General features: G+C 69.1%; 98 protein-coding genes and 1 pseudogene (1 of these 99 cut by a window edge). 43 read left to right on the plus strand and 56 right to left on the minus strand.

Features of this window, described 5'->3' with window-relative positions; genetic code table 11:
• The 8 genes from ACFC14_RS06160 to ACFC14_RS06195 all read right to left on the minus strand — a co-directional run.
• Positions 1–2,348: RICIN domain-containing protein (locus tag ACFC14_RS06160; protein WP_376101864.1), on the minus strand; the 2,348-nt coding region annotated here is incomplete at its 3' end.
• 203 nt (positions 2,349–2,551) lie between these two features.
• The gene (locus ACFC14_RS06165; RefSeq protein WP_376101866.1) at positions 2,552–4,264 is read right to left on the minus strand and encodes a hypothetical protein; all 1,713 of its coding nucleotides are present in this window, start codon (positions 4,262–4,264) and stop codon (positions 2,552–2,554) included.
• A 298-nt stretch (positions 4,265–4,562) separates the two neighbouring features.
• A complete protein-coding gene (locus tag ACFC14_RS06170) occupies positions 4,563–6,218 on the minus strand; it encodes a hypothetical protein (RefSeq protein ID WP_376101868.1) in 1,656 nt (551 codons plus the stop codon).
• A 289-nt stretch (positions 6,219–6,507) separates the two neighbouring features.
• A complete protein-coding gene (locus tag ACFC14_RS06175; RefSeq protein ID WP_376101869.1) occupies positions 6,508–7,557 on the minus strand; it encodes a VWA domain-containing protein in 1,050 nt (349 codons plus the stop codon).
• Entirely contained in the window at positions 7,554–8,540 is a 987-nt protein-coding gene (locus ACFC14_RS06180; protein WP_376101871.1) for a VWA domain-containing protein, read from the minus strand. Before ACFC14_RS06180 ends, ACFC14_RS06175 begins: the two co-directional genes overlap by 4 nt.
• A complete protein-coding gene (locus ACFC14_RS06185; RefSeq protein WP_376101873.1) occupies positions 8,531–9,019 on the minus strand; it encodes a hypothetical protein in 489 nt (162 codons plus the stop codon). Before ACFC14_RS06185 ends, ACFC14_RS06180 begins: the two co-directional genes overlap by 10 nt.
• Positions 9,006–9,893: a DUF58 domain-containing protein gene (locus tag ACFC14_RS06190; RefSeq protein ID WP_376101875.1), complete on the minus strand. Its 888-nt coding sequence runs from the start codon at positions 9,891–9,893 to the stop codon at positions 9,006–9,008. The genes ACFC14_RS06185 and ACFC14_RS06190 overlap by 14 nt, the downstream gene beginning before the upstream one ends.
• 8 nt (positions 9,894–9,901) lie before the next feature.
• A complete protein-coding gene (locus ACFC14_RS06195) occupies positions 9,902–11,002 on the minus strand; it encodes an AAA family ATPase (protein WP_376101877.1) in 1,101 nt (366 codons plus the stop codon).
• A 307-nt stretch (positions 11,003–11,309) separates the two neighbouring features.
• On the opposite strand from ACFC14_RS06195, the gene ACFC14_RS06200 reads away from it, so the two are divergent.
• Positions 11,310–12,734 (plus strand): NAD(P)-binding domain-containing protein, encoded by a 1,425-nt coding sequence (locus ACFC14_RS06200; protein ID WP_376101879.1) that lies wholly within the window; start codon positions 11,310–11,312, stop codon positions 12,732–12,734.
• Positions 12,735–12,872: 138 nt separating this feature from the next.
• Here the strand turns inward: ACFC14_RS06200 and ACFC14_RS06205 are convergent, their stop codons facing one another.
• A complete protein-coding gene (locus ACFC14_RS06205; protein ID WP_376101881.1) occupies positions 12,873–13,607 on the minus strand; it encodes a Pr6Pr family membrane protein in 735 nt (244 codons plus the stop codon).
• A gap of 106 nt (positions 13,608–13,713) precedes the next feature.
• Here ACFC14_RS06205 and ACFC14_RS06210 point away from each other — a divergent pair, with 106 nt between their 5' ends.
• Positions 13,714–15,876 (plus strand): adenylate/guanylate cyclase domain-containing protein, encoded by a 2,163-nt coding sequence (locus ACFC14_RS06210; RefSeq protein WP_376101882.1) that lies wholly within the window; start codon positions 13,714–13,716, stop codon positions 15,874–15,876.
• 2 nt (positions 15,877–15,878) lie between these two features.
• Entirely contained in the window at positions 15,879–17,303 is a 1,425-nt protein-coding gene (locus tag ACFC14_RS06215; RefSeq protein WP_376101884.1) for a mechanosensitive ion channel domain-containing protein, read from the plus strand.
• A gap of 6 nt (positions 17,304–17,309) precedes the next feature.
• Here ACFC14_RS06215 and ACFC14_RS06220 read toward each other — a convergent pair whose 3' ends face one another.
• The gene (locus ACFC14_RS06220; RefSeq protein WP_376101886.1) at positions 17,310–18,242 is read right to left on the minus strand and encodes a DMT family transporter; all 933 of its coding nucleotides are present in this window, start codon (positions 18,240–18,242) and stop codon (positions 17,310–17,312) included.
• Positions 18,243–18,584: 342 nt separating this feature from the next.
• Between ACFC14_RS06220 and ACFC14_RS06225 the strand changes: the two genes are divergently transcribed.
• The 11 genes from ACFC14_RS06225 (at position 18,585) to ACFC14_RS06275 (ending at position 37,953) form a co-directional block, all read left to right on the plus strand.
• Positions 18,585–19,871: an adenylosuccinate synthase gene (locus tag ACFC14_RS06225; RefSeq protein WP_376101888.1), complete on the plus strand. Its 1,287-nt coding sequence runs from the start codon at positions 18,585–18,587 to the stop codon at positions 19,869–19,871.
• A gap of 11 nt (positions 19,872–19,882) precedes the next feature.
• On the plus strand, positions 19,883–20,992 hold the full coding sequence (locus ACFC14_RS06230) for a lactonase family protein (RefSeq protein WP_376101890.1): 1,110 nt from the start codon (positions 19,883–19,885) through the stop codon (positions 20,990–20,992).
• Between the two features lie 68 nt (positions 20,993–21,060).
• On the plus strand, positions 21,061–22,482 hold the full coding sequence (locus ACFC14_RS06235) for an MFS transporter (protein WP_376101892.1): 1,422 nt from the start codon (positions 21,061–21,063) through the stop codon (positions 22,480–22,482).
• 100 nt (positions 22,483–22,582) lie between these two features.
• On the plus strand, positions 22,583–23,158 hold the full coding sequence (locus ACFC14_RS06240) for a biotin transporter BioY (RefSeq protein WP_376101894.1): 576 nt from the start codon (positions 22,583–22,585) through the stop codon (positions 23,156–23,158).
• 308 nt (positions 23,159–23,466) lie between these two features.
• Positions 23,467–32,721, plus strand: coding sequence for an invasin domain 3-containing protein (locus ACFC14_RS06245; RefSeq protein ID WP_376101896.1), 9,255 nt, complete (start codon positions 23,467–23,469; stop codon positions 32,719–32,721).
• Positions 32,722–32,794: 73 nt separating this feature from the next.
• Positions 32,795–34,231, plus strand: coding sequence for a dihydrolipoyl dehydrogenase family protein (locus ACFC14_RS06250; RefSeq protein ID WP_376101898.1), 1,437 nt, complete (start codon positions 32,795–32,797; stop codon positions 34,229–34,231).
• 141 nt (positions 34,232–34,372) lie between these two features.
• A complete protein-coding gene (locus ACFC14_RS06255) occupies positions 34,373–34,675 on the plus strand; it encodes a DUF427 domain-containing protein (protein WP_105722715.1) in 303 nt (100 codons plus the stop codon).
• A gap of 44 nt (positions 34,676–34,719) precedes the next feature.
• Positions 34,720–35,592: an ABC transporter ATP-binding protein gene (locus ACFC14_RS06260; RefSeq protein WP_376101900.1), complete on the plus strand. Its 873-nt coding sequence runs from the start codon at positions 34,720–34,722 to the stop codon at positions 35,590–35,592.
• A complete protein-coding gene (locus ACFC14_RS06265; RefSeq protein WP_376101902.1) occupies positions 35,589–36,269 on the plus strand; it encodes an ABC transporter permease in 681 nt (226 codons plus the stop codon). Before ACFC14_RS06260 ends, ACFC14_RS06265 begins: the two co-directional genes overlap by 4 nt.
• Entirely contained in the window at positions 36,266–36,991 is a 726-nt protein-coding gene (locus ACFC14_RS06270) for an ABC transporter permease (protein WP_376101904.1), read from the plus strand. Before ACFC14_RS06265 ends, ACFC14_RS06270 begins: the two co-directional genes overlap by 4 nt.
• 47 nt (positions 36,992–37,038) lie before the next feature.
• The gene (locus ACFC14_RS06275) at positions 37,039–37,953 is read left to right on the plus strand and encodes an ABC transporter substrate-binding protein (protein ID WP_376101905.1); all 915 of its coding nucleotides are present in this window, start codon (positions 37,039–37,041) and stop codon (positions 37,951–37,953) included.
• A gap of 275 nt (positions 37,954–38,228) precedes the next feature.
• Here the strand turns inward: ACFC14_RS06275 and ACFC14_RS06280 are convergent, their stop codons facing one another.
• The gene (locus ACFC14_RS06280) at positions 38,229–39,482 is read right to left on the minus strand and encodes an AI-2E family transporter (protein ID WP_376101907.1); all 1,254 of its coding nucleotides are present in this window, start codon (positions 39,480–39,482) and stop codon (positions 38,229–38,231) included.
• Between the two features lie 62 nt (positions 39,483–39,544).
• On the opposite strand from ACFC14_RS06280, the gene ACFC14_RS06285 reads away from it, so the two are divergent.
• Positions 39,545–39,844 carry a chorismate mutase gene (locus ACFC14_RS06285; protein WP_021200128.1) on the plus strand — a complete coding sequence of 100 codons (300 nt, stop codon included), beginning with the start codon at positions 39,545–39,547 and terminating at the stop codon, positions 39,842–39,844.
• A 161-nt stretch (positions 39,845–40,005) separates the two neighbouring features.
• Positions 40,006–41,172, plus strand: coding sequence for an ROK family protein (locus ACFC14_RS06290; protein ID WP_376101909.1), 1,167 nt, complete (start codon positions 40,006–40,008; stop codon positions 41,170–41,172).
• Between the two features lie 251 nt (positions 41,173–41,423).
• Here ACFC14_RS06290 and ACFC14_RS06295 read toward each other — a convergent pair whose 3' ends face one another.
• The 4 genes from ACFC14_RS06295 to ACFC14_RS06310 form a co-directional block, all read right to left on the minus strand.
• Positions 41,424–42,191 (minus strand): hypothetical protein, encoded by a 768-nt coding sequence (locus ACFC14_RS06295; protein WP_376101911.1) that lies wholly within the window; start codon positions 42,189–42,191, stop codon positions 41,424–41,426.
• 274 nt (positions 42,192–42,465) lie between these two features.
• Positions 42,466–43,386: a carbohydrate ABC transporter permease gene (locus ACFC14_RS06300; RefSeq protein ID WP_376101913.1), complete on the minus strand. Its 921-nt coding sequence runs from the start codon at positions 43,384–43,386 to the stop codon at positions 42,466–42,468.
• Between the two features lie 2 nt (positions 43,387–43,388).
• On the minus strand, positions 43,389–44,363 hold the full coding sequence (locus tag ACFC14_RS06305; protein WP_376101914.1) for a carbohydrate ABC transporter permease: 975 nt from the start codon (positions 44,361–44,363) through the stop codon (positions 43,389–43,391).
• Positions 44,364–44,393: 30 nt separating this feature from the next.
• Positions 44,394–45,638, minus strand: coding sequence for an extracellular solute-binding protein (locus ACFC14_RS06310; RefSeq protein ID WP_376101916.1), 1,245 nt, complete (start codon positions 45,636–45,638; stop codon positions 44,394–44,396).
• 326 nt (positions 45,639–45,964) lie between these two features.
• Between ACFC14_RS06310 and ACFC14_RS06315 the strand changes: the two genes are divergently transcribed.
• From ACFC14_RS06315 to ACFC14_RS06335, 5 genes are read left to right on the plus strand one after another with little or no spacing between them, the layout of a single operon-like run.
• Complete coding sequence (locus ACFC14_RS06315) at positions 45,965–46,861, plus strand: SIS domain-containing protein (protein WP_376101918.1); 897 nt, start codon at positions 45,965–45,967, stop codon at positions 46,859–46,861.
• 24 nt (positions 46,862–46,885) lie between these two features.
• The gene (locus ACFC14_RS06320; RefSeq protein WP_376101920.1) at positions 46,886–47,878 is read left to right on the plus strand and encodes an ROK family protein; all 993 of its coding nucleotides are present in this window, start codon (positions 46,886–46,888) and stop codon (positions 47,876–47,878) included.
• The gene (locus ACFC14_RS06325) at positions 47,875–48,819 is read left to right on the plus strand and encodes a 1-phosphofructokinase family hexose kinase (RefSeq protein ID WP_376101922.1); all 945 of its coding nucleotides are present in this window, start codon (positions 47,875–47,877) and stop codon (positions 48,817–48,819) included. Before ACFC14_RS06320 ends, ACFC14_RS06325 begins: the two co-directional genes overlap by 4 nt.
• Complete coding sequence (locus tag ACFC14_RS06330) at positions 48,816–49,664, plus strand: ketose-bisphosphate aldolase (RefSeq protein ID WP_376101924.1); 849 nt, start codon at positions 48,816–48,818, stop codon at positions 49,662–49,664. The genes ACFC14_RS06325 and ACFC14_RS06330 overlap by 4 nt, the downstream gene beginning before the upstream one ends.
• Positions 49,661–50,437, plus strand: coding sequence for a DeoR/GlpR family DNA-binding transcription regulator (locus ACFC14_RS06335; protein WP_376101925.1), 777 nt, complete (start codon positions 49,661–49,663; stop codon positions 50,435–50,437). Before ACFC14_RS06330 ends, ACFC14_RS06335 begins: the two co-directional genes overlap by 4 nt.
• Positions 50,438–50,864: 427 nt before the next feature.
• Here the strand turns inward: ACFC14_RS06335 and ACFC14_RS06340 are convergent, their stop codons facing one another.
• The 4 genes from ACFC14_RS06340 to ACFC14_RS06355 all read right to left on the minus strand — a co-directional run bounded on the left by ACFC14_RS06340 (position 50,865) and on the right by ACFC14_RS06355 (position 56,390).
• The gene (locus ACFC14_RS06340) at positions 50,865–53,315 is read right to left on the minus strand and encodes a CHAT domain-containing protein (protein WP_376101927.1); all 2,451 of its coding nucleotides are present in this window, start codon (positions 53,313–53,315) and stop codon (positions 50,865–50,867) included.
• A gap of 320 nt (positions 53,316–53,635) precedes the next feature.
• Positions 53,636–55,201, minus strand: a complete 1,566-nt coding sequence (locus tag ACFC14_RS06345; RefSeq protein WP_376101929.1) for a S8 family serine peptidase — start codon at positions 55,199–55,201, stop codon at positions 53,636–53,638.
• A 56-nt stretch (positions 55,202–55,257) separates the two neighbouring features.
• Positions 55,258–55,713: a hypothetical protein gene (locus ACFC14_RS06350; RefSeq protein ID WP_376101931.1), complete on the minus strand. Its 456-nt coding sequence runs from the start codon at positions 55,711–55,713 to the stop codon at positions 55,258–55,260.
• A complete protein-coding gene (locus tag ACFC14_RS06355; RefSeq protein ID WP_376101933.1) occupies positions 55,710–56,390 on the minus strand; it encodes an RNA polymerase sigma factor in 681 nt (226 codons plus the stop codon). The genes ACFC14_RS06350 and ACFC14_RS06355 overlap by 4 nt, the downstream gene beginning before the upstream one ends.
• 69 nt (positions 56,391–56,459) lie before the next feature.
• On the opposite strand from ACFC14_RS06355, the gene ACFC14_RS06360 reads away from it, so the two are divergent.
• Positions 56,460–56,678, plus strand: a complete 219-nt coding sequence (locus ACFC14_RS06360; RefSeq protein ID WP_376101935.1) for an SCO4848 family membrane protein — start codon at positions 56,460–56,462, stop codon at positions 56,676–56,678.
• Between the two features lie 24 nt (positions 56,679–56,702).
• Here ACFC14_RS06360 and ACFC14_RS06365 read toward each other — a convergent pair whose 3' ends face one another.
• Positions 56,703–58,076: an MFS transporter gene (locus ACFC14_RS06365; RefSeq protein WP_376101937.1), complete on the minus strand. Its 1,374-nt coding sequence runs from the start codon at positions 58,074–58,076 to the stop codon at positions 56,703–56,705.
• 74 nt (positions 58,077–58,150) lie between these two features.
• Here ACFC14_RS06365 and ACFC14_RS06370 point away from each other — a divergent pair, with 74 nt between their 5' ends.
• Positions 58,151–58,741 carry a helix-turn-helix domain-containing protein gene (locus tag ACFC14_RS06370; protein ID WP_376101938.1) on the plus strand — a complete coding sequence of 197 codons (591 nt, stop codon included), beginning with the start codon at positions 58,151–58,153 and terminating at the stop codon, positions 58,739–58,741.
• A gap of 12 nt (positions 58,742–58,753) precedes the next feature.
• On the opposite strand, the gene ACFC14_RS06375 is transcribed toward ACFC14_RS06370, so the two are convergent.
• The 7 genes from ACFC14_RS06375 to ACFC14_RS06405 form a co-directional block, all read right to left on the minus strand.
• Positions 58,754–59,863 (minus strand): aromatic acid exporter family protein, encoded by a 1,110-nt coding sequence (locus ACFC14_RS06375; protein WP_376101940.1) that lies wholly within the window; start codon positions 59,861–59,863, stop codon positions 58,754–58,756.
• A 172-nt stretch (positions 59,864–60,035) separates the two neighbouring features.
• Entirely contained in the window at positions 60,036–60,722 is a 687-nt protein-coding gene (locus ACFC14_RS06380) for a hypothetical protein (RefSeq protein ID WP_376101942.1), read from the minus strand.
• Positions 60,722–61,636 (minus strand): ABC transporter ATP-binding protein, encoded by a 915-nt coding sequence (locus tag ACFC14_RS06385; protein ID WP_376101944.1) that lies wholly within the window; start codon positions 61,634–61,636, stop codon positions 60,722–60,724. The genes ACFC14_RS06380 and ACFC14_RS06385 overlap by 1 nt, the downstream gene beginning before the upstream one ends.
• On the minus strand, positions 61,633–62,022 hold the full coding sequence (locus ACFC14_RS06390) for a GntR family transcriptional regulator (RefSeq protein WP_376101946.1): 390 nt from the start codon (positions 62,020–62,022) through the stop codon (positions 61,633–61,635). Before ACFC14_RS06390 ends, ACFC14_RS06385 begins: the two co-directional genes overlap by 4 nt.
• A 476-nt stretch (positions 62,023–62,498) precedes the next feature.
• Positions 62,499–63,029: a GbsR/MarR family transcriptional regulator gene (locus tag ACFC14_RS06395; protein WP_376101947.1), complete on the minus strand. Its 531-nt coding sequence runs from the start codon at positions 63,027–63,029 to the stop codon at positions 62,499–62,501.
• A 10-nt stretch (positions 63,030–63,039) separates the two neighbouring features.
• On the minus strand, positions 63,040–64,665 hold the full coding sequence (locus tag ACFC14_RS06400) for an ABC transporter permease (protein WP_376101949.1): 1,626 nt from the start codon (positions 64,663–64,665) through the stop codon (positions 63,040–63,042).
• Complete coding sequence (locus ACFC14_RS06405; protein ID WP_376101951.1) at positions 64,662–65,654, minus strand: ATP-binding cassette domain-containing protein; 993 nt, start codon at positions 65,652–65,654, stop codon at positions 64,662–64,664. The genes ACFC14_RS06400 and ACFC14_RS06405 overlap by 4 nt, the downstream gene beginning before the upstream one ends.
• A gap of 217 nt (positions 65,655–65,871) precedes the next feature.
• On the opposite strand from ACFC14_RS06405, the gene ACFC14_RS06410 reads away from it, so the two are divergent.
• The 5 genes from ACFC14_RS06410 to ACFC14_RS06430 all read left to right on the plus strand — a co-directional run bounded on the left by ACFC14_RS06410 (position 65,872) and on the right by ACFC14_RS06430 (position 72,483).
• On the plus strand, positions 65,872–67,215 hold the full coding sequence (locus ACFC14_RS06410; protein WP_376101953.1) for a class I SAM-dependent methyltransferase: 1,344 nt from the start codon (positions 65,872–65,874) through the stop codon (positions 67,213–67,215).
• Between the two features lie 338 nt (positions 67,216–67,553).
• Entirely contained in the window at positions 67,554–68,873 is a 1,320-nt protein-coding gene (locus tag ACFC14_RS06415; protein WP_376101955.1) for a glycine betaine/L-proline ABC transporter ATP-binding protein, read from the plus strand.
• Entirely contained in the window at positions 68,873–69,874 is a 1,002-nt protein-coding gene (locus tag ACFC14_RS06420; protein WP_376101957.1) for an ABC transporter permease, read from the plus strand. The genes ACFC14_RS06415 and ACFC14_RS06420 overlap by 1 nt, the downstream gene beginning before the upstream one ends.
• A 51-nt stretch (positions 69,875–69,925) precedes the next feature.
• Positions 69,926–70,834 carry a glycine betaine ABC transporter substrate-binding protein gene (locus ACFC14_RS06425; RefSeq protein ID WP_215068776.1) on the plus strand — a complete coding sequence of 303 codons (909 nt, stop codon included), beginning with the start codon at positions 69,926–69,928 and terminating at the stop codon, positions 70,832–70,834.
• Positions 70,835–71,007: 173 nt separating this feature from the next.
• Positions 71,008–72,483, plus strand: a complete 1,476-nt coding sequence (locus ACFC14_RS06430; RefSeq protein ID WP_376101959.1) for a lipase maturation factor family protein — start codon at positions 71,008–71,010, stop codon at positions 72,481–72,483.
• Between the two features lie 160 nt (positions 72,484–72,643).
• Here the strand turns inward: ACFC14_RS06430 and ACFC14_RS06435 are convergent, their stop codons facing one another.
• Genes ACFC14_RS06435 through ACFC14_RS06445 form a run of 3 tightly spaced genes read right to left on the minus strand, consistent with a single transcriptional unit; the run spans position 72,644 to position 74,411 of the window.
• The gene (locus tag ACFC14_RS06435) at positions 72,644–73,051 is read right to left on the minus strand and encodes a rhodanese-like domain-containing protein (RefSeq protein WP_376101960.1); all 408 of its coding nucleotides are present in this window, start codon (positions 73,049–73,051) and stop codon (positions 72,644–72,646) included.
• Positions 73,048–73,662: a bifunctional 4-hydroxy-2-oxoglutarate aldolase/2-dehydro-3-deoxy-phosphogluconate aldolase gene (locus ACFC14_RS06440; protein ID WP_376101962.1), complete on the minus strand. Its 615-nt coding sequence runs from the start codon at positions 73,660–73,662 to the stop codon at positions 73,048–73,050. The genes ACFC14_RS06435 and ACFC14_RS06440 overlap by 4 nt, the downstream gene beginning before the upstream one ends.
• Positions 73,663–73,694: 32 nt before the next feature.
• Positions 73,695–74,411 (minus strand): transcriptional regulator, encoded by a 717-nt coding sequence (locus ACFC14_RS06445; RefSeq protein WP_376101964.1) that lies wholly within the window; start codon positions 74,409–74,411, stop codon positions 73,695–73,697.
• 157 nt (positions 74,412–74,568) lie between these two features.
• Here ACFC14_RS06445 and ACFC14_RS06450 point away from each other — a divergent pair, with 157 nt between their 5' ends.
• Genes ACFC14_RS06450 through ACFC14_RS06465 form a run of 4 tightly spaced genes read left to right on the plus strand, consistent with a single transcriptional unit; the run spans position 74,569 to position 79,188 of the window.
• Positions 74,569–75,927 (plus strand): MFS transporter, encoded by a 1,359-nt coding sequence (locus ACFC14_RS06450; RefSeq protein WP_376101966.1) that lies wholly within the window; start codon positions 74,569–74,571, stop codon positions 75,925–75,927.
• Positions 75,924–77,183: an amino acid aldolase gene (locus tag ACFC14_RS06455; RefSeq protein ID WP_376101967.1), complete on the plus strand. Its 1,260-nt coding sequence runs from the start codon at positions 75,924–75,926 to the stop codon at positions 77,181–77,183. Before ACFC14_RS06450 ends, ACFC14_RS06455 begins: the two co-directional genes overlap by 4 nt.
• 11 nt (positions 77,184–77,194) lie before the next feature.
• Positions 77,195–78,781: an amidohydrolase family protein gene (locus ACFC14_RS06460; protein ID WP_376101969.1), complete on the plus strand. Its 1,587-nt coding sequence runs from the start codon at positions 77,195–77,197 to the stop codon at positions 78,779–78,781.
• 23 nt (positions 78,782–78,804) lie between these two features.
• Entirely contained in the window at positions 78,805–79,188 is a 384-nt protein-coding gene (locus ACFC14_RS06465) for a RidA family protein (protein ID WP_091027668.1), read from the plus strand.
• Between the two features lie 229 nt (positions 79,189–79,417).
• Here the strand turns inward: ACFC14_RS06465 and ACFC14_RS06470 are convergent.
• Positions 79,418–79,507, minus strand: a pseudogene (locus tag ACFC14_RS06470) (ABC transporter permease); the annotation flags it as partial.
• A 474-nt stretch (positions 79,508–79,981) separates the two neighbouring features.
• On the opposite strand from ACFC14_RS06470, the gene ACFC14_RS06475 reads away from it, so the two are divergent.
• On the plus strand, positions 79,982–80,629 hold the full coding sequence (locus ACFC14_RS06475; RefSeq protein WP_376101971.1) for a cutinase family protein: 648 nt from the start codon (positions 79,982–79,984) through the stop codon (positions 80,627–80,629).
• 194 nt (positions 80,630–80,823) lie between these two features.
• Positions 80,824–80,988 carry a hypothetical protein gene (locus ACFC14_RS06480; protein WP_376101973.1) on the plus strand — a complete coding sequence of 55 codons (165 nt, stop codon included), beginning with the start codon at positions 80,824–80,826 and terminating at the stop codon, positions 80,986–80,988.
• A 306-nt stretch (positions 80,989–81,294) separates the two neighbouring features.
• Here the strand turns inward: ACFC14_RS06480 and ACFC14_RS06485 are convergent, their stop codons facing one another.
• From ACFC14_RS06485 to ACFC14_RS06515, 7 genes are all read right to left on the minus strand, one after another.
• Positions 81,295–82,062: an ABC transporter permease gene (locus tag ACFC14_RS06485; protein WP_376101975.1), complete on the minus strand. Its 768-nt coding sequence runs from the start codon at positions 82,060–82,062 to the stop codon at positions 81,295–81,297.
• A complete protein-coding gene (locus ACFC14_RS06490) occupies positions 82,059–82,856 on the minus strand; it encodes an ABC transporter ATP-binding protein (RefSeq protein WP_376101977.1) in 798 nt (265 codons plus the stop codon). The genes ACFC14_RS06485 and ACFC14_RS06490 overlap by 4 nt, the downstream gene beginning before the upstream one ends.
• Positions 82,853–83,224, minus strand: a complete 372-nt coding sequence (locus tag ACFC14_RS06495; RefSeq protein ID WP_376101979.1) for a DUF1048 domain-containing protein — start codon at positions 83,222–83,224, stop codon at positions 82,853–82,855. Before ACFC14_RS06495 ends, ACFC14_RS06490 begins: the two co-directional genes overlap by 4 nt.
• A 2-nt stretch (positions 83,225–83,226) precedes the next feature.
• Positions 83,227–83,586 (minus strand): PadR family transcriptional regulator, encoded by a 360-nt coding sequence (locus ACFC14_RS06500; protein WP_376101981.1) that lies wholly within the window; start codon positions 83,584–83,586, stop codon positions 83,227–83,229.
• 246 nt (positions 83,587–83,832) lie between these two features.
• On the minus strand, positions 83,833–84,603 hold the full coding sequence (locus tag ACFC14_RS06505) for a LysM domain-containing protein (protein ID WP_376101983.1): 771 nt from the start codon (positions 84,601–84,603) through the stop codon (positions 83,833–83,835).
• 50 nt (positions 84,604–84,653) lie between these two features.
• Complete coding sequence (locus ACFC14_RS06510) at positions 84,654–85,292, minus strand: response regulator (RefSeq protein WP_376101985.1); 639 nt, start codon at positions 85,290–85,292, stop codon at positions 84,654–84,656.
• Entirely contained in the window at positions 85,280–86,497 is a 1,218-nt protein-coding gene (locus ACFC14_RS06515) for a sensor histidine kinase (RefSeq protein ID WP_376101987.1), read from the minus strand. Before ACFC14_RS06515 ends, ACFC14_RS06510 begins: the two co-directional genes overlap by 13 nt.
• A 123-nt stretch (positions 86,498–86,620) precedes the next feature.
• Here ACFC14_RS06515 and ACFC14_RS06520 point away from each other — a divergent pair, with 123 nt between their 5' ends.
• Positions 86,621–87,388, plus strand: a complete 768-nt coding sequence (locus tag ACFC14_RS06520) for an ABC transporter ATP-binding protein (protein ID WP_376101989.1) — start codon at positions 86,621–86,623, stop codon at positions 87,386–87,388.
• Positions 87,388–89,919, plus strand: coding sequence for an ABC transporter permease (locus tag ACFC14_RS06525; RefSeq protein WP_376101990.1), 2,532 nt, complete (start codon positions 87,388–87,390; stop codon positions 89,917–89,919). Before ACFC14_RS06520 ends, ACFC14_RS06525 begins: the two co-directional genes overlap by 1 nt.
• Positions 89,920–90,031: 112 nt before the next feature.
• On the opposite strand, the gene ACFC14_RS06530 is transcribed toward ACFC14_RS06525, so the two are convergent.
• The 4 genes from ACFC14_RS06530 to ACFC14_RS06545 form a co-directional block, all read right to left on the minus strand.
• Positions 90,032–91,375 (minus strand): threonine/serine exporter ThrE family protein, encoded by a 1,344-nt coding sequence (locus ACFC14_RS06530; protein WP_376101992.1) that lies wholly within the window; start codon positions 91,373–91,375, stop codon positions 90,032–90,034.
• A gap of 1 nt (position 91,376) precedes the next feature.
• A complete protein-coding gene (locus tag ACFC14_RS06535) occupies positions 91,377–92,732 on the minus strand; it encodes an anaerobic C4-dicarboxylate transporter family protein (protein ID WP_376101994.1) in 1,356 nt (451 codons plus the stop codon).
• Entirely contained in the window at positions 92,729–93,469 is a 741-nt protein-coding gene (locus ACFC14_RS06540) for a Type 1 glutamine amidotransferase-like domain-containing protein (RefSeq protein ID WP_376101996.1), read from the minus strand. The genes ACFC14_RS06535 and ACFC14_RS06540 overlap by 4 nt, the downstream gene beginning before the upstream one ends.
• Before the next feature lie 104 nt (positions 93,470–93,573).
• Positions 93,574–94,311, minus strand: a complete 738-nt coding sequence (locus ACFC14_RS06545; RefSeq protein WP_376101998.1) for an SGNH/GDSL hydrolase family protein — start codon at positions 94,309–94,311, stop codon at positions 93,574–93,576.
• Positions 94,312–94,485: 174 nt separating this feature from the next.
• Here ACFC14_RS06545 and wecB point away from each other — a divergent pair, with 174 nt between their 5' ends.
• The 6 genes from wecB (at position 94,486) to ACFC14_RS06575 (ending at position 99,961) form a co-directional block, all read left to right on the plus strand.
• A complete protein-coding gene (gene wecB / locus ACFC14_RS06550) occupies positions 94,486–95,637 on the plus strand; it encodes a non-hydrolyzing UDP-N-acetylglucosamine 2-epimerase (protein WP_376101999.1) in 1,152 nt (383 codons plus the stop codon).
• 36 nt (positions 95,638–95,673) lie between these two features.
• Positions 95,674–97,020 (plus strand): glycosyltransferase, encoded by a 1,347-nt coding sequence (locus tag ACFC14_RS06555; RefSeq protein WP_376102001.1) that lies wholly within the window; start codon positions 95,674–95,676, stop codon positions 97,018–97,020.
• Positions 97,020–97,568: a hypothetical protein gene (locus tag ACFC14_RS06560; RefSeq protein ID WP_376102003.1), complete on the plus strand. Its 549-nt coding sequence runs from the start codon at positions 97,020–97,022 to the stop codon at positions 97,566–97,568. The genes ACFC14_RS06555 and ACFC14_RS06560 overlap by 1 nt, the downstream gene beginning before the upstream one ends.
• A gap of 140 nt (positions 97,569–97,708) precedes the next feature.
• Entirely contained in the window at positions 97,709–98,839 is a 1,131-nt protein-coding gene (locus ACFC14_RS06565; RefSeq protein ID WP_376102005.1) for an MFS transporter, read from the plus strand.
• Positions 98,840–98,876: 37 nt separating this feature from the next.
• On the plus strand, positions 98,877–99,407 hold the full coding sequence (locus ACFC14_RS06570) for a cytochrome C5 (RefSeq protein ID WP_376102007.1): 531 nt from the start codon (positions 98,877–98,879) through the stop codon (positions 99,405–99,407).
• A gap of 131 nt (positions 99,408–99,538) precedes the next feature.
• Positions 99,539–99,961 carry a hypothetical protein gene (locus ACFC14_RS06575; protein WP_376102008.1) on the plus strand — a complete coding sequence of 141 codons (423 nt, stop codon included), beginning with the start codon at positions 99,539–99,541 and terminating at the stop codon, positions 99,959–99,961.
• A 97-nt stretch (positions 99,962–100,058) separates the two neighbouring features.
• On the opposite strand, the gene ACFC14_RS06580 is transcribed toward ACFC14_RS06575, so the two are convergent.
• From ACFC14_RS06580 to ACFC14_RS06620, 9 genes are all read right to left on the minus strand, one after another.
• Positions 100,059–100,670: a hypothetical protein gene (locus ACFC14_RS06580; RefSeq protein ID WP_376102010.1), complete on the minus strand. Its 612-nt coding sequence runs from the start codon at positions 100,668–100,670 to the stop codon at positions 100,059–100,061.
• Positions 100,671–100,803: 133 nt separating this feature from the next.
• Positions 100,804–101,184 carry a hypothetical protein gene (locus ACFC14_RS06585; RefSeq protein WP_376102012.1) on the minus strand — a complete coding sequence of 127 codons (381 nt, stop codon included), beginning with the start codon at positions 101,182–101,184 and terminating at the stop codon, positions 100,804–100,806.
• 133 nt (positions 101,185–101,317) lie between these two features.
• Positions 101,318–102,322 carry a magnesium and cobalt transport protein CorA gene (locus tag ACFC14_RS06590; protein WP_136041767.1) on the minus strand — a complete coding sequence of 335 codons (1,005 nt, stop codon included), beginning with the start codon at positions 102,320–102,322 and terminating at the stop codon, positions 101,318–101,320.
• Positions 102,323–102,655: 333 nt separating this feature from the next.
• Positions 102,656–104,428 (minus strand): alkyl sulfatase dimerization domain-containing protein, encoded by a 1,773-nt coding sequence (locus ACFC14_RS06595; RefSeq protein ID WP_376102014.1) that lies wholly within the window; start codon positions 104,426–104,428, stop codon positions 102,656–102,658.
• Positions 104,429–104,599: 171 nt separating this feature from the next.
• Complete coding sequence (locus ACFC14_RS06600) at positions 104,600–106,642, minus strand: hypothetical protein (protein WP_376102016.1); 2,043 nt, start codon at positions 106,640–106,642, stop codon at positions 104,600–104,602.
• Positions 106,639–107,865 (minus strand): signal peptidase I, encoded by a 1,227-nt coding sequence (locus ACFC14_RS06605; RefSeq protein ID WP_376102018.1) that lies wholly within the window; start codon positions 107,863–107,865, stop codon positions 106,639–106,641. Before ACFC14_RS06605 ends, ACFC14_RS06600 begins: the two co-directional genes overlap by 4 nt.
• Positions 107,862–108,485: a SipW-dependent-type signal peptide-containing protein gene (locus ACFC14_RS06610; RefSeq protein WP_376102020.1), complete on the minus strand. Its 624-nt coding sequence runs from the start codon at positions 108,483–108,485 to the stop codon at positions 107,862–107,864. The genes ACFC14_RS06605 and ACFC14_RS06610 overlap by 4 nt, the downstream gene beginning before the upstream one ends.
• Before the next feature lie 15 nt (positions 108,486–108,500).
• On the minus strand, positions 108,501–109,067 hold the full coding sequence (locus ACFC14_RS06615) for a SipW-dependent-type signal peptide-containing protein (RefSeq protein WP_136041770.1): 567 nt from the start codon (positions 109,065–109,067) through the stop codon (positions 108,501–108,503).
• Positions 109,068–109,218: 151 nt separating this feature from the next.
• On the minus strand, positions 109,219–110,013 hold the full coding sequence (locus ACFC14_RS06620; protein ID WP_376102022.1) for an SDR family NAD(P)-dependent oxidoreductase: 795 nt from the start codon (positions 110,011–110,013) through the stop codon (positions 109,219–109,221).
• A 430-nt stretch (positions 110,014–110,443) separates the two neighbouring features.
• On the opposite strand from ACFC14_RS06620, the gene ACFC14_RS06625 reads away from it, so the two are divergent.
• On the plus strand, positions 110,444–110,719 hold the full coding sequence (locus ACFC14_RS06625; RefSeq protein ID WP_376102024.1) for a hypothetical protein: 276 nt from the start codon (positions 110,444–110,446) through the stop codon (positions 110,717–110,719).
• A 47-nt stretch (positions 110,720–110,766) separates the two neighbouring features.
• On the opposite strand, the gene ACFC14_RS06630 is transcribed toward ACFC14_RS06625, so the two are convergent.
• The 5 genes in view from ACFC14_RS06630 to ACFC14_RS06650 are tightly spaced (at most 39 nt apart) and all read right to left on the minus strand, a layout consistent with a single transcriptional unit that may run on beyond the window.
• Complete coding sequence (locus ACFC14_RS06630) at positions 110,767–111,567, minus strand: hypothetical protein (protein ID WP_376102025.1); 801 nt, start codon at positions 111,565–111,567, stop codon at positions 110,767–110,769.
• Positions 111,564–112,313 carry an amidohydrolase family protein gene (locus ACFC14_RS06635; protein ID WP_376102027.1) on the minus strand — a complete coding sequence of 250 codons (750 nt, stop codon included), beginning with the start codon at positions 112,311–112,313 and terminating at the stop codon, positions 111,564–111,566. Before ACFC14_RS06635 ends, ACFC14_RS06630 begins: the two co-directional genes overlap by 4 nt.
• Positions 112,310–113,527: an aminotransferase class III-fold pyridoxal phosphate-dependent enzyme gene (locus ACFC14_RS06640; RefSeq protein ID WP_376102029.1), complete on the minus strand. Its 1,218-nt coding sequence runs from the start codon at positions 113,525–113,527 to the stop codon at positions 112,310–112,312. The genes ACFC14_RS06635 and ACFC14_RS06640 overlap by 4 nt, the downstream gene beginning before the upstream one ends.
• 39 nt (positions 113,528–113,566) lie before the next feature.
• On the minus strand, positions 113,567–114,592 hold the full coding sequence (locus ACFC14_RS06645) for a Gfo/Idh/MocA family protein (protein WP_376102031.1): 1,026 nt from the start codon (positions 114,590–114,592) through the stop codon (positions 113,567–113,569).
• A protein-coding gene (locus ACFC14_RS06650; RefSeq protein WP_376102033.1) for a Gfo/Idh/MocA family protein crosses the window boundary here: on the minus strand, positions 114,589–114,907 show its 3' end. It continues 695 nt past the right edge of the window; 319 of the gene's 1,014 nt are visible here — the last part of the coding sequence; the start codon falls outside the window, past its right edge — the gene reads right to left on this strand; its stop codon occupies positions 114,589–114,591. Before ACFC14_RS06650 ends, ACFC14_RS06645 begins: the two co-directional genes overlap by 4 nt.

Consider the following 114,907-nt stretch of genomic DNA (forward strand, 5'->3'; position numbering starts at 1 on the left):
GAGCAGGTCCATTGGAGCACCGGTGTGCCGTCGGCCTGGCCCGAGCCGGAGACGGCCAGGCAGGCTCCGGTTGCGACGTTCTTCAGCTGGAACTTGCCGTTCGGTTTCGGGACGATGGTCCACTTGTGGGATGCGGCTCCGGTGATCGTCTGCTGCACGGCGGGAGATGCGGTGCCGGAGACCCCGACGGCCTTCCCGCTCTCTTCGGCGACGATCGTGATCGTGCCGGCGGGACGCAGTTCGAACTGGAGGTAGCTGGCCCCGGAGGTCACGCCGCAGCTCCACTGGCCGTAGCTCGCTCCGTCGGCGATGTTGCCGTCGCGGAGGGTGAGGCATTTGCCGGAGTGGCTGGTGGCGAGCTGGCTGTAGCCGTCGCCCACGTCGTTGCGGCTCCACAGGAAGTTCGGGCTGTCGGAGCAGGTCCATTGGAGCACCGGTGTGCCGTCGGCCTGGCCCGAGCCGGAGACGGCCAGGCAGGCTCCGGTTGCGACGTTCTTCAGCTGGAACTTGTTGTCCGCCTTCGGGACGACGGTCCACTGCTGGGACGCGGCTCCGGTGATCGCCTGCTGCACGGCGGGAGATGCGGTGCCGGAGACCCCGACCGCTTTCCCGCTGTCCCGTGCGACGAGTGCGACGGTTCCGGTGGGTGGTGCGACCGTGGCGACGCCGCTCGTGGCGGTGTTGCCGTTGCTGTCCCGTGCGACGACGGTGTATTGCGGCAGCGGACCCGTCGGGGCCGCCGTGTCGACGAGCGCGAGGTTCGGACGCTTCCACCAGGTCGCATCGGCGGTGGTGGTCGCCACCGGTGTCGAGGTGCCCGACCGGTAGAGCTCGTAGGCCAGAGTCAGATCGTCGCGGTCCCAGTTCGCCGGGATCGAGACGGTGACGCGGCGGGCGTCGTCCGCTGCCCGGGTGGCCGTGGCGCCCCACTTCTCTCCGGCGAGGCGGGGCTTGTCCTTGGCTCCTCCGGGAGGTGCCGTGGAGAAGCGGACGAGTCCTTCGAACTGGCCGTTGTTGACCGAGCGGAATTCGCCGCCGACGGAGATCATGTCGCCGGTGCCCGTGATCGACAGGCCGGCCTGGCCCATCCCGGTGGTGACGCCGACGGCCCAGTCGGGTGTCCAGGCGTATGCCGAGGGGGCTGGGGTTCCGGCCCAGTCCTTATAGTTCACGTTCGGCTGGTGGCCAAGCGTGCCTCGTGCGTCGGCGGTGAAGGCTTCGGAATAACGGTGCGTGCGCGGCGTCTGCTCCGGGTGGAGGCCGTTGGTCTCGCAGGCGTGGGTGTGGCTCGTGGTGTAAACGACCTTGCCCGTGGAGTAGACACCGTAATGATCGCCGATGCAGTCGGAGATCCAGCGGACCTTGCCGGTCCCGGCCTCGGCGGCGAACGTGCCTTCGAGGTTGGCCGTCTCGACCCCGGCATATGCCCAGCCGGTGCCGTACACGCCGTTCGCGTCAGCTGCGAGTCCGAAGATTCCGGACTTTCCCGCGGTGTCGCCCGTGGTCAGGCCGTTCTTGACCGTGCGAGGGAGTTCCCAGGCCGCGTCGACGAGTCCGGTCGTCTTGTCGACCGCTCCGATGCCCCGCAACTCGGTGTTGCCGCTGATCTGCGAGAAGCGTCCGCCGATGATGGTGTCTTTCCCCACCGGATCCATCACCATCGCGTCGACCTGTGCGTCGGGCTGCGGTGCCCAGGGCAGCAACGCGCCGTTGGTGGCGTCGAATGCGGCGAGATTCTTCCGCGCGGTGCCGTTGCCCTGCGTGAACAGACCGCCGGCGTAGACCGACGATCCCGATGTCGTGAGGGCGTAGACGCCGGATCCGCCGATCGACGGGATGAAGCCGGGAGCCAGTTCGCCGGTTGCGGCGTCGAGGGCCGCGATGTTCCACCGGTCCTTGCCGTTGACGGAGTTGAACGAGCCGCCGATGTAGATCCGCTTGCCGTCGGGCGAGGCGGCGACTGCTTTGATCACTCCGTTGACCTTGGGCGCGAAGGGCAGCAGCGCACCGGTCTGGATGTCGTAGGCGAGCACGTTGGACCGCGCGGTGAGCGCGGTTCCGGGTGCGGCTTTCGGCTCGCGGGCGTTGTCGAACTTGCCGACGGCGTAGACCGTGGATCCGATGGTCGTCTGCGCCCAGACGTAGCCGTTGTCGATCTGGACGGTCGGAATCGGATCCGACGTGACGACGTTCTCGTCCCGTTGCAGCAGAGGCGGCGGTGACGCCGGCTCGTCCGCCGCCACCGCCGCTCCTCCCCCGAAAGAGACCAGGCCGCTGACGACCAGGACACCGACGACGGCGCCGATGGCCGTCTTTCGGGCGCGCTTCAGCGCAAGGTAGTTCCCCATGATTTTGATTCCCCAGTGATCTGATGCCGACCTTCCGGCCGACATGACATCGCCGCGCGATCCTGACCGAGACGGCTTCCCCACGAGTCCGGACTCAGTCGGTTCGCAACGACGAACCCCCAGTCGAAGCACGATAGCTATCGACATGTAAAATAATAGCATATGGGACGCGAGTGTGTCTACGGTTCGTCCCCGACTTCGGACTAGCCCGTGGCGTTCCCGGCGATGATGCCGCTCGAGGCGGTGTTGCCATCGCCATCCTTCGCCACCACCGTGTACTCCGCCGATGTCTCGCTCGTCGCTGTCGGGTCCACAAAGGTGATCTTCGGTCGATTCCACCACGTCGCGTCGGCGGTCGTCGTGGCCACCGGCGTCGGGCTGTCGGATCGGTGGAGCTCGTACGTCAGCGTCAGGTCGTCTCGATCCCAGTTGGCGGGGAGGGTGACGGTGACGCCCTGGGTGCCTGCGGCGTTCGGCGCCACAGTTCCCGTCCAGCTGTCTCCGGAGAGGCGCGGCTTGTCCTTCGCCCCTCCCGGAGGCTGCGTGGAGAAGCGGACGATGCCTTCGAACCGGCCGTTGTTGACCGAGCGGAACTCGCCACCGATGGAGATCATGTTCCCGGCACCGGTGATCGACAGTCCCGCCTGACCCAGTCCTGAGGTCACGCCGACGGCCCAGTCCGGAGACCAGTTGTAGGCCGAGGGAGCGGGTGCGCCCACCCAGTCCTTGTAGTTGGGCGCGGCCGGCTGGTGCCCGAGCGTTCCGCGGGCGTCGGCGGTGTAGGCCTCGGAGTAGCGGTGCACGCGCTCGGTCTGCTCGGGGTGCAGGCCCATGGTGCCGCACGAGTGGGTGTGACTCGTCGTGTAGACGACCTTGCCCGTGGAGTAGACGCCGTAGTGGTCTCCGATGCAGTCGGCGACCCAGCGGATCTTGCCGGTGCCGGCCTCGGCCGCGAACGTGCCTTCGAGATTTCCGACTTCGGCGGCCGCGTAGACCCAGCCTGTGCCGTACACGCCGGTGGCATCGGCCGCGAGCGCGAAGATTCCGGCCTTGCCTGAGGCGGTGCCGCTGTTCGATCCGTTCTTGATCGAGTCGGATGCCAGCCAGGCGGTGTCCACGGCGCCGGTGGTCTTGTCCACGGCGCCGAGGCCCCGCATCGTGGTGTCGCCGCTCACCTGGGAGAAGCGTCCGCCGATGATCGTGTCCGCCCCGGCGGGATCCATCACCATCGCGTCGACCTGCAGATCAGTCGTCGGCGCCCAGGGCAGCAGAACGCCATCAGAGGCATTGAACGCGGTGAGGTTCTTCCGTGCGGTGCCGTTGGCCTGCGTGAACAGACCGCCGGCGTAGACCGACGACCCGGAGGTGGCGAGGGCGTAGACGCCGGATCCGCCGATGGAGGGAATGAAGCCGGGCACCAGCTCGCCGGTCTTCGCGTCGAGGGCGGCGATGTTCCAGCGGTCTTTGCCGTTGACGGAGTTGAAGGATCCGCCGATGTAGATCCGGCTGCCGTCCGGTGAGGCGGCGACGGCTTTGATCACCCCGTTGACCTGAGGTGCGAACGGCAGGAGAGAACCGGTCTCGATGTTGTAGGCGAGCACGTTCGAGCGCGCGGTGAGTGCCGTTCCCGGTGCGGCCTTCGGCTCGCGGGCGTTGTCGAACTTGCCGACGGCGTAGACGGTGGACCCGATGCTCGTCTGCGCCCACACATAGCCGTTGTCGATCTGGACGGTCGGAATCGGATCCGACGTGACGACGTTCTCGTCGCGTTGCAGCAACGGCGGCGGCGTCGACGAGACTTCCGCCGCCACCGCCGCTCCGCTGCCGAACGAGACCAGGCCGCTGACGACCAGGACACCGACGACGGCGCCGAAGGCCGCCTTCCGGGCGCGCCTCAGCGCAGAGTTGTTCCCCATGATTCTGATTCCCCAGTGTGTTGTTCTGCCGACCCCAGATCGGCATGTCATCGCCGTGCGCTACCGACGGAGACGGCTCCCCAGAAGCCATACTCAGTCGGTTCGCAACGACGAACCCCCAAGTCGAAGCATGATAGCCATCGACATGTAAAATAATAGCATATCGGATGCTGGTTCGCGAATCGGGCGTCCTCGGCTTCCGCGGCGGGACCAGCAGAGCCGACCTCGGGGCAGCCCGAGGTCGGCTCTCGTCCATTCCGTCGCGGATGCGCGGAGCAGGGTGCCGGGAGAACTTCGGCTAGTTCGGAGCGTTCCAGGTGATGCCGCCGCTGGTGGCGGTGTTGCCGTCGCCATCCTTCGCCACCACGGTGTACTCCCGCGGTGTCTCGCCGGTCGCCGTCGTGTCGACGAGCGTGACGCCCGGTCGATTCCACCAGGTCGCGTCGGCCGTCGTGGTCGCCACCGGAGTCGAGACGCCCGAGCGGTAGAGCTCATATGTCAGGGTCAGATCGTCGCGGTCCCAGTTGGCGGGAAGGGTGACGGTGACGCCCTCGGAGGCGACGGCGCTCGGTTCTGAACTTCCCGTCCAGTTGTCGCCGGAGAGGCGCGGGCTGTCCTTCGCCCCGCCGGGAGGGGTCGTGGAGAAGCGGACGATGCCCTCGAATTGTCCGTTGTTGACGGAGCGGAACTCGCCCCCGATGGAGATCATGTTCCCCGTTCCGGTGATCGACAGACCGGCCTGCCCCATCCCCGTGGTCTGACCGACGCCCCAGTCCGGAGTCCAGGAGTACGCCGACGGGGCCGGAGTTCCCGCCCAGTCCTTGTAGTTGGCGTTCGGCTGATGGCCCAGCGTCCCCCGTGCGTCGGCCGTGAAGGCTTCGGAGTAGCGATGCGTGGGCTGCCTCTGCTCCGGGTGCAGGCCCACCGTTTCGCACGCGTGGGTGTGACTCGTCGTGTAGACGACCGTGCCGGTGGAGTACACGCCGTAGTGGTCTCCGAGGCAGTCGGCGACCCAGCGGATCGCGCCGGTGCCGGCCTCGGCGGCGAACGCCCCTTCCAGGCTGACCGTCGCGCCCGTGCCGAAGGACCATGCGGTTCCGTAGACGCCGGTCGCGTCGGTGGCGAGGCCGAAGATGCCGGCTCGGCCCGCGGCACTCGCGGTCTGCACGTTCCTGATCGTCTCGGACGCCTGCCAGGCGGAGTCCACCGCACCGGTGGCGCCGTCGACGGCGCCGATGCCCCGCCGCGTGGCGTCGCCGCTGATCTGCGTGAATCGTCCGCCGATGATCGCGTTCGCCCCGGCGGGATCCATCACCATCGCGTCGATCTGCTGGTCGGTCTGAGGCGCCCAGGGCAGAACGGTCCCGTTGGTGGCGTCGAATGCGGCGAGGTTCTTCCGCGCGGCGCCGCTGGCCTGCGTGAACAGACCGCCGGCGTAGACCGAAGAGCCCGAGGTGGTCAGCGAATACACGCCCGATCCGCCGATGGACGGGGCGAACCCCGGCACCAGTTCGCCGGTCTTCGCGTCGAGGGCGGCGATGTTCCAGCGGTCTTTGCCGTTGACCGAGTTGAACGAGCCGCCGATGTAGATCCGGCTGCCGTCCGCTGAGGCGGCGACGGCCTTGATCACCCCGTTGACCTGAGGTGCGAACGGCAGCAGCGCCCCGGTCTCGATGTCGTAGGCGAGCACGTTCGAGCGCGCGGTGAGCGCGGTTCCCGGTGCGGCCTTCGGCTCGCGGGCGTTGTCGAACTTGCCGACGGCGTAGACCGTGGACCCGATCGTCGTCTGCGCCCACACATAGCCGTTGTCGATCTGGACCGTCGGAATCGGATCCGACGAGACGACGCTGTCGTCGCGTTGCAGCAATGGCGGCGGGGAGGCCTCGGCCGCCGCCGCTCCACCGCCGAACGAGACCAGGCCACTCACGACCAGGACACCGACGACGGCGCCCATAACCGTTTTCCGGACGCGCTTGCGCGCAAGGTTCTTCCCCATTTGTGTTTCCCCAGTGTTCGATGTCGACCCTCGAGTCGACATGACATCGCCGTGCGTCTCCGACCGAGACGGCTTCCCCAGGAGCCCCAGATCCGGTCGGTCCGCAGCGACGAACCCATGCCACGGCTGGTCAGCCGGTGGCAGGTAAGACGATACGGAACGGTGGCCGGGAGCGCCACGGATCCTGCTCCTGCATACCGGTTTCCGTGAAGCCGCACCGGTCGCGGCGGGCGCGAAACGGCCGGTGTTACCGCCCGCTGCCGCCGGGGTGCCGCTGCCGGGTCGGACGCAGGTGACGGAGTTTCGCGATCAGGGTCGTCGCGCGGGCGAGCTCGATGCCCAGGATGAGGAGGATGACCAGCGCCGCGACCCAGTAGAGCTCGGTCACGTTGCCGACCTCGCCCGACTCGGCGTAGTTGGTCGTCGTGGCCGGCGCTTCCGGCAGCGCGGGGTCGGCCTCCGCTGTTCGATGCTCGTACTCCACGCCGAGCTGATCGGCGATGGCCCCCAGGTTCGTCTCGTCGATCACCGAGAGCGCGTCGGAACCCTCGTACTGGATGTACTCGGCACCGCCCTCGGAGAGCCCACCCGAAGTGACGCGCATCGGCCCGCCCTCCGCGGTGCCGTAGCCGAACACGGCCCCTGCGTCGGTGTACTTCTCGCTCGAACTGAACGACTCGGGCTCGCTGTCGACCGTCTGCTCGCCGTCGCCGAAGTAGAACACCATCCGCGAGCGGTCGGGGGATGACTCGGCGGCCGACGCGAGGGTCTCGGTCAGCAGGGGCGCCGCGATGCCGATCGAGCTGCCGCGCGACTGACTCGTCACCTCGGGCCGCAGCACCTCCAACGACCCCATGAGTGCCGTGGTGTCGGTGGTGAGCGGCATCCGCAGCTCGGCCGCCGCATCCGAGGTGATGAGGGCGAAGCGGGCTCCCGGGTACTCCTCGACGAGCGCTCGCACGTCGTCGCGGATGCCGTCGAGCCGCGGCTCGCCGTCGCCCCAGTCCTCGGCCACGATGCTCGCGGTCGTGTCGACGACGAGCACGATGTCGGTGTCGGTCGCGAGAGTCTGGGTGGCACCTCCGGGGAGGCCGGGGCGCAGCAGCAGCGCGACGCAGGCGAGCACCAGCACCAGGCGCATCGCCCAGAGTGCACGGTGTCCCGCGACCGTGCGGGTGTCGGCGGGCGCACCTCCGGCGGATCGGGGCGGTCGCACCAGGATCCAGATCGCGAGTGCGGCTACGGGCGCGCACAGCAGCAGGATCAGCAGCGGGTTCAGCACGGGTTGGAAGATCACAGTCGTACCCTCCACAGCACCACGACCAAGCCGAGGAGGCAGACCGCGAGCACCGCGATCCAGAGGTTCGGGGCGTCCGTCCAGACCACCTGCGCCTCGCCGCGCAGCTCGGTCGCCTCCTGCTCCTGCACCTGCTCGACGATGTCGGAGACCGTCGTCGTGTCGCGCAGACCGAACGCGGCCCCGCCGGTGGACTCAGCCGCGGCAGAGAGCTCGGCGCTGACGTCGGCATCCTTCCCCTGCACCGGATTCAGCGCGAACACTCGCACTTCCTTCGAGGCCGCGTAGGCGGCGGCCTCTTCGAGCGTGACGATGGAGGCACCGTTGACCTCGTTGTCGGTCGCGAAGATCACCGACCGAGAACGGTCATCGCCCGGGCGATCGAACCCCATGGTGCAGGCGGCGAGACCGTCTCCGATCAGGGAGGCGCCGTCGCCGTTGAGGGTGCCGACCCAGTGTTCCGGGATCTCGTCGACGTAGTCGAAGCTCCGCGTCATGCTGTCCAGGTGCTCGCGGATGAAGTCGTAGTCGTCGGTCAAGGGGAAGATCTGCACGGGCGAGCTGTTGAAGATCGTCAGCCCGATCCGCTCCCCCTCGAAGTCGTCGAGCAGCTCTTCGAACACCGTCAGCACCTCGACGTCGACCTCGGACATCGAGCCGGAGACGTCGAGGCACAGCATGATGTCACGGCTCGTGTTCACGGGCTGGATGGTCTGGGCAGACATCGGCCGAGCGGCCACGACGCCCGCGACGATCGCGGTGACCGCGCCCAGGGCGAGGATGCCGGACAGGGCGAGGGCTCGCCGAGCCAGCGCCTTCCGGAACGTCGGCAGCGACCGCAGTCGTTCGGCTCGAGCGACGCGTGCCGTGTCGCCACTACGACCGCGTCCGCCCCGCCGCAGGCCGAGGATCAGGCCGATCGCGACGGCGACCACGACGACGGCGACCGCGGCGACCAGCATCCACACGTTCGCTAGTGCCACGCCCGCACCACCGTTCGTGCGGCCTCGGCGCCCGCGATCGGATCGATGGCCGGCCCGGGGCGGAAGATGCTGGGGTAGTAGTGCCGGCCCATGGCGTCGATGAGGGCAGGGTGCACACCGCGCGCCACGAGATCGTCGAGCGCGAGCACCGGAGCCTCCAGGCCGCTGTACTCGTTCACGAACGTGCGGACGACGCGGCTCAGCTCGAGGTTCGCCTGCCGGGCGCTGAGTCGGCTCTCGCGGTAGTCGTTCTCGATCTGCTGGATGCGACCCATGTACTCGGTGCGCAACTGCGACAGCACGTCGATGATCAGCGGCGGATGCCCGGTGGCCTCATCCGCGGGCAGGGTGCGGCGGGGACGGGTGAGCGCGATGAGCAGCCACGCGCCGAGGACCAGGAGGACGAGGATGCCGATCGCGAGCAGCATCCATCCCCAGCCGTACTGCGCTGGCGGGTAGAGCTCTTCAGAGCCGGGCATTCGACCTCCGGTTCAGCAGCTGCAGCAGCTGCGCGACGGCGTCGTCCTGCCCGTCGAGGGAGGAGTGGCTGATCTCGAGGCGGGTGAGGAGCTCATCGCGGCGCGCGGCGTCGGCATCGTGCTGCGCGGTCAGCTCCTGCACGATGGCACGGTCGCCCTGCACGAAATCCGGCACCTGCCAACGGCTGTCCGCATCGCTGCGGATGCGTCCGGTCGAGTGATCCAGCACGGGGTCGGCATCGCGCAGCGTGAGCCAGAGCACGTCGTGCTGCACGCGCAGGCGGCGCAGCATCCGCTCGGTCTCGCTCGTCACGGGGGCCTCGTCGGTGATGACGACCACGATCATGCGGCGGGAGATCGTGCGCGTCACGAACGAGAGCAGCGCGTCGCGGTCGCTGGGCGCCGAGCTGTCGTCGATCGCCCGGTCGATCGTGCGCAGGGCATGTTCGAGCGCACCCTCGCTGCGGCCGGGCGCGAGACGCCGCACTTTCGCCGAATCACCGTAGACGGTGCTGAAGTCGTCGCCGTGGCGCAGCGTGAGCACGCCGAGCACCCCGGTCGCGAGGATCGCCAGCTCCTTCTTCGATTGCTCGTCGGCGGCGAGGGCAGACATCGAGCGACCCGTGTCGACCACGAACAGCACGGTGTGCATACGGGTGGCGCGGGAGCGCTTGACCAAAGGAGTGCCCAGGCGCGCGGTCGCCCGCCAGTCGATGTCGCGCACCTGATCGCCGTACTCGTACTTGCGCAGATCTTCGAAGTCGAGGCTCCGCCCGTGCAGGAGCGACGCGTAGGCGCCGTCGAGCGCGTGCAGCGACTTGCGCGTCGAGTGGATGAAGAGCTTGCTCTTCACCTGCGTGATCAGGCTGGCCATCGGAGGGGTCAGGGCGTGGGGACCGACGCGAAGATCTGGTCGATGATCTCCTCGCTGCGCACGCCCTCGGCATCCGCTTCGAAGGTCAGCAGCACGCGGTGGCGGAGCACCAGGTGGCGCAGCTCGCGGATGTCTTCGGGCAGCACGTGGGAGCGACCCTTCAGCAGGGCCAGCGCGCGGGACGCCTGCAGGAACGCGATGCTCGCACGCGGGCTCGCGCCGTACTTGATGAAGCGGGCGCGCTCCTCGCCGATGTACGGCGCGGGGTTCCGGGTGACGTAGGCGATCGACACGATGTAGTTGCGGATCGCGGGGTCGACGTAGATGCGGCTCGCGACATCCTGCAGCAGGCGCACGTCGTCGAGGCTCACGGCGCTGGTCACATGCCGATCCGGGTCGAGCACGCCGGAGTCGATGCGGCTGAGCACCTCGAGCTCCTCGGCGGGACTCGGGTACTCGACGATCTCCTTGAGCAGGAAGCGGTCCATCTGCGCCTCGGGCAGCTCGTACGTGCCCTCCTGCTCGATCGGGTTCTGCGTCGCGATCACGAGGAACGGCTTCGGCAGGTGGTGGATCTCGCCGCCGATCGTGGTCTGGTGCTCCTGCATCGCCTCGAGCATCGCGCTCTGCGTCTTGGCGCTCGAGCGGTTGATCTCGTCGAGCAGCACGAAGTTCGCGTGCACCGGGCCGAGCACCGTGCGGAACGAGCCGGTCGCTGCGTCGTAGATCTGGTTGCCGGTGATGTCGCTCGGCAGCAGGTCGGGCGTGCACTGGATGCGTTTGAACTGCGCCTTAACGGTGTCGGCGAGCGTGCTGGCCGCGGTGGTCTTGGCCAGGCCCGGCACGCTCTCGAGCAGGATGTGGCCGCCGGCGATGAGCGAGACGAGCAGGCTGGTGCGCAGCCGCTCCTGGCCGACCATCTTCGCCGAGTAGGAGGTCGAGATGACGCGCAGCACCTCGGTGGCCCTGGTCATCTCGGCATCCGTCGGTGCGCCGTTCGCGGGTGTCGACGTCGCGGTCGAGGCGGCAGCGGGGGAGGGAGTGCGTGCCGGAGCGGGCGGGGGCGGAGGTGCGGCCGGATACGGGGATGCGGCGTTCACGTCATGCATGCTCTCTCCTCCTGAGGAGCGCGGCGCGACCCTCCGCCGACCAGCGTAATAGCTGCGCCTGTGGGGCGAAATTCTCCCCGTCGGGCGGAGTCGTGATCCCGAACTCTCCGCCCCGTGTCGAGATCTACGCCCCGGGGCGTACCCCCACCCGGCCCCCACCCGCCGGCGTCGACCACCGACACTGATAGCGTCGAAGGGCAGCCGCTTTCCGGGCAGGTCGAGCCTTTCGCTCCCACCGGGACAGAACTGTTCCTCGCTCGGATGCGGCCGCTGACCGATACATGACTGAAGAGTATGAGGACGATACGTGACGAGTAGAGAACGAGTAGCGATCATCGGCGCCGGCCCCTCGGGTATGGCGCAGCTGCGGGCCTTCGAGTCCGCAGCCCGTGCGGGGGCGGAGATCCCCGAACTGGTCTGCTTCGAGAAGCAGGCCGACTGGGGCGGACAGTGGAACTTCACCTGGCGCACCGGGCTCGACGAGTTCGGGGAGCCGGTGCACTCCAGCATGTACCGCAACCTGTGGTCGAACGGTCCGAAGGAAGCGCTGGAGTTCGCGGACTACAGCTTCGACGAGCACTTCGGCCGCCCCATCTCCTCCTATCCGCCGCGTCCGGTGCTGTGGGACTACATCGCCGGCCGCTTGGAGAAGAGCGACGTGCGCGACCTGATCCGCTTCCAGACCGTGGTGCGCTGGATCGAGTTCGACGAGGAGCGCGACGTGTTCACGCTCACCAGCGAGCACCTGCCCTCGGGTGAGTCGACTGTGGAGGAGTTCGACCGGATCATCGTCGCCAGCGGGCACTTCTCCTTTCCGCACATGCCGGACTTCGCCGGTATCGAGACCTTCCCGGGGTACATCAGCCACGCGCATGACTTCCGCGGAGCCGAGGCGTTCGCCGACAGGGACGTGCTGGTGATCGGCGCGAGCTACTCGGCGGAGGACATCGGTAGCCAGGCGTTCAAGATGGGCGCGCGTTCGGTGACGGCGAGCTTCCGCTCGGCGCCGATGGGCTACGCCTGGCCGGAGGGCATCGAGGAGCGCCCGGTCGTCGAGCGCTTCGAGGGCAGCACCGTATTCTTCGCCGACGGCACCTCGAAGCACGTCGACGCGGTGATCATGTGCACCGGGTACCTGCACAAGTACCCGTTCCTGCCCGACGACCTGGCTCTGTCGTCGCCGAACAACGTCTACCCCGACGGCCTGTACCGCGGTGTGGTCTGGCAGGGCAACCCGCGCCTCACCTACCTCGGCGCGCAGGACCAGTGGTTCACGTTCAACATGTTCGACGTGCAGGCCTGGTACGTGCGCGACCTGATCCTCGGCCGGATCGCGCTGCCGGATGAGGCCGAGCGCGCGGCATCCATCGCCGAGTGGCGCATGCGATTCGGGCAGATCGACTCGGCGGCGGCGGAGATCCGCTTCCAGGCCGACTACATCCGCGACCTGCTGGAGCTCACCGACTACCCGGAGTTCGACATCGACCGCGTCGTCGAGATCTTCCTCGCGTGGAAGCACGACAAGCAGGACGACATTATGGGCTACCGCGACCGCGTGTACGAGTCGGTCATGACCGGCACCCTCGCGGTCGTGCACCACACCCCGTGGCTGGAGGAACTCGACGATTCGCTCGAGCGCTACCTCGACGTGGATCCGGACGCTGTCGAACAGGCGCGCCTCGTCGCCGGGCTGCCGCGCGACGACGACCGCGAGGCGCTCGCCGCCGTCTGATCGCCCGTCCCGCTCCCTCGTCCGGGCGGCGTGGGGCGGAATCCTCCCCGTCGGGCGGAGCTTTCATCCGGAAAACTCCGCCCCACGGTGAGATCTCCGCCCCACACGTGCCGTCGAGCGCGATGTCAGAGTGCGATGTCAGAGCGCGAGGTCGGCGGGCGGCACGGTGGCATCGGCCGTCGAGTCGGACACGACGGCCCGGCGTCGGCCGACCCACACCACGAGGGCGGCGGCGGCGATGATGATCGCGGCGATGAGGAGCACATAGAGAGAAACGCCGACGAAGCCGCCGCTCACCCGAGGGTCGAGGAACGGATACGGGTACCACCAGGCGTTCCCCGTCGCCGGCGCGATGACGAGGTTCGCGCGGATGAGCGTGTAGATCACCCAGACGATCGGGAAGATCGCGGCGATGCCGACGGTGCTCCAGCCGAGAGCCCGGCGTCGCGGCGCGAAGAGCACGTCGGCCAGCATGATGATCGGGATCACGACGTGGAGAACCTCGTTCGACCAGCCGACCGTCGATCCCTGCGGCAGCTCGATGCCGCGCAGCAGCAGGTTGTAGACCACCCCGGTGACGATCATGTAGGTGCTCGCGCACATCAGCAGCACCGCCAGCCAACGTGGTTCAGCGGTCGTCGTGCTCCGGTGCGCCAGCGCCCAGAAACCGCCGCATGCGAGCGCGATCGCCGCCAGCACGTTCGCCTCGATGGTGAAGAAGCTGAAGAAGTTCGCGACGACAGTGGGCAGGTGCGCGCCCCATTCGGTCGTCGCCGCGCCGGCGATCTCGAGGGAGCGGATGAGCTGCGCCACGATCGCCGCGACAGCCAGAACGGCTGCGGCGATTCGCACATAAGGCCACCAGGTCGTCATGTTCGCCTCCGGTCGTAACTGTAGTGGCAGAAATCCATAGACCGCGGGACCGATATATCGATATCGTCGGACCGTTCACGCAGGTGCGCGCATGGCGGAGGGGCAGATGAGCGACAGCGGTAGGGACTCGGTCGACGCGGGCGTGGTGAAGAAGAAACGCCGCTTCCAGCGCGCAGGGCTCAGCATCCAGTCCAAACTCCTCATCATGCTGCTGGCGGTGAGCTTGGTGTCGTCCGTGATCGTGGGGGCCATCGGCTTCGTCAACGGACGGCAGTCGCTGCACGACTCGGCGGTGGATCAGCTCATCACCATCCGCTCGATGCGCGCGGCGGAGATCACGACGTTCATCGAGAGCGTCCGCCGTGACGCGTCACTCAACTCCCGCAACCTGAGCGCACAGAGTATGTCGACGGCCGTCAACGCGGGCTTCGCGGAACTGGCCGACATCGAGCTCGACGAGACCCAGCGGTCTGAGCTCGAGGCGTATTACACGGACGTCTTCATCCCGGAACTCGAGGAGCGTTCCGGGGAGGAGTACGGCGACACGGCCTTCATCCCCGAGTCCGGCGCCGGTCAGTACGTGCAGTCCCAGTACGTCACGGGCAACGAGGACTTCGACGCCGACTACGACGCCCAGCTCGCGCTCAACGACAGCGGCGACGGGAGCACCTATTCGGCGGCGACCGGGCGCTACGGCGACTACTTCACACGCCTCGTCCAGGAGGCGGGATACGAGGACGCCCTGCTGCTCAACCTCGACGGCGATGTGACCTACTCCGCATACAAGGGCGTCGAGCTGGGCACGAACATCCTCACCGGTCCCTATCGGGATTCCGTGCTGTCGGAGGCATACGCCGAGGCGATCGCCACGAACTCCGTCAACACGGTGGTGCTGACCGACTTCGGTCGCTGGATCCCTTCGCTGAACGTGCCGACGATGTGGGTCGTGTCCCCGGTCGGAAACGACAGCGGCATCACGGGAGCCATGGCGTTCCAGATCTCGATCGACACGATCAACGACGTGATGACCGGAAACGAGGACTGGAAGGCGCAGGGCCTCGGAGACACCGGCGAGGTCTACCTGGTCGGACGTGACGACCTCATGCGCAGCACCGCCCGACGCCTCGTCGAAGACCCGGACGACTACGTGGAGCGTCTGATCGCCGGAGGCATGGCGCCGACCATCGTCGACCGCGTCAGCGCGATCGAGGGCACGGTGCTGTTGCAGCCGGTGAACACCAGGGCAGTGCAGGAGGCGCAGGCCGGCCGCAGCGGCTCAGTCGTCGGCCGGGACTTCATCGGTGGGGAGAGCGTCACCGCGTACGCCCCGCTCAAGATCGAGGGTCTCGACTGGGTTGTCATCGCGCGGATCGACACCGCGGAGGCATTCGAGCCGGTCAACGTCTTCACCCGCAACGTCCTGCTGTCCCTGCTCGGCATCATGCTCGGCGTCTCTCTGCTGTCACTGCTGCTCGCCCAGGTCTTCACGCGTCCGATCCACCGCCTCGTCGGCGCCGTGCACCGGGTGGCCGAGGGCGACCTCGACGTGCAGGTGCCGCAGGGCTCGCGCGACGAGTTCGGCGACCTCGGCAGCGCCTTCAACGACATGGCGTCGAGTCTGCGCATCAAGCAGGAGCTGATCGAGGAGCAGCAGAAGGAGAACGAGAAGCTGCTGCATACGCTGATGCCCGCAAGCGTCGCCACCAAGTACAAGCAGGGCGACGAAGCGATCACCGAGGCGCACGAGAACGTGTCGGTCGTGTTCGCCGAACTCGTCGGATTCGACGACCTCGCGCGAGACATGAGCGCGGAGGAGGAGATCGGACTCCTGAACACGCTGATGCGCGGGTTCGACGAGGCGGCGGAGAAGGCCGGGGTCGAGAAGGTGCGCACGCTGCGCGGCGGCTACCTCGCGTCGTCGGGACTCATCGTGCCGCGCGTCGACAACATCCGCCGCACAGTCGAGTTCGCGCGGAGCCTGCTCGGGGTGCTCGAGCGTTTCAACGCGCAGAACGGCACGCAGGTCTCGCTGCGCGCCGGCGTCGACACCGGAACCGTCACGAGCGGCCTCGTCGCGCGGACGAGCCTCGCCTACGACCTCTGGGGCGATGCCGTGAACCTCGCGTATCGGGTGCGCTCGGTCAGCGGCGAGCCGGGCATCTACGTGAGCCAGACCGTGCGCGACCGCACCCAAGAGCTGGTCACCTATGTCGAGGCGGGGACGGTGGAGACGCAGGGCAGGACCGAGACCGTGTGGAAGGTGGTCTGATCATGGGCGACGTGTTCACGGGCGGCTGGGGCTGGTGGGTGCTCGCGCTCGCGGTCGGAGTCCCCGTGCTCCTGGTCTTCCTCACCGAGCTGATCGGCGCTCTGACCCGTCGCGGCAACCCGGTCGCGAAGCCGCTGCGGATGCTGCGCAACTGGGTCATCCCGGTGGGCGCACTGTTCGCGCTGCTGGTGTTCGCCATCCAGTCCCCGGCCGATCAGGTGTGGACGCGCGTGGTCGCGACGGTGTTCGGGTTCCTCGTGATCCTGCTCGTGCTGTCGGCGTTCAACGTGGCGCTGTTCGCGAACGCGAAGCCGGGTTCGTGGCGGGAGCGCATCCCGTCGATCTTCGTGGAGATCGGTCGGCTCGTCCTGGTGGGCGTCGGGCTCGCGCTGCTGTTCTCGTGGGTGTGGGACGCCGACGTGGGTGGACTGTTCACGGCGCTCGGTGTCGGCTCGATCGTGATCGGTCTCGCCCTGCAGAACGCGGTGGGAGGCGTCATCTCGGGTCTGCTGCTGCTGTTCGAGCAGCCGTTCAAGATCGGCGACTGGCTGGATGCCGCTGGCGTGCGGGGCCGGGTCGTCGAGGTGAACTGGCGCGCGGTGCACATCGACACGGGCTCAGGTATCCAGATCGTGCCGAACTCGTCCCTCTCCGGTGCATCGTTCACGAATTTGAGCGAGCCGGAGGGGCCGTACTCGGCCGAAGCGGCCGTGAAGTTCTCGACCGACGATCCGCCGCACGAGGTGATGGCGCTGTTGGTCGAGGTGGCGGACTCGCTGCCGATGCGGTTGCAGCGGCAGCGGGCGACGGTCGACTACTCGGGCGCCGGCGCCTACGCGGTGTCGATCCCTGTCGCGGGTCCGGCCGATGCGTCTCGCGCGCTGTCGATGTACCTCTCCTGGCTCTGGTACGCCGCGCGACGCCGCAGTTTCGCGCTCGACGGCGACTCGACCGATCCGCTCGCCGAGCCCCAGCGTCTGGTCGAGGCGATGCACGAGATCGCACCGACCCTGCATCTGCGCGACGACGACATCGAGGCGATCCTCTCGGAGGCTCGGCTGGAGCGCTACGGCGTCGGCGAGATCGTGCTGCCCAGCGGAGTCGTGCCCGACGAGGTTCGCGTGGTGTTGTCGGGCCGGGCGGTGCTCGCCCTCGAGGTCGACGACGGTCGGGTGGAATTCGCCGCTGCGGAGAAGGGCGATCTCATCGGGCAGACCGCCCTCACCCGCGAGCGCACGCAGGCCGTGACGGTGGCCGGCGAGATCCTGACAGTGGTCGTGCTGCCGCTCACCACGATCGACGCACTGATCCGCACGCGTCCCCGCCTCGCCGCCGAGATCGGGGAGTCGCTCGAGCTCAAGCGCACTCTGGCGGCCTCGCGGCTCGCCGAGCTCGGGCTCGCGCGCGACGTGATCACCGGACGCTGATCGGCGTCAGGATCGTCGTCCCCACCGCAGTCGGGTGATGAGCACGCCGAGCAGGCACAGCGCGCCGCCGAGGAACATCAGCGGCGTCGGCACCTCGCCGAGGATCGCCCAGGACATCAGGATCGCGATCGCCGGAACCACATAGGTGATGGCGGAGGTCTGCCCAGCTGTGCTGCGCTGCAGCACGTAGGCCCAGGTCGTGAAGGCGATCGCCGTGGGGAAGATGCCGAGATAGACGACCCACAGCGTCGCGTCCAGCGGCGCGGTCTGGAGTGAGCCGATGAGAGGGCCGATCCACGGCAGCAGTGCGATGGTGCCGACGCCCGCGCCGAGCCAGGTGAGCGTGGTCGGGTCGACGCCCGAGGTGAGCAGGTGCTTCTGCACGAGCGTGCACCCGGCGTACATGACCGCGGCGAGGAGGGCGAGGAGCAGGCCCGTGATGTCGGGGCCCGCGCTCGTGGAGGAGTTCATGCCGATGAGCACGACTCCGAGGAAGGCGATGGGAGCCCCGATCACGAGCGGCTTCGGGAAGCCCTCGCGCAGGAACAGTCCGCTGAAGACCACGACCATGAGCGGAGCGAGGTTCACGACCATGGCCGCGGTGCCGGCGTCGAGGGTGAGCTCCGCGCTGTTCAGGGCGAGGTTGTAGACGCAGAACCAGCCGACACCCCACACCGCGATGAGCAGCCAGTGGCGGCGCGCGGGCAGGCGGATGCCGTGGCGCAGCGCGATGATCGTCAGCACGACCGTGCCCACTGCCATCCGCAGCAGAGCAAGGGCGCCTGGGTCGTAGTGCGGCCCTGCGCCCCGGATGCCGATGAACGCGGACGCCCAGAGCAGCACGGTGACCAGCGCGGCGATGAGCACGAGCGGCCCCTGCGCCTTCGGCGCTCCGGCGTCGGTGCGGATACCGGGGTCGCCGGGTGTGGCTCGTGACATCCTTCGATCCTCGCAGTGGCCTCCGACATCGGTCGACCACCCGAAGTGCCAACCGCCGTCACTTTCCCGCCGCCCTCTCCTCCTTCCCTCCCGAGCTGCTCCCGTCGCACTCCCGTCGCGCTCCGGTCGCACTTCGTGCCGCCCGTCCCGGCTCCGGGCGGCAGCAACTGCGACCGGAACGCGCAGGCTGCGACCGGAACGCGCAGGCTGCGACCGGAACGCGCAGGCTGTGACCGGACCCCGCAGAAAGGGGCGCACCCGAACCCTTCGATAGGATGGGACCGCCCGAAGAGGGCCAGCTCATCGGCCGGTGCGAACCCGGCGAAAGCCAGGGGGATACCCATGCCAGGAATCGTTATCGTCGGCGTGCAGTGGGGCGACGAAGGAAAGGGCAAAGCCACCGATCTTCTCGGTGAGCGCACCGACTGGGTGGTGAAGTTCAACGGCGGCAACAACGCCGGGCACACGGTCGTCGTCGGTGACGAGAAGTACGCCCTGCACCTGCTGCCGTCCGGCATCCTCTCGCCCGGCGTGACGCCCGTGATCGGCAACGGCGTGGTGGTCGACCTCGAGGTCCTGTTCTTCGAGCTCGAGGCGCTCTCCGCCCGCGGCATCGACGTGTCGCGCCTCAAGGTCAGCGCCAACGCGCACATCATCACGCAGTACCACCGCACGCTCGACAAGGTCACCGAGCGCTTCCTCGGCAAGCGCATGATCGGCACGACCGGTCGCGGCATCGGTCCGGCATACGCCGACAAGATCAACCGCGTCGGCATCCGTGTGCAGGACCTGTTCGACGAGAACATCCTGCGTCAGAAGGTCGAGGGCGCACTCGACCAGAAGAATCACCTGCTGGTGAAGATCTTCAACCGTCGCGCCATCACCGCCGACGAGGTCGTCGAAGACCTGCTGTCCTATGCAGAGCGGCTGCGGCCGATGGTCGCCGACACCGGCTACCTGATCGCCCAGGCGCTCGAGCGCGGCGACGTCGTGGTGTTCGAGGGCGGCCAGGCCACCATGCTCGACATCGACCACGGCACCTACCCCTTCGTGACGTCGTCGTCGGCCACGGCCGGGGGCGCGGCGACCGGCGCGGGCGTCGGACCCGGTGCGCTCGACCGCATCGTCGGCATCGTCAAGGCATACACGACCCGCGTCGGCTCGGGCCCGTTCCCGACCGAGCTGTTCGATGAGCAGGGCGAGTGGCTGCGCAAGCAGGGCTTCGAGTTCGGCACCACCACCGGCCGTCCGCGCCGGGTCGGCTGGTACGACGCGCCCATCACGCGCTACGCCACGCGCATCAACGGCATCACCGACCTCGTGCTCACCAAGCTCGACATCCTCACCGGCCTCGAGCAGATCCCGGTTTGCGTGGCCTACGACGTCGACGGCGAGCGGTTCGACGAGGTGCCGGTCAACCAGACCGACTTCCACCACGCGAAGCCGATCCTGGAGTACTTCCCCGGCTGGAGCGAGGACATCTCGGTCGCACGCACCTTCGAGGACCTGCCGAAGAACGCGCAGGACTACGTGCTGGCCCTCGAGAAGATGAGCAACACCCGCATCTCGGTGATCGGGGTCGGCCCTGAGCGCGATCAGGTCGTCGTCCGCCACGGCCTGCTCGACTGACCCGACGCTCCATGACGCGATTCTGGCTCGGTGGCTACGGCGCCGACATGGATGGATCAGCCGAGGGCATCGGCCTGCTCGCGGGGGATGAGGGCCGCGAGGCCTCGACGCTCGCCTACCGCGGTGCGGTCACGCAGACACCGTCGCCGTCGTGGCTGGCGCAGCATCCGACCCTCGACGTCGTCTACGCGTCGCTCGAAGGCAACGCCGCCGTGCAGGCGTTCGTCCGCAGCGGTGAAGGGGTGCTCGCCCCGCTGGGTGCGCCTGCGGGGGTCGGCGAGAGCGTCTGTCACGTGGCCGTCTCCCCGAACGGCTCGGCGCTGGTCGCCAGCTGCTACGGCGACGGACGTGTGGTGCGGTTCGACCTCGATCCGGAGGGTCGCATCCTGCCCGCGAAGCCGGATGCTGCGGCGGCGCTCCGCGCGGCCCTGTTCGGTGACGACGTCGACCCGGATGCTCCGGCAGTGGCCCCGCCCGGAGACGGCGTCGCGGCGATCGACCCGTACGCGGTGGGTGGCGACCGTGTCTCGCATGCCCACGCCGCGGTGTTCCTCCCCGACGGCCGCATCGCCACGACCGACCTCGGTTTCGACCTGGTGCGGTTCTGGCGGCAGAGCGGCACCGGTCTGACTCTCGACCACGAGGTCGTGCTGCCCCTCGGGACCGGACCGCGGCACATGGTCCTGCACCCCAGCGGACACCTGCACGTCGTGACGGAGTACTCCTGCGAGGTGTTCACGCTCGCCCGCGCGGCGGACGGCACGTGGAGTGTCGTGTCGGTGACCCTGACGAGCCCCATCGCCGAGGTGGGCAAAGACTTCCCCGCCGAGCTCGCCCGCACCCGCGACGGGAACTTCCTGTACACGGCCCTGCGCGGCAGCAACACCATCGCGGCGCTGCGCGTGCGCGGCGGGGGCGAGGCTCTCGAGTCGGTCGCGCTCGCCGATTCGGGCGTGGACTGGCCGCGCCACCACCTGGTGCACGAGGGCAAGCTGCTCGTCGCCGGGCAGCGCTCCGACACGATCACGCTGCTCGACCTCGACGAGCGCACGGGCGCGCCCCTCGGCATCCGTCATGAGGCCCAGGTCCCGACGCCGACGCACTTCCTGCCGGTGCGCTGACCAGCCGCCGTCGCATCGCGAAACCCGCGCTTGACCTCAACTTCACTTGAGGTTCTAGCGTCGTCTTCATGACCACAGAGACCGGGCATACGCCCGCGCCCGCCGCGGCCGCACCGCGCATCCTGAACAGCCAGTACGTCTGGATCACCATCGGCGCCTGCGCCCTGGTGTTCCTCGGCGCGTTCGAATCGCTGGCCGTGACCACCGTGATGCCCACGGTGAGCGCCGACCTCGGTGGCGAGCGGCTGTATGCACTCGCGTTCGCCGGCCCCCTCGCGACCGGGGTGATCGGCATGGTGATCGCCGGGAACTGGGCCGATCGACACGGCCCGGTGGCCCCGCTCTACACGGCCGTGGCGATGTTCGTCGTCGGCCTGCTCGTCGCGGGGCTCGCGCCGAGCATGGAGATCCTCGTCGCCGGCAGGTTCGCGCAGGGCCTCGGCAGCGGCGGGCTCATGGTGGCGCTGTATGTCGTGGTCGCCCGCGTCTACCCGCAGGAGCTCCACCCGGCGATCTTCGCCGGGTTCGCAGCGGCCTGGGTCATCCCCTCCCTCATCGGCCCGACGGTCGCGGGGGCGGTGACCGAGCTCTGGAGCTGGCACTGGGTCTTCCTCGGCGTGGTGATCCTCGTGCTCGTGGCGCTGCTGATGGTGATCCCCGCGCTCCGGGGTCTCTCGAACGAGGGGGATGCGACGACGCCGTGGGCCTTCGGGCGACTCGGCTGGTCGGTGCTGGCGGCGGCGGCCGTGCTCGCGTTGAACCTGGTCGGCGACATTCCCGGTGTGGGGCCGGTGCTGGCGGCCGCAGCGGTGGTGGTCGCTCTGATCGCGGTGCGGCCGCTGGTCCCGCGCGGAACGCTTCGGGCACGCCGCGGCCTGCCGTCGGTCATCCTCGTCCGCGGAGTCGCGGCTGCCGCGTTCTTCGGGGCGCAGGTCTATCTGCCGTACCTGCTGACCGATCGCTACGAGCTCTCACCGACGCTCGCGGGCCTCTCGCTGACCGGCGGCGCGCTCGCCTGGTCCGTGGCCGCCACGGTCCAGGGCCGGATGGGTGCTCGACTATCGAGCGTGACGGCCGTGCAGGTGGGGACGATCCTCGTGCTGGCCGGCATCCTGCTGATCGTCGCGACCGCGGGTTTCGGCTGGGATGCCCTGATGGTCGCGGTCGCCTGGGTCATCGCCGGGCTCGGGATGGGGCTGATGAGCCCGCGCACCAGCGCGCTCACGCTCGCGATGTCGACGCCGGAGAGTCAGGGATTCAACAGCGGGGCGATGACGGTCGCCGACTCGTTCGGGAGTGCCCTCGCCCTCGCCGTCACGGGCACGCTGTTCACGGCGCTTGCGGCCGGGGATCCGTTCCTCGGGGTGTTCGTGCTGGCCGCGGCGGTCGCGGGTGCGGCGGCGCTCCTCGCGCCGCGGATCCGCAGCCGGGCGGCTGGGACGGAAGAGGTCGGCGGCGGGTCGAGCGCAGAGAAGACGCCGGTGGGGTGATCGCGCGCGCGGCCGCTGCCGCCGGGATTTGCGCCGGACTCACCGTACTCGTACTCTGATGAACGGTGTTCAGGTGAACACCGTTCAGGAAGGATGCGCGATGACCGCTTCGACCCCAGACGCCAGTGCCACCCTCGGACGGGTGGCCGTCTTCGCCGCCCTCATCATCGTGCTCGGGACGGTCGTCGTCCCGCTGCCGGGCGGGGTGCCGATCACGGGGCAGACGCTCGGTGTCATGCTGGCCGGACTCGTGCTCGGACCGAGGATCGCTCCGTGGTCGATCGCCCTCGTGCTTGCGCTTGCCGCAGTCGGGCTCCCCGTGCTGGCCGGAGGCCGCGGTGGTCTCGGCGTCTTCGTCGGACCGACCGTGGGCTACATGATCGGCTGGATCGCGGGGGTGATCGTGATCGGGCTCATCATGCGCACCGGACGTTTCGCCTGGTGGCGTGCGGCCGCGGCCGCCCTCGTCGGCGGTGTGCTGGTGGTGTACGCGTTCGGCATCCCGGTGCAGGCCATCGTCACCGGAGTCCCGCTCGACCTCACCGCGCTGTCGAGCCTCGTCTTCCTTCCCGGAGACCTGATCAAGGTCGCGGCCGCCACGGTGATCGTCGTCGCACTGCGGCGTGCGTATCCGCGGGCATTTGCCGATCGTCGCCCTCTCGCACCGGCCGTTTGAAGGGGCTCGACGGCGAGCGGCGAGGCGGGGGGCCACGAAGAAGAGTTTCCGAAACCCCTTGGTCGTCATGTAACGTGTTACCCGACGGACTTTGGTCCCGTGACATGATCCCCGACGAATGTGATGCGCAGGGCTTCCCATTCCGGTGGAAAAGTGCATACTGAGGACGAAGACCTCCGTCATGGCAGTTCGTTGAAGGCTGCCTCTCGGGGATCCCGCCGTCGGGGGTCGGTGTGGGGGCGGCTTTCAGGAAAAAACAACCTGAAGGTTAGCGGTCGCCAGCGTGGGTGGCCCGAGGAGGGCTCACCATGTTCGGTTCGAAGCGAGGTCTCGGCAGGGCGAGTGCGTCCGTCCTGGTCACGGCGCTGGTCGCCGCGAGCTTGTGGGCGGTCACAGCCGTTCCGGCCGCTGCAACTCCCGGCGGGACGACGGGCACCGATTTCTGGCTGCGCGCCGACCGGGGGACAGGCGCGTCCGCCACCGGGACTCCCGTGCAGACCTGGACGGATCAAGCGGTTCCCGCCAACACCATCTCCCAGACGGCTGCCGCGAATCGCCCGACGTACAACGTCGCCGGGCCCAACTTCAACCCCTCCCTCCGCTTCTTCGACGGGACCACGTCTCGATGGTTCGCGTCGAACATCGACACGTCGTACACGACCGCAGGCAAGGGGAAGTACTCGTACTGGGCCGTGGCCGTTCCCGACGCGACTCGCGGCGGCTTCATCCTCAGCTCGGACGACGGCGTCCCCGTCGGAGCGAGCTTCGATCGTTGGATGAGCTACAACAACGGTGGGGTGTTACAAGGAGCATCAGGTCAGGCCTATGCCCCGGTCGGCGGCATCACGGGAGGCACGGCCCCCGGCCCGAAGCTGATCCGCATCTACTACAACCAGGGCGTCGCGAACGGGTCGTCCGGTTGGTTGGCCGGCGTGAACGGCGGAAACTTCACCAGCACCATGGACGACACCGCCGCTCCGCTGGCGATCGGGGCACTGATCAACACCGGGGCCGCACCCTTCCGCGGCACGATCGCCGAGGTGATCGGGGTCGCCGGTGCGCCGAACGATGATGCGACCGCCAACGCGCGCATCCAGTCCTATCTCGCCGCGAAGTACGGAACGACTCTCGGCGACGTCGACAACGCGCCGGGTGGGAACACCTCGGTGACCTCCGTGAACTCCGCCGGAACGACGTATTGGAGCGCACCGGTCGCCTACCAGAACAACGTCACGGTGATCGCGCGGGACTCCGTCTCGGACTTCGACCAGCGTGTGTCGCAGGCATCCACGAGCACCACTCTGCCTCTGACCCTGGCCGCGGGCACCTACAGCTTCACGGGCACGATCACGCCCACTTCCCCGACCACCGCGCTGACCGATCTCGCGTCGGTGACGATCGGCGACGACAACGGTTCCACGGCGATCACGACCCCTGCCACGGCAGGCGTGACCGACCGGATGGCCCGTGTGTGGCGCGTGCAGACCGCGGGGAGCAGCCCGGCCCAGGTCTCGGTGCGGGTCCCCGCATCGGGGATCACGCTGCCGGCCAATGCGCGCACTCTCTACGCCGTGAGCGGAGCGAGTGCCACCTTCGGTGGACCGGTGACGACCACACCGCTCACGCTCCAGAGCGGGTACTACGTCGGGACGATCCCCACGCCGGCGAGCGGTGAGTTCCTCACCTTCGGCGTGAGGGTCGCCGATCCCGGAGACTCGACAATCGCCGCGGCGCCGCCGACGATCACGGCTGACGGCGTCACGACCTCGACCGTCACGGTCACGCTTCGTGACGCGAACGGACAACCCGTCGTCGATGGCGGGGACACGGTCACCATCGTCAAGAACGCCGGTGGAGGAACTCTCGGCGGAGTTCTCGACCACGGAGACGGCACCTATTCGGCGACCCTGACCTCTCCGACCACCGCGGGGTCGGCGACCCTCGGGTTCACCGTCAACGGGGTTCCGGGCACGGGTACCGCGACGGTGACCTTCGCACCGGGCGCGGCATCCGCCACCGGGTCGACGATAGCTGCGGCCTCACCGACTCTGACCGCGGGCGATTCCACGCTGGTCACGGTGACCGTGCGCGACGTCAACGGCAACGCCCTCGGCAGCGCCGGTGCCGGGCACGCCGTGGTGATGACGACGGACCTCGGCACGATCAGTGCGCCCGTCACGGACAACGGCGACGGCACGTACACGGCGACCCTCTCGTCCACTCTCACGGGCACAGCCACGGTCGGATTCACCCTCGACTCCGCGCCCGCGACCGACACCGACGCCGTCGTCTTCACTCCCGGCGTGCCGACCGCAGCGGACTCCACCATCGTGGCGGCCCCCACGAGTGTCACGGCCGACGGCACGAGTGTGTCGACGGTCACGGTCACGCTCCGCGATGAGTACGGCAATGCCACGGGAACGACCGGAGCCGATGTGACGATGTCGGTCACCGCGGGTGTCGGCACGCTCGGTGCCGTCACCGACGTCGGCGACGGCACGTACACGGCGCCCCTGAGTTCTCTCGTCGCGGGAACATCCACCATCGGTTTCGAGCTCGACGATACGGCGGGCGCAAGCACCGCGTCGGTCACTTTCGTCGCCGGTGCGGCGGACGTGGGCACGTCGACGATCGTGGCGTCGCCGACGTCGATCACCGCGGACGGCACGAGTACGTCGACGATCACGGTGACCTTGCTCGATGCGAACGGCAATGTCGTCGCGGATGCGGGCGAAGTGGTGGAGCTGTCGACGACGACCGGCACCCTTTCGGCCGTCACGGACAACGGCGACGGCACGTACACGGCCACGCTGACGTCGCCGACGGCGGTCGGCAGCGCGACGGTGTCGTTCACGATCGATGACGCGGATGCGGACGCGACCGCCACGGTGGCGTTCGTCGCCGGTGCCGCGGATGTGGGCACGTCGACGATCACCGCGTCGCCGACGTCGATCACGGCCGACGGTACGAGCACCTCGAGCGTGACCGTCACCCTGCTCGATGCGAACGGGAACGTCGTCGCGGATGCGGGCGATGTGGTCGATCTGGCGACCACGGCAGGAACGCTCTCGGCAGTGTCGGATAACGGCGATGGCACGTATACGGCGACGCTGACGTCGGCGACCGCGGCGGGCAGTGCGACGATCTCGTTCACGATCGACGACGCGGATGCGGATGCCACCGCATCCGTGGCGTTCGTCGCCGGTGCGGCGGATGTGGGCACGTCGACCATCGCCGCGTCTCCGACCTCGATCACCGCGGACGGCTCGACGACGTCGACGATCACGGTCACCCTGCTGGATGCCAACGGCAATGTCGTCGCGGATGCGGGCGACGTGGTGGATCTGTCCACCACGGCCGGGACGCTCTCGGGTGTGACCGACAACGGCGATGGCACCTACACGGCGCAGCTCACGTCGGCGACGGCGGTCGGGAGTGCGACGGTGTCGTTCACGATCGATGACGCGGATGCGGACGCGACCGCCGCGGTGGCATTCGTCGCCGGTCCGGCGGATGTGGGCACTTCAACCATCGCCGCCTCTCCGACGTCGATCACCGCGGACGGCACGAGTACGTCGACGATCACGGTCGCGCTGTTGGATGCCAACGGCAACGCCGTGGCGGATGCGGGCGATGTCGTCGACCTGGCGACCACGGCGGGCACGCTCTCCGGTGTGACGAACAACGGCGACGGCACGTACACGGCCACACTGACGTCGGCGACGACGGTGGGTTCCGCGACGGTCTCGTTCACGATCGACGACGCGGATGCGGACGCCACGGCGACCGTGGCGTTCGTCGCCGGTGCGGCGGACATCGCTACGTCGACGATCGCCGCGTCTCCGACCTCGATCACCGCCGACGGGACCAGCACCTCGACCGTGACCGTCACCCTGCTCGATGAGAATGGCAACGTCGTGGCGGATGCGGGCGCAGTGGTGGATCTGTCCACCACTGCGGGCACGTTGTCCGGTGTGACGGACAACGGTGATGGCACGTACACCGCCACGCTGACGTCGGCGACGACGGTCGGTTCCGCGACGGTCTCGTTCACGATCGATGACGCGGATGCGGACGCGACCGCCACGGTGGCGTTCGTCGCCGGTCCGGCCGATGTGGATACGTCGACGATCACCGCGTCTCCGACCTCGATCACTGCGGACGGCACGAGTACGTCGACGATCACGGTCACCCTGCTCGACGCGAACGGCAACGTCGTGGCGGATGCGGGCGAAGTGGTCGATCTGGCGACCACGGCGGGCACGCTGTCCGCTGTGACGGATAACGGCGATGGCACGTACACGGCCACCTTGACGTCGGCGACGACGGTCGGTTCGGCGACGGTTTCGTTCACGATCGACGATGCGGATGCGGATGCCACGGCGACCGTGGCGTTCGTCGCCGGCGCGGCGGATGTCGGCACCTCGACTATCGCCGCCTCTCCGACCTCGATCACCGCCGACGGGACCAGCACCTCGACGATCACCGTGACCCTGCTCGATGCGAACGGGAACGTGGTCGCGGATGCCGGTGGCGTCGTGGCACTGTCGACGACCGCCGGGACGCTCTCGGGTGTGACCGACAACGGCGACGGCACCTACACGGCCGTGCTGACATCGGCGACCGCGGCGGGCAGCGCGACGGTCTCGTTCACGATCGACGATGCCGATGCGGACGCGACCGCGTCGGTGGCGTTCGTCGCCGGTGCGGCGGACGTAGACACGTCGACGATCACCGCGTCGCCGACCTCGATCACCGCGAACGGCACGAGCACCTCGACCGTGACCGTCACACTGCTCGATGCGAACGGGAACGTCGTCACGGATGCGGGCGATGTCGTCGACCTGGCGACCACGGCGGGCACGCTCTCGGCCGTGACCGACAACGGCGACGGCACCTACTCGGCGGAGCTCACGTCCGCGACGACGGTCGGCAGCGCCACGATCTCGTTCACGATCGACGGCGATGATGCGACGGCGACCGCGACGGTGGCGTTCGTCGCCGGTTCCGCCGACATCGGTACCTCGACCATCGGGGCCTCCCCGGCGTCGATCACGGCCGACGGCACGAGTACTTCGACCGTGACGGTGACGCTGCGGGACGCTGAGGGCAACGTCGTCGCGGATGGTGGTGACGTCGTCGGTTTGGCGACCACCGCGGGCACGCTGTCCGCGGTGACCGACAACGGCGACGGCACGTACACCGCCACTTTGACGTCGGCGACGACGGTCGGCAGTGCCACGGTCTCGTTCACGATCGACGGCGACGATGCGGACGCCACGGCGTCGGTGGCGTTCGTCGCCGGTGCGGCGGATGTCGGCACCTCGACGATCACCGCCTCCCCGACATCCATCACCGCGAACGGCACCAGCACCTCGACCGTGACCGTCACACTGCTCGATGCGAACGGCAACGTCGTCGCGGACGCCGGTGACGTCGTCGCACTGTCCACGACCGCCGGGACGCTCTCGGGTGTGACCGACAACGGCGACGGCACTTACAGCGCCACTCTGACGTCGGCGACGACGGTCGGCTCCGCGACGGTCTCGTTCACGATCGACGAAGACGAGGCGGACGCCACCGCGACCGTCGCATTCGTCGCGGGTGCAGCGGACGTGGGTACGTCGACGATCGTCGCGTCGCCGACCTCGATCACCGCAGACGGGACCAGCACCTCGACCGTCACCGTCACACTGCTCGACGCGAACGGGAACGTCGTCGCGGATGCGGGAGATGTGGTGGATCTGGCGACCACTGCGGGCACGCTGTCCGGTGTGACGGACAACGGCGACGGGACCTACAGCGCCACCTTGACCTCGGCGACCGCGGCTGGCAGCGCGACGGTCTCGTTCACGATCGATGGCGAGGACGCCGATGCCACCGCGACCGTCGCATTCGTCGCCGGTGCGGCCGATGTCGGCACGTCGACGATCACCGCGTCGCCGACCTCGATCACCGCGAACGGCACCAGCACCTCGACCGTCACCGTCACTCTGCTCGATGCGAACGGCAACGTCGTCGCGGACGCCGGTGACGTGGTCGCACTGTCGACCACGGCCGGCACGCTGTCCGCGGTGACCGACAACGGCGACGGCACTTACACGGCCGTGTTGACATCGGCCTCCGCGGTGGGGAGCGCGACGATCTCGTTCACGATCGATGATGCCGATGCGGACGCGACCGCCACAGTGGCATTCGTCGCGGGTGCCGCGGACGTCGGTACGTCGACGATCACAGCCTCCCCGACATCCATCACGGCCGATGGTTCGACCACGTCGACGATCACGGTGTCGTTGCTGGACGCGAGCGGGAACATCGTCGCCGATGCCGGCGATGTCGTCGCGCTGTCGACGACCGCGGGAACCCTCTCGGGTGTGACCGACAACGGTGATGGCACGTACTCCGCCGTCCTGACGTCGGCGACCGCGGCTGGCAGCGCGACGGTCTCGTTCACGATCGACGGCGACGACGCCGATGCCACCGCGACCGTCGCATTCGTCGCCGGTGCGGCCGATGTCGGCACGTCGACGATCACCGCCTCTCCGACCTCGATCACCGCGGACGGCACCAGCACCTCGACCGTGACCGTCACCCTGCTCGATGCGAACGGCAACCTGGTCGCCGATGCGGGCGACGTGGTCGGTCTGTCCACCACGGCCGGTACCCTCGCAGCGGTGACCGACAACGGCGACGGGACGTACACGGCTGTGCTGACGTCGGCGACCGCGGCCGGCTCCGCGACGATCTCGTTCACCATCGCCGGGGCTCCCGCAGACGACACCGCCTCGGTGCAGTTCACCGCGGGATCGGCGAGCCCCGTGACCTCGACGATCGCCGCCGACCCGCCGTCGATCACGGCCGACGGCACGAGCACCTCGACGATCACCGTCACCGCGCGCGACGCGCAGGGCAACCCCGTCACGACCGGCGCGGACATCGCGATCACCACGAGCGCAGGAACGGTGGGGGCGACCGTCGACAACGGTGACGGCACCTGGTCCGCGACACTCACTTCCCCGACGGCCGCCGGTTCCGCAACGGTCGGTTTCACGGTCGACGGTGAGACGAGCCCGAATGTGGCGATCGTGGCGTTCACGGCAGGTGCAGCAGACGCGACGGAGTCCACCATCTCGGCCTCGCCGACGTCGATCACGGCAGACGGCACAAGCACCTCGACGATCACCGTCGTGCTGGTCGACGCCAACGGCAATGCCCTCACGGCTTCGGGGGGAACGGTCACGATGGCCACAGACGCGGGCACGCTCGGGAGCGTGACCGACAATGCGGACGGCACATACACTGCCGTTCTCACCTCGGCCACCGCGGTGGGGACCGCGGTGGTCAGCTTCACGGTCGCGGGCGATTCGAGCCCGAACACGGTGACCGTCGCCTTCACGGCCGGACCCGCTGACCCGTCGACCTCGACGATCACGGCGTCTCCGGGGATCATCCCCGCCGACGGCTCCAGCACGTCGACCGTCACCGTCACCCTTCTCGACGCGAACGGCAACCCGACCGGTACATCCGGCGGAACGGTCGCGCTCACCACCGACGTGGGCACCGTGGGTGCCGTCACCGACAACGGAGACGGCACGTACACGGCGATCTACACGTCGCCGACATCCACCACGCCGCCCGCAGCGATCATCGGGTTCTCTCTCAATGGCACGACAGGCACCCAGACGGCGACCGTCGCCTTCGTCGCCGGCGTGCCCTCGACGACGACATCGGAGATCGCGGCGAGCCCCGCCACGATCACTGCGGACGGCACCAGCACGTCCATGGTCACCGTCACCCTGCGCGACGGCAACGGCAACCCCGTACCGGACGCCGGGCCCGTCGTCGGGATGACGACCACGGCCGGTGCCCTCTCCGGAGTGACCGACAACGGCGACGGCACCTATACCGCGAGCCTGACCTCGGCCACCCTCGCCGGCACGGCGACGATCAGCTTCACGATCTCCGGTGCCGGCGCGAGCGATACGGCTGCCGTGACTTTCATTGCGGGCGCTCCGGATGCCGGAACGTCGACGATCACCGCGGCGCCGACGTCGATCACCGCTGACGGCGTCAGCACCTCCGCCGTGACGGTGACGCTCTTCGATGCCCAGGGCAATCGCGTGCCGAGCGGCGGTGCCGAGGTGGTCATCCAGACGGATGCCGGCACGGTCGGCGCACCCGTCGACAACGGCGACGGCAGCTACACGGCGACTCTGGTCTCCGCCGAGACGGTGGGAACAGCGACGCTGAGCTTCACCGTCGGCGGCACGGCCGGCGGCGCCACCGCGAGCGTCGAGTTCACCGTCGGCGCGGCCGATCCTGCCACGTCGACGATCGCCGCCGCACCGTCCACGATCGAGAACGACGGCGTCGCCGCGTCGACGATCACCGTGCAGCTCTTCGATGCGTCGGGCAACGCGCTGAGAGTCGGAGGCGACACCGTGGCCCTCACGACCACGCTCGGCACACTGAGTGCCGTCGTCGACAACGGCGACGGGACGTATTCCGCGAGCCTGACGTCGACCACGAGTGGAACGGCGACGATCGGCTTCCTCGTGAACGGCGTGACCGCGACGGCGACCGCCACTGTGACCGCCGTCGACTCCACCGCTCCCGCTGCGCCGGTCATCACCGGCCCCGCCGACGGCGGAACGGTTCCGGGTGTTCCCGTGATCTCGGGAACCGGCGAACCATCCGCGACGGTCACCGTCGCGGATGGCGACGGAAATGAGATCTGCAGTGCGGTCGTCGCAGCCGATGGGACGTGGACATGCTTCCCCTCGTCACCTTTGCCGGAGGGGGAGATCGAACTGATCGCCACCCAGACCGATCCCTCGGGAAACACCAGCCCGGAGTCGGAGCCCGTGGACATCACGGTGGACCGCACGCCCCCCGCGCCCCCGGTACTCGCTCCCACGGATGGGGAGACGATCTCGGGAACGTCCGAGCCGGGCTCGACGGTGATCATCAGCGACACCGGCGGCAACGTGCTGTGCACCGCAGTGGCGGACAGCAACGGGGACTTCTCCTGCACACCGACCACCCCGGTCCCCCCGGGAACGGTCGTGGTGGCGGTCGCGACGGACGACGCCGGCAACACGTCCGACCCCGCCTCGGTGCGCGTCGGCGGACCGAGCATCGAGTTGCAGCGCGACGTCGCCTCTCCCGGCGACACGCAGGTGGCGATCGGGCGCGGCTTCCTCCCGGGGGAGCGTGTCAGCGGGCTCCTGACATCGACGCCCGTCGATCTGGGTACGCTCACGGCCGATGAGATGGGAACCGTGACCTTCACATTCGTCCTGCCCGCCGACATCGAACCCGGAACGCACCGCGTCACGCTGACGGGGGAGCTCAGCGGTGAGGTCTGGGCGGAGTTCGAGGTACCTGCGCCGCCGGCGCCGCCTGCACCGTCGGGTCTCTCGACCACCGGCGGGCAGGCTCTCGCAGGCCCTGCGGGCTTCGCGGCGGTTCTCATGCTGGTCGGTTCGATGCTCATCCTCGGGGCGCGCCGACGCCGGTCCCGGGCACTCCGCCAGGGGGTGACGGGAACAACTCACCCGTGACTCGACGTTGCTCTTGAGCGAGACTGGGCGACGGAACCGGACGACGGAACCGGCCGACGAGAGGGTGCGACGCATGACCGCTGCGGAGAAGACCGACGAATACGACCTGATCGTTCTGGGTGGAGGGCCGGTCGGCGAGAATGTGGCCGACCGTGCCGTGCAGGGCGGCCTCACCGCGATCATCGTGGAGAGCGAGCTCGTCGGAGGCGAATGCTCCTACTGGGCGTGCATGCCGTCGAAGGCGCTGCTCCGTTCGGCGCAGGCGCTCCGGGCCGCGCAGCATGTGGCGGGCGCCTCGCAGGCGGTCACCGGCAAGCTCGACGTGCGGGCCGTGTTCGACCGCCGTGACTCGTTCACCAGCAACTGGTCCGACGACGGGCAGGTGAAGTGGCTCGATTCGGCCGGCATCGACCTGGCCCGCGGCCACGGCAGGCTCACGGGCGAGCGCGAGGTGACGGTGACGGATGCCGATGGCGCCGAGCGCGTGCTCCGGGCCCGGCACGCGGTCGCGATCAGCACCGGATCGGATGCGGTCATCCCGCCCATCGACGGACTGCGCGAGGCGTCCCCGTGGACGAGCCGCGAAGCGACCAGCGCCGAGGAGCTGCCGGAGAGCCTGGCCGTGATCGGCGGAGGCGTGGTCGCGGTCGAGATGGCGACCGCGTACGCCGCACTCGGCTCGGCCGTGACCGTGATCGCCCGCAGCGGGCTGCTCGGCGGGATGGAGCCCTTCGCGGGCGAGCGGGTGGCCGCGGGGCTGAAGGAGCTCGGCGTTGATGTGCGCACCGGGACCGGCACCACGTCGGTCCGCCGCGATGGCACCGGCGTCACCATCACCCTCGACGGCGGTGAGGAGATCACCGCGACCGAGGTGCTCGCCGCGACCGGGCGCTCACCCCGTAGCGGAGACATCGGGCTCGAGGTCGTCGGCCTCGAACCGGGTCGCTGGATCACGACGGACGAAACGCTCCGTGTGCCCGGCTCCGACTGGCTCTACGCGGTCGGCGACGTGAACGGACGCGTGCTGCTCACGCACCAGGGCAAGTACCAGGCGCGCGCTGCCGGCGATGTGATCGTCGCCCGCGCGAAGGGTGACGACGTCGACGGCGCGCCGTGGGGCCGGCACGTCGCCACTGCGGATCAGGCTGCCGTCCCGCAGGTCACGTTCTCGATCCCCGAGGTCGCCTCGGTCGGACTCACCGAGGCCGCCGCGCGCGACGCCGGGAAGGCCGTGAAGGCCGTCGATTACGACCTGGGCTGGGTCGCCGGCGCGAGCCTCTATGAAGACGGATTCGAGGGGCAGGCGCGCCTCGTGATCGACACCGAACGCGACGTCGTGCTGGGTGCGACGTTCGTCGGCCCCGAGGTGGCGGAGCTCGTGCATGCCGCGACCGTGGCGATCGTGGGCGAAGTGCCCGTCTCCCGTCTCTGGCACGCGGTGCCGTCGTACCCGACGGTGAGCGAGATCTGGTTGCGCCTGCTGGAGGGCTACGGGCGCGATTCCGCCTGATATGCACGGCGCCAATCCGATCCGGGAAGGGCGCCGAACAGCATCCGGATTGTTTCCCACATTGACGGCCCACGCGCAACCCACCAGCCCGATGTCGCCACCGTCTTATACGCTCGAACCCACATCCGAGGAGGCAGGACCATGAAGGCTGTACTCGCAGGAACCGTCATCGCCGAGGCCGACGAGAGCGAACTCGTCCGCATCGAGGGGAACTGGTACTTCCCGCCCGCATCCGTCGCGCCCGGTGCGCTCGTCGAGAGCCCCACTCCGTATACCTGCCCCTGGAAGGGCGCGGCTCAGTACTTCTCGGTGCAGACCGAGGGCGAGCTCCACACCGACTACGCGTGGTCGTATCCGCACCCGTACCCCTCGGCCTTCGACCGCGTCGGCAAGGACTTCTCCGGGTACGTGGCCTTCGACCCGCGCGTCGAGGTCGGCCCGTAACCGGCTGCCCCGCATCGATCGATCGACCGACTGGAGACCAGCCCATGATCGAGTTCCGCAACGTCACGAAGCGGTTCCCCGACGGCACCCTCGCCGTCGATGACTTCAGCCTCGTGCTGCCGTCACGCAAGACCACCGTGTTCGTCGGTTCCTCCGGCTGCGGCAAGACCACTCTCCTGCGCATGATCAACCGCATGGTCGAGCCGACCTCCGGCGACGTCGAGATCGACGGCGAGAGCGTGCTCGAGGGCGACCCGGTGGCTCTGCGCCGCCGCATCGGCTACGTCATGCAGAACTCGGGTCTCATGCCGCACTTCACGGTCATCGACAACGTGGCCACCGTGCTGCGGCTGACCGGCGTGAAGAAGGCTGCGGCGCACCAGCGGGCGCGCGAGCTGCTCGACACGGTCGGGCTCGACCAGGCGCTCGCCGAGCGCTACCCGAGCCAGCTCTCCGGTGGTCAGCAGCAGCGCGTCGGTGTCGCCCGCGGGCTCGCCGCAGACCCCAACATCCTGCTCATGGACGAGCCGTTCGGAGCCGTCGACCCGATCGTGCGAGCCGATCTGCAGCAGGAGACCCTTCGTCTTCAGCACGAGCTCGACAAGACGGTCGTGTTCGTCACGCACGACATCGACGAGGCGTTCCTGCTCGGTGACCAGGTGGTCATCCTCGACAAGGGTGCGCGCGTCGTCCAGGTGGGCAGCCCGAGCGAGATCATCGAGAACCCGGCCGACGACTTCGTCGCCGCGTTCATCGGGGCCGACCGCGGCAGCCGGGCTCTGCACCTCAAGCAGACCCCGCGCGGCACCGTGGTCGTCGACTCCGAGGGTCGCACGCAGGGCTCGATCGTCGACGTGCCGGATGCCGTGACCGACGCGCTCCTGAGCGAGGAGAGCGCGACGAAGGGCGCCCTGTGAACTGGGTCGGCGACAATCTCGGCCTCATCCTCGAGCTCGCCGGGATCCACCTGCAGCAGAGCGTGATCGCGATCGTGCTCGGCTTCATCCTGTCGCTGCCCCTGGGCTGGCTCGCCTGGCGCTACCAGCTGGTGAAGGGTCCGGTCATCGTGCTGACCGGACTGCTGTACACGATCCCCTCGCTCGCCCTGCTGATCCTCCTCCCGTCGGTCGCCGGGTACTCCGCGCGCAGCCCCGTGAACCTCGTGATCGGACTCACGATCTACGCCATCGCGATCCTGGTGCGCGCGGTCTCCGATGGCCTGGACTCGGTCGACCCGGCGATCCGGCAGTCGGCCACCGCGATGGGTTACGGCGGATTCCGACGGTTCTGGACGGTCGACTTCCCGCTGGCGGGTCCGGTGGTCCTCGCCGGGCTCCGTGTGGCGTCGGTCAGCACCATCTCCCTCGCCACGGTCGGCATCCTGGTCGGGGTGCTGAACCTCGGCTACCTGTTCACCGACGGTCTCCAGCGACGCATCCTTCCCGAGGTGTTCTCGGGCGTGGTCGCGGTCGTGGTGATCGCGCTCGCGATCGACCTGCTGCTCCTGCTGCTGGGCCGCGCTCTGATGCCTTGGACACGGGCGGCGAAGACGACGTCCGTCCGACAGCCGCTCACCCTGAGGACCGCCGCATGAACGTCTTCACGGATGCCCTTGCCTGGCTCTTCTCCCCCGACCGGTGGGAGGGTCCCTATGCGCTGCCGATCCTGTTCGGTCAGCACATGTACTTCACCGTGATCTCGGTGCTGATCGCCGCCGTCATCGCCCTCCCACTCGGCTGGCTCATCGGGCACACCGGCCGTGGCCGGGAGGTCGCCGTCGCCGTCTCCGGTGCCGCCCGTGCGATCCCCTCGTTCGGCCTCATGGTGCTGCTGGTGCTGCTGCTCGGCGTTCTCCGCGTTCCCGAAGCCGCCATCATCACCTTCGTGCTGCTCGCCATCCCGTCACTTCTCGCCGGGGCCTACACCGGTCTCGAAGCCATCGACCGGCGGGTGCTCGACTCCGCACGGGCGATGGGCATGACCGAGTGGCAGGTGTTCTGGAAGGTCGAAGTGCCCCTCGGCCTGCCCCTCCTGGTCGGCGGGATCCGCGCGGCGCTCCTCCAGGTGATCGCGACCGTCACGATCGCCGCCTACATCAACCTCGGCGGTCTCGGCCAGCCGATCATTCAGGGCATCCCGCTGCGCAAGTTCGACCAGGTGCTCGGCGGTGCGATCCTCGTGGCCGTGCTCGCGCTGGCAGTCGATCTGCTGCTCGCCATCGTCCAGCACGCCGCGGTCCCGGCCGGCGTGCGCGCCACCCCCGGGAAGCGTCGATCGCGCGCAACCCTCAAGGCCGCGGCCACGGCAGCGGCCTGACACCGACCCACAGCATCCATCCGTTGTCCCAGAGAAGAGGAAGTCCCATGTTCACAGCACGTCAGTCACGACTCGCCCTCGCCGGTGGCGTCTCGCTCGCCGCGGCGCTTGTCCTCGCCGGCTGCACCAGCAGCAACCCGCTCGACGCGCCCACCGACGACGCGGGCTCGGGCGACGAGACCATCGTCATCGGCTCGCAGGCCTACTACTCGAACGAGATCATCGCCGAGATCTACTCGCAGGCGCTCGAGGCCGCCGGATTCATCGTCGACGAGCAGTTCAGCATCGGCCAGCGCGACGCGTACATGCCCGATGTCGAGTCCGGTGCGATCGACGTCTTCCCGGAGTACACCGGCAGCCTGTTGGAGTACATCTCGGACGACGAGGTCGATGTCACCGCGCCGGACGAGGTCTACGAAGCCCTGACCGAGGCTCTGCCCGAAGGCCTGACGGCTCTCGATTTCGCCGAGGCTTCCGACCAGGACACCTACACGGTGCTCAAGAGCTTCGCCGAGGAGAACGGTGTCACCTCCATCGGCGACCTCGCCAAGGTCACGACGGAGGTGACGGTCGGGGCGGCTCCCGAGTTCGAGGAGCGGCCGTACGGCCCCGCCGCCGCGAAGGAGACCTATGGAGTCGACCTGAAGTTCTCGGCGACCGGCCCGACCACGCTCGAGTCACTGCTCGCGGGCAAGATCCAGGTCGCCGACATCTACACGGCCGACCCGGCATTCCAGACCGAAGACATCGTTGCTCTGGAAGACCCGGAGAACCTGATCATCTCGTCGAACGTGGTGCCGATCGTCTCGAGCGACGTCGCCGATGACGTCTCCGACGTGCTCAACGCGATCAGCGCCAAGCTGACTGCCGAAGAGCTCGTCGCCCTGAACGTGCAGAGCACGGTCGACCAGAAGTCGGCGTCCGACATCGCCAAGCAGTGGCTGGCGGACAACGACCTCTGAGTCGTCACCTCGACAGAAGCGCCCGGCCCCTGAGGGGACCGGGCGCTTCGTCGTCTCGGGCGGTCAGATCCGGGCGTCCTGCCGTCCTGCCGTCCTGCCGTCCTGCCGTCCTGCCCGCCTGCCGTCCTGCCGTCCTGCCCGACGCGGCACAGCTTCGGAGATCGCGCCGGACGCGCCGGATGTCCGCTGTCGGCGGCGGCGTGTCGGTCCGAATCTCCGAAGTTGTGCTCGGGCGGTCGCAGGGAGGGGCAGCGCAGGGCGGGGCGGGGTGATGGTCAGATCCGGGCGTCCTGCTTCGGCACCAGGACTTGTTTGATGATGATGAGGATGGATGCCGTGACCGGCACGGCCACGAGCGCACCGAGCAGTCCGAGCAGCGTGCCGCCCGCGAGCGCGCCGATCACGACGAGGGAGCCGGGGACCGAGACGGCGCGGTTCATCACGCGCGGGGTGATCACGTAGGCCTCGATCTGCATGTAGACGAGGTAGATCGCGGCGAAGACGAGCGCGGCGATCGGGTTGCTAAACAGGGCCAGGCAGGTGCCGAGGATCCAGAACAGCACCGAACCCACCAGGGGGATCAGAGTGACGCAGAACGCGATCGCCGCCATCAGCGGCGGGAACGGCAGGCCGAGGAAGAAGTAGAGCAGGAACGCCAGCGTCGCATTGCAGAACGCGAGGACGACCATGCCCATCACGTATCCGCCCACCGAATCGGTGATCTGGTCGGTGATGTCTCCGGCGCGAGCGCGGTCGCGGGCCGGAGCGAGACGCAGCAGCCCCTGCTTCATGGCGGGGAGGGAGGCGAGGAAGTACAGCGTCAGGACCAGGACGATGATGGCGCCGGAGATGCCGGTGGCGATCGAGGCTCCGACGGCGAGTGCGCCCCCGCCGATCGTCGCCAGGTTGCCGAAGTCGGAGAGGAAGGCCTGCACCTCGGCGACGAGGTCTTGGAACTGATCGCCGAACTGCGCTTCGAGGGTCGCGTAGAGATCGCTGCCGGTGAACTCACGGATCATGCCCGGCACGGAGCGGACGAAGCTCGCGATCTGATCGATCACGACGGGGAGGATCATCCACAGCACGAGAGCCACCACGACGATGAGACTCAGGATCACGACCACGACCGACAGCACCCGTGAGACGCCGCGTCGTTCCAGGAACCGGACGGCGGGGTCGAGGCCGAGCGCACCGAAGAGGGCGAGGGCGATGTAGATGAGCACGGTCGACAGGCTCGTGAGAGCGAGGCCGATCACGATCGCACCGAGGCCGCCGAGGGTCACCAGGAAGCCGAACACGAAGGGGCGGTCGATGCGCGTCCAGAAGGAGCGGCTCGGCGTCGTCGGCTCGATCACGACCGGGCGGGGGGCGAGGGCGGGCTCGGCTGACGCGGCCTCGGATGCCGGTGCGGGGCGGCGGCGAACCGGCGCAGAAGCCGTGGCGTCGCTCGCGACCGCGTCGTCGTCGGCAGCGGTGCCCGGTGCGGCACCGTCGAGGGGCGCGGAGACGGGCGACTCTTCGTTGCTCATGTGCTCACGATAGCGGTGCGACAGGTCGAAATCCGGGTGTTCCGCGGCTCTAGAGTAGGGGCATGACCGCCGCCGAGGACCCGAAGGCCGAACTGCTCCGCCTTCGCGCCACCATCGACAACATCGACGCCGCACTGATCTTCATGCTGGCCGAGCGCTTCCGCGCGACTCAGCAGGTCGGGCATCTGAAGGCCGAGCACGAGATGCCGGCATCCGACCCGAATCGGGAGGAGCAGCAGGTTGCGCGACTGCGGGCTCTCGCAGAAGAGGCCCATCTCGATCCGGAGTTCGCCGAGAAGTGGTTCAACTTCGTGGTGGCCGAGGTCATCCGCCACCACACCGAAGCGGCCGAGAGCCGTTGAAGGAGGTGCCGGACGGGCGACGGTGTGTGCAGCACTCGCCCGTCCGGAGATTGGGAGGTCGGAAGACCAACTAAGTTCAATGAATAAACTTAGGGAGAGACTACGGATCGGCCCACGATCTGTCAACAGCTCGCGACCGACGAGCTCGGAATCGGGAACACATGCTCAACGCGGATGACAGCCTCGACACCCAGGCGTCGGTGCGGCGTGCGAACCTGCGGCGGGCGCTGCAGCTCGTCTTCCGGAACCCCGGCACGCAGACGCGGGCGGGCATCGCGAGGTCGACCGGGCTGACCGCGGCCACTGCGTCCTCCCTGGTCGCCGAGCTCATCGAGGATCGGCTCATCGTCGAGGGGGAGCAGGCCGCGAGCACCGGCGGCAAACGCGCGACCACACTCAGTGTCGATGCGAGCCACCACCTGATCCTGGTCCTGGTGATCCAGCCGCTCCACGCGCAGATCACCCTCGTGGCGCTCGACGGCACGGAGATCGAGACGCGGCGGGTGAGCTACAGCGTCGAGGAGCGAGACCGCTCGCTCGACGAGGCGCTGGCGGGCGTCGCCCGTGAGCTCGGTGGGAGACTGCTCGCCGCCGGAGTCCAGCTGCCGGGGACGACGGATGGTCGTTCGGTGCTGGAGAGCGTGCAGTTGAAGTGGGAGGGCGTGCCCCTCGCCGATCGGTTCGAGCGGATCCTCGGCGCGCCCGTGCTGCTCATCAACGATGTCGACGCCGAGGCGATCGCCGAAGCGGGTATGGAGGCGTCGCCTTCCGGATACCGGCTCTTCCTCCACCTCGGCGGCGGTGTGGGGGCAGCCGTCACGCTGAACGGCGAGCTCGCGCCCGGCCCTCGTGACCGCGCTGGGGAGATCGGCCACGTGCAGGTGGTGTTCGGCGACGCGGCCCGCCTCTGCCGCTGCGGCCAGCGCGGCTGCCTGGAGTCTGCGGCCGCCCTGGGGGCGATGCTGGGCGACGGGTTCTCGGACGCCATGGACGCCACCGAGATCCGTGCCCTCGTCGTGCAGGCTGACCAGGACGACCTCGACGATGGTGCGCGCGCTCTCGCCAGGGCAGTCAAGCTCATCAGCGCTCTGCTCGATCCGACCGAGGTTGTGATCGGCGGTCCCGCAGTGGTCCTCGGAGACCGCTTCCTGGATCTCGTGCGCCGTGAGACGGCCTATCCCGCGCGAGGCACCGTACAGGTCCCCGTCCGCTACGCCGACCCCCGTGTGTCGCTCGCGGCCGGTGCCGCGCAGGCTGCACTGACCTCGGCGCTCGGAGTGCGCTGGAATCCGGCGCAGCTGCGCGCAGCATCCGTCCCTCGCGCCTGACCTGCCAGGGCAGCGCCGCCTCCCGCATCCGCCCTGCCAGCATCCGTCCTGCCAGCGCACGTCCTGCCAGCGCACGTCCTGCCGGCATCCGTCCTGCCAGCGCACGTCCTGCCAGCGCACGTCCTGCCAGCGCACGTTCCGAAGGAGTTCTCACGTTGTGAAGGACGGAATCGCGCATCCGGTCCTTCATTCCGCGAGATCTCCTTCGGAACGTGCGGCGGATGCGCGGGCGGGCGGTGGCTGACGGATGCTCAGCCGCCGAACTCGCCCATCAGGATCAGTGGGCTGTGGTTCGTGTTGCAGGTATCGCTGATCGGGTCGATCAGGCTCGTGTCGTGCAGCACTGCTCCGGGGGTGTAGCCGTCGCCGCGCACCCAGGCGAGCAGGGCATCGAACGACTCCGCCATGGTCGTTTCCGAGGTGTCGGCGAGCGTCGCGAGCTCGGCGGCAGCCGCATCGACACGACGCTTCCACTCCGCCTCGTCGAACGCCTGGTACTCGGTGAAGCCGATATCGGCATTCGAGAACGCGCTGTAGACCGAGGAGAAGGCCTCGCATTCGGTCGTGATCGCCTGGTCGCGGATGAACTCTGCGGTGGAGTAGTGCGGGGTCGCGGTCCACTCGACATCGTCGGGAGTCCACACGAACAGCTTCTGGGCTGTGTTCTCGGTGACCGGCCAGGTCAACGACGTGATGCCGTCGCACGTGCCGCCGAGCGCAGCCTCCCCGGTCGCCATCGGGTCGCCCACCTCGATGTGGAAGTTCGTGCCCCCCTCGCACTCGAAGTCGATCGTCACCGACCGCGCATGGTCGGGGAGCGGGAAGTCGACGCCTGGATAGGGGTCGGTCGGCCCCGTGCCCGTGATCGTCGGTCCGGTCGTGCTCACCTGCACGACGGTCTCGACCGTGGGGGTCGGCGTCGGTGCGGCCTGGGGTTCGGCCACTGTGCATCCGGCCAGAATCACCACGAGGACGGCGGATGCGGAGGCGAGGCTGACCGCCGCACGTGGATGGCGCATGGGACTCCTTCGTCGCTTTTCCCAGATGTCTACCATGCCGACCCGTGCCCGTGCCCGTGCCCGCGCCCTGCCGTGCCCCTGCCCCGGTACAGATGTCGGGAGAATGCACGGATGCAGGACGACACGCCGTGCTTCGGCCCTGCACCCGTGCATCCGTCCGACAAATGATCGGGCCGCGGGCGAGACCCGGGCCCCGCCGACGAGACCCGGGCCCTGCGGATGAGACCCGGGCCCTGCGGACGAGACCCGGGCCCCGCGGGCGAGACCCAGACGCCTACTTGACGCTGCCCGCGGTCAGACCGCCGACGAGGCGCTTCTCGATGAGCATGAACAGGATGACGACCGGGAGGATCGCGACGATCGAGACACCGAACACGTACTGCCAGCTGGTCTCGTACTGCCCGACGAACTTGGTCAGTGCGACCGACAGCGGCTGGTTCTTGTCGGTCGACAGGATCACGAGGGAGGCCGCGAACTCGTTCCAGCAGGCGACGAAGGTGAACACGATCGCGGTGACGATGCCCGGCCACACGAGCGGCAGGTTGATCTTGAACAGCACGGTGAATCGCCCGGCGCCGTCGATCTGCGCGGCCTCGTCGACCTCTTTCGGGATGCCCGCGAAGAAGGAGTGCATGATCCACACCGCGAACGACAGGTTGAAGGCGGCGTTGATGAAGATCATCGCCATCCAGGTGTCGCCGAGGCCGAGCACCGTGAACTGTCGGAACAGGCCCGAGGTGAGCACGGCGGGCTGCAGCATCTGCGTGATGATGACGAGGAAGAGGAACACCATGCGGCCGGGGAACTTGAACCGGGCCGTGTAGTACGCCGCCGGCAGCGACACCAGCAGCACGAGCAGCGTCGCGAACACCGCGATGACGATCGTCGAGATCAGGTTGTACGGCAGGGGCGTCTCGGGGGTCGACCACATCGTGATGTAGTTCTCCCAGTGCCACTCCGTGGGCAGGTACGTCGGGTCCACCGACCGGATCTGCGGCTTCGTCTTCACGGAGCCGAAGAACATGATCAGGTACGGCAGCACGAAGATCGCGAGCACCAGGAGGCCGGCCACCATGCGCAGGATCACGCGGGGAAGCGTCACCTGATCCTCGGTGTAGCGGCGCTTGCGGCCGGGGATACGGGGTGCGGCGCCGTCGCCGGCGGTGGTCACGAGGGCGGTCTCGGTCACGGTCATGATCAGACCTCCTTCATGGGCTTGACGATCTTCACGTAGGCCGCGACGATCACGATGACGATGAGGAACGCGACCACCGACAGGGCGCTCGCGACATCCACCTTCTTCTGCAGTTCGATGTACTTGAAGATGAGGGTCATGATCGTGTCGGCGCCGTAGCCGGGGATCGACCCCGTCATCACCTTCAGGATCGGGAGCGAGTTGAACACGTTGATGATGTTGATGAGCACGGCGACGGCCAGCGCGCTGCGCAGCTGCGGCAGGATGATCGACCAGTAGGTGCGGGCCGGGCCGGCGCCGTCCATCTTCGCCGCTTCGATCGCGTCGGAGGGAACCGACTGGAGTCCGGCGAGGATCGTGTACGTGGTGAACGGCAGCGACACGAAGATCGCGATCACGATCGACCAGATGAACGCGGTCGTCGGGTTCTTGGTCCAGCCATAGCCGACCGCGTCATCCGACAGGCCGATGTCGTAGAGGAACTTGTTGAAGACCCCGAAGTACGGCTCGAGGCTGTAGTAGAAGACCATCGTCGTCATGACGACGGACGCCGCCCACGGCACGATGACGGCCATGCGCACGAGCTGGCGTCCGGGGAACGCCTTGTTGAGGATCTGCGCGAGGCCGAGCGAGATGACGACCGTGAACAGCACGACCGACACGACCCACACGATCGTGCGGAAGAAGATCGGCCAGAACTCGGCGAACGTGAAGACCGTGACGAAGTTGTCGAAGCCGACCGACCCCTTGTCGAGGCCCGACAGTGAGATGTCTCGCGTCGAGTTGAAGAACATCACCCCGGCGGGGAAGAACACCACGCCGATGATGAGCAGGAGTGCGGGGGCGATCCAGGGCAGCGCCTGGAGGAGGTCCTTTCCGCCCGGCCTGCCGCGCAAGGCAGCCGGGTTCTTCCGGGGGCGGGGGCGGCCGGTGGTGGCCGCCCCCGCGAGGTTCGAGGACTCTGTCTTCTGGCTCATTCGGGTACCCGAACCTCTCCGTCAGCGGGCTCAGCCCGCGTCGACCTGCGCCTGGATCTCGGTCAGCACGTCCTGTGCCGGCTTCGTCTGGAGCTGGCCGAACAGCGACTTGAACGCACCATCGGCGGCGGACCACTTCGGGTTCGTCGACGGGTAGAACTGGGCGTCGGGCAGCACGTCGAGGAACGGCTTGAGTGCCTCTTCGCCGGCCAGGGCCTCGGACCCGGACTTGGTGACGGGCAGGAAGCCCTCGGCCTGCACCCACGGCACGTACACGTCGGCCGAGTAGTAGTAGTCGAAGAACTTGGTGATCGCGTCCTGCTTGTCGCCGTCGTTCTCGAAGGCCATCAGCTGGTCCATGACGCCGAGCGTGAAGGGCGAGCCGTCCTTCGTGGGGATCGGGACGATGGAGTAGTCCAGGTCGGGGTTGCCCTCGGCGATCTGGCCGACCGTCGGCGGGAGGCCGACCTGCATGCCGATCTTGCCCTGGATGAAGATGTCCATCAGCGGCGAACGCTGCGTCGAACCGGGGTCGGCCTGGGTCGCACCCGCGTCGATCATCTTCTTGATCTGCTCGGCGCCGACGAGGTTCTCCGGGGTGTCGATGGTGATCTCGGACTCGTCGCCGAACGATCCGCCGCCGCCCCACAGCCACACGGCTGCCTCGGCCTGCGCCTCTTCGGAGCCGAGCGGCATGCCGTAGCCGGCCACGCCGCCGCCGAGTGCCGACACCTTGGTCGCGGCATCCAGCAGCGAGTCCCAGTCGGTGGGTGCCTCGACGCCGGCCTGCTCGAGCAGCGCGTTGTTGACGAACAGGGCGCGGGCCGACGCGATCATGGGCAGCGCGTACGCGGTGCCGTCGACCTCGGCGTTCTTGAGGAACGACTCCTGGAAGTCGGAGAACGTCTCCTCGGAGACGACCTCTTCGGTCGGGTAGAGCAGCTCGTCGCCGACGAAGCCCGCGAACGGACCGCCGTTGTAGATGTCGGGAGCCTCGCCCGCCTGGATCTTGGTGGAGACGACCTTCTCCAGGTTGTCCCAGGACTGCACCTCGAGCTTGACGTCGATGTCGGGGTTGGCCTTCTCGAACCCCTTGATCACTGTCTCCCAGTTCGCCTTGGTGCCGTCCGAGTAGCTGGGGACGAGGAGGTCGAGGGTCGTCGACCCCTCTTCGCCTCCGCCGTCTCCGGACGATCCGCCGAACCCGCACGAAGCGAGCGAGAGCGTGGCGACGGCCGCAATGGCGGCGGCGCCGAACCGCAGTGACTTCTTCATGTGTATTGCATTCCTCACTGTGAGTGTCCGCCCCTCGGCGGCGGGCCGCTTCGGGAGGGGGTGTGGTGCACAGTCGCAAGCACAACTCACGCGACGGTGCGTGGTGATCGTTTCGCCGGGTGGCATCCGCGATCGTTCAAGCCGGGGCTCGGGGTTCTCGGCGACGATCGGAATCGGCGACGAGGCTTTGGAACTTCTCGATTATTTGTCAGGGGAACAAACAAATCAAGAGTAACCGGGGGTTGCTCTTCTTTGACGCCATACTATGATTGATTTTGGCTTCAAACGATCACAAGTATGCAACATATCGCAGGAAGGGCATCTCGATGACTGAATCACTTCCCGGCGCGTACATGCGCGAGGAACTCCACTCCCAGCCGAACATGTGGGCACGGGCCGCCGATCTGAAGGCCGAGCAGGGCATGCTGCCGGCCACTGGCGCGCGAGTCGCGGTCGTCGGCTGCGGCACGTCGTGGTTCATGGCGCAGTCGTACGCCGCCCTCCGCGAGTCCGCGGGACACGGCGAGACCGATGCGTTCGCGGCGTCGGAGGCGTTCATCGACCGTGGATACGACGCCGTCGTCGCGCTGACGCGATCCGGCACGACCAGCGAGGTGCTCGAACTCGTCGACCGGGTCAAGGGCCGCGTCCGCACCATCGGCGTCATCGGCGACCCGACTTCGCCGCTCGTGTCGCTCGTCGACGACGCGGTACTGCTGCCGTTCGCAGACGAGAAGTCCGTGGTGCAGACGCGGTTCGCCACGACGGCCCTCGCCCTGTTCCGTGCGTCGCTCGGCGAAGACCTGACCGCCGCCATCGCCGATGCCGAGGCTGTGCTGACGGAGCCCGGTGACGACGAGCTGCGCGATGCCGAGCAGTACACGTTCCTCGGACGCGGCTGGACGATCGGTCTCGCCCACGAAGCCGCCTTGAAGCTGCGCGAATCGTCGCAGTCGTGGACCGAGGCCTACCCGTCGATGGACTACCGTCACGGTCCGATCGCCATCGCCGCTCCCGGCCGGGTGACGTGGCAGTTCGGCGAGGCTCCGGAGGGACTCGCCGGAGAGGTGGCCGCGACCGGCGCCCGTTTCGAGCAGCGGGCGATCGACCCGCTCGCCGACCTCGTGCGCCTGCACCGTACGGCGCTCGACCGCGCGGTGGAGCGCGGGCTCGACCCGGATGAGCCGCGCAACCTCACGCGATCCGTCATCCTGGATGCATGACCCCACCCACGGCCGGAGCCGATGATGATCGACCCTGACGCGGCAGCGGCCGTCCCCGACGTCGAACGCGACGCGGCGGGAGAGAAGCTCTCCGACGTGCGCACGCTCGGCCGGGGCGCGCCGGTGCTGGCGTTCGACGTGGGCGGAACCGACATCAAGTCGGCGCTGTTCGACGCCGAGGGAACCGCGCTCGGACTCCGTCGCACACCGACGCCGGTCGTCGAGGGCGACCGCACACACGTTCTGCTCGAGCGGCTCGAGGTGCTGGCGGCCGAACTGCGTGACGCGCATCCCGACGTGGTGCCGCAGGCGGTCGGGCTCGTGGTGCCGGGCATCGTGGATGCGGATGCCGGCCTCGGCGTCTTCGCGAGCAATCTCGGCTGGCACGACTCGCCGCTGCGTGATCTCGCCTCCGCGCGGCTGGGGCTTCCCGTGGCCTTCGATCACGATGTCCGCGCGGCGAGCTGGGCGGAGCGTCGCCTGGGAGGCGCCCGCGACTACGCCGATGCCGTCGTGCTCGTGATCGGCACGGGCATCGCCGGCGCCCTGCTGGTGGGCGGTGTGCCGTACACCGCAGGCGGGTACGCGGGCGAGATCGGACACTCTCCCATCGCCGACGGGCCGATCTGCCCCTGCGGGGCGCGCGGCTGCCTGGAGGCCGTGGCATCCGCGGGGGCCATCGCGCGGCGCTACCGGGAGGCGACCGGCGTCGCACCCGACGGGGCCAAGGACGTGATCGCCCGCGCGGCGGCCGGCGACGAGGTGGCGGCAGAGATCTGGAACTCGGCGCTCGACGCCCTCACGATGTCGCTCGCGCAGCTCACCGCGGTCGTCGCACCTCAGGCCGTGGTCATCGGCGGCGGTCTGTCCCGCGCTGGAGGAGCCCTCTTCGACGAGCTGCGCGCGCGCCTCGCGGACCGGCTCAGCTTCCACCGCATCCCGGTGCTCGTCCCCGCCGAACTCTCCGGCAACGCCGGCCTGCTCGGCGCCGCCCTGCGAGCGAGGGAGCTCACGTGATCCTGACCGTCACCCCCAACCCCGCGCTCGACCTGACCTGGCACGTCGATCGGCTCCGCGAGGGCGGTACGCACCGGGCGGATGCCGGAGTCGCACGCGCCGGTGGCAAGGGCCTCAACGTCGCCCGCGTGGCATACGCGGAGGGCGCGGATGTGCTCGCGATCACCACGATGGGTGGGCGCGTCGGCGAGGAGTTCGCCTCCGAGCTCGGTGCCAGTGGCGTGCCGCACGCACTCGTGCCGGTGGCCGCCGAGACCCGGCGCAGCATCGCCGTGGTCGACGAGTCCGCCGGGGACACCACGATCATCAACGAGCGCGGTGTCAACCCGACCGACAGTGAGTGGGCGGACCTCCTCGCCGAGGTCGTCGAACGGCTGCCGACCGCGAAGGTCCTCGTCGTGTCCGGCAGTGTGCCGCCCGACGCCCCGGATTCGCTGGTCCCCATGCTCATCGCGGTGGGGAAGGATGCCGGGATCCCGGTGATCGCCGACACCTCGGGGCCCGCGCTCCTGCGCGCGGCGGATGCCGGAGCCGACGTCCTGAAGCCCAATGCGGCCGAACTCGTCGAAGCCACCGGCATCGCCGACCCCGTCGAGGGCGCCCGTTCGCTGATCGCGCGCGGCGCCGAGCTCGTGCTGCTCTCGCTGGGGGCCGACGGCATGCTCGCCGTCACCGCATCCGACCTCGTGCACGCGCGGCTCGACGAACCTCTCGCCGGCAACCCCACCGGCGCCGGAGATGCCGGGGTGGCCGCGTGTGCCGTGCTGTATGCGGCGGGAGAGCGCGACCCCGAGCAGATCCTCCGTCGGGCCACAGCCTGGTCCGCCGCCGCGGTGCTCACCCCCCTCGCCGGCGACATCTCCCCGCGCTGGCGCGCACTCGAACAGCAGCTGCTCGTCTCGCATCCCGCCCCCGAATCGTTCCGGAAGGACCCTTCGTGACCCTCGTCTCCGCTCGCGACCTCGTCTCCGCGGCATCCGCCGCCGGCACTGGGATCGGCGCGTTCAACGTAATCCACCTCGAGACCGCCGAGGGGCTGGTGCGCGCAGCCGCGCTTGCCGAGCTGCCCGTGATCCTGCAGATCTCGCAGAACTGCGCCGACTATCACGGTGGGCTCGAACCGATTGCTCTGGCCACGCTCGCGGTGGCGCGGCGCGCGCAGACGCCGGTGGCCGTGCACCTCGATCACGCCGAACGACCCGAGCTGGTCGACGAGGCCATCGAGCTGGGCTTCGGCTCCGTGATGTTCGACGGCGGGGCGCTGCCCTACGACGACAACGTGGCGCTCACGGCGGCCGTCGCGGCACGGGCGCATGCGGCCGGGGTCTACGTCGAGGGCGAGCTGGGCGAGGTGGGAGGCAAGGACGGAGCCCATGCGCCCGGTGTGCGCACCGACCCCGACGAGGCACGGGCGTTCGTCGCGGCCACGGGTGTCGACGCGCTCGCAGTGGCGGTGGGTTCCTCCCACGCGATGACCGACCGCACGGCCTCGCTCGACCTCGACCTGATCGCGCGCCTGCATGCTGCCCTGCGCGTCCCCCTTGTGCTGCACGGATCCTCGGGGGTCGCGGATGCCGTGATCGCCGACGCCGTGCGCGCGGGGATGACCAAGATCAACGTCTCCACGCACCTCAACGGGTTCTTCACGCGGGCGGTGCGCGACAAGCTGGATGCGGACGAGCGGCTCGTCGACTCGCGCAAGTACCTGGCACCCGCACGTGACGCGCTCGCTGGCGAGGCTGCCCGCATGCTCCGGTTGTTCGCCCTGCAGGGCGCCCGGCGATGAAGCGGGCGGCGCGGCTGAACGCGATCCTCGACCTCCTGGCCACGAGCGGCGAGGTCACGGTCGAAGAGCTCGTGGAGCAGTTCGGAGCCTCATCCGCGACCACGCGCCGCGACCTCGACTCGCTCGCCGAGCAGCGGCTGCTCACCCGCACGCACGGCGGTGCGGTGGCGCAGGCCGTCGCCTACGAGCTGCCGATCCGCTACAAGAGCCACCTGCGCACGCACGAGAAGGCCAGCATCGCGCAGACCGCGGCGGGCCTGGTCGCCCCCGGCATGGTGGTCGGGCTGTCGGGCGGCACGACCACCACCGCGATCGCCGCGGCCCTCGCCGCCCGCGACGACCTGTCCGGGAACGGCGGCATCACGGTGGTCACGAATGCCGTGAACATCGCGGCGCAGCTCGCCACGCGACCCGACATCAAGGTCGTCGTCACCGGCGGGGTCATCCACTCCCGGAGCTACGAACTCGTCGGGCCCTTCGTCGAACAGCTGCTGCGCGGGGTGCGGCTCGACATCGCGTTCATCGGCGTGAACGGGATGGATGCTGCCGCCGGTGCCACGACTCAGGACGAGCGTGAAGCTGCCGTCAACCGCATGATGGCCGAGCGCGCGCGGCGCGCGGTCGTGGTCACCGACGGCAGCAAGCTCGGGGTCGAGGCGTTCTCGTCGGTCGGCGGCGTCGAGCTCTTCCCGACCGTGATCACGGATGCCGGAGCGGATGCCGCGGCGCTCGCCGCACTCCGCGCCGCAGGCTACGCGGTGCTCGTGGCCTGAGGGATCCGTCCGCTCGCAGGCGCAGGCGCAGGCGCCCGGCGCCTGCCCTGCCCTGTTGACGCACAGCCTGAAGGAGTTCTCACGTTCTGAAGGACCGATTCGAGCATCCGATCCTTCATTCCGCGAGATCTCCTTCGAAACGGGTCCTCCCCGACCGCGCGCCGAGGTGCTGCAGTCCTGACCCCGGACACCCCAAGGGCCCCGACGTCCCCAGATCGTCGAGGCCCTCTGAGAGCGCCGCGGCTGCGTGCCGCGACACCCTCGAGCAGATGGTGTCCGTGTCGTACTCACGCTCCCCAGCGCGCATGATTCCCCAGATCCGACTGCGCCTCCCTCGCGCCTCAACCCTTCGAGGCCCTTCGCATGGCACCTTCCGAAGAACAGGAGCGTGCGGAACCGGTTCTGATACACCGAATGGAGGAAAAGGTCAGAATCCGTCGCCGTGGCACTGGAACGGCGCGCTGAGGCCGGTGTCGACGGTGGCTCGGGCAAGCGCTGCGGCGGGGGTCGCGCCTTCGGAGAGCCCGATGTGCACGGCGCTCAGCAGCTCCGCCGCCACCTCATCGGGCACGGCCACCGGAGCGGCGATCACGCAGTCGGCGCCCGCGTGCAGCCACACCCGCGTCATCCCGAGCGCCTCCTCGCCCCAGCGCACCGAGGAACGCCCGAGCTCGCACGCCGAGAGGATCACGGTCGCCGGGACGCGCGGGATCAGGTCGACGTCGTAGCCGAAGAGGATGCCGTCGGCGAGCTCGAATCCCGAGAACAGCGGGTTGTCCACCGCGTGCCTGCCGTGCGCGGCGATGTGCAGCACGTCGCTGTTCGAGGCGAGGTCGGTGGCCGCCGCCACCGTCGCCTCCCCGCTCTCGAGGATCCGCGTCGCCACGCCGCCGCCGCTCCAGGCATCCGCCGCCCGCCGCACCTCTTCGCCTGCGCGGGGGACGCGCGGTCCCGCGGCGAATCCGATCGTCGACGGGCGCCCACGGGCGACGGCCCCGCTGCCCAGCAGCCGCGAGACCGAGGTCGCGAGCGTGAACGGGACTCCGGCCATGCCCGGCAGCATCGCCCACGGCACCCCGCCGAGCGCTCCGGGCGCGGTGATCGCCAGACGGCGTGCCGACGGTGCCGCCGAGAGCAGAGGCGCGAGCAGCTCGGCATCCAGCAGTGCCAACCGGGCGGAGAGTGCGCGCGCGGTGACGGCACCCATCAGCCCGCCGCGGGTGAGTGCGGCCATGTCGAGGTCGGCGCGCAGACCGTCGAGTGCGGACTGCACCCGCGACCACGACAGGTCGACGACCGTGGCACCCGACGACGTCACCGCGACGGCGTGCAGCGCGGAGCCGGTGAAGACGTACGACAGGACGGCGGTGTCGGGATCGAGCAGCGCCGTCGCCTCGGCGAGCCCCAACCGCTCACGGGTGCCGCCCGAACCCGTCGCGGCCCACTGCCGCTCGCGCACCCGGTCGCGCAGGGCGCGTACGCGAGCATCCGTGGTCCAGTCGGCGCCCGCCAGCTCGGCGCGCAGCATCCGCAGCTCCGCCAGATCCATGGCCAGCGAGTCGTCGCGGGGAGGGCGCACCGGCGCGACCTGCTGGCTGAGGTGCCGGGCGCGCTCCGACCACTCGAACAGCGTCGCCGGGTCGTGCAGCCGAGCGGCGGCGGAGAGACCGGCGTACATCAGGTCGGCGCCGTGCATGGCGACCGAGGCCTGCAGGTCGAGCGCGCCGAACGACTGCTGCCAGGCGGTGAGGAGTTCGAGACCGTCGGCGGCGGCCTGCAGCGCGTCGCGATCCCGGCCCCGTGCAGCGGCGCGCGCAGCCCTGACCTCGTGGGCGCGGAGGCGGAGCGGCGTCGGAGCGCTGTCGTCGAGCGGCGGCAGGCGCCCGGCACCGTCGCGCCGTGCGGTCAGGCGGAGCCCGGTCGCCTCGGTCCGGAATCCCGCATGGTCGAGGGCTCTGGCGGTCCGGGCGAAGGCGGATGCGTCGAGGGGGCGGTGCGGCTTCGCCCGCTGTCGTGCTTCGAGCCGCACCGCTTCGGCGCGGGCGGCCCAGCTATGATTCGCGAGCGCGGTGAAGCGTCTTGCCGCGGTGCGGGCGGTGCGTTCGGCGCCAGATGGATCATGACGCAGCAGCGAGCGCGCGAGGTGGAACTCGGCTTCGCCCCTGGCCTGTCGCATGCGCTGCGCTCCGAACTCCGCGGCGACCCGACCCAGCAGGGCCTCCGCCTCGGTGGTGAGGCCGGCGTCGCGAAGAACCTCTGCGCGGTCGAGGTCGCTGATCGCAGCAGCCAGATCGCTGATCGCGGCGAGCGTCGGACGGGAGCGGGTCATCAGTGTGAGCGCAGTGACGAGGTCGCCGCCCAGCAGCGCCGCGTAACCCAGGTTGTGCCGCGCCTCGGCGAGCGGCTCCTGATCGCCGTTCGCCTCGTACACGGCCACCGCGCGCCGCAGATCTTCGACGCAGGTGTCGAGCTCCCGCTGCTGCATCCGCACGACCGAGCGGTTCATCAGGCAGTTCGCGAGCTCGGTGGTTTCGTCGCCGATCGCGGTGAACGTGTCGATGGCGCGGCTGAGCTCGACCTCTGCCTCCGCCAATGTGCCGGCGTGCATGAGGAGGACGCCGAGCTGGCCGCTGAGCACGGCGATCGTCTCGGAGCGCAGCCCGGAGCGGCCGAGCGCGTGTCGGCACAGCTGCTCGGCGGCCGCGGGCTGCCCGGTCTGAGCGAGCACGTAGGCGGAGGTGCCGTCGATGCGGGCGCGCAGATCGGGATCCTCGGTGCGGGAGGATGCCGCGTCGAGCGTACGCCGCGCCTGGGTGAACTGCCGCGCGTTCGCCGCCTCGACTCCGCGCCGGTGCAGTTCATTGGCGGACAGGGGCATCCGTCCAGAATGCCCTGCCCCGCGGCTGCGCGGAAGAGCACGGGTGCAGGCCGTGCGCCCGCGGCATCCATCGGCGAGTCCGCCGGGTGGGCGTGCGCACGGATGTCGGGGGCGGTGTGGGGATGTCGGGAGGAGGGCGGTGTGCGGATGTCGGGAGGAATCACGGATGTCGGGGGACACGCCGAGGATCGGTCCGACGGGTGTGCATCCGTCCGACAAGTGGACCGGCGGGACCGGACGGGCCGGGACGGGACGGGACGGGCCGGGGGCCACCAAGACGGACCGCCCGTATCGGTGCGGACGGTCCGTCTCGGGGGTGGTCAGGTCGGGTCGACCGGAGTCGGCAGTGATTTCAGCACGGCGGCGACGGCCTTCTTCGCGGCATCCGGGGTGGCGCCTCCGACCGGGACGGTGCCGAGCTGCGCGGCGATGCGTCCGGCGACGTACGGCGCCGCGAAGGATGTGCCGCTCCAGATCGCGAACCCGCCCCGGTAGTCGTCGGGATCGATCGTCTCGCGGCGGATGCCGTCGACGTCCGCGCGTGTGGCCGCCTGGGATCCGCCCACGAAGCCGGGCGACGTGCTCACCACGGCAGCGCCCGGCGCGTAGGTCTTCACCCACGGGCCCACGTTCGAGAAGAGGGCGACCGACTGCGCCGAGGGGTTCAGCGCGCCGACCGACACGAGCGGGGTGCCGTCGTCGTGCGGGATGCCGTTGTGCGAGTCCGGCCACGGCCACAGCGACGCCGGGAACGAGGGCCGATCGATGGCGTCGTTGCCCGCCGAGCACACGACCACGCAGCCGAGCTCGCGCGCCTTGGCCAGCAGCTGGTGCAGCGTGAGGCTGAACATGCCGTCGGTCGGCGTCTCGTGGTAGTAGCTGAGCGACAGGTTCAGCACGTCGATCGGGAAGCCCGTCGTCGGGTCCTCCCGGTGGCGGATCAGCAGCATCACGACCTGCGCGACCGTGTCGAGCAGGGTGCTCTCGTCGACCACACCGAGCGCACCCGCCACGCGGATCGAGAGGATGTCGGCATCCGGAGCCGTCTGTCGGACGAGCCCGGCGATGAACGTGCCGTGGCCGGCGACCGCATCGATCGCGCCGTCGAGCTGCCCGTACAGGTCGGGGTAGCGCTCCGGATCGGCGTCGTCGGTGAGGCCCACCGGAACCCCGTCGAGGTCGACATGACGGGTGACGATGTCGTCGGGAAGCCAGGCGTGTTCGCCGCAGCCCGTGTCGAGCACCGCGACGACGGCCCGCCGCCCGCGCTTCGGCGCCGGTCCCCGCACGGGAGCCGGTCCCAGCCAGGTCACCGGCTGTCGCGCGCCCCGTCCTGGCTCGAGGTAGTCGTCGCTGCCCGCGGCGCCCTCGCCGCGCACCGGGTTCGTGCGGGTGAACGGGTTGGTCCGCGTGAAGGGGTTGGTCCGGGTGAACGGGTTGAGTCCGACCGGGTCGATGGACAGCACGTGGTCGAGGCTGGTCCGCGGCATGGTCGAGCGCGACATGCGGCGGGCGCGCTGAAGCACCCGCCACGCGTCAGGGGAGATCGGCGACTCGCCGCGCACGGGCTCGTCCGGGGTGGTCAGCCGCAGGCGCTGGAATCCCACGACGCCCGGCACGAGCTCCCCGTCACCGATCTCGCGCGCTCCGTCCTCGGTCTCCAGCAGCCACCCGAACGTGTCGGCCGCGTCGCGCAGTGTGCGCAGCTCACGGTCGTACGCCTCCTGATCGCCGAGCGTTCGGGTGATCAGGAGTCGCTCGGGCAGATAGGCGGTGGGAAAGGCGCGGATGCCGTCCACGGGCTCCGTGCTCGGGTCGAGGGCCGTTCCCCGGCGGATCGATCCCTCCGCGCGGTCCTGCCAGGTCCATCCCTTGGGCTGCTCCATCGTCATCCTCTCGGTGCGGGTCGCCCCGCGGCTTCATCGACGGGCGGCGCCCGCGGTCACAGCTCGAACTGCGGGGTCGCGAGCGTGCGCGTCTCGTCCCCGATGGCGGTCGTCAGGCGCACGTGCGTGAGACCGGGTGGCACCTCGTCGAACGCGAAGCGTCCGGTCTCTTCCGGAGAGACGGAGATCGTCTTCTCGCCCTGGGTGAGGAAGACCTCCGCGGCGCCGGTGTCGACCCAGCCGTCGACGCGGCGGCGACCGGACGCGGTGGTCGTCACGTGCAGCAGGATGCTGGTGGTGCCGTCGCTGAACTGCAGGGTGAGCGCATCCGCCTCGCCCCGCACGGCGCCGAGCTGCCCCTCGACGAGGGTGAGCAGCGCGTACTCGCGGTTCAGCCCGTCGGCGGCGACCGCAGCGACCATTCGGTCGATCAATCCCGCGGGCACGGGGTCGACCTCGTTCCAGAGCGTGCGGAGCCGGGCGAACATCTCGGCGTCGTCGTGAGCGCTCATGCGAGTCCCCCTGCCTGGGCGGTCGGCGGTGCGTCCAGCAGTGCGCGCAGCTTGGCCAGGCAGCGGTTGCGCGTCGGACCGATGCTGCCGATCGGCATCGCGAGGTCGGCGGCGATCCTGGCGTAGTCGGGCCGGTCCTCGAAGGCGATCACGCGCAGGAGCTTCTGGCAGCGTTCGGTGAGGCGGCGCACGGCCGTCCACAGCCGGCGGTTCTCGTCACCGATCGTCGCGTGCTCTTCGGCCGAAGCCTGCTCGGGCAGGAGGGCATCGAGGTCGTCGTCCACGGTCGTGTCGACCTTGCCGTGGGCCTTGGCGACCTTCCAGGCCTCGCGCCGGGCGGTGGTCGTGAGCCAGGCCGACACGGCCCTCGGATCGCTGATGGAGCCGTGGCCGCGGACGAGCTGCAGCCAGGTGGTCTGCACCACGTCTTCGGCCAGGGTGCGTTCGAGTCCATACGCGCGCACCACGTGCCAGAGCACGGGTGTCATGAGCCGTACGAGCTCGTCCATCGCGCGGCCACCGCCCTCACGCCATGCGCCGAACAGATCCGCGGCGCGCTCCCAGCGTGCGCGCCCGTCGTCCGAGGCAGGATCGAGAGCGGCGCCGGGTGCACCGTCGATCATGAAGCCCATTGTGATCACACCTACCAGGAGCACGGCAAGAGGTTTCTGATACATGACTTCATCCAAGAATTCCGCGGCTGGTGCGCGGTCGGACGCGGTCGCGGATCTCGATAGCGTTGAGGGGTGATCGCCCTCTCCGTCCTGCTCTTCCTCAACGCTGCCTTCAATGCCCTCGTCTGGCCGCGGTTCTACAAGCGTGTGGCCGACGATCCGCGTGCCCGCGACGAGAACGGCAAGCCCACCGCGTTCCTCAAGGTGCACGCGATCCTCATCGCGATCGCCCTGGTGCTCGCGCTCGTCTCGGCGCTCGCCGGCATCGCCGCGCTGACCGGCGCCCTCTAGCGCCGCGCCGCTCCCGGATGCGGGTCAGGCCGACTCGAACTGCTTCGCGTGCGCGGCCCACTTCGACTCGACGGGGAGTGCGCGCAGCGCGCGGTTGCTCACAGCCAGAGCCACGGATGCGAGGCACAGCGCGGCGCAGAGCAGCAGCGTCCACTCGCGACCGATCCACGCGAGACCGAAACCGGCGATGAGTGGGGCGAGCGGCATCGCCCCCATGCCGAGCACGCCGGCGGCACTGTTGGCGCGGCCGAGCAGGTGCGTCGGCGTCGCGACCATGAAGTAGCCCATCATCCCTGCGTTGAGGGCGGGCACGAGGAGCACCGAGGCGCCGAGCACGACGGCGATGGCCCAGGGCGAGGTGACCGTCGTGAGCAGGATCACCCCGACCGCGGCGACCGACAGGCCCACGATCGTCAGGACCCCGGCCTTGATGCGGGGGACGAGCAGGGGTGCGCACACGGCGCCCACGAGCATCACAGCCCCGATCGATGCGCTCAGCGTGCCGATCAGGAGCTCGGAGTGGCCGTCCTGCTGGAGCGCATAGATGACGGTGGTGATCGCGGCATTGAATCCCAGGTTCACGACCGTGGTGATGAGCAGGACTCCACCGAGGTCGGGCCGGGAGAGCAGCCAGCCGAACGCCTCGCGCAGCTCCGCCCAGGCGTTCGGCTTCGTCGGCGCGGCAGCTGGGGCGCCGAAACCCAGGTCATCCGTCGTGGCGGCAGCGTGTTCAGCCACAACACGCTGCAGGTCGTCCCGGTCGTCTGTGTTTTCGTCGGCCGCTCCGGTGTCGACCACTCCCGCGCGACGTGCCTGGCGCCCCAGCATCCAGGCGGTCAGGGCGGCGATCGCGTGGCAGAGCGTCATGACGACGCCGACCGCCCAGCCGCCGATGCCCAGGAGCAGACCCCCGAGCGGGCCTCCCGCGAGCTGGAGCGCGGCATCCCGCCCCTGGTTGGCCGCCTGCGCGCGCCCCATCGCGTCGTCGGGCACGATCTCTTTGATCGCGCTCTCGCCGGCGACGTCGAACAGTCCGCTGCGTGCCGCGAGGAGCACGTCGATCACGAGGAGGGTTCCGAAGGTCATCGCGTCGCCGAGCGCGAGCAGGGTGAAGGCCCCCGCCAGCACGATGCCGATGAGAGATCCGAGCAGCATCAGGGCGATGCGGCGGTGGCGGTCTGCGAGCACTCCGCCGGCGAGGGTCATGAGCAGGCGGGCGACCATTCCCGCGGCGCCGATGATGCCGGCCTGTGCGGGGTCGTTCGTCACGATGAGCGCGAGCAGCGGGATCGCGAACCCGAACAGGGCCCCCGCGAGGCCTTTGCTCGTGTCGCTCACGAGCCAGGTGAGGTATCGCGCGTTGCGCCACAGGCGGTGCGGCTGGGTGACGGTGGTCATGAATCGAGGATAGATGCGCAAGAACAGTTGCGCAAGTTCTATTGCGCAATTTTGAGTGCGGGTAGGATCGGCACATGACGGAGGACACCGCGAAGGGCACGAGCGACGATCCCGTCTGGATGACCTCGGCCATGCTCAAGGCCTACTCCCATCCCCTGCGGCGCCAGATGATCCGCCTGTTCTCGCGGCGGGACTTCCTCCGCGCCGCCGACATCGCCGCCGAACTCGGCGTGCCGGCCAACAGCGCGAGCTTCCATCTGCGTGCGCTCGCGGATGCCGGTCTCATCGAAGAGGCGCCCGAGAAAGCCCGCGACCGGCGCGATCGCGTCTGGACCGGGCACAAGGGTCCGCTCAACGTGGGCGGTCCGGAGAGTCCGGTCGCCGATGAGGAGCTGGGCAGCGCCGTGATCGCGGCGCTGGTGGAGGACCACCAGGACCTGATGCGCCGGGTGACCGCATGGACGCCCGAGTACGTGGCCGGACGCACGACCGAGGTGCACGCCGCCTTCACCCAGCGCACGATCCGGTTGACCGAGGCCGAGTTCGACGACGCGATGGTGAAGTTCAACGATGTGCTGACTGCCGCCGAAGAGGCACACGACGACGCCGACCCCGACGGCCGCTATTGGCAGATCGACGTGATCGCCGCCGACGACACCATCTGAGGCGGTCCGAATTCACTCCGCGGTCGACGAGCCCGTTCCGCTGAGGATCAGGATGCGACGCAGGTGCATCGCGGAGAGCACTCCCGGGCCCATCGAACTGCGTTCGTCGACGGTGCGATCGTTCACGGTCTCGAGCAGGAGCCGGGTCGCACGGGCGGCCTCTGCGCGCGCACGGTGGTCCTCGCTGGACGAGGCGTCGCCGCGTGCGATGACCTCTGACACTGCGTGGCATGCCGCCGACAGTGGTCCGGGGAGAGCGGGATCGAGCGGCAGTCCGGCCGGTCGGTCCCAGATGGTGTCGGCGATCTCGTCCGAGATGTCGCGGATGAGGTGCGCGATCCGGTCGAGTGCGGCGAGCTCCTCGTGACTCTGCTGCATCCGCGGTCGATGGCCCTTTGCTCGGGGGTTGCCGCGTCGGCTCTCATCCGCTTCCGTCAGCGCCGCCCGCAGTTCGGCCGCGGTGTCGGCGAGCGAGGCGGCATCATCGGCCCACTGCTCGTGCTCCGGAGGCCATGATTCCGACACCGCCGACCCGATGTCGTCGAGATGACGGGCGAGCTGCTCCCGGAACGCCTCCACTCGGCCCGCCGCCGCCACGGTGAGCGGCGCGGGCGCGATCACGAGATTCACCAGCAGGCCGACGACCACGCCGACCGCCGTCTGCGTCAGATAGCCGAGCGAGTAGTCGTCGGCGTTCTGCCCGCCGATGATCAGCACGAACAGGGCGGCCATCGGGACATACTCGCGCCCAGCGCCGAACCAGCCCGTGCCGGAGAGCAGCACGCCGACGCCGACCACGAGTGGGATGGTCCACCACGTCGGTCCGACCGTGAGCACGACCACGGTGGCCAGGCCGATGCCGGTGGCGAGCCCGAGCAGTGTCTGGAAACTCGACTTCGCCGACCCCATCAGAGTCGGATACATGCTCAGCAGCGCACCGAGCGGGGCGTAGTAGGGGTATTCGTCGGTCACGCCGGGCATGTGCGGGGCGATCATCCACGCGAGCCCGACAGCGAGGGTCGTCTTGGCGACGAGCAGCAGGCGGGCGGGGAGGACGGCATCGTGCAGGGCGCGCGCGATGCCCGCGCGGCGTGCGCGGATTCGGGGGTGGCTCTGCGTCACGGCATCCTCTCTCTCGGCGGGGCAGGTGATTCCGCGAGCGTATGCCGCCGGGGCGCCTCCGGCGAGTGGGTTGCTTCCGCAGGCGGGGACCGGTAGCGCGCGGACGCGACGACGCCGGCCACCCGAGGAGGGGGACCGGCGTCGTCGAGGGGTGCGGCGTGCAGAGGTGCGCCTACGGGATGGTCCGCCGGAAGGCGAGGAACGAGACGCCCGTGAAGACCGCCGTGAGCAGGAGCATCCAGAGCGCCAGCCCGAGAGCACCGAGGTCGTTGATCGCCGCCCCGACGTGCCCCCACAGCTCGAGCCTGGTCGCCAGGAAAACGAGTGCGACGAGGACCAGCGCGAGACCGATGCTCACGATCAGCAGCACCAGCTGGCCCCAGCTCTTGTAGATCGTCGCGCCGGTGAAGCCGATCACGAAGAAGAAGAGCGCGAGAGTGAAGTAGACCACGAACGCGCCCAGCGGGCCCGCGTCCCACAGCCATGGGAGGTAGAACAGATAGCCGTGCACCCCGTATCCGTTCGTGGCGACCTCGATGCCGCCGCCGATCAGGAACAGGATTCCCATGAGCGCGCTGCCGAGGATCGCGGTCAGCAGGGTTCCGAGGAAGAATTCCCGACGGGTGATGCTCATTGCCTGGGAGAACGGGAACGTCAGGGTCATCGCCGACATCCCGATGGCGAAGAAGTACCAGAGGGGAGCCTGGCCACCTCCGCCGTACTTGGGTCCGTCGCCCGGGATCATCGCGTAGATGATCACGGAGATCACCACGGCGGCGCCGAGGATCATCAGGGGGTACCAGATGAAGGTCCCCTTGTTGATGAGCTGCAGGCGGATGACGTTGAATGTGCGTCGCATCAGCGCACCTCCTCTTTCGTGGCGGAGCCTCTCGTGGAGTCGGCCTCGGCCTTCTGCGTGAGTCGGACGATCAGCTGCTGCAGCGAGACCGGCGCCAGGTCCAGACCGGATGCCGTGATGGCCGCGCGCTCCTCCGCCGTCACCATCCCGAGGGTCGTGACGGATGCCACACGCCCGAGCGACTCGCGGTGCAGGACCTCGCGGCCCTGGACCCAGGCGTCGACCTTCGCGGCGTCGCCCACCACCGTCACGGCGCGGTCGCGGACCGCATCCGTGTCTTCATGCAGAAGGATCTGGCCGTTGTCGATCACGATGACCTTCTCGATGAGGTTCGAGACCTCATCGATCAGGTGCGACGACAGGATGATCGTGCGCGGGTGCTCGGCGTAGTCCTCGACCAGGCGGTCGTAGAAGATCTGGCGGGCGACCGCGTCGAGGCCCAGGTAGGGCTCGTCGAAGAAGGTGATCTCGGCGCGGGAGGCGAGTCCGATGATGACGCCGACCGCCGAGAGCTGCCCGCGGGAGAGCTTCTTGATCGTCTGCTTCATCGGCAGCTGGAACTCGGCGACGAGCTCGTCGGCGAGGGCCTGGTCCCAGTTCGGGAAGAACAGACTCGCGGCCTTGAAGGCGTGCTTGGGATACGCGTCATCCGGATACTTCTGGCTCTCGCGGACGAAGCAGATCCTGCTGAGCACGTGCGCGTTCTCGTACGGGTGCTCGCCGAACACCTTGACGGTGCCGGAGGACTCGAAGTTCTGCGCCGTGAGGATCGACATGAGTGTCGTCTTGCCGGCGCCGTTGCGACCGAGGAGGCCGTAGATCGCGCCTCCCTCGATGGCGAGCGACACGTTGTCGAGCGCTCGCTTCTCCTTGTAGCGCTTGCTGAGGTTCTGCACCTCGATGACAGCGGTCATGCGGGGGTCTTCCCTTCTGCGTCGGTGGTGAGTGCGGCGCGCTGCCGGAGCAGGGCCGCGAGGTCTTCGGCGCCGAGACCGAGCGTGCGGGCCTCGGCGAGGAGCGGGTCGATGTAGCGGTCGGCGAACAGGGCGCGGCGCTCGCCGAGCAGGACTTCCCTGGCGCCGTCGGCGACGAACATGCCGATGCCTCGGCGTTTGTAGAGCACTCCCTTTTCGGTGAGCACGGCGACTCCCTTCGCGGCGGTGGCGGGGTTGATCCGGTAGAACGCGGCGAGCTCGTTGGTCGACGGCGCCTGGGCCTCTTCGGCGAGCGATCCGTCGACGATCGAGTCCTCGATCTGCTCGGCGATCTGGAGGAAGAGCGGCTTGCCTTCTTCGATCACGAGTCCTCCGGTGGGTTGGTGGGTTGGTTACTTGACTAAGTAACCATAGAACCCGGACGCGTGTCAACCCCCGCCGCCCGCCGCCCGTAAACCCCCGTCGTCCGCCGCCCGTCGTCCCCGTCGTCCCCGCCGCCCGTCGTCCCCGCCGCCCGCCGCCCCCGCCGCCCGCCGCCCGTCGTCCCCGCCGCCCGTCGTCCCCGCCGCCCGTCGTCCCCGCCGCCCGTCGTCCCCGTCGTCCCCGCCGCCCGTCGTCCCCGCCGCCCGCCGCCCCCGCCGCCCGCCGCCCCCGAAGCGTCACAACTTCGGAGATCGCGCGCGACTCGCCGGGCTCAGGGTGGCACGGCCGGCGTGTCGGCTTCGATCTCCGAAGTTGTGCACGGGGAAGAAGTGGGCAGGGCAGGGCAGGGCAGGGCGGGCCAGGGAGGGCAGGACGGGACAGGACGGGGCAGGGCAGGGCAGGGCAGGGCAGGGGGGAGTCAGGTGGGGCGGTGGTCGCGCCACTCCTCGACGATCTGCAGCATCCGCGCCGAGAGGAACCGGAAGAACTCGGCCAGCTCGACAGCCCGGTCATGGGCACCCTGATCCTCGTCGTGCTCGGCGGCGATGTCGTCGATGTACTCCGAGAGGCGGGCGTACACCGGCATGTTCCCGACGATCGAACGGTAGAACGGGTCGTGCACGAACTCGTAGCGGTCGCGCCGGTCGCCGGGGCGGGAGCGCCGCTGGATGAAGTGCAGCTGCTGCAGGTAGCGCACCGCGCCGGAGACGGCGGCGGCCGAGACGCCGAGACGCTCGCCGAGCTGCGCAGCGGTGTATCCGCCCTCGGGTGCCGCGACCAGCGCCATCATCACGCGCGCCGGCATCCGCGGCATCCCGGCAGCGGTCATCATGGCGGCCGCCTGCTCGGCGGGTTCGATCCCCCGATGGGAGGTGGATGCTGCGCCGAGGGCATCGCCGGAGCTCGCGGCATCCACGTCCGGCGTGTTCTCGGTGCTGTCGTCGGGCATCGGGCTGCTCCTAGGCGCCGGGGGCGAGCTCGCGTCGTCGCATCAGAGCCAGGATGGCCGCGCCGCCCGCGGCCAGGGCGAGCACCAACCACCAGAGTCCGCGCACATCCACACCGCTTCCGTCCACCACGGGCGTCACCGCGAAGGGGGAGATGTTCGCCGTCCACTCCGGCAGCCCGAACAGCGGCCCGAACATCCCGAGCATCGCCGCCAGCAGCACGAGGCTCCATGCCAGGGCGGTCGTCGCCCGGGGAACGAGCACGAACGCGAGGGCGGCGAGCACGGCGAACACGGCCGCCGCGACCGCCTGGCCGAGGCCCGCCACCGCGACGATCCGGTAGAGCGAGTCGTCGCCGGCGTTCGCCCAGACGCCGACCCAGGCCGCGACCACGGCCGCGGCGATCACGATCAGCACCGCGAACAGCCCGACGATCACGTAGTCGGCGAGCCAGCGCACCCGTCCGATCGGGGTGGCGAGCACGGCCTCGGCGGTTCCGCGCGCTTCCTCCTGCCGCGCGCGCACGACAGTTTGCACCGCGCAGCAGGCGGCGAGGATGCCGAGCAGCGTGAAGAACACCGTCACGACGACTTCGTCGAGTCCGCCCGTGGCCCCTCCGATCTTCGTCAGGATCTCGGCGACGGCCGGGTTCTCGCCCGAGATCTGATCGACCAGGCCGCTCAGCGTGGTCGCCAGGATGCCGGTGATCGCACCGCCGACCGCCCAGCCGATGATGGAGCCCGAGGTGAGCCGCCACACGAGCGCGTGCGGGGAGGCGAGGGCGGGTCGGGCCGACACCCGGCCGCGACGCTCCGCCACGAAGCTCGCATCGATGTCGCGCAGGGACTGCAGCGCCACAGCGGCCCCCGCGAGCAGCACGCCGAACCCGAGGCCGAGGAGCATCGGCCAGAGGAGATCGGCATCGTACGGGCGCGTCTGCTCGGCCCAGCCGAACGGCGAGAGCCACACCGGCCAGGCGCTCGTCATGCTCGACAGGTCGTCGCTCGGGGTCCCCGCGGCATTGCCGATGCCCCGCACCAGGAAGGTCGCGACGAGCACCCAGACCGTCAGCGAGTTCGCCCCGCGCGAGGTGCGCATGAGCTGCGCCGCGACGAGTCCGATGCCGAGGAACGCGATGCCGCAGCTGCCGGCCGCCGCGCCCGCGAGCCACGACCCGGCGGCCGGGAGACCGGTCGCGATCAGGGCGAGCGAGGTCAGCAGCGCGAGGACGATGTTGGCCAGAAGACCGTGCACGATGGTGGCGAGGGTCGGCAGCCGGCGCCCGGCCGGGGTCGCCCACACGAGTTCGGCACGACCGGCCTCCTCATCGCCGCGGGTGTGGCGCACGGCGAGGAACGTGCTCATCAGGGCGGCGAGGAGGGCGAGCCACGGGAGGATCTCGAACGCCAGGAACGCGCCCTCAGAGGTGCCGGACGGCAGGCCGCGGAACATGAGGATCACCGGGTTCGCGAGCGCCGCGGCGAGGATGTTCTGCCGGTCGGCGAGCGTCGCGTACGACTGACTGACGCCGGCGTATCCCGCGAAGGCCATCAGCGCGGTACCCACGATCCACAGCGGCAGCTGCACGCGGTCGCGCCGCAGTCGCTGCTGGAGCAGCACGGCGAAGCGCGTCATCATGCACGCTCCTTCTGCATCCGGCGTTCGCGGCGGCTGCCGGTGGGCTGGTCACTCGGACCACCGTCTTCCGCCGCCTCGAGCGTCGCCAGGTCGTCGCCGTAGTGGCGCAGGAACAGCTCCTCCAAAGAGGGCGGTGCGACACGCAGATCGCTGATGCCGAGTGCGGCGAGTGCGGGCAGCACGGTGGCCGTGCGGTCGCTGTCGACCGCGAGGCGGATCCGGTCCCCGTGCTGCTCGGGGTCGTGCACGTCGGGGATGCGGGCCACCTGATCCAGGGTGGCTCCCGACGGCGTGAACGACACGTCGCTGCGGGTGAGGTGCCGGAGCTCCGCCAGCGTGCCGGTCTCGACGATGCGTCCGGCGCGGATGATCGACACCCGGTCGCACAGCTGCTCCACCTCGCTCATGATGTGGCTCGACAGCAGAACGGTCGCACCGTTCGCGTGGGCGCGGGCGACCTCGCGTTGGAAGATCACCGCCATCAGGGGATCCAGCCCGCTGGTGGGCTCGTCGAGGATGTAGAGGTCGGCGGGCACGGCGAACGCCGCGATCAGCGCCACCTTCTGCCGGTTGCCCTTCGAGTACGCGCGGCCCTTCTTGCGCGGGTCGAACTGGAACGCCTCCATGAGCCGCTTCTTCTCGTGCTGGTAGGCGGCATCCTTCGTGCGGGCGCCGCGCAGACGGGCGAGCAGGTCGACAGCCTCTCCGCCCGACAGGTTCGGCCAGACGCTGACGTCGCCCGGGACGTAGGCGATGCGTCGGTGCAGGTCGACCGCGCGCTCCCAAGGGTCTTCGCCGAACACGGTCGCGTCGCCCGAGGTGCGGCGTGCGAGGCCGAGGAGGATGCGGATCGTGGTCGACTTGCCCGCGCCGTTCGGGCCGAGGAAGCCGTGCACCTGACCGTGCTCGACGGTGAGGTCGAGGCCGTCGAGCGCGTGCACGTGGCCGTAGTGCTTGGTGAGGTTGCGGGTGGTGATGACGGTGGTCATGCGCGGGAGCGTACGCCGGATTCACAAAGTTGTGAATCGGGCGAAAACAACGCATGCGAAATCCTTACGACGCCCGTGGTGCACAACTTCGGAGATCGCATGCGGCTCGCCGGCCCCGGAGTGCTGCCTCCGGCGTGTCGTCCTCGATCTCCGAAGTTGTGCGGGGGGAAGCGCGGGTGCGGGTCGGGTGCGGGCGACCGCCGCGTACAGTGGGCTGGTGCCGGAGTTCCCCTACAGCCGCCTGCGCCGATGGCCCGACGTCGAGGCGGACAATCTTCAGGCGTACGACGCCACCGATCTGCTGCTCGTCGAGCGGGCGCTCTCTCTCGACATCCCGGGCTCCGAGACCGTCGTGATCGGTGACGAGTATGGCGCGATCACGCTCGCTCTGACGGATGCCGGGCGCCAGGGCATCCGCGTGCATCAGGACCTCGCGACCGGTCGCCGCGCCCTGCAGCGCAACGCCGAGGACCTCGGGCTCGCCGGCTTCGTCGGCCGAAACGGAGACGAGGACGATGCGGAACGGCGTGTCGAGGGGCGGCACGCCGACGGTGGGCCGGATGGTCTGGGTTTTCGCACCCCGTTCACCACGCACGAGCTCGACGCCGAACTGCTCTCCAACGCGCGGCTCGTGCTGCTGCAGCTGCCGAAGTCGCTTGCTGAGCTCGAGGAGATCGCGGATGCCGTGGCCCGCTGGGCGGCATCCGATGTGGTGGTCATCGCCGGCGGCCGCGTGAAGCACATGACCCTGGCGCAGAACGAGGTGCTCGGGCGCAGCTTCGCGCACGTGCAGCCCCAGCGTGCGGAGCGGAAGTCGCGGCTGATCGTGTCATCCGACCCGCGCACCGTGCCGGCCGAGCCTCCGTTCCCGGTGTCCGCGAAGCACGACGGTCTGACTCTGATCGCGCACGGCGGGGCGTTCGCCGGCGCCCGCCTCGACATCGGCACCCGGGTGCTGCTGGAGGTGCTCGGCCTTGATGGTGGAGCCCTTCGACAGGCTCAGGGACCCACCTCCGGTTCTGCGGGTGGGGCGTCTCGTCTCGCTTCGCTCGCTCAACGACCGACGTCCGGTGCCTCCGCCCGTTGGGTCGCTGAGCCTGTCGAAGCGTCGCGGCACGTGCTCGACCTCGGCTGCGGCACCGGTGCGCTCGCCGTCTCGTACGCCCTCGCCCACCCTGAGGCGCAGGTCATCGCAACCGACCGGTCGGCTGCGGCCGTGGCCTCCGCCCGCGCGACGGCAGCCGCGAACGGGGTCGCCGACCGTGTCACGGTCATGCACGACGACGCGGCGTCGCAGATCCCGGACGCGAGCATCGATGTCGTGCTGCTGAACCCGCCGTTCCACCTCGGCACGAGCGTGCACACGGGTGCAGCGACCCGTCTCTTCGAAGCCGCCGCACGTGTGCTCCGACCCGGCGGAGAGCTCTTCACGGTGTACAACTCATCACTCGGCTACCGGGCTGAACTCACCCGTCTGATCGGCCGGACGGAACAGGTGGAACGCACCCCGAAGTTCACCGTGACGCACAGCATCCGGAGCTCCGAAGCGCCCGATTCCTGACCCCGAACCGGTCTCGGACCGGAATATCGAACACCCGTGCAATCCCCCGGTCAGCCGCCGAAACTCGCGCAGTCCGCGAACCCAGGATTTGCCCCTGATCGGCCATTTCGTTACGTTGGAATGCGGGCCTGACGGTCCGAAGACCAGTCCGCGGTCACGTCCTTCTTTCGATGAGCTGTGCTGCGAAGAGGCGTGGGCGTACGGTCGATGCTCTATCGCGGCGGATCCGAAATCCGCCGTCTGTGCCGCCACAGCGATCATGTCGAACGGCCCCGAGAGCCTCACCCGGGCGTAACCGAAGCAGGCTCAGCCACCCGAAGGCGAGCCGCGGGGGAAACGTGTCCGAAATCGCTCTCGAAGCGCGCAATCTATACAAGGTTTTCGGTAAGAATCCGAACACCGCCGTCCGCCGCCTGAAAGCCGGTGAGAGTCGCACGGCCGTCGCCGATGCGGGTACCGCGGCGGTCATCGACGCGAGCTTCACCGTGAACCGCGGTGAGATCTTCGTCATCATGGGCCTGTCCGGATCGGGCAAGTCCACCATCATCCGCATGCTCAACGGGCTGCATGACGTCACCTCCGGCACCGTCACCGTGAACGGTGACCCGATCACCGGCATCCCCGCCTCGAGGCTCCGCGAGATCCGTCGCGACCGCATCTCGATGGTGTTCCAGCACTTCGCACTGCTGCCGCATCGCACGGTCGCCGCGAACGTCGCGTACCCGCTCGAGCTCAAGGGCACACCGAAGGCCGAGCGCCTGGCCAAGGCCGAGGAGATCCTCTCGCTGGTCGGACTCGAAGGGCAGGGCGAGAAGCTCCCGTCCGAGCTCTCCGGCGGAATGCAGCAGCGCGTCGGCATCGCCCGAGCGCTCGCCGCCGACAGCGACATCCTGCTGATGGACGAGGCGTTCAGCGCGCTCGACCCGCTCATCCGCCGCGAGATGCAGGAGCAGCTGCTCGAGCTGCAGCAGAAGCTCCAGAAGACGATCGTGTTCATCACGCACGACCTCAACGAGGCCATGTTCCTCGGCGATCGGATCGCCGTGATGCGCGACGGCCGCATCGTGCAGATCGGCACACCCGAAGACATCCTGATGGACCCGGCCAACGACTACGTCGAGCAGTTCGTGCAGGACGTCGACCGCGCCCGCGTGCTCACCGCCGCGAACGTGATGGAGCGCCCGCGCCCCGTCGTGCCGCACACCGCAGGTCCCCGCACGGCCCTGCGCCAGATGCGCGATGCGTACATGTCGGCGACCTACGTGGTCGGCCGCGACCGCCAGCTCGTGGGCGTCGTCACCGACCGCGATGCGGTCAAGCTCGTGCGCAACGGCGCGACCACCCTCGACTCGATCATCAAGCCCGTGCCGCAGAGCGTGCGTGAGGACGAGGTCCTGATGAACCTGTTCGTCCCCGCCGTCGAGTCCCCGCTGCCGCTCGCCGTGACGGATGCCGAGGGGCGTCTGACCGGCGTCATCCCGCGTGTGACGCTGCTCGCCGCGCTCGGCCCCGGACCCGGTGCGACCGAGGAGATCACCCTGCCGATGATGCCCATGCCGCAGGCCGAGATCGATGCGGTGCTCGATGACGGGTGGACCGCCGACCCGGTGCCTTCGACAAGCTCAGGGACCCAGGTCGAGACGGAGGAGGTGCGCTGATGGACGGCTTCCGCATCCCCGTGGGGACCTGGATCGAATCCGGCGTCGACTGGATCAAGGACAACCTCGACGGTCTGCTCGACGTCATCTCGTTCGTGATGAGCTTCCTCGTCGACGGGCTCACGAGCATCCTGCTCGCCCCGAGCTTCGCGGTCGTCATCGTGATCGCCGCGCTGATCGCCTGGGTCGTGCGCTCCTGGCAGCTCGCCGTCGGGACCATCGTGTCGTTCGGACTGATCGTCGGGATGGACCTCTGGGTGCCCGCTATGCAGACCCTCGCGCTCGTGCTCGTCGCCGCCGTGATCGCGGTGCTGATCGCCGTGCCGCTCGGCATCTGGTCGGCGCGCAACGCCACGGTGCGGGCTGTGCTGAAGCCCGTGCTCGACTTCATGCAGACCATGCCGGCGTTCGTCTACCTGATCCCGGCGATCGTGTTCTTCGGCATCGGCGTGGTCCCCGGCCTCGTCGCCACCGTGATCTTCGCGCTGCCTCCGGGCGTGCGACTGACCGAGCTCGGCATCCGCGGCGTCGACTCCGAGACCGTCGAAGCCGGACACGCGTTCGGCGCCAAGCCGGGGCAGATCCTGCGCGGCATCCAGCTCCCCCTCGCGATGCCGACCATCATGGCCGGCGTCAACCAGGTCATCATGCTCGCCCTGTCGATGGCGGTCATCGCCGGAATGGCGGGTGCGGACGGCCTCGGGAAGATGGTGGTCGAGGCGATCTCGACGATCAACATCCCCAAGGGTGTCGAGGCCGGTCTCGGCGTGGTGCTGATCGCCGTCTTCCTCGACCGGGTCACCGCCGCCCTCGGCGCACCCGGCGAGAACCGCTCGTCGCTGCTCGGCATGATCGAGCGTCGCCGCAAGCCGCACGGCGGTGGTGGCGGAGCAGCATCCGCCCCCGCCCCCGAGGTCATCGAGCAGCAGGATGCCGCGAGCGAAGCAGAGCGGGTCAAGGCCTCGCCGCGCCGTGCTCCCATCGGCGGCGGAGTGCACTGACCTTTCACCCCTACGAAACAACACCCATACGGAACTGAGAGAGAAAATCACATGAAGAAGAAGATCCTCGCCATCACCGCCCTCGGCGCCGCAGCAGCGCTCACCCTCGCGGGATGCAGCAGCGACGGAGCCGGTGGCACGGGCGGCGGCGACAGCAACGCCGACGACAAGGGCACGATCACCCTGGGCTTCCTGCCCTCGTGGACCGACGGCCTCAGCACGGCGTATCTGCTGCAGGACCAGCTCGAGAAGATCGGCTACACGGTCGAGATGAAGACGCTCACCGAGGCGGGCCCGCTGTACACCGGTCTCGCGCAGGGCGATGTCGACATGTACCCGTCGGCCTGGCCCGAGCTCACGCACGCCGAGTACATGGAGAAGTACGGCGACGACATCGAAGACCTCGGAAAGTACTACGAGAACGCCAAGCTCACCCTCGCGGTGCCGGAGTACTCCGAGCTCACCTCGATCGAGGACCTCAAGGGCAAGGCGGCCGACTTCGACGGCAAGATCTACGGGATCGAGCCGGGCGCGGGACTCACCGCCCAGACCCAGAAGATGATGCCCGAGTACGGACTCGACAGCGAGTACGAGCTCGTCACCTCGTCGACCGCGGCCATGCTCACCGAGCTGAAGACCGCGACCGACAAGCAGGAGGACATCGTCGTCACGCTGTGGCGTCCGTTCTGGGCCAACGACGCCTTCCCTGTGAAGGACCTCGAAGACCCCAAGGGCGCCATGGGCAAGGCTGAGGGGCTGCACTTCCTGGGCACCAAGGGCTTCGCCGAGGAGTTCCCCGAGGCCGCTGAGCTGATCGAGCAGATCAAGCTCGACGACGAGCAGTACGGTGCGCTCGAAGACCTCGTGGTCAACGAGTACGGCGAGGGCAAGGAAGCGGATGCCGTCGACGAGTGGCTGAAGCAGTACGGCGACCAGTTCGACTGGGTCGCCACCAGCTGACCTGAGTCGCTGCCTTCGCTCTCGCGCGCATCGCGACGGGCGAAGTTCTCTCCGATGGGCGGAGGATTCATCACGGATCCTCCGCCCATCGCTGTGTTGTCCGCCGAGCGCATGGCCAGGCTGGGCCGCGCAACCCCCTGATCCGGCCGCGGACCCGGGCGTAGCCTGTGCCCGTGGACGGGTTCGCGGCGGTCGACTTCGGGTTCGCGCGCGAGGTGCTGCAGCGGGGCATCGCGGCGCTGTACCTCGTCGCGTTCGTGTCGAGCCTGAACCAGTTCCGTCCGCTCCTCGGTGAACACGGGCTGCTCCCCGCGCCGGCCCTCCTCGAGTGGGTCGGGCAGAAGGCGGAGCGACGGCGGATGCTTCATCCGACACTCTTCTCGCGCATCCGCTACACCGACCGCCGTCTGGTGATCCTGTGCGTGGTGGGCATCGCGGTCGCGGCCTCGCTCGTCGCCGGGGTCCCGCAGTGGGGGCCGCCGTGGGTGCCGATGCTGTGCTTCCTGGTGCTGTGGCTCGGCTACATGTCGATCGTCAGCATCGGGCAGACGTTCTACTCCTTCGGCTGGGAGATGCTGCTGCTCGAGGCCGGGTTCCTCGCAGCTTTCCTCGGGTCGGACGAACAGCCGCCGCCCACGGTCGTGATCGTGCTGTTCTGGTGGCTGGTGTTCCGGCTGGAGTTCGGCGCCGGGATGATCAAGATCCGTGGCGGGCGCGAGTGGCGCGACCTGACGGCCCTCATGTACCACCACGAGACGCAACCGATGCCGGGTCCGCTCAGCCGGCAGGCGCATCTGCTGCCGCGCTGGTTCCACCGCGGCGAGGTGGTGGGCAATCACTTCGCGCAGCTCGTGGTGCCGTTCTTCCTCTTCGCGCCGATGCTGTCGCTGGGGGTGGATGGCCCGGTGCCGCAGATCGTCGGCGCGGTGGCGGCATCCGTCGTGATCCTGACGCAGGCCTGGCTCGTGCTGACGGGCAACTTCGCGTGGCTGAATTGGGCGACGATGGTCATCGCGTTCTCGGCGATCGGGCTGCCGGGGGTGGGATGGGCGGAGAGTGCTCCGCCGACCGGCGCACCGTGGGTCCTCTCCGGCATCCCCCTGTACTGGGTCGTGATCACCTCGGCCGTCGGGCTGCTCTACGTCGTGGTGAGCGTTCCGGCGCTGCGGAACCTGTTCGCGCGGCGGCAGCTGATGAACGCGAGCTTCAACCGGTGGCAGCTCGCCAACGCCTACGGGGCCTTCGGCACGGTCACGAAGGAGCGCATCGAGATCGTGGTCGAGGGATGTGCCGATGAGGAAGGGGCGGAGTGGCGCGAGTACGAGTTCAAGGGCAAGCCCGGTGACGTGCGACGGATGCCGCGGCAATTCGCGCCGTACCACCTGCGGCTCGACTGGCTGATGTGGTTCCTGCCGCTCGGGCACTCGTTCGACGACTGGTTCACCGCGTTCCTGGTGCGGTTGCTGGAGGCGGATGCTCCGACGCTCGCGCTGATCCGGGCCGACCCCTTCGACGGCGAGCGGCCGCGGTGGGTGCGGGCCGTTTCCTATCGCTACCGCTTCGCCACCCGCGCCGAGAAGCGCGCCGAGGGTGTGGTGTGGGTGCGGAGTCGCCGCCGCGTGGTGCTGGGCCCGTTCGGGCTGCGGTGACGGATCCCCCGGTTCAGGTCGCGTCCCCCGCTCCCGCCCTGTCCCCTCCGGCGCTCCTGCCGCTCCCGCAGTCCCGTTCCGGTCGCACTTTCTGCCGCGCCGGCGGCCTTTTGGCGACAGAAACTGCGACCGGAACGGGAGGCGGACGGGCCGGACGCCGTCAGAGCTCGGCGGTCACCAGGGGGTCGGGCTTCGCACGCGAGACCACGTCGGCAACCTCGACCTCGAACCCGTTGCGGACCCAGTACTCGTATCCGCCGAGCAGCTCCCGCACGTCGAGGCCGGCGGCGAGCAGCACGCGCGCCGTCGAGGTGGCACCGTTGCATCCCGGTCCCCACCCGTAGACGACGAGCGTGCGATCGCGCGGAAGTGTCGCGATCCCCGACGCGATCTCGGCCTTGGGCAGATGCACCGCACCGGCGATGTGACCGTGCTGCCAGGACTCCAGCCGTCGCGTGTCGACCAGCACGACCTCTCCCGCGGCCATGGCATCGTGCGCGGCGACCGCGTCGATCTCATACGCCAGACGCGCGTCGACATAGGCGAGCCGGGCAGCGAGATCGGTCATGAGCGTGGCGCCGCACCGAGGATCGCGGCGAGCTGCGGCAGCTGGGCGGGGTCTTCGAGCGCCGAGCCGACGGCGACGACGTGCGCCCCTGCGTCGAGGTACTCACCCGCATTGGCCGCGTTCATGCCACCCGTCGTCACGAAGCGCGCCTGCGGAAAGGGGCCGTTCATCGCGGTGAGCCACTGCGGACCCAGCACCGAGGCGGGGAAGGCCTTGAGCCACGTGAGCCCAGCGGAGAGGGCGGACTGCACTTCGCTCGCCGTGGCGACGCCGGGAAGGCTGAGCAGCCCTGCCTCGTGCGAAGCACGCACGACGTCGAGGTCGAGACCGGGGCTGACCGTGAAGGATGCGCCGGCGGAGACCGCCTGGGCGACATGCTCGACCGACACCACGGTGCCCGCGCCGACGACCTTGCCGCGCTCGCGTCCGGCGGCGGCCACCACTCGCAGTGCCTCGACATCGTCAGCGGTCTGGATGGGAAGTTCGACGACGTCGATTCCGAGATCCCAGGCGGTGGTCGACACGGCGAGGCTGCGCTCGGCTCCCATGCCGCGGAGGATCGCCATCAGCCGCGTGCCGCCGAAGAGCCCGTCGAATCCGGAGTTGTCCATCGTCATCCCTGTTCCCGTCATCCCTGTGTGCGTCATCGTGTTCTGGCCTCGTCGAGGTAGGAGTATGCGGTCACGCGCGAGATGCCGAGCCGCTTCGCGATCGCCTCCACGGACTTGCGCATCTGCGTGGCGCCGCGCTGATCCAACCGCTCCAGCACCGTGATCTTGTCGTCGCGGGTCATGCTCTCGAGCGGGCGGCCGATCTCGCGGATGGCCTCGGTGATCATCGAGTCCATCACCGAGACGAGGTCGGCGCCGAAGTGCTCTTTGGGAGCATCCGCGGGCACGGGCGATGGCAGCAGGGCGTCGAGCGTCTGGCGGGCGAGCAGCAGCGGGCTGAGGTCGACGTTCACGCACAGCGACGCGATGATGTCACCCGCGCGGTTGTGGAAGTAGACCGAGGAGCAGCGGAGTTCCCGTCCGTCGCTCGTGTAGCCGGTGTAGCCGAAGGCGTCGTGGTTCCCCCGCCGGTCCTTCAGCACGTCCAGGCCGAGCGAGGTCGAGGGGCCGCCGACGGCTCGTCCGGTGACGTGCCCGTTCTCGATGGCCATGATCGTGTGGCCGAGGTCGACGTCGGTGCCGTCGAGGTTGTGGAGCACGACCTCGACGGTGGGGCCTGCGGCCGTAGCGAGGGCGCGCAGCACCGGTCGATAGAGGCGGAGCACCTCCTCGGCACTCTCGTACGTCTCTCGCGCGAGGTCGTCGGCGAGGGCCGCGACCGCGTTCTCTGCTGTCGTCGATGTCGACATTCTGTGACTCCAATCCGGAGCAACGATACAGGCGTACGAAAAATACGAGAGATAGACAGATTGTCTATTTCGCTGTTAGTTTATCCACGCCCCAGACGATCCGTCGAGGCCGACTGCAACGGATGCGGTCGCGCATCCCCCGAAGAAGGAGCCCCGGATGGCCACTGTCGCCTCATCTGGCCTGACCCCGAAGCAGCGCAAGACGATCGCCGGTGGGGCGATCGGAACGCTCATCGAGTACTACGACTACTACCTGTACGGCCTCGCCGCGGCAGTCGTCTTCCCCGCGGTGTTCTTCTCCTCGAACGATCCTCTGATCGCCGAGCTCAACTCGTTCGCGACGTTCGCCGTCGGGTTCTTCCTCCGCCCGGTCGGAGGGATCATCTGGGGAATCGTCGGTGATCGCAAGGGCCGCAAGGTCGTGCTGATGAGCACGGTCATCGGCATGGGCCTCGCGACGACCGGCATCGGCCTCATCCCCTCCGACCAGGTGATCGGCATCGCCGCACCACTGCTGCTCGTGCTGTGCCGGCTCTTCCAGGGGTTCTTCGTCGGCGGCGAGATGGGCGGCGCGGCCACCATGGTCGTCGAAGCCGCACCGACCGGCAAGCGCGGACTCTACGGCGCCTTCCTCATCAGCGGTGCGGGCATCGCCAACGTGGTGTCGGGCGGCCTGATGGCAGGGCTCGGCCTCGCTCCCGAATCGTGGTTCCTGCAGTGGGGCTGGCGCATCCCGTTCGTCTTCTCGATCGTGCTCGCGATCGCCGCCGTGCTGCTGCGTCGTCAGCTCGAGGAGTCCGACGCGTTCACCGAGACCCAGACGCTGCTCCTCGCCGCCACCGGCAAGAAGCCCAACCCGCTCGTCGAAGCGTTCCGGCACCCGAAGAACGCGATCATGGGCATCCTGATCGGCCTCCCGCAGTCCATCGCCGGCTACGTGGTGCTCACCTACGGTCTCGCGTACATGCTGGCCGACAAGGACATCCCGGTGTGGTTCGGCTTCGCCGGCACCATGCTCGTGGGGTTGCTGCAGATCGTCGTCGCACCGCTATGGGGAGCGATCTCCGACCGCATCGGCCGACGCACCGTCTACATCATCGGCTGCCTCGGCTTTGCCGCCATGGTCTACCCGGCGTTCATGCTGTTCGACACGGGCAACATGTGGCTGATCTGGCTCGGACAGATCCTCGGCTTCGTGGTGTTCGGCGTGGCCATGCAGGCGACGCTCTCGACGATGCTGGTCGAGATGTTCGACCCGGAGGCGCGCACCACCGGTGTCAACATCGGGTACCAGTTCTCCAACACCTTCGGCGGCGGCCTCGCTCCGCTCATCTGCACGGCGCTGGTCGCGGCCGCGGGAGGTGCCTTCTGGCCGGTCGTCGTCTACGCCGCGGTGATCGCGGTGGTCGGTGTGATCGCCACGCTGGTCGCGTCGATCCAGCCCGACGTCGAAGGTGCGGGACGTCTGCACGAAGTGCGCTCGACCGCTCCGGTCGAGACGGGTGCCTCGCGATGACGCAGACGGATGCGGAACTCCTCACGGTTCGCGACAAGGGCCTGCCGCTGCGCGCAGCGGGTCTGACGGTGGAGGAGTTCCTCGCCACGGGACCACGACTCGATGAGTTCTGGACGCCGCTGATCGTGCTCGACGACGCCGCGATGACGGCGAACGTCGCCACGATGGCACAGTGGTGCGCCGAGCGCGGTCTCGCCCTCATGCCCCACGGCAAGACCACCATGGCGCCCGCGCTGTGGAAGCGGCAGACGGATGCCGGTGCTCTCGGGATCACGTTCGCGACCATGGGGCAGGTCCGCACCGCCCGCGACCTGGGCGTGGACGCGGTGATGCTCGCGAACGCCGCCGTTGACCGGCCCGCGCTGGCGTGGCTGGCGCAGGAGCTGGCTGATCCGGACTTCCGGTTCGTGAGCTGGGCAGACTCGATCGCGACGGTCGAGGCGATGGAAGCGGCTCTGCTCTCCACAGGCACGCCGCGTCCGGTCGATGTCTGCGTCGAGCTCGGCGGCGCGGGCGGCCGCACCGGTGCGCGGTCGATCGAGGAGGCGGTGCGTGTGGCTGAGCGCATCGCCGCATCCTCCGTGCTGCGCCTCGCCGGGGTGGCCGGATACGAGGGGAGCCTTGCGCACGATCGCTCCGCCGCAGCGCTCGCCGCCGTCCGCGCGTACCTGGAGTCGCAGCTCGAGCTGCACGCCGCGATCGCGACCCTCTACGACGACGGTGAGCTGTACGTGACTGCCGGTGGCAGCGCGTACTTCGACGTCGTCGCCGACGTCTGGGGTGCGGCCCCGCGAGACGACCGCACGCACTTCACGCTCCGCTCCGGCGCCTACATCGTGCACGACGACGGGTTCTACCGCGGTATCTCGCCGTTCGACGAGGGGGCCGCGCAGCCGGAGGCATCCCCGCGATTCGTCAACGCGATGCACGGCATCGCCCGCGTCGTGTCGGCACCCGAGCCGGGCCTTGCTCTCGTCGATGCCGGCAAGAGGGATCTGCCCTTCGATGAGGGGCTGCCGATCCCGCGCTCCTGGTCCACCGGCGTCTCCGGCCCCTGGCAGCCGCTGCAGGGCGAGGTCTCGGCGATGAACGATCAGCACTCGTACGTGCGGTCGGGGCAGGCTCTCGCGATCGGCTCGGTCGTGCGTCTCGGGCTGTCGCACCCCTGCACCGCCTTCGACAAGTGGCGCGTGCTGCCGGTCGTCGAATCCGCCGACTCGGATGTGGTCACGGGCCTCGTCCGCACCTACTTCTGAGGGGAGCAGTGATGAACCGGGTAGTGCTCCGCGGCGGCTCCGTCGTCGAGGCGACGGGCCTCGTGCGGGCAGACGTTGCGATCGAGGGGGAACTCGTCACCGAGGTCGGGCATGTCGACGCCCGCCCCGGTGACGAGGTGATCGACGTCTCCGAGCGCCTGGTGCTTCCCGGCTTCATCGACGCGCACTCCCACGCCGACGGCCTGCTCAGCGACCCGGATGTCACACTGTCGCTGCTGCGGCAGGGCGTCACGACCGTGATCGCCGGGCAGGACGGTGTGTCGTATGCGCCGGGCGACGGTTCGTACGCCTCCGAGTACTTCGCCGCGATCAACGGGACGCACCCCACCTACCGGGGCGGGGGCGTGGATGCGTACCTGGCATCCGTCGACGGAACTTCGCCGGTGAACGCGGGCTACCTCGTGCCGGCGGGCACCGTGCGCTTCGAGGTGTGCGGGCGCACGAGCGGCTCGGCATCCGACGAGGAGCGCCGCCGCATGCAGGAGCTGGTCGCGCAGGGGATGCACGACGGTGCCCTCGGCCTGTCGAGCGGGCTCGACTACACGCCCGGCATCTTCCAGGACGCTGCGGAGATCGCCGCCCTCTGCGCGCCGGTCGCTCGGGCCGGAGGCGTGTACGTGACGCACATGCGCGGAGGGTACGAGGCGAACACCGCTGCCGGCACGGGGGAGATCGCCGAGATCGCCCGGCTGGCCGCCGAGCAGGCGGGATCGCCGCTGCCCGTGCACATCTCGCACTTCCACGCCGACGCCGACATCGTGCTCGATCAGCTCGACGCGCTGGATGCCGCCGGGGTGGATGCGACATTCGACGCGTACCCCTATACCCGCGGGTGCACGCTGCTGGGCATGCCGCTGCTCCCGCCCGAAGTGTCGGCGCTGCCCGTGGCGGAGGCGGTCGCCGTGATCGCGGATCCGTCGCGCCGCGCCGAGCTGCGCGCGCTGTGCACCCTGCGGGCGGAGACGAGTGCGAGCCTCGGCCCGGAGTGGGCCGACATGATCACGCTCGCCCACCTCGCCGCCCCCGAACTGGCCTGGGCGCACGGGCTCACGCTGCGCGAGGCCGCCGCGCGCGCGGGCGTCGCCCCGATCGACTTCGCCCTCGACGCGCTCGCCGCATCCCGTCTGGAGTGCAGCGCCGTCATGGCCGTACGCAGCCCTCGCTCGGGCGTCGAGCTCGCCCGCATCTTCCACCACCCCGCGCACATGGGCGGCTCCGACGGGATCTTCATCGGCGCCCACCCGCATCCGCGTGCCGCCGGGTCGTTCTCGCTGTTCCTCCGCGAGTACGTGCGCGAGCGGGCGACGTGGACCTGGTCGGATGCCGTGCACCACCTGTCGGCCCTGCCTGCCCGGCGCTTCGGGCTCGGACGCCGAGGCACCGTCGAGGCGGGGGCGGTCGCAGACCTCGTGATCGTCGATCCGGTGACGGTCGCCGACACTGCCACCTACGAGAGCCCGCGCGGACGCGGGGCCGGTATCGACGATGTGTTCGTCGCCGGCATCCGCGTCCTCGCTGACGGTGAGCGCACCGATGCCCTGCCGGGTCGGGGCCTGCGCCGTTCACCACAGTCCTGAATCGTCAACGAAAGGAAAGAAAGATGCCGAAGACCGGATTCTACGCAGACGGGGCCCCCACGCCCGCCGGACCCTACAGCCACGGAGTGGTCGCGAACGGATTCCTGTACACCGCGGGTTTCGGCCCGCAGGACGCGGCGAACGACCACGCCGTTCCCGAGAGCGTCGGTGAGCAGACCCGCCAGGTGCTGCGGAACATCCAGAAGGTGCTCGCCGTGCACGGGCTGACCACGGACGACGTCGTGAAGTCGACCGTGCACCTGCAGGACCTCGCCGACTTCGCCGAGTTCAACGAGGCCTACGAGGAGTTCTTCACCGCGCCGTACCCCGTGCGCACCACCGTGGGCTCGCAGCTCGCGAACATCCTCGTCGAGATCGACGTCGTCGCGGCGCTGCCTCAGGCCTGACGTCGCGCCGTCGTCGCGGGTGCGACCCGCGTCGCCCCGCGTGACGTGAAGGAGATCTCGCGCTTCGAAGGAGCCTTTCCGCATCTGGCTCCTTCGGAGCGTGAGATCTCCTTCACAACGTGCGGCTGGCGATGCGCGGCTCGCGACCGCGAACCGCCGACGAGCGCGGCGAAACGCCCCGGCCGGGTCGAGTGACCCGGTCGGAGCGTCCCGTCTGGCTGGGCGAAGATCAGCTGACTTTCTTCCGGTAGGCGATGATCGCGAACACGTAGGCGACCACGAGGATGCCGACGCACCAGGCGAGGGCGACCCAGATGTTCCGCGTGAATGCCCGCGCTTGCGAGTGTCTTGGGTCGGCCCCCATCGCGGCGAGCGACGGGCTTGTGTTCGAGCCGTCCGGATGCCGTGATGAGGATGCAACTGTGCGTGGCGCGCCGCACTCTCGTGGCCTGGCGGGGGTGCTTTGTTTTGGAATCCCGATGTACGGGGACCGTTTTTCATTGATCCCAGAGCCTCCTTCCCGAGACGCTGGGTCGATTATTCAATCCCATTGAAGAAAGACGGTGTGATCGTGACTAGCGGCCGGAGAAAGCGCGCGGTGGCGCGAAAGGTGATGTCTGCTGTTATCGTCGGGGCCTTGGCAGCCGCGGCTGTTCTGAGCGGTGGGTCGAGTGCGAGTGCCACCAACACCACGAATCAATGTGCATGGGCCGTGATGATTGGAGTCCGTGGGACTTCGGCGCCTGCCGGGGCGGGAAACAGTCAAGCAGGTCATGGGTGGACCAGCGGAGGAATGGGCGAGGTCGTCGGCCAGTTCGCGGCCACCTATCTTCTTCCGAGTGATCCGTGGAACGAGTACGGTCTCTATGTTGAAAGCCTCAATTATCCGGCCTCCGATGCGGGCGGCTACGCCCAGAGCATCACCGCCGGGGTCCAGGCGTTGCAGGCGGAGCTCGAGTGGATGGCCTCTCATTGCGCCACCCCGCCCGCGGTGGTGCTGGCCGGGCATTCTCAGGGGGCACAGGTCATCCTCACCGCGCTCGCCCCGGGGTCGGAGATCAAGTTCGGCGGTGGCTTCTATCCCACATTGTCCGCTAAGGCCCGTTCCATGGTCCGTGCAGTGGTTGTCTGGGGCGATCCGACTTGGAAGGCGGGGCAGGTCTGGAACTCTCCCGACTCTGTGGCAACGGGACAGGGGATACTGGCCCGAGGCCAGGCGAGTTTGGACTATCTCTCAGCTGAGTACCGGTCCTGGGGGTGGCCGCAAGGAAGCACCAACCCCAATCCCCAATGGGTGCCAAAGATCCGTTCATACTGTTACGCCAAGGATTGGGCTTGCCAGGCCGGGGCGCCGATTGACAACCAGATCCATAGCTCCTATAAGGGCTACATGTCCGATCCGCGAGCGTTTGTCCGACACATGATGACTGACTTCTCATGACCGAGACGAGCCAATGGGGGCCGATCCAGCGCATGCCGCGGCGACGTTACGTCGCCGCGGGGCTCTGGGCGTCGGCTCAGATCGTAGTTACCTGCGGGGGCATCCTTCTCGTCTATCTCACTGCGATGCGAATGGATGGATGTGCATCTTCCTGTAGGGACGATGTCGCCAACATGGCGATCGACGGTCTGAGGGTGGCACTCATCGTCATCCTCGTCGCACACCTCGCCCTGCTCGTCATCGCACTCGTCAAGAGGAGATCGCCGCACGTGATCGGTAGTGTGGCGATCGGTCTGAGCCTCGTTGCGATCACCTTCGCCTATGTGCTCATCGTCGCCGCGTACCCGGCGCCCGCATGATGCGAAGGAGATCTCGCGCTTCGAAGGAGCCTTTCCGCAGACAGCTCCTTCAAAGCGTGAGATCTCCTTCATAACGTGCGGCTCGCACCAGGTGACACCCTCGATCCCGCGTGATCTGTCTGTCCGGGCGGAATCCTCCGCGTCGGGAGGCCTATCTCCGCGAGAGTCTCCTCCCGTCACGGAGTTCTCCGCCCGACACGCAGCGCCGAACCGCCGGCGCGCAGCGCCGAACCCCGCCGAGCGCGGCGAAACGCCCCGGCCGGGTCGAGTGACCCGGTCGGAGCGTCCCGTCTCGCTGGGTGAAGATCAGCTGACCTTCTTCCGGTAGGAGATGATCGCGAACACGTAGGCGACCACGAGGATGCCGACGCACCAGGCGAGGGCGACCCAGATGTCGTTTCCCACGGGCTCCTCGGCGAACAGCGCCTGGATGGTGTTGACGATCGAGGTGACCGGCTGGTTGTCGGCGAACCACTGCACCGGCGCCGGCATGGTGTCGGTCGGCACGAACGCCGAGCTGATGAACGGCAGGAAGATCAGCGGGTACGAGAACGCGCTCGCGCCGTCGACCGTCTTGGCGTTCAGGCCCGCGATGATCGCCAGCCAGGTGAGAGCCAGGGTGAACAGCATCAGGATGCCGATCACTCCGAGCCAGGCCCAGAAGCTCGCTCCGGTGCGGAAGCCCATCAGGAATCCGACGCCGAAGATGATCGCCAGGGTGATGGCGTTCGCCGTCAGGGAGGTGAGCACGTGGGCCCACAGCACGCTCGATCGAGCGATCGGCATGGAGTGGAATCGCTCGAAGATGCCGCTCTGCATGTCGGTGAACAGCCGGAACGCCGTGTAGGCGATGCCGGATGCGATCGCGATGAGCAGGATGCCGGGGAGCAGGTAGTTCACGTAGTTGTCGGTGCCGGTGCTCTGCTGGAGCGCGCCGCCGAAGACGTACACGAACAGGAGCATCAGCGCGATCGGGGTGACCGCCGTGGTGATGATCGTGTCGGGGCTGCGGAAGATGTGCCGCATGGAGCGGCCGGTGAGTGTCGCCGTATCGGCGGCGAAGTGCGTGCTCATGCTGCGTTCTCCTTTCCGGGCTGGGTCCCTGAGCCCGTCGAAGGGCGGGGGCCGATGAGGGTGAGGAAGATCTCCTCGAGGGTGGGCTGCTTCTCGACGTACTCGACCTTGGCGGCCGGAAGCAGGCGCTTGAGGCCTGCGAGCGTGTCGTTGGCGATGATGCGGCCTTCGTGCAGGATCGCGATGCGGTCGGCCAGCTGCTCCGCTTCGTCGAGGTACTGCGTGGTGAGCAGCACCGTGGTTCCGGTGTTCGCGAGTTCCTTGACCACGTCCCACACCTCGATGCGGGCTTCGGGGTCGAGGCCGGTGGTCGGTTCGTCGAGGTAGATGACCTCGGGGTGCCCGACCAGACTCATCGCGATGTCGAGCCGGCGACGCATGCCGCCGGAGTAGGTACCGACCTTGCGGGTACCGGCATCCGTCAGGCGGAACTTCGCCAGCAGGTCGTCGGCGACCTGCCCGGCGTCGGACAGGTGCCGCAGCTTCGCGACCAGCACGAGGTTCTCGCGTCCGGTGAGGATCTCGTCGACCGCGGCGAACTGCCCGGTGAGGCTGATGCGCTCACGGACACCGACCGGGTCGGCGGCGACGTCCACGCCCTGCACGGTCGCCGTGCCGGCGTCGGACTTCAGCAGCGTGGAGAGGATGCGCACCATGGTGGTCTTGCCGGCGCCGTTCGAGCCGAGGAGGGCGAAGATGCTGCCCTTCTCGACCTCGAAGTCGACGCCGCGCAGCACATGCAGATCTTTGTACGACTTCTCGATGCCGCGCACCGAGATGGCGGGGTTCGTCATGACTCGTTCTCCTTCTTCTTCGCGTCGTCGAACGCCTTGATGAGGCGTGCGCGCTCCTTGTCGATCCACTGGCGTCCGCCGTATGCGGCCGCGTAGTTCTCGGCGAACTCCACGGGGTCGTCGCCGACGATGGCCGAGACCGGGGTGCCGTCGAGGGCTGCGCGCTCCCACATGTCGGCGATGTCGAGGAACATCTTCACGATGGTGTCGCCGTCGGTGACTCCGCCGTAGTACATGTTGTAGCGCTGCTGCGCCTTCGCGACCTCGCGGTACGGCTCGGGCAGGGCGTTGATGCGGGCCTGAGCCTGCTTGTAGAGCTTCTTCTCTTCGAGTGATCCGGTGATTGCTTCGATCCACTTCGCGGCCATGGTCAGTTCTCCTTGTTCTGGGTGGTGCTGTTGTCTGTGTCGGTCGTGTTCAACTGTTCGATGTGCGTCTTGAGGAAGTCCCAGGTGTTCCAGAAGTCCTCGAGTTCCTGCGTGCCTGCGGCGTTGAGGGTGTACACCTTGCGGGGCGGACCCTTCTCGCTCGGAACCTTCGCGACGTCGACGAGGTTCTTCTGCTCGATGCGCACGAGGAGTGCGTAGATCGTGCCCTCGGCGATGTCGGTGAAGCCGTGGTCTCGGATGCGTGTGGTGATCTCGTACCCGTATGCCGGCTGCTCGGCGAGGAGGGCCAGAACGATGCCCTCCAGAGTGCCCTTGAGCATCTCGGTCATCTGCTTGCCCATCAGGTCCTCCTTTCGTTTCGGTTGGTACTCAGTGTTGCTGGGTACCGGTACAAAGTAACACTGAGTACCGGTACTTAGCAACACCGAATACCAAACTTTTTTCGGAGGCGGATGCCGAGACCCCGGGTACGCGTCGAGACCCCGCCCTGCGCGCGATGGCAGGGCGGGGTCTCGACGGCAGGGCGGGGTCTCGGCGAACGGCCCGCGGCGAACAGGGGCGGGCGGGGGAGGAGGGGGAGGAGGGGGCTACGGGAACATGCGACGGAGCAGAGCGAGATCCTCGTCGCTCAGCGCCTGCGTGATCACGGCCGCCGTCTCCGGGGGCATGTCCTTCTGCAGACGCTTCCACAGGAGCCGCGCGGCACCCAGGTCTGCGGTGGCGACGGCGGTCGAGAACGCCGCCACACCGTCGTAGTACGGGATGGTCGAAGACCCTGGCTCGACGTTGTACGGCGAATAGATGTCGACGAACGGCAGCGTCGGATCCGGGCCCAGGTAGAGGATGTCCCCGGGCGCGATCGTCTCACCTCCACGCACGTGGTTGTACATGCCGACGGTGACGTAGTCGACGCAGAAGCGCTCGCCGATCGCGATGAGGCTGTCGCCGGCCTGCACTTCATAGGAGAAGATCTCGCCGTCGGCATCGAGGGTCACGGGTCCGCTCGCCAGCTCAGACTCGCCCATCTCGACGAGCTCACCCAGGAGCTTGGCATGCATCGTTTCGCCGTCGTCGCTCCCGATGTTGATGAACGCGTTGGTGGTGCAGTCGCCGGGACCGCCGGCGGGAACGCTGATGCCGTCGCCGAGGGAGACGAGGTTCTCCTGGGCCGGATCCTCGGCGTCCGCGGGGCCAGAGGTGGGGGCCGTGGAGGGCTCGGCGGCGAAACGCTCCGACGCCCAGGAGGCGACGCCGAACACCGCGGGCGCGGCGCTGACCACAGCGGGGGCGGCAGCAGCGACCAGCCCGGCGACGGCCACGACGACGACGGCGGTGGTGATCTTGGTGGAGCGTTTCATCCCCGTCAGCATGGCATCGAAGCGCGTTCGAGCACCAGAGCGGATGCCGGTCAGGTGCGCAGATACGCCAACACGGCCAGCACGCGCCGGTGCCCGCTGTCGCTGGACGCGAGCCCGAGCTTGCCGAAGATGTTGCCGATGTGCTTGCTCACAGCCGTCTCGGTGACGAAGAGCCGCCCGGCGATGGTGCCGTTGTCGAGGCCCTCGGCCATGAGCCCGAGCACCTCGCGCTCCCGCGGAGTGAGCGTCTGCACCGGGTCGTCGGCGCGACGGCGGCTCATGAGCTGCGAGATGACCTCGGGGTCCATGACCGTGCCGCCGGCGGCCACACGGTTGAGGGCGTCGATGAACGATGCCACCTTGCCCACCCGCTCCTTGAGCAGGTAGCCGAGGCCGTCGGCTCCGGCCGCGAGGAGCTCACCCGCATAGCGGTCCTCGACATAGGCCGACAGCACCAGCACGGGGAAGCCAGGTCGGCGGGCACGGGCCTCGGCCGCAGCCTTGAGCCCCTCGCTCGTGAAGGTCGGCGGCATCCGCACGTCGACCACCGCGGCATCCGCCTCGTCGAGTCGATCCAGGAAGCCTTCGGCGTTGTCGACCGCGGCGACCACGTCGAAGCCCTCGCTGCGCAGCAGCAGCGCCAGGCCCTCGCGAAGGAGGGTGTCGTCTTCGGCGATCACGATCCGCATGGCAGCTCCGCTCTCAGGGTGGTGGGTCCGCCGGCGGGGCTCGACAGCTCCAGCGTCCCCTCGAAGGCCTCGATGCGACGACGGATGCCGGCGATCCCGCCGCCCGGACGCTCCACGGCTCCGCCCACACCGTCGTCCTCGACCGTGATGAGCAGCACCTCGCCCGCGCGCGCGACTTCGACGGATGCCCGCGTCGCCCCGCTGTACTTGGTGACGTTGGTGAGCGCCTCGGCCACGACGAAGTAGCTGGCCGACTCGACGGCTGCCGGCACCCGTCCGACGTCGGCGGCCTCGATCGTGCAGGGCACGACGCTGCGTCCGGCGAGCGAGGCGAGAGCGCCTTCCAACCCGAGTTCGTCGAGGATCGGCGGATAGATGTCGTGCACGGTGCGGCGGAGTCCGGCCAGCGCATCGGTCGCGGCATCCTGCGCTCGCCGCAGCGGTTCGAGCACGTCGCCCCCGGTCTCCTGCGCGCGCTCGGCGATCCCGAGCATCATCACGACGTTCACCAGACGGTTCTGCGCGCCGTCGTGCAGGTCGCGCTCGATGCGGCGGAGCTCGGCAGCATGCGCGTCGAGAGCGGCGGCACGGCTGAGGGTCAGGGCATCGACCCGGGCGGCGAGGCGCGACTTCTCGGGCGTCGCGAGCAGCTGGGCGGAGACGAAGGACACCAGGCGAGCGACGGCCGGGATGAGGAGGACGGCGAGGATCCCGTACGCCAGAGCGACGAGCGGCATGGTCGCTGCGAGCTCCCACGAGGTGACCGGATACACGGCGCTCACGGGGTCGTCGGCGGGCGCGAACTGCCAGTAGTAGGTGATGGCGAGCGCGTTGACCGCCGCGACCGGGAGCGAGATCGTCAGCAGTGTGAGGAACAGCACGGGGATCCCCTGCACCGCCAGCCACAGCAGGTCGCGACCCGTGGCACGCGAGAACGCGAAGCGCAGTCGGTCGTCGATGGTGGATGCCGGAGGGAGCACGTGGCCGATCGGCGCCAGCTCCTCGCCACGGTAGGCGCCGACGCGACGGCGGTTCAGGTCGGTCCACCCGTGCAGGCCCCGAACCGCCTCGGGCATGAGAAGCACGCCGCCGGTGATGATCATGAGCGGAAGAAGCGCGATGCCGAGGCTGAGGAACACCACGGATGCGATGGAGACACCGGCCTCGATCGCCAGGTATCCCCACGCGCGCAGCCAGCGTCGCATCCGTCCGTCCTTCACTCTCACAGTCTGCCGGAGCGGTCGCAGCGGCACGGTATAGCCAGCACCACCATCGATGCGGCAGCGGGCGGGATGGGATGCCGGATCGGCCGTCCCTAGCGTCGAATCATGACCCCCACACCACTTGCCCCCGCCGTCGAGGCGGGCACCTCCGAAGCGCTGCGCCTGCAGTCCGTCGTCAAGACCTACGGTTCCGGCGCCAGCCGCGTCACCGCCCTTCGCGGCGTGAACCTCGCCATCGCCAAGGGCACCTTCACCGCGATCATGGGCCCTTCCGGCTCGGGCAAGAGCACGCTGCTGCACAGTGCAGCCGGACTCGACCGGCCGAGCAGCGGCACCGTTCAGCTCGGCGGAACCGAGATCTCGAGTCTGAAGGCGCGTCAGCTCACGGCCTTCCGACGCGACCACGTGGGCTTCGTATTCCAGGCCTACAACCTGCTGCCGGCCCTGAACGTCGAAGACAACATCACGCTCCCCCTGCGCCTCGGCGGTCGGAGTCTCGAGGCGCGGTGGCTCGACTTCCTGCTCGACGCGGTGGGGCTCACGGAGTTCCGTCACCGGCGCCCCACCGAGCTCTCCGGAGGCCAGCAGCAGCGGGTGGCGATCGCACGCGCCCTCATCACGCGGCCGCACGTGGTGTTCGGCGACGAGCCGACCGGCGCCCTCGACTCCCGCTCGGGCAAGCAGGTGCTCGACCTGCTCGCGCACACGGCGCGTGAGCTCAACCAGACCGTCGTGGTCGTGACACACGATCCCGTGGTGGCCTCGCACGCCGATCGGGTGATCTTCCTCGCCGACGGAGCCTTCGCGGGATACCTCGACGGGGCAGACCCGGCGCAGATCAACGACCGCATGAGCGCACTGGGGGAGTGGTGATGTCGGGGCCGCTCACGCTGGGCCGCCTCGTCCGGGCGGATCTCCGTCACCACCGCGGCAGCTTCGTCGGAGTCGCGGTCGCGGTCTTCGTCGCGAGCGCGCTGGTGACGGGTCTCGGAGTGCTCGTCGAATCCGGCGTGCGCGGCGGGCTCGCGCCCGAGCGTTATGCCGCGGTCGACGTCGTCGTGGGTGCGCCGCAGCAGGTGGATGTGCCGGAGGACCTCCCCGTTCCGCTGCGCGAGCGCGCGGCGCTGCCTGCCGATGCGGCGCGTGACATCGCCGGGCTGCCGGGGGTGGACCGCGTCGTGGCCGACGTGACGGTGCCGCTCACGACGCCGAATGCAGGTGCGGATGCCGGTGCCGCCGCGTCCGCCGTCGTCGAGGCGCACCCGTGGGAGGCCACGGCGCTGACCGGTTTCGAGCTGCGCGAAGGGCGCGAGCCGACGGCCGCCGATGAGGTCGTCGTCTCCGCCGGCAGCGGGCACGCCGTGGGCGACACGGTCGTGCTTGCCCACGGTGGCGTGCCGTCGGAGTACCGCGTGGTCGGCGAGGTCGCCGCTCCCGTGGCGCCCGAGCGGAGCATGCATGCGTTCCTCACGGAGCAGCGCATCGGCCAGCTCGATCCGCACGGCGGTGCCGCTCAGGCGCTGGGCGTCTTCGTCGCCGGGGACGACCCCGAGCAGACGGCCACCGCGATCCGCGAGGCCTTCCCCGACCTGGTCGCCCGCACGGGAGATGCCCGTGGCGACGTCGAGTTCCTCGACTCGGGGGCGGCACGTTCGATGCTCGTCGCCATCGGCAGCGCCTTCGTCGGCACGTGCATCCTCGTGGCGATGTTCATCGTGGCTGGCACGTTGTCGCTGTCGGTGCAGTCGCGTCGACGTGACTATGCGCTGCTGCGCGCCGTCGGTGCGAGTCCGTCCCAGGTGCATTCGCTCGTGGCCCGCGAGGTGCTGTGGGTGGCCGCGGTCGCCGCGGTGCTGGGCATCGCACCGGGATACCTGCTGTCGACCGTGCTGCAGTCGGCGTTCGTCACCGGTGGCGTCATCCCGGGCGACTTCGCCCTCGCGTTCAGCCCGCTTCCCGCGGTCGGCGCGGTGCTGCTCGTGCTCGCCTCCGCCTGGGGTGCGGCGCGCATCGCCGCCTCTCGGGTCGCGAAGCTCGACCCGGTCGAGGCGCTGCGCGAGTCGGCCACCGGCGCTCCGCAGATCGGTCTGACTCGCATCATCATCGGCATCGTGCTGGCCGCGGCGGGCATCTCGGTGTCGACGGTGCCGCTCGTGGTGCGCGGGCAGATCGCGGCGGGCGCCGCGGCCGGTGCGGCGATGCTGCTCATCATCGCGCTCGCCGTGCTCGGCCCATGGCTCGTGTCGCTGAGTGTCCGCCTGATCGGATCGGTGCTGCGCCGGATGTCGTCCGCGGGGTTCCTGGCCTCGGCGAACGCCACCGCGAACAGTCGGCGGCTGGCCTCGGCCATCCTGCCGATCGCTCTCGGCATCGGGCTGGGACTCGTGCAGATCGGGGCTCCGTCGATCATCGCCGCCGAGGCGGCGACGCAGGCCAGTGCCGGTGTCATCGCCGACCTGCGGGTGACGGCGCCGACCGGGCTCTCCCCCGCGGCGATCGAGGCGATCCGCGAGACCCCGGGCGTGACCGAGGCGTCGGGCATCGCGCTCAGCGCGGCGGTGGTGGATTCTCACGACTTCGAGGGGAAACTCCAGCGCGAGGAGCACGTGCTCCAGGGCATCGATCCGGAGCGAACCGGGAAGAGCCTCGACCTGCGCGTGCGCGAGGGGTCGCTCGCGGACCTCGACGGCGCCACGACGGTGGCCGTGAGCACGGATGCCGCCCAGAGCCTCGGACTCGACATCGGCGGCACGGTCACCGGCCACCTCGGCGACGGTTCGCCGTGGGAGGCGACGGTCGTCGCGGTGTACGAGCGCGGTCTCGGATTCGGTGACCTCACCATGGCCGCCGACGACGTCCGGGCGCACACCACGGCCGGCCTCGATGCGTTCGCGCTCGCGACGGTTGACGCGGGTGCCATCGACGAGGTCCGCTCGATCCTGACCGAGCGCGGCTTCATCGTGAGCGACGGGTCGGGTCAGGAGGCGGCGGGTGCAGGTGCGCAGTCGCAGCAGGGATGGGTGAACCTCATCGCGCTGCTGGTGATCCTCGGTTACATCGCGATCGCTGTGATCAACACGCTCGTGATGGCGACGGGGGAGCGCTCGCGCGAGTTCGCGCTGATGCAGCTGATCGGCTCGTCCCGCGGACAGGTGCGCTCGATGATGCGGATCGAAGCGGTGCTGGTGGCCGTGATCGGCATGGTGTTCGGTGTCGTGGTCGCGATCCCTCCGCTCATCGGGGTGAGCATGGGCATCTCGGGTCAGCCGATTCCCGTGCTGCCGGTGCTCGGCTCGCTGGCGATCATCGGGGCGATGGGTGCCCTCGCGCTCGTGGCGCTGTGGGCGGGAACCACCGCAGCCATGCGCACGCGCCCGATCGACGAGATCGGGTCGCGGCAGTAACGCCCGCCGAGACCCCGGGTTCGCGCCGAGACCCCCCGCTTCCGCCGTCAGGAGCCCGGGGTTTCGGCGGCAGCCCGGGGTCTCGGCGGCACGGCACCTCTGCGGCTTCGGGTCAGTGATCCCGCCGACGATCCCGCCGACCGAGCTGTCGCCACGGCGCGGCGAGCCGAGACCAGACGGACGGCTCCCGCTCCGCTTCCGGAGCGGCGGGCACCGCCACGGCGAACTGCACGAACTCCTCCGCACCGTGATGCACCACCCGGTACAGCGCGGTGCCGATCAGCACGCCGAGGGCGATCGACATGATCGAGGTGAGCGCGGCCGTGAAGTCGGCGAGTCCGTTGTCGGTCGCGAACGCCTCGGTGAGGCCCACGAGCCCCGCGGCACCCGGCACGAGGAGCCAGAACGCGGGGAGGAAGGTGAGCTGCGACGGAGCCCCGTGGCGCAGTCCGGCGATCCAGAACACGACCGGCGTCACAGCGACCGCCCCCACGAAGCCGCCGATCGTGGGGTCGATGAACTCGGTGCCGGCCCACTGCCCGACGTACGCGACCACCAGCGCGAGGAGCACCCATCCGAACGTCGAGGCGGGGGCGGAGAAGTGCAGGTAGTTGCCGAGCGCGAACACGAGGACGCCGAGCATGCCGACCCACCAGGGGAGGAAGGAGGAGGCGGCGAGCGGCTCGTACGACCGGGAATCGACCCCGACGACCGCGCCGGCGGCGAGGATGCCGAAGGCAAGCAGTGCGAGCTGCACGAATCCGTAGACCAGACGCGCAGCCCCGGAGATCATCTGCCCGGCGGCGAGTTCGACGGTGGCGGTGGTGAGGACGCCTCCGGGGAGGAACGTCACCAGCGGCGCGATCAGCAGCCGGATGGGGTCGCCGATCTCGATCACCTCCGCGAGGAGGAAGACCGCGCCCGCGCACACGAAGGCGGCCGCGATCGGCAGGATCAGCTGCAGCGTCGGGGAGCGGACGAGCTTGAGCAGACCGATGCCGAACCCGAGCACGAACGCGACGATCACGCCCTGCCAGGTCGGCGCCAGCAGCAGCGCGAGACCGGCGGTGAGCACGCCGTGTCCGAGGGTGCGGGTGAACCACCCCAGCCGCGGCCGCATCGCTCCGATCTCGTTCAGCCGGCGGATGCCGTCGAGCGGCGGGACCTCACCGGTCCGTGCCTCGCCGATCAGGTCGTACAGCGCCGCGATCTGATCGAAGCGGAACGAGGCGTTGGTCGCCGAGCGGATGGCGACCCGCGACTCATCCGACTCGCCGGTCTCGACGAGGATGATCGTCGGCAGCACGACGAAATCGGTGTCGTCGCCGCCGTACGCCCGAGCGACGTCGGTGAGGGTGTCGCGGATGCGGTCGACGGACTCCGCCGAGGCGTTCATCCCCTGCGCCAGTCCGAGCAGGAACTGGCGCAGCGCCGACCGGTCGACGGGGTCGGTCATGTCAGCTGATCAGGAACGAGAGGCCGACCCCGACGATGATGGCGACCCCCACGTAGACGAGGTTCGGCAGCTGGAACGAGTGGTCGAAGACGTACTTGCCCATCTTCGTCGTGCCGGTCTGGTCGAAGGCGACGGTGGCGACCTGGCTGCCGTTCGCCGGCAGGGTGTAGATGCCCATCGTCGACGGCCACAGACCCACCAGCAGCGGCGCCGGGAGTCCGATCGTGATGCCGATCGGGACGATCGCGTTGGTCGCACTCGACTGGCTGGTGGTGAGCATCGCGACCGCGAACAGTGCCATCGCGAACAGCAGCGCTCCGAGGAACGCCGAGGATCCGGAGACCACCGATCCGAGGCCGTCGACGATGAGGGTCTGGTTCGCCGCGACGAAGGTGTTGGCGAGCCACGCGATACCGAAGAGGGCGATCGCACCGACGATGCCGGCGGGGAACGTGGGCTGCTTGGGGACGTCGGCCGCCTTGACCTTGCAGAACACGAAGATCAGGGCGGCGATGATGCCCATCGTGACCTCGATGATGACCGTGACGCTGAGGCGCACCGGGTCGCCGGCGTCGTCGGTGCCGATCACGGGACGCAGACCTTCGAACAGCCCGAAGAACACGATCACGCCGACGCCGATGAGGAAGAGCGTGGCCGAGAGCACCGCGGTCTTCGGCAGCTTGTTCTCGTGCGCGTCGACCTGCGGCGGCTTGATCTGTCCCTCGGTCAGACGGCGCTGGAACTCCGGGTCGTCTTCGAGGTCCTTGCCGTGGCGCATCATGACGAGCGCGGCGACGAAGAGCCCGGCGATGGAGGCCGGCCACATGATGAGCAGCAGCTGGCCGAGGTCCACGCCCTGCGGGGCGAGCAGCACGACCATCGAGGCGGTCGCGGCCGAGACGGGCGAGCAGAGGATGCCGACCTGCGAGGCGACGGCCGAGACCGACAGTGCGCGCTCGGGGCGGATCTTCTGCTGGTAAGAGACGTCGTAGATCACGGGCAGCAGCGGGTAGAAGATGTTTCCCGTGCCGGCGCCGACCGTGAAGAGGAACGACATCGCGGGGGCGAGGAACACGACGGATTTCGGCTTGCGCCGGATCACTTTCGCCGCGACCGACACCATCCAGTCGATGCCGCCGGCCGCCTGCATGGTGGATGCCGCGGTGATGACCGTGATGACGATGAACACCGCATCCACCGGGGCGTTGCCCGGGGCTTCGCCGAACACGAAGATGAGCACGGCCACGCCGACCAGGCCCCAGACGCCGAGACCGATCCCGCTCGTGCGGGTGCCCATGTAGATCGCGCCGATGACGATGATCAGCTGCGCGATGAGGATCCACACGTTGTCGTTCATGACGACGGTCCCGCAACGATCGGGGCGTTCCCGGTGAGCACGGTCGTCGGCAGCTTCGTCTCGACGATCTTCCCGTCGATCGCTTCGACCCGGAGCGCCAGAGCATCCTCGACCGGGCTGATCGCGGTGACGAACTCGGAGTTCTCGAAGTGCAGCGACTGCAGATTGCCCACCGCGTACCCGGTCGAGAGCTCTCCGCTCAGAAGCGAGGCGTGGAAGAGGGGACGCCGCTGATCCTCGGCGTCGTAGTGCGGGCAGAAACTGCCGTGCAGGAAGCCGAGTCCTTCGGGCAGCACCTGCAGGGTCGGGCCGTAGCTGTCGGTCGTGCCACCCTCGAACCAGCAGATGCCGCCGGCGCTGCCCCCGGTGAACACGACGTTCGAGTCGGGGTCCTCCCACATCTCGCGCATGATCTCGTCGAGGCCCTGGCGCTTCCAGACGTCGAGCATGTTCGCGGTGTTGCCGCCGCCGACGTGGATCACGTCGAAGCCCTTCACGAAGCCGGCGAGGTCGTCCACCGCCCGATGGAACAGCGGGAGATGGTGCGGCGCGCACCGGTCCGAGTCGTAGGTCGAATAGAAGCTCAGGATGTACGCGGCGTCGTCGCCGGTCGCCGTGCCGACGAAGAGGACCCGGGGTCGCTCCTTGCCGGTCAGTTTCAGGATGTAGTCGTGCGTCGGGTCGTTCCGACGCTCCATCATGGCCTTCCCGGCCCCTGTTGCCACCACGTGAGACATGCCCCCACCTCTCCGACGACTGCGAATGCGCTCAACCTAGTCGTGCGCACAGCCCGGCGTCCAGAGCGATTTCACCCCGGATGGGCGACCGGCTGGACGGGTGCTCAGCCGTTGACGCGTGCGGTGGCGACGAGGCCTTCGAGGAGAGCGTGTGTGCGCGCCCGGGGCCCGTCGGGGCGGATGCCGAGCACGTTCGCGAGTTCGAGTGCCAGCGCGGCGTGGCCGACGGCGCTCGGGTGGAACGGATCGTTCATGAGCCCCCAGGGAACTCCACCGGCGCCGAGCTCGGCGAAACGGGCGTACTGGTCGACGAGGAGCACGTCCTCGCTCGCGGCGACCTCGCGCACGGCCTGGGAGAACTCGCCGATCCGCGCACGCTCCGGGGCGTTGCGGGTGTCGATCGCCGGCGGGGTCTGCAGCACCGGGATCGCTCCGAGAGCGCGCACCCGCGCTACGAACTCCCGCAGCGAGCCGGCGTAGTCGGCCGCCGAGATTACCTCGCGGGGTCCGCCGTCGGAGGCGTCGTTGGTGCCGATCATGAGGGTGACGACATCCGGCCGCCAGGACGCGACGCGGCGGTCCCAATCGTCCAGGAGGTCGACGATGCGGTTGCCGCTGATGGCCGTGTTCAGCACGATGTCGCGCACGCGCTCGAGCTCGCCGCGGATCAGCTCGTGCAGGTGCTCCGGATAGCTGCGACCGCCCTGGGTGTGCACGAGGCCGTGCGTGATCGAGTCGCCCGTGATGATCCAGTTCAGCGGAGCCGGATCGGCCAGTGCGGCGGCGAGGCGGCGAAGGTCGGCGGCGGCGGATGCGGGAGCGGGGGATTCGGCGTTCGACACGGCTCCGAGCCTATCGGCGGAGCGGCTCCCGTCGACGAATGCCGGAACGTCGATATACGTGCCCGGATTCACGCGGTCGGCGGACGCGGCGACACGTACTGTCGGTGCGGACCCACCGGCAACCACTCATCACGTCGGCCACGGGAAGCCTCCCGGGGGCCGATCGAGGTACTCATGAACAAGTGCTCGACACCATCCGCATCCGCCCACCTGCCGACATCCTCGGTGATGGTCGTGTTCGGAACCCGCCCCGAGATCGTCAAGCTCGCCCCGCTGGTCCGCAGCCTCGGCGATGCCGCATACGTCGTCCACACCGGTCAGCACTACGACCGCGACATGTCGGCCGTGTTCCTGAAATCGTGCGGAATCACGCGGGTGCACCGCCAGCTTCGGATGGGCGGGCTCCCGCGCGCTGCGCAGATCGGCCGCGGGGCCGAGCAGATCGCGGAGACGATCGCCGAGGTCGAGCCGAGCTACGTCGTCGTGCAGGGAGACACGAATGCCACGATCGCGGCCGCGCTCGCCGCGAATGCCGCCGGTGTGCGGCTCGGTCACGTCGAAGCAGGGCTCCGCGCCAACGACCGCCGGATGCCCGAGGAGCACAACAGGATCATGGTCGACCACATCGCCGACGACCTGTTCGCAGCGACCCCCGCGAACCGGGCCAATCTGCTCGCAGAGGGCATCGGCGAGGACCGCATCCTCGTCACGGGGAACCCCGTTGTCGAGGCCGTGCGGGCACAGCGGGCCGCGGCGGGCCCCGACGTCGACGAGCTGGAGCGTATCGATGTCGAGCCGGCGGAGTATGTGCTCGCGACCCTGCACCGACAGGAGAACGTCGACTCTCCGGAAAACCTCCTCGCGACGCTGCACGCATTCAACGAGATCGCCGCGTCGGGGTGGCCGGTCGTCTTCCCGGTGCACCCGCGGACGCGCGCGATGCTGACGGCGATCGGCGCGGAGCACCTGCTCGATGCGCTGATCGCCGAAGAGCCGTACACCTACGAGCGATTCCTCGCTCTCGCTTCGCACGCCGCCGTGCTGGTTTCCGATTCCGGCGGTATCCAGGAGGAGGCCACGGTGCTCGGACGACCGGTCCTCGTGGTCCGAGACTCGACCGAGCGACCGGAGGCGCTCGGTTCCTTCACCCGCCTGGTCACACCGCAGACCCTCGCGAGTGAGACCTCCGCGTTGCTCTCGACGGTGACCCGCACCCTCGCCGACCTCGACGCGCTGCCGTCGCCGTTCGGCGACGGTCATGCCACGGAGCGCATCGCGGAGCACATCCGATCCGCCGTCACCGCAGCCCGCGACGAGAGCGCATGATGCATCTTCGGTTGTCCGCTGCTCTTCGAGGTCGCGATGCTCGTCGCCGCTAGCGTTATATCGTTCATCGTCACGCTGACGTTCCTCGTCTACGTCTTCATGATCGTCGTTCCCTTCCTGCGCCGCACGCCGGACCCCGATGGTCGCGTGGACGCGTTCGCATGGCACATCTTCGTGCCCTGCCGAGACGAGGAGGTCGTCATCTCGCGAACCATCCGGATGCTCCGCTCCACGGTGCCCGAGGCACACGTCTGGGTGATCGACGACGACAGCGACGACCGCACCGCGTCGATCGTCGGAGCCGCTGCAGAGGCGGATGCGTTCGTGCACCTCGTGCAGCGTCGGCGCCCCGAGGCGAGGACCGGCAAAGGGGATGCCCTCAACGCGGCGTACTTCGCGCTGAACGCGTTCCTCCCTGCCGACACCGACCGCTCGCGCGTCGTCGTGTGCGTCGTCGATGCCGATGGCGAAGTGGCCGAGAACATCCTCCGCAAGGCCGCCTCACCCCACGCGTTCGGGGATCCCGAGGTCGGGGCGGCTCAGGTCACCGTCTACATGAAGAACCGAGACGATCGGCGCCCGGTCCCGGATGCCGGGTGGGCCCGCAACACCTTCGGACGATTCCTCATCCGGATGCAGGACCTCGAGTTCCGCGGACCGATCGCCGCGATCCAGTCCCTCCGTGGCTGGACCGAGACCGTCGGGCTCGGCGGCAACGGCCAGTTCACGCGCCTCTCGGTTCTGGACGACATCGCCGCGCGGTCGGACAGACCGTGGCACGGTTCTCTCCTGGAGGACTACGAGCTGGGGATCCACGTGCTGCTGGCGGGGCACAAGAACCGTCACCTGCACGACACGTACGTCGCCCAGGAGGCGCTGCACGACTTCCGACGGTTCACGGTCCAACGCACGCGCTGGGCGCAGGGGAACATGCAGTGCATCCGATACATCCCCGAGATCGTCCGATCTCCGATGCTCACGAACGCCGGCATTCTCGAGATCTGCTACTACCTGCTTCTCCCGGTCTTCCAGGTGGTGGCCAGCCTCGCCGCGGTGACCCTGGTCATCGGGGCGATCGTGGGAGTGGTCTCCGGGGCCTTCGCTCTCCCCTGGGGCTTCCTGCCCGTCCTCGGCATCCTCTTCCTCCTGTTCGGCATCGGGCCCTTCTTCATCTGGGGGCCGCTCTACCGGCGGTACAGCGAGCCCGATGCGGGATTCTGGACGGGGGTCCTCTGGGGATTCGGGATGTGGGTATACGACTACTACGTCTATCTGACGGGTGCCCGCGCTCTCTACCGGATCGTCCGCGGCCGGAACGGGTGGGCGAAGACCCGCCGCAACGCGGAGATCGATGTGGCCGGTCCGATCGCGAAGGACGCCTGATGCAGCGCACCGCTTCCCCGTTTCCCACCGTTCGCGTCAGGACTCCTCGCCGCTCCTCGTTCGCGATGAAGCTGCGGCTGATCGCGGGAGCGGGGTTGATCGCCGCCGCTGTCGTGCTCGTCTTCCTTCAGGCGCAGGTCATCTTTCTCGAAACGGAAGTCGCCCGCCTCTGGCTGCCTTCGGTCACCGGTGGCGCGCTCGACACCGCGTCCGAGTCCCCGGTGGCTTTCCTCGCCGCGCCGCTGTGGGTGCTCGGGGGTGTGATCCTCGCGGCGACACGCGTGAGCGGGCTACGGGTGTGCATGTCGATGGTCCTCTCCACGGTGCTGATCCTGGTGACGAACCAGCTGCGGCTCGGCGTCATCGCGGGGGGAGCGGCGGCGGGGGGATCCGCTGAGGGCTACGAGGTCGCGCTGCGTCTGGGTGGGTCCGTGCTGAGCATCCTCGGGTTCAGCGCCCCCTATCTGGTGTTCGTGATCGTGATCGCCGACCTGCCGCTGTTCGGCCGGAGGCGGACGCCGTCGGCCGGAACTCCTGCGGTACGGTAGGCGGGTGAGCCCTGAGTCGGATAGACGCTAGATCGCGGGTGTGAGCGCACGTCGTGTGCTCCCCGCATCCTCGTCGACCTCACTCACCCGCCGCACGGCGCGCCTTGGAGCGCGCGCGGCTCTGCGCGTCTGGATGCTCCATGCCTCTGCTCATCCCTGTCCTCGCTCTGGCGATCTTCGCCCAGGGCACCAGCGAGTTCATGCTCGCCGGTCTTCTGCTCCCCCTCTCCGCCGACCTCGGTGTCGACCCGTCGACCGCAGCCCTGCTGACCTCCGCGTTCGCGGTGGGCATGGTCGTGGGCGCCCCACTGATGGCCGTGTTCGCCAGCCGCTGGCGTCCGAGGCAGACCCTCGTGCTGCTCCTCGTGATCTTCATCGCCGCGCACGTGATCGGCGCGGTGGCCTCGTCGTTCCCGCTGCTCCTCCTCACCCGAGTGCTCGCTGCCCTGGCGAACGCCGGTTTCCTGGCTATCGCTCTGGCCACCGTGTGGGGAATCGTCGCACCCGCCCAGACGACCCGGGCTGTCGCCGTGCTGCTCGCGGGCACCACGCTCGCCACCATCGTGGGCGTGCCTGCGGGCGCGATGCTCGCGAACGCGTTCGGCTGGCGCTCGACGTTCTGGGCTGTGGTGCTGCTCTGCCTTCCCGCGGTCGTCGCACTCCTCCTCGACCGCACGCTCGGCGCCGTCCCGCGCTCGCCGCAGATCGACGTGCGCACCGAGGTCGCCGAGCTTCGTCGCCGCCCGGTTCTCGTGGCCGTGGTGCTCGCCGTGCTCGTGAACGCCGCGACCTTCGGGGTGTTCACGTTTCTCGCCGTCATCGGAGCGGATGCCGGGGTCGGAGCCTCGTGGATCCCGCTGCTCCTCGCGGTGTTCGGGATCGGTGCCTTCCTCGGGGTGGCGGCCACCGGGCGCTGGGCGGCGCGCCGACCGCGCACGTGGATCATCGTCGGTGCCGCGGCCACGACCGTCGTCTGGGGAGTGTTCGGCCTCGCCGCCGCGTCGATTCCGGCCATGTTCGTCGGTGCGCTGATCGGCGGGATGCTGTCATTCGCGGTCGGCTCGGCGCTGATCGCGCGCATCGTCGGCCAGGCCGAGGGTGCACCGGTGCTCGGCGGTGCCTACGCCACGGCGGCGTTGAACCTCGGCGCGGTCGGAGGGCCCGTGCTCGCCGGGATGGGGTACTCGGGCGCCGGCGCCCCGGGCGTGCTGTTCGTCGCGGCGGTGATCACGGCCGTCGGCGTGATGCTCACGCCGTTGCTGCGACGATGATCGCCCCGTAGCGCGATGGATGCGAAAGACTGGAGGCATGACTTCGCCTGTGCTCGATTCGCTCCTCGCCCGCATCGTCGAGAGCGGGCTGCTCGAAGACCCGATCGCCGAGAACGGTCTCGTCTACGGACGGGCGAGCATCGATGCGGCCGGCACCGTGGTGAACGTGAACATCGACCCCGAACTGGAAGAGCACGGCGACGACGTCGATCACGACGAGCTGATCGCGGCCGTGTCGCGCATCCTCTCGGTCGGGGAATCCCGCTGGCGGGCCGTCGTCGACGAGGTCGCCACCGACATCGATGACGCGGTCGATGACGAGCCCGTGATCGAGCAGATCGACCTGCGTGACGACCTCGAGGCCACGTCGGTCGTCGTCTTCGCGGACGCCGTGCTGCTCGCGTTCCTCGCCCCGAAGCAGTTCCCGGAGTCGCGGATCCTCGTGCAGCTCGACGAGGAGCTCGAGGTCGAGGGTGTCGAGGTGCGCGAGCTCGACGGCACCGAGACCATCGACTTCGACACCCTCGACGAGATGCTCGAAGAGATCAGCCGCGCCGACGAGAGTTGAGTTGTCGCGAGTTCAGGCCGTCCCGCCGGATCAGGCGATTGAGCCGACAATTTGCCTGATTCGGCGCGATTGCCTGACGTGCGCGGTCGCCTGAGTGGCGACAGGCCGCGGAGGGATGGGAAAGGGAACGGATGAGCAGCAGCGCGGGCTCCGTCTCGCCCCCGGAATCTCGGCGGCCGGGACGCGGGAGCATCCTGCTGTCCGCGATCGGCGCGGCGGCGGTCGGCGTCGTGGTGACCTGGTGGATCACGGTGGCGCAGCGGGTGACCGTGCAGTCCGACGCCGACCTGGCGAACGTGCGGTTCGGGTTCCCGTTGCCCTGGATCACGCAGGACCATTCGTCGAACCCGTTCGCGGTGTATCCGGCCGACGCCGCCCTGCGGCTCTCCGGTCGGACCGGCATCCCTTATCCGACCACCTACGACTGGCTGCCGTTCATCGGCGATGCGCTGATCTGGGGCGCCGCGGCCTGGGTGCTCGGGATGCTCGTTCTTCCGGCGGTGGTTCGCGCGATGCGCGCGAGGTCAGGCCGTCAGCTTCGATCCTTGAAGTAGGTGAAGAAGTGACGCTGCCGGATCGTCGCCGCCATCGTCCACGCCCCTGTGATGCAGCCTGCGAGGACTGCGACCGCGCCGTTGCCGCCTTCGGCGATCAGTGCGAGCCGATCGGCCTGTCGCCCGCTACAGTCAGCGGCGCACTCGAACACTTGGCGTAGAGGTCAGGACCGTCATCGGAGAGGAACGGGAACGCGAACTCTGGATTGTCGCGGAGGAAATTCTCCAGAGAGTACGACGGATCGAGAGCCCCTACACGGATAAGGCACTCATAGATGAGTTCGTTGGGGTCCTGATTGCTTGGATTCTGCCGCTGGCTGTGCCACAACCGGCCGAGCACCGTCTCGCCGGACTTGGTTTCGCATTCCGACATCGCCGCCTGCACCCGTTCATCTGAGAGGCCGGCACCGCGCTCGACGCCGTAGGCGCCGTCCTCTTCGTACTCCACGAGTTGGACGTCGTGCTCATCCAGGCAATCGTCGAAGCGCGTGACCACCTCCGCCCACTCCTGTTCGCTGATCGCCTCGTCACGGATCACATTCCGGATGAAGTCGATATCGGCGCGCAGCCACGTCTCTCGGTATTCATCCGCATAAGGGCCCGCATAGCGCGGAACGACTTGATCGACGACAGAGGTGCCGGCTGCTGGCGTAGCAGGGGAGCAGGCGGTGAGGGCGGCCAGGCTGAGCGCGACGCAAGCAGCAGCCATGCTCAGTCTAAGAATGCATGACGTCACGACTGCGAACCTCGCCCTGGGGTCAGTAGGAGTGCCAGCGACTCGTGGCACCCAACGAAGCTAACCCGACGTGAAAAGTTGAGCCAGTGCGCTGGGAAGTGCAATATCAGCATTCCGAAATGTGCAACAGTCCTCCTCTCGTGGCAGGCGACTGTCCGAGGTTCAGCGCGCCGTTCATCACCAGATTCGTGATGAGGAGGGCGATCAGTGTGATCGCGATACCCGCTGCCGGGAGAAGCCAGGCCAACCGGAGTCGAGATCTTGTGAAGAAGTACGCGCCTGTCGTGACGACGAAGACGATCAGGTCCGTCATCCAGAACCCGCGGGTGACGGTCTCGAGCGTCGGGTAGTCGCATTGATCGGAGCAGCCCGCGATCTCGAGGGTCCGCGCCAGAACGACCAGCGCAGACACGACCGCCACGAAGAGACTCACCCACGCCAGGTTGTCACCGATCTGCGGTCGTGCGCTGCGCTGATCGTTCATCATGCTCCTGTGCCTCGTCTTGCGAGGTTACGCGACCTCGTGAGACACATCGCTGGGCGGAGAACTCCGCGTCGGGCGGAGGAATACGCCTGAGTTCTCCGCCCGACGGCGAGTCCTCCGCCCGACGCGGCGGCGCTTACAACCACTTCTTATAGCGGAAGACCCCGTACAGCGCGACGGCGAACGCGGCCATCGCGCCGATCGCCATCGGGTAGCCGAAGGCCCAGTGCAGCTCGGGCATCACATCGAAGTTCATGCCGTAGACCGTGCCGACCAGTGTCGGCGCGAAGATGATCGCCGCCCAGGAGGAGATCTTCTTGATCTCGTCGTTCTGTGCGAGCCCGGCCTCGGTCTGACGCCGGGCGACGAGTGCGGAGTGCACGGTGAGCGCGTTCTCGAGGATCGCCCGGAAGGAGTCGACCCGCTCGTTGACGCGGATCGTGTGGTCGAGCACATCGCGCAGGGAACGCTGCAGCTCCTCGTCGATGCGGTACTTCTCCGACCCGCGACGCAGCCACTCCAGCATCCCGTTCAGCGGGTGCACGGCCCGCTGGAAGTTGATGACCTCGCGGGAGAGCTCGTAGATGCGGCGGGAGAGCGCGCTGTCGTCATCGCCGTCGCCGAAGAGCTGGTCCTCGATCTCGTCGATGTCGTTCAGCAGGCCCGCGACGATCGGCTCGTACCCGTCGACGACCTCGTCGAGGATCGCGTAGAGCACCGCCTCGGGGCCCATCGCGAGCAGCTCGGGGTTGGCCTCCATGCGCATCCGCACCGCGGCGAGGTTCGGCGACTCGGCGTGGCGGATCGTCACCACGAAGTCGGGGCCGACGAACAGGTGCAGCTCGCCGAACTCGATCGACTCCTCCTTGTCGCGGTAGCGCGCCGGACGCAGCACGGCGAAGAGCGTGTCGCCATAGCGCTCCACCTTCGAGCGCTGGTGACCGGAGAGCGCGTCCTCGACCGCGAGCGGGTGCAGGTCGAACTCACGGGCGACCGACGCGACCTCTTCGGGGCTGGGTCGATACAGGCCGATCCAGGCGATGCCGCCGGCGGCATCCAGCATCCGGTAGGTCTCGTCCAGGTTCTTGGGGGTCTCCACGCGACGTCCGTGGACGTACACGCCGTTGTCGATGAGCGCCATGATTCGGCTCCGTTCTCGCAGGTGCACGGCAGCAGAGAGCTCCGTGCGCGGATTCGTCAGGGGGCGGATGACGCCGCCGACGGCTGCGGGAAGGACGTGCGAGAGCGGACCGGAAGGTCAACGCATCAGTGCAGGGAGTCTCGACGCAGCGAGGGCGGCGTCGTAACTATCACCGGACATCGCCATCACCGCCTTTCGGGACTCTTCGGGCCGAGCGACCCAAGGGGTCAGCATACTCCTGCCGCCTGGGAGGCGGCGAAGAGCGGCGGTCGAGCCCGAGAACGAGCCCGACCGCCGGAGGGATGCGCGGCCCCCGAGGGGCCGTGATCCGGCCTAGCGGTCCGCCAGGTGGAGACGTTCCTCGCTGCGGCCGTCGAAGAGCGCGAAGAAGGCGTCGGCCTCTTCCCGCGTGCCGCGCTGCAGCGTGGTGGCCCCGGATTCCAGGGTGGTGGCGAGAACGCGCTCGGCGTCGGTGAGCACGAGTCCGGCGATCGCCTTCTTGGGCGCGGTGAGAAGCACCGAGGCATCCTCGGGAAGCGCCCTGGTCACCTCGAGCACCCCGCGTCGGACGAGCAAGCCCACCGTTTCGCCTGTGTCGGAGACGGTGATGCCGATCGCCGCGTTCGAGTCGACCGTCTTCTCCGGGTCGATCCGGAACCGCAGGCTCTCCAGCAGGGCGGAGCCGGGCATCGCCGCGATCTGATCGGGGGCGTTGATCTGGATGGCGAGGGAGTAGTCGATAGTGCCGTCGAGTTCCCGGGCCGCCGTCAGGTAGAAGTTGCGCCAGTTGGAGTTCGGGGTGCGGTATCCCAGGGCTCGGAGGGCCTCGGCCTTGAGCTGGCGTGCGGCCGCGTCGGTGGAGTCGGTGCGCACCAGGTGGCTGCTGAGTTCCGCAACCCACTGGTGGTCACCCGCGTCAGCGGCCTTCCGCGCCTCGGCGTGCACGACATCGCGACCGCCGATCAGAGCGATGTAGCGGGTGGAGGATTCGCGGATGTTGAGCGGAGCGAGGGTCGCCGGGTCGGCGTTGAACCAACCCAGTTCGCCGACATAAATCTGACGCACCGAATGGGGAACACCGCCGTAGAAGTCGCCGAGCCACTCGCTGGTGGAGAGGTGTTCGGGCAGCTGCACCTTCTCGACGAGATCGTCGGGGAGGAGGCCCTTGTTGATCCATCGCAGCGTCTGGTCGTACACATACGAGATCGCGTCGCGGTAGTCGGTGAGCACCTTCGCCACCTCGGCGCGGCCGGAGACAGGGCGCCCGTGCGAGGGGATCATGAAGTCGGCGGGCAGCGGACGCAGGTTGCGGTCGATCGACTTGAACCACGCCTGCGGGTCCCGATACCGACTTCCGCGGATGGAATGCAGGTTCGGGAACGACTCACCCTGGATCACCTCGGCGGACTGCAGGATGCCGAGGTCGGGGAACCAAGTGACGATCTCGTCGATCGCCTCGGAGGGTGCCCAGAAGATCTCCATCCGGACCCCGGCGACGGTGATCTCGAGCTTGTCGTCGACCAGGGTGTTCGGCGTCACCAGCGACATCGTCTCCATGACGAAGTCCGGGCCGAGGCCGCCGTTGACGCGCCCCTCGGGACCGACTTCGAGCAGACTGCCGAGAGAGTAGTCGGCGCGGACGGCGATGATCGGACCGTCGCCCGAGATGGAGTTCGCGATGATGTTCGTAATGAAGTCGCGGTGCGCGATGACCTTCACTTCACCGCTGTCGGCCTGCTCCTGGGTGATGAACGCCTTCACGCCGGCATTGTGATCGGTGTGCCAGTGGGAGTAGATGACCGCCTTGATCGGCTTGTCCGAGATCTTCCGGAGCTGCTCGTACTGTCGTCGACCTTTCTCCACGTCTTCCGGAGGGTCGATGAGGATGAGGCCGTCTTCGCCCTCGACCACCGTCAACGCGGACAGGGCGTATCCGAAGATCTGGAACACGCCCTTGCCGATGATCTCGAACACTCCCGCATCCATCGTGCGCGAGTGCTCGGTCATCTCGGCGGGCACCGTCTCGGCGAACTCCGTGTACGCGGTGTTCTCGCCTGCGGGAGTGAATCGGATCCCCTCGTCCGCACCCAGCCAGTACTTCGTCATGATCGTCTACCTTTCGCTGTTGCCAAGTGCCGAGTGTCGGCACGGAGCGGCGGAATCACGCACGGCCTCTTGGCCGCCGGCTGCGTCGAGCGGCGTGTGATTCTGCCTGTAGTCCGGCGCGAGAAGAATAATCACGCCGCTCCGAGTCGAGCGCAGACTCGCGCGAAGCGATCATCCGAGAACCGATATATAGGTGTCGTACCAGGAGGCGGCGATCTTCGTCGCCATATGAGCGAGGGGCACGCGGACGGGGGTGCTGAAGGTCCCTGCGGTGTTGCCGACTCCGGCGCCACCGGTGTCGTTCAGTCCCGCGAAGTAGACAGCGCCCGTATTGAGGAGGAACAGGGTCGTGTCGTTGGCCATGGCGACGTCGGTGACCACGCTGCCGGCGGGCATCGCCACCGCGGTCAACGTCGTGCCCGGCGTGGCGGAGCTGCCGATGCCCTGCGAGCTGCTGGTGTTCGCGCCGAGGGCGTAGACCGAGCCGTCGGTCATGATGACGAGCATGCGGTACTGCCGGACGATGACCTTCGCGGCGGTCTTGCCCGCAGGCAGCGCTTTCTCCACGAGGTAGAACGTGCCGCTGCCGCCGTACGCCGCCGTGCCCGCCGTGAACAGTCGGCCGTCTTCGGTGACCACAGCCGACGAGTGCCAGCCGATCCCCCCGGAGACGACCCCCGTGATCGGCGTGGCCGCCGCGGTGAGCATGATGCGCCCCGTCGCGCCGGCCGCGGCACTGACGGCACTGCCCTGTGCGGAGTATCCATAGCTGTCGGCGCCGGCGACCATGGCCTGCCCGTTCTCCAGCACCATGAGGACCGCTCCGTAGGGGTTGACCTCTGCGGTGAGGGCGCCGGACGGCATCGTGTAGTTGTCGCTCACGCGCTGCCAGTAACGGGTGTTCGTGTAGCCCGTGCCGAAGCCGCTGAGTTCGTTGTCGCCCGTGGCCCAGACTCCGCCCGACGCGTCGACGGCGGTGGAGGAGAGCTGGTCGGTGCCGGTGCCGATGTAGGTGATGCCGCCGAGCTGGGCGCCCGGTCCGGTGAGTGCCGCGACGACGGTCGACCGACTCGTGGTGGTGCCGTCGCCGATGATGCCGGAGGCGTTGTAGCCACGCCCCCACAGGTTTCCGTTCTGGTCGGCGTAGAGCAGTGTCGAATAGCTGGAGCCGATCGCCGTGGCCCCGGTGATGGAGAGGTTGTCCCAGAGGGGGACCGCACTTGTGCGCGCCACACTCAGGTCGTCGGAGCCGGTCTGCCCCTGCGCCGAGTATCCCCACGCCACGAGCGGCACCGAGGTGACCGGCTGGGCCGACAGGATCGTGAAGGCTCGCGGGGACTCCACCCGCACCGGGCCCTGCGCGGGTTCCGAGCGGTTGCCGACCACCCGGAAGTCCACCGTCCCCGTGGCGCTCGTCGTGAAGGTGCCTTCACTGAGATCCGCGAACGCCCCCGACTCGAACGCGAGGCCGTCGGGGAGCACGATCGTCACCGCGGTGTTCGGCACGACGGCGTTGGTGGTGATGTCGCGGACGGTCGCGGTGAAGACCGGTGTGCGTCGACGGTCCTGCAAAGCCGGCGGCAGCGACGACGTGGCCGAGGTACCGACGGGGATGACGCGGGAGATCGGCGGTGTCGTGGCGATCAGACCCGTCAGGGTGAGTGTGTGCCCGAGATCGCAGGTCGCTGAGCCTCGCCCTCCGTCGAGGGTGCCGATGGCCACGGTCCGCGACGCGGGCGCCGATCGCCACTCGGTGCCCGCGCGCGTCGACACCGCGACCCCCATATTCGCGTTCGCGAGCGACCCCAGCGCCCCTTCGAGTTCCGTTGCGGTCACGGTGACCGTAAAGGTGTACAGCCCGGCGGCTGGCCCCGTCACCTGGATGCGATCGGTGGGCGCCTCGAAGCTCGCCCCCGCGCCGATCGCGAATGTCGCCAGCATCCGTGCAGGATCGTCGAGTTCGGAGGTCCACCCGATGGTGACGCCGCTCATCGCCCCATTCGTCCCCTCGTTCTCCGTGGTGCAGGCCGTGATGGTGGGCACGTCGAGCGTGCCCGCCGCGACCGGTCCCTCCGCGTACTGGGCGTCGAGCCATGCGGCCTCCGTCGTGCTGAGGAGGGCGTCACCGCCGACGCTCGCGGGAGCGACGGAGACCGTCAGAGCGGCGAGGCAGGCCGCGGTGAGCAGGACGAGGAGTCGACGGAGCGCCTTCATTCCGTCCTCCCCGGGACCGTGCGGCGGCGGGCGAGCAGGGCGATCCCGATTCCGACGAGCACCGCAGCGGGCGCGGCCAGCATCACGAAGCCGGAGCCACCGGTCGGCGGAAGCTCCGACTCGCCGTCGATTCCGGTGTCGACGGTGTCTCCGGCGGCAGTCGCCCGCACCGTGACGGACGCTCCGGCAGCGGCGGCCTCGGGCGTCTCGGGCTGCGCGGTGAGCGCGACCTGTACGTGGACGACCGCCGGCGTCGTGGCGGTGTCGAGTGGCTGCCACGGTCCGTCGGGTAGCAGGGGGCCTTCAGCGAGGAGCACCCGCTCACCGGAAGCGCACGTCCCGTCGGACAGCCACGGTTCGGCGCAGGCGCGCACCTCGGCCCGCAGCCCGAACCGCGCATCGCCCGTCGACGAGAGGGCGAGCGCCAGTTCCCCGTCCGGAGGCGCTGCCGACGCGTCCACATCGAGGTGCCAGAGGAGGGGGTCGAGCGGGTCGAGCCCCTGGACGCCGGCGCCGGCGAGGTCGGAGCGGACGACGAGGTAGTCGGACGTCGTCGCGGCATCGGCCGACAAAGGGGTGAGCGTGGCGCCCATGGCAGCCGCCGTGACGATGAGCACGGTCACCAGGGCGCCCCGACTCGTCGAGACCTGCGTCGCGGTCTCCTCCGGCGGGGGCATCGGGCCGGGCGGCGCAGGATCGTCGTCGGACCGTGTCGTCTCCCGCCGCGGCCAGAACGCCCACGCGACGAGGAACGCGGTGCCGAGGGTGAGCGAGCCGAGCACCCAGGGGTTGCCGAACTGCGCGATCACGGGCGCGAGATTCGGCACCGACCCGCGTACGATCCGCGCTTCGGTGATCGTGTAGCTCGTCGGGTCGTCCACCGGGTTGGCGTCGCCGCGCATCGTCAGCACGCGTGCGGCCGGTGCCCCGCCGTCACGCACGCTCGTGACCCGGTGGGTGATGGGCAGCGTGCCCGCGCGGTCGACCGTGACCACGTCGCCGACCACGATGTCGGATGCGGGGACCCGCTGGACCAGCGCGACCGAACCCGCGGGGATCGTGGGCGACATGGAACCGGTCTTGAACATCATCAGCGAGTAGCCGCCCGTGAACGCCAGGACGGCGAACACGATGCATGCGGCCCCGCCGATCGCGGCCACGGCGAGCACCACGTCCCGGACGAGGCGGCTCGTCCGGGCGGCACCGCGTGCGAAGGAGCTCATCCCGTGCTCCCCGTGATGACCCAGGTGGGAGTGAGGGCGACACCCTGCGTGATCGCCGGCGCATCGATCGGCAGGGTCAGGACGATGCAGTACGTCACCGTGGAGCCGCCGGCGGCTGCGACCTGCTGGGCCGGAAGAACCGGGATCTGCGTGAGGCCGGTGACCTCGACTCCCGGAGTGCTCGCGATGCACTCGGGTGGGGTCGGATCCGTCGACGACGTCACCGAGGCGCGCACGAGCAGCGCGTCCCGCAGCGCCGCCTCGGGACTGCCGGCGGCCGGGTCCACCGAGAGCGCGACGCCGCTCAGGCTGACGCTTCCATCCACCGACCCCGCGCCCTGCACCTGCACCCACGCCGCCGCACTGTCACCCGGGTAGAGAGGTGCGAGCGTCCAGCTCAGCGCAGCGGGATCGGCCTCGGGATGCGTCGCGAACGCGCCATCGTCGGTGCGGGATGCCAGGGCGAAGCTCCCCGCAGCGAACGGCGACCGAGCGATCTCACTGTCGGACCAGGATGCGAGGGTGCCGGCCGAGCCGACGCCCAGGAGCAGGGCGCAGGCGAGCAGGGCCTGGACACGCGTGAGCGCTGTCCGGCCTCGGTCGCGCGTGCGCCGAGCCACGATCCGGTCGTCCGGTTACTGGGAGACCGCGTCCCACTGCCAGAGCGCGGTGCCGGTGTCACCCTGAGCGATCGCCGCGCCCGCCGTGACCTGAAGGCACAGGTACACGATGTCGCCCGGATCCATGGTGGCGGGGACAGCGGTGCCGGCGGCGAAGGCCGCGGCGTCACAGCCGAAGGCCGCCGTCGAAACCGCGCCGAAGGTCAGCTGGCCGGCGAGATCTCCGGTCACCACCGGCGCCACGGCCGTCAGTCCGGCCGGCGACGTGCTCGCCGCAGTCAGCTGGAGCGCGAAGGGCGCGTAGACGACGTCATCCGGTGAGAGGTTGTCGAAGCCCGTGCTGAACGTCAGCGTGGCCGCGTCGCCCTCCACCGCATGATCCGCCCACGTGGCGCCATCGGTCGAGCCTTGGAATTCGAATGTTCCTGCCGCGAAGTCGCTCGTCGCGAACTCCGAGTCATTCCACGCGGCGAGTGTCAGCGCGGAACCCACGCCGACGACGAGCCCACCGGCGAGGACGGCGAAGATCTTCCTTCGGGTCTGAGCAGAGCGCTCCGATCCCGTCAAAGCAGTGCGAACCATGATTCCTCCTGGTCATCCTGCTCCCCCGCGTGAAGCATAGCCATCGGCGGGAGCCCGCATAAGGGGTCGTTCGTGCGGGGCGGCGCCCGATTAGTACCCCCGCCACCGACGGGCGATCACCGGAGGCGAGCTCGCGCTCCCGGCATGCGTCTCAGGGAACGATCGAGTCGATGTAGCCGCCGTCGACCCGCACGGCGGCGCCGGTCGTCGCGGAAGCGAGAGGAGATGCCAGGTAGACGACCATGTTCGCGATCTCCTCGGGCTCGATGAGACGCTGCAGCAAAGACTGCGGGCGGTGCAGGCGCATGAACTCGCGCTGCGCCTCGTCCCACGGCAGCTTCGGGTCGACGAGCTCGTACACGAAGTCCTCGACGCCGCCGGTGTGGGTCGGGCCGGCCAGCACCGAGTTGACGGTGACCCCCGTGCCCGCCGCCTCCTTGGCGAAGCCGCGGGACACCGCGAGAAGGGCCGTCTTGGACATTCCGTAGTGGATCATCTCGGCGGGGATCACCACGGCCGAGTCGCTGGCGATGTCGAGCACCCGGCCCCAGCCGCGCTCGGTCATGCCCGGCAGCGTCGCGCGGATGAGGCGGACCGCGGCCAGGACGTTCACGTCGAAGTACCGCCGCCATTCGTCGTCGGTGATGTCGAGCGCGGGCGTCGCGCCGAAGATCCCCAGGTTGTTGACGAGGATGTCGACATCGCCGGCTGCGGCCAGCACCGCATCCGCTCCTGCCTGGTCGGTGACGTCTCCCGCCGCGGCTACGAGATCACGTGCAGAATTCTCCTGCTGCAGCTCGGTGATGACGGACGAGACCGTATCGGGCTTGCGGCCGTTGATCGCCACACGCGCGCCGGTGTCGGCCAGCGCCGCGGCGATCGCCCGCCCGATGCCCTGCGTTGAGCCGGTGACGAGCGCGGTCCTGCCCGTGAGATCGATGCGCATGCTGTTCCCTCCGTGATGGATGCTGCCAGCTGGTGCAACGGTAGTCGCAGCGATTTCATGCCCGGGGCGTCTGATACTCGGCAGAGCAGCGATTGTGGACAAAGGTAAAACGTTAGCTGGTCAAATGTCGTATAGGGTGGATGTGTCGTTGCTCGGAGCGGACTGGGGAAGGCCGGTCCGAGCGCAGACGCGGGCCGCGATCCTTCGCTGCCGCGCGTCACTGGCCGCGGCGAGAGCCGCCTGTTCTCGGTGCGCCTCCCCCTCCCGCACCGGGCTGCGCCCCCCGACGTGGAACCCGAGGGTCCACGTCGGGGGGATGTGTCATCCACCGATCTTGACCCGGTCTTTCGTTGGCCTCCCGCTCAGCAACGTGTAACATTTCACTCGACTCTGCCGGACGGGTGCGAGGAATGGATTGCGAGGCGTCTCCATGGACGACGAAGCGGATCGGGCGACACGACTCCGACTCGGACTGCGATGGCTCGTCGGCTGCGCCGCGAGCGCCATGATCTTGATCGCCGCGTGGTTCGCCTACGGTGCGGCCATCGATTCGCCCGTGACGATGACGGCCGCGGCCGGGGTCTTCGCGGCTGTCCTGGCCGCGGGGAGCAGTTGGCACGCGGCGCTGCGGACGCGGCTCGATCTGATCGCAGCGGAGGCCGAACCGCTCGCGGACGCCTCCCGTCCGCTGTACGGATCACGCTGAAGCCGGCGCCGAGTCGCGCCGGAAGCGGCGCCTCCGGACATATGGCGTCAGGCGAGGAGGGCGGTCGCGTTACCGGACGTGATCGTTCGCAGCGCGGAGGGTGAGAGCGCAGAGGCCGCGAGCTGCAGCGCCGTGGCTTCCGGGGCCTGCACGGGGAAGGCGCTGCCGAACATCCAGCGCTCCGGGTCGTCACCCAAGCTGTCGGCGACAGCCGTGGGGCCGTTGACGTGCCACAGGTCGAGCCGAAGCCATTCGGGCGCGGCGTCACCGAGGTGCCGGTTCAGAGCGATCCAGTCCGCGCGGTTCAGCCCGCTCAGCAGCAGTGGGTGAGCGGGGCTTTCGCGCACGAGGTCGGCGATCCGGTGCACCTCGAGGTCGACGGCGGGGGAGAACGGGTGCCGCACCCGGGCATCGTCGAGCCGGGCGATCAACTGCACGGGGAGCCCGCGGTCGGCGCACGCGTCGAGCACGGGGCGTACGGCAGACACCTCGCACCGGTGGAAGCCGGGAGCGACGCGCACACCGAGCGCGCCGGCGGACACGGCATCGTCGAGCTCCTCGCGCCAGGTCGACTCCCGCGGATCGATCGTCGCGAACACCCGGAACAGCGGGTCGTCGGCACACGCGGCGAGCACGGCCTCGTTGCCGGTGCGCGTGTCGAAGCCGAAGAGGGACGCCAGATGCGAGACCCAGACCGAGTGCAGGCCGAGGCGGTCGGCGTGGGCGCGCAGGGCATCAGCATCCGCGGCGGCGGAGAGCCGGTACGGCCACTGCCCGAGGAAGCACGTGGTGTCTATGGCTCCGAGGTCGGCGAACGCGCGCAGCATCCGTCGCGCCTGGGCGGTCATGCCGCGACCTCCGCGAGCCAGCGGGCCACCGTGCCGCCGAAGACCCGCTCCTCCGCGTCGAGGTCGAGCCCCGCGCCGAGCACCTTGCCGACGTTGGTCGCGAGGTCGATGTGGGGCAGGTCGGAGCCGAAGACCACCCTATTAGGGCCGAGCCGCTCGACGGCCAGCGCCACCTCGCCGGCACCGATGATCGTGCCCGAGGTGTCGACCGCCACGTTGGGGCACGAGCGCACCGTGTTCACCGCCGACTCGGGCTGACCTCCCAGATGCGCCATCAGGAAGCGCACGTCGGGGTGCCGGCGGGCGGCGGCCGCGATGTGCTCGGCCGTGGACTCGTACGGGAACTGCCCCACGGTCTTGCGCCAGGCATGGGTGAGCACGATGAGGTGGTGCTCGGCGGCGTACTCGAGGATCGGGTCGCTGAGCGGATCGTCGGCCAGCGTCGCGATCCAGAGCTTGATGCCGACCATGCCGCGGTCCTCGACATTGCGGCGCAGATCGTCGATGCTGTCGCGGCCGAAGCGCGGATTGACGTAGCAGTATCCACGCAGCCGTTCGGGGTATCGGCGGAGTTCGCCGGCCAGCACGTCGTTCATCTCGCGCACCTCGTCGAGGCTCGGGTGGGCCTGGAAGCTCCCGAGGTTGCTGCACAGGAACAGCTCGATGCCGAGGCGGTCGCCGGCGTCGAAGACCGCGGGATCGAAACGGCCCTCGTCGAGGTGCGTGTGGGCGTCGATGCCGCTCATGCCATCGCCTCACTGAGGGCGGCCGCGGCCCGGCGCAGGGTCTCGTCGATGTCGGACTCGGTGTGCGCGGCGTTGACGTACACGACCCGGTAGAAGGAGAGCCCGTGACGGAACGCCGCCCGCAGGAACGCCTGGATCTGGGCGTCGGCGCCGACGAACTGCGGGCACGCCGGGTGCCCGACGAGTCGGATGTCGGAGCCGGCGTCGGCGAACACCGCGTTCATGCCGTTCAGCAGTCGAGTGCCGGAGGCGAGCAGGCGCGCGATCACATCGCGGTCGCGGATGGCGGTCATCGTGGCGGTGGCGGCTGCGAGCGACAGGGTCTCGCCTCCATACGTCGAGGTCACGACCACCTCGCCACGGTCGAGCACGGCGAGCACCTCACGCCGCCCGCAGTAGACCGCGAGGGGCATGCCGTTCGCGATTCCCTTGCCGAACACCGACAGGTCGGGAAGGACCCCGGTCACCTCGGCCATGCCGCCGAGGGCCACACGGAAGCCGGTGACCATCTCGTCGTAGGCCATCAGTGCGCCGTGCCGGTCGGCCAGGTCGCGCAGGTAACGGTAGAAGCCGGCCGCCTCGGGGATGGCGGGGTAATCGGCGGCGACGAGGATGACCGCGATCTCCGAACCCCGGGTGAGGAACAGCCGGTCGAGAGTCGCACGGTCTTCCCAGTCGACCGCGTGGTGCAGCGCGGCGAGGGCGGCCGGAACGCCGGGCACGGCATCCGTCTTCGCACCGGGCAGCACGCGGGCGCCCGCGGCGAGCGAGTTGAGCCAGCCGTTGTAGCCGATCTGCACGACGCGGTCGCGACCGGTGTGCGCGCGGGCGATGCGGATGACGGCGGCGAGAGCCTCGCCGCCCGTCTTCAGGAAGCGCGCGGCCTCGGCGCCCGGCACGAGGGAGCGGAACAGCTCGGCCGTGGTCGTCTCGAGCGGATGCGGGTGGCCGAACAGGATGCCGTCGTCGAGCTGGGCGCGGATCGCGGCGTCGACCGTCGGATCCGCATAGCCGAGCGTGACCGGGCCGAGCGCGCAGCGATAGTCGATGAACTCGCGGCCGCGGTCGTCCCACACGCGGCATCCGCGTCCGCGGACGATGACTTCGGGCTCCTCCGGCAGCAGCGTCGGGGCCTTGGAGTTCGTGCTCGACCCGACCGGCATCACGGCCAGCGCGCGCTGCCGCCATCCGGTGGTGGTGTGCGCGGTGTGCATGCCTGGCCTCTCTGCCGTTCGGATCCTGCGGTGTGCTGTCTAGGCGAGGGCGACGACCTCGCCGCCGCGGGTTGCGGAGAGCTGCGCGGCCTTGGCGATCTCGACCGTGCGGATGCCGACTCCGGCGTCGGGCTGCGGCTGCCGGCCCTCGCGCACGGCGCGGACGAACTCGTCGAGCAGCAGCCCATCGAGGTCGGCCCCGACGGGGCTCCACGTCTCGCCGCGCGCATCGTGCCCGGCGACCCCCTTCGCGAAGGGGCTGACCGTGACGGTGCCGCGCTCGGCCACGACCTGCAGCGTGAGACCGCCCCAGGTCGCGGAGCTCATCGGCCAGCTCCACGAGCAGTCGATCGTGGCGATCACTCCGCTCGGGTACTGGATGGTGACGAGTCCGCCGGTCTCGACCGCGAGCTCGCGCTGCGCGTGCAGGATGCTGTTCGACACCGCACGGACGGACTGCGCCCGCTCGCCCAGCAGTTCGTCGAGCAGGTCGGCGCAGTGCACGACGTGGTCGACGAGGGCGCCGCCGCCCGCCAGCTCGGGGTCGGTGAACCAGGCCCGATCCTCCGGAAGCTTGCCGTTGTTGATGCCGGTGACGCCGAGGACCGTGCCGAGGCGACCGCTGCGCAGCTCGGCGATCGCGTCGCGCACGCTCGGGGCGAAGCGCACCGGGTAGGCGACCATGAGGATCACGCCGGCCTTCTCGCAGGCCTCGCGCATCGCGATCGCGTCGTCGACGGTCGTGGCCAGCGGCTTCTCGCACAGCACGTGCACCCCGGCGGCGGCCGCGCGCTCGACGAGGGCGCGGTGCCGGGAGTTCTCGGCGGCGATCACGACGGCATCCGGCTTCCACGCGAAGGCCTCGTCGTAGGTCTCGACATACGCGACGCCCAGTTCGGCGGCCAGCGCGGCACCGCGAGGGGCGTCGTCGGGCGCCGTGGCGCCGTCAGGGTCGGTGGCGATCAGCTCGACGCCGGGCATCTGCTTCAGCGCGTGCACGTAGCTCAGGGCGTGCGTGTGCGCAAACGACAGCACGGCGATGCGCAGCGGGGTGGGGGCGGTCATCGGACGGCCTCCTCGGCCTCGGAGCGGGCAGGGACCGGAAGTGAGACCGGCGTGCCGGTCGCGATCGAGGCGTAGGCGGCCTCGGCGACGGCGACGGCTTCGATGCCGTCGGCCGGGCTGACCCGGGCATTGCGGCCTTCGCGCAGCGCGGCCACGAAGTCGGCGATCTCGGCGTAGTAAGGGCTCTCTTCGGGAGACATCGGCGGGAGGTAGTCGGTGGCTCCGGCATCGAGCACGGCATCCGTCCGCAGCGAAGTGTCTTCGGCGCTGTCGTAGCGCAGCCGGCCCTCGGAGCCCGCGACCTCGACGCTCGTG

The sequence above is a fragment of the Microbacterium sp. NPDC055988 genome, assembly GCF_042269505.1.
Lineage (GTDB): Bacteria > Actinomycetota > Actinomycetes > Actinomycetales > Microbacteriaceae > Microbacterium.

Coding starts and splice junctions, on each gene's coding strand:
- ACFC14_RS06165 (WP_376101866.1), bottom strand. CDS start 4,264: ATGGGGAACAACTCTGCGCTGAGGCGCGCCCGGAAGGCGGCCTTCGGC.
- ACFC14_RS06170 (WP_376101868.1), bottom strand. CDS start 6,218: ATGGGCGCCGTCGTCGGTGTCCTGGTCGTGAGTGGCCTGGTCTCGTTC.
- ACFC14_RS06185 (WP_376101873.1), bottom strand. CDS start 9,019: ATGCCCGGCTCTGAAGAGCTCTACCCGCCAGCGCAGTACGGCTGGGGA.
- ACFC14_RS06190 (WP_376101875.1), bottom strand. CDS start 9,893: ATGGCCAGCCTGATCACGCAGGTGAAGAGCAAGCTCTTCATCCACTCG.
- ACFC14_RS06195 (WP_376101877.1), bottom strand. CDS start 11,002: ATGCATGACGTGAACGCCGCATCCCCGTATCCGGCCGCACCTCCGCCC.
- ACFC14_RS06205 (WP_376101881.1), bottom strand. CDS start 13,607: ATGACGACCTGGTGGCCTTATGTGCGAATCGCCGCAGCCGTTCTGGCT.
- ACFC14_RS06210 (WP_376101882.1), top strand. CDS start 13,714: ATGAGCGACAGCGGTAGGGACTCGGTCGACGCGGGCGTGGTGAAGAAG.
- ACFC14_RS06215 (WP_376101884.1), top strand. CDS start 15,879: ATGGGCGACGTGTTCACGGGCGGCTGGGGCTGGTGGGTGCTCGCGCTC.
- ACFC14_RS06220 (WP_376101886.1), bottom strand. CDS start 18,242: ATGTCACGAGCCACACCCGGCGACCCCGGTATCCGCACCGACGCCGGA.
- ACFC14_RS06225 (WP_376101888.1), top strand. CDS start 18,585: ATGCCAGGAATCGTTATCGTCGGCGTGCAGTGGGGCGACGAAGGAAAG.
- ACFC14_RS06230 (WP_376101890.1), top strand. CDS start 19,883: ATGACGCGATTCTGGCTCGGTGGCTACGGCGCCGACATGGATGGATCA.
- ACFC14_RS06235 (WP_376101892.1), top strand. CDS start 21,061: ATGACCACAGAGACCGGGCATACGCCCGCGCCCGCCGCGGCCGCACCG.
- ACFC14_RS06240 (WP_376101894.1), top strand. CDS start 22,583: ATGACCGCTTCGACCCCAGACGCCAGTGCCACCCTCGGACGGGTGGCC.
- ACFC14_RS06245 (WP_376101896.1), top strand. CDS start 23,467: ATGTTCGGTTCGAAGCGAGGTCTCGGCAGGGCGAGTGCGTCCGTCCTG.
- ACFC14_RS06250 (WP_376101898.1), top strand. CDS start 32,795: ATGACCGCTGCGGAGAAGACCGACGAATACGACCTGATCGTTCTGGGT.
- ACFC14_RS06255 (WP_105722715.1), top strand. CDS start 34,373: ATGAAGGCTGTACTCGCAGGAACCGTCATCGCCGAGGCCGACGAGAGC.
- ACFC14_RS06260 (WP_376101900.1), top strand. CDS start 34,720: ATGATCGAGTTCCGCAACGTCACGAAGCGGTTCCCCGACGGCACCCTC.
- ACFC14_RS06270 (WP_376101904.1), top strand. CDS start 36,266: ATGAACGTCTTCACGGATGCCCTTGCCTGGCTCTTCTCCCCCGACCGG.
- ACFC14_RS06275 (WP_376101905.1), top strand. CDS start 37,039: ATGTTCACAGCACGTCAGTCACGACTCGCCCTCGCCGGTGGCGTCTCG.
- ACFC14_RS06280 (WP_376101907.1), bottom strand. CDS start 39,482: ATGAGCAACGAAGAGTCGCCCGTCTCCGCGCCCCTCGACGGTGCCGCA.
- ACFC14_RS06285 (WP_021200128.1), top strand. CDS start 39,545: ATGACCGCCGCCGAGGACCCGAAGGCCGAACTGCTCCGCCTTCGCGCC.
- ACFC14_RS06290 (WP_376101909.1), top strand. CDS start 40,006: ATGCTCAACGCGGATGACAGCCTCGACACCCAGGCGTCGGTGCGGCGT.
- ACFC14_RS06295 (WP_376101911.1), bottom strand. CDS start 42,191: ATGCGCCATCCACGTGCGGCGGTCAGCCTCGCCTCCGCATCCGCCGTC.
- ACFC14_RS06300 (WP_376101913.1), bottom strand. CDS start 43,386: ATGACCGTGACCGAGACCGCCCTCGTGACCACCGCCGGCGACGGCGCC.
- ACFC14_RS06305 (WP_376101914.1), bottom strand. CDS start 44,363: ATGAGCCAGAAGACAGAGTCCTCGAACCTCGCGGGGGCGGCCACCACC.
- ACFC14_RS06310 (WP_376101916.1), bottom strand. CDS start 45,638: ATGAAGAAGTCACTGCGGTTCGGCGCCGCCGCCATTGCGGCCGTCGCC.
- ACFC14_RS06315 (WP_376101918.1), top strand. CDS start 45,965: ATGACTGAATCACTTCCCGGCGCGTACATGCGCGAGGAACTCCACTCC.
- ACFC14_RS06320 (WP_376101920.1), top strand. CDS start 46,886: ATGATCGACCCTGACGCGGCAGCGGCCGTCCCCGACGTCGAACGCGAC.
- ACFC14_RS06335 (WP_376101925.1), top strand. CDS start 49,661: ATGAAGCGGGCGGCGCGGCTGAACGCGATCCTCGACCTCCTGGCCACG.
- ACFC14_RS06340 (WP_376101927.1), bottom strand. CDS start 53,315: ATGCCCCTGTCCGCCAATGAACTGCACCGGCGCGGAGTCGAGGCGGCG.
- ACFC14_RS06345 (WP_376101929.1), bottom strand. CDS start 55,201: ATGGAGCAGCCCAAGGGATGGACCTGGCAGGACCGCGCGGAGGGATCG.
- ACFC14_RS06350 (WP_376101931.1), bottom strand. CDS start 55,713: ATGAGCGCTCACGACGACGCCGAGATGTTCGCCCGGCTCCGCACGCTC.
- ACFC14_RS06355 (WP_376101933.1), bottom strand. CDS start 56,390: ATGTATCAGAAACCTCTTGCCGTGCTCCTGGTAGGTGTGATCACAATG.
- ACFC14_RS06365 (WP_376101937.1), bottom strand. CDS start 58,076: ATGACCACCGTCACCCAGCCGCACCGCCTGTGGCGCAACGCGCGATAC.
- ACFC14_RS06370 (WP_376101938.1), top strand. CDS start 58,151: ATGACGGAGGACACCGCGAAGGGCACGAGCGACGATCCCGTCTGGATG.
- ACFC14_RS06380 (WP_376101942.1), bottom strand. CDS start 60,722: ATGCGACGCACATTCAACGTCATCCGCCTGCAGCTCATCAACAAGGGG.
- ACFC14_RS06385 (WP_376101944.1), bottom strand. CDS start 61,636: ATGACCGCTGTCATCGAGGTGCAGAACCTCAGCAAGCGCTACAAGGAG.
- ACFC14_RS06395 (WP_376101947.1), bottom strand. CDS start 63,029: ATGCCCGACGACAGCACCGAGAACACGCCGGACGTGGATGCCGCGAGC.
- ACFC14_RS06400 (WP_376101949.1), bottom strand. CDS start 64,665: ATGATGACGCGCTTCGCCGTGCTGCTCCAGCAGCGACTGCGGCGCGAC.
- ACFC14_RS06405 (WP_376101951.1), bottom strand. CDS start 65,654: ATGACCACCGTCATCACCACCCGCAACCTCACCAAGCACTACGGCCAC.
- ACFC14_RS06420 (WP_376101957.1), top strand. CDS start 68,873: ATGGACGGCTTCCGCATCCCCGTGGGGACCTGGATCGAATCCGGCGTC.
- ACFC14_RS06425 (WP_215068776.1), top strand. CDS start 69,926: ATGAAGAAGAAGATCCTCGCCATCACCGCCCTCGGCGCCGCAGCAGCG.
- ACFC14_RS06435 (WP_376101960.1), bottom strand. CDS start 73,051: ATGACCGATCTCGCTGCCCGGCTCGCCTATGTCGACGCGCGTCTGGCG.
- ACFC14_RS06440 (WP_376101962.1), bottom strand. CDS start 73,662: ATGGACAACTCCGGATTCGACGGGCTCTTCGGCGGCACGCGGCTGATG.
- ACFC14_RS06445 (WP_376101964.1), bottom strand. CDS start 74,411: ATGTCGACATCGACGACAGCAGAGAACGCGGTCGCGGCCCTCGCCGAC.
- ACFC14_RS06450 (WP_376101966.1), top strand. CDS start 74,569: ATGGCCACTGTCGCCTCATCTGGCCTGACCCCGAAGCAGCGCAAGACG.
- ACFC14_RS06455 (WP_376101967.1), top strand. CDS start 75,924: ATGACGCAGACGGATGCGGAACTCCTCACGGTTCGCGACAAGGGCCTG.
- ACFC14_RS06460 (WP_376101969.1), top strand. CDS start 77,195: ATGAACCGGGTAGTGCTCCGCGGCGGCTCCGTCGTCGAGGCGACGGGC.
- ACFC14_RS06465 (WP_091027668.1), top strand. CDS start 78,805: ATGCCGAAGACCGGATTCTACGCAGACGGGGCCCCCACGCCCGCCGGA.
- ACFC14_RS06475 (WP_376101971.1), top strand. CDS start 79,982: ATGGGCGAGGTCGTCGGCCAGTTCGCGGCCACCTATCTTCTTCCGAGT.
- ACFC14_RS06485 (WP_376101975.1), bottom strand. CDS start 82,062: ATGAGCACGCACTTCGCCGCCGATACGGCGACACTCACCGGCCGCTCC.
- ACFC14_RS06490 (WP_376101977.1), bottom strand. CDS start 82,856: ATGACGAACCCCGCCATCTCGGTGCGCGGCATCGAGAAGTCGTACAAA.
- ACFC14_RS06495 (WP_376101979.1), bottom strand. CDS start 83,224: ATGGCCGCGAAGTGGATCGAAGCAATCACCGGATCACTCGAAGAGAAG.
- ACFC14_RS06500 (WP_376101981.1), bottom strand. CDS start 83,586: ATGGGCAAGCAGATGACCGAGATGCTCAAGGGCACTCTGGAGGGCATC.
- ACFC14_RS06505 (WP_376101983.1), bottom strand. CDS start 84,603: ATGAAACGCTCCACCAAGATCACCACCGCCGTCGTCGTCGTGGCCGTC.
- ACFC14_RS06510 (WP_376101985.1), bottom strand. CDS start 85,292: ATGCGGATCGTGATCGCCGAAGACGACACCCTCCTTCGCGAGGGCCTG.
- ACFC14_RS06515 (WP_376101987.1), bottom strand. CDS start 86,497: ATGCGACGCTGGCTGCGCGCGTGGGGATACCTGGCGATCGAGGCCGGT.
- ACFC14_RS06520 (WP_376101989.1), top strand. CDS start 86,621: ATGACCCCCACACCACTTGCCCCCGCCGTCGAGGCGGGCACCTCCGAA.
- ACFC14_RS06525 (WP_376101990.1), top strand. CDS start 87,388: ATGTCGGGGCCGCTCACGCTGGGCCGCCTCGTCCGGGCGGATCTCCGT.
- ACFC14_RS06530 (WP_376101992.1), bottom strand. CDS start 91,375: ATGACCGACCCCGTCGACCGGTCGGCGCTGCGCCAGTTCCTGCTCGGA.
- ACFC14_RS06535 (WP_376101994.1), bottom strand. CDS start 92,732: ATGAACGACAACGTGTGGATCCTCATCGCGCAGCTGATCATCGTCATC.
- ACFC14_RS06540 (WP_376101996.1), bottom strand. CDS start 93,469: ATGTCTCACGTGGTGGCAACAGGGGCCGGGAAGGCCATGATGGAGCGT.
- wecB (WP_376101999.1), top strand. CDS start 94,486: ATGAACAAGTGCTCGACACCATCCGCATCCGCCCACCTGCCGACATCC.
- ACFC14_RS06555 (WP_376102001.1), top strand. CDS start 95,674: ATGCTCGTCGCCGCTAGCGTTATATCGTTCATCGTCACGCTGACGTTC.
- ACFC14_RS06560 (WP_376102003.1), top strand. CDS start 97,020: ATGCAGCGCACCGCTTCCCCGTTTCCCACCGTTCGCGTCAGGACTCCT.
- ACFC14_RS06565 (WP_376102005.1), top strand. CDS start 97,709: ATGCCTCTGCTCATCCCTGTCCTCGCTCTGGCGATCTTCGCCCAGGGC.
- ACFC14_RS06570 (WP_376102007.1), top strand. CDS start 98,877: ATGACTTCGCCTGTGCTCGATTCGCTCCTCGCCCGCATCGTCGAGAGC.
- ACFC14_RS06575 (WP_376102008.1), top strand. CDS start 99,539: ATGAGCAGCAGCGCGGGCTCCGTCTCGCCCCCGGAATCTCGGCGGCCG.
- ACFC14_RS06580 (WP_376102010.1), bottom strand. CDS start 100,670: ATGGCTGCTGCTTGCGTCGCGCTCAGCCTGGCCGCCCTCACCGCCTGC.
- ACFC14_RS06585 (WP_376102012.1), bottom strand. CDS start 101,184: ATGATGAACGATCAGCGCAGCGCACGACCGCAGATCGGTGACAACCTG.
- ACFC14_RS06590 (WP_136041767.1), bottom strand. CDS start 102,322: ATGGCGCTCATCGACAACGGCGTGTACGTCCACGGACGTCGCGTGGAG.
- ACFC14_RS06595 (WP_376102014.1), bottom strand. CDS start 104,428: ATGACGAAGTACTGGCTGGGTGCGGACGAGGGGATCCGATTCACTCCC.
- ACFC14_RS06600 (WP_376102016.1), bottom strand. CDS start 106,642: ATGAAGGCGCTCCGTCGACTCCTCGTCCTGCTCACCGCGGCCTGCCTC.
- ACFC14_RS06605 (WP_376102018.1), bottom strand. CDS start 107,865: ATGAGCTCCTTCGCACGCGGTGCCGCCCGGACGAGCCGCCTCGTCCGG.
- ACFC14_RS06615 (WP_136041770.1), bottom strand. CDS start 109,067: ATGGTTCGCACTGCTTTGACGGGATCGGAGCGCTCTGCTCAGACCCGA.
- ACFC14_RS06620 (WP_376102022.1), bottom strand. CDS start 110,013: ATGCGCATCGATCTCACGGGCAGGACCGCGCTCGTCACCGGCTCAACG.
- ACFC14_RS06625 (WP_376102024.1), top strand. CDS start 110,444: ATGGACGACGAAGCGGATCGGGCGACACGACTCCGACTCGGACTGCGA.
- ACFC14_RS06630 (WP_376102025.1), bottom strand. CDS start 111,567: ATGACCGCCCAGGCGCGACGGATGCTGCGCGCGTTCGCCGACCTCGGA.
- ACFC14_RS06635 (WP_376102027.1), bottom strand. CDS start 112,313: ATGAGCGGCATCGACGCCCACACGCACCTCGACGAGGGCCGTTTCGAT.
- ACFC14_RS06640 (WP_376102029.1), bottom strand. CDS start 113,527: ATGCACACCGCGCACACCACCACCGGATGGCGGCAGCGCGCGCTGGCC.
- ACFC14_RS06645 (WP_376102031.1), bottom strand. CDS start 114,592: ATGACCGCCCCCACCCCGCTGCGCATCGCCGTGCTGTCGTTTGCGCAC.